The organism is Niallia circulans (assembly GCF_007273535.1).
Taxonomy (GTDB): domain Bacteria; phylum Bacillota; class Bacilli; order Bacillales; family Cytobacillaceae; genus Niallia; species Niallia circulans_B.
On sequence record NZ_RIBP01000004.1, the window covers coordinates 1,203,014 to 1,318,356 of the forward strand.

Genomic DNA, 115,343 nt, shown 5'->3' on the forward strand with positions numbered 1-115,343 from the left:
GGGACTATTACGAATATTGAAGGAAGTAAAAACTTCAGCCAGCGTGCATTGGCTTCCATTAAGAGTGAGCTTAAGCGGCGCCAGCGTCTTTTTGATCAATACGAGGTAAATCATATTAATGATTACACCCGCCTTTATAAACAAAATAAGAGTACAGAACCATTGCCGCATCTGTTCCTGATTTCAGATGAGTTTGCTGAATTGAAAAGTGAACAGCCTGACTTCATCCAAGAGTTAGTCAGTGCCGCGAGAATTGGACGAAGCCTCGGTGTCCACCTCATCTTGGCAACGCAAAAGCCTGGTGGCATAATTGACGCTCAAATCTGGAGTAATGCCCGCTTCCGTATTGCGTTGAAGGTTCAGAATGCAGAGGACAGCAGAGAGATTCTCAAAAATGCAGATGCTGCTGGCATAACGGTTACAGGAAGAGGTTATTTGCAGGTTGGCAATAATGAGGTGTACGAACTATTCCAATCTGCTTGGAGCGGAGCAGCCTATGAAGATGAAGCTTCTCTTAATGAGGACGAAGTTGCTCTTGTTACTGATCTCGGACTTGTACCTTTATCAGAGCTTTCCTTACAAGAAACAACGGGGAAAGAGTCCATAACAGAGATGGAAGCAATTGTGGAGGAAATTGAAGCGGTCCATCAAAAGCTTGGGCTGCAAAAAATTGCAAGTCCTTGGCTTCCGCCATTATCTCCGCGTATATATAAACCAGATATACCAAATGAAAGAGAAGACAAAAAGGTCTTGCTTGCAATAGTCGATGAGCCTGAAAAACAAAGCCAGTCTCCATATACGTATGAATGGGTGGAGGATGGCAATATTGGAGTCTTTGGCTCATCAGGTTACGGTAAAACCCAAACAATGATTACATTGTTAATGGGTATCGCTACAGAGGCAAGCCCAGAGCAAGCACATTTCTATTTACTTGATTTCGGAAATGGAGGCTTAATGCCATTAAGGCAGCTTCCACATACAGCAGATTATTTCCTTATGGATGAACAGCGTAAGACAAATAAATTTGTTGCCATCATTAAGAGTGAAATGGCAAAACGAAAGAGACTGTTCCAGCAAATGGAGGTAAGCTCAATCAAGATGTATAACAATCTTGCCGAGGAGACCTTGCCATTATGGTTTATCGTCATTGATAACTACGATGTCGTAAAAGATGAAATGCATGATTTTGAGGCGCAGATGAACCAGTTTGCAAGGGATGGCCAATCACTGGGCATTTATATGATTTTCAGTGCAACGAGGGTCAATTCCATTAGACAAACGCTAATGAACAATCTTAGAACAAAAATTGTTCATTACTTAATGGATAACACAGAGGCATACGCAATCCTTGGCAGGGTACCATTTGAGCCAGAGCCTATCCCAGGTAGAGCAATCATTAAAAAAGATGCTGCCTTCTTCTCGCAAATATTGCTGCCGAATATTGGCCTCGATGACTATGAACAATTGCGATTGCTGAAAGCAGAAATTGACGCACTAAAACAGAAGTATAATGACTTTGCTAAGCCAAAAGCAGTACCGATGCTGCCAACTGAATTGAATAATAAGCAATTCTACCGGTATGTGCGGGACCAAAAGCAAGGCTTTATTCCAATTGGCTTGGAGGAGGAGCTTGTCGAGCCTGTCAGCATCAACTTTGCTAAAATGAATCACTGTTTAATTCTTGGCCAGGCCCAAAAGGGAAAAACAAACGCTATGCAGCTTATCTTAAGCGAGGCTACACGCCAGCCTATGGAAAAGTTAGCAATCTTTGATTCTATTGATAGAAGTCTTTCTCATGTTGTAGATAGGAATAACGTCAGCTTTATTGATAATAAGGAAAGTATTTCTGCTTGGCTTGAAAATGCGGAGAGCATGTTAAAGCAGAGAGAATCAGATTACGAGGAGGCGGTACGCAGCGGCAGAATACCAGAAATTCAGCCGTTCATCTATATGTTTATTGATGGATACAGCAGATTTCTGCAGCAAGTCGATAACCGCATCCAAGAAAATATCGTCCGCCTTATGAAAAATTACAGTCATCTTGGTTTCCATATTGTTGTTTCTGGAACAAATAATGAGCTGACTAAGGGCTATGATCCGTTGACGCTTGAGCTGAAACAGGTTCGCCAGGCACTTGTCCTTATGAAGAAGTCAGAGCAGACACTGTTCACACTTACCTATGAAAGACAGGAACAGGAAGTGCAGCCAGGGTTTGGTTACTATGTGGAAAATGGCAGAGAAAAGAGAATCCAAATTCCGTTGATGTTAGTGGAAAGGAAGGTGAGCCTATAGTGAAGGGCTTTCCTATATGGAAGATAATTATTGCGCTAGTCTTCATTATCGGTGCTCCATTGCTGTTCTTTAAGGCAATTGGAGAGAATCCGTTAAAGGAGAAGGAAAATGCAACAAAGTCAATTGCAATCGTAAATGAAGATGTTGGCTTAGAAGGGGAAGAAGAAATTCATTTAGGTGAAAGTGCTGCAAGCATATTAGCGAAGGATTCTTCTTATAATTGGAGTGTTGTCGCAAGAAGTGCCGGAGAAAGCGGGCTGCGCAGCAATAAGTATGATGCGGTCATTTATATTCCATCTGACTTTTCCAAAAAAGTGATGGATTATGAGAGTACTAATCCAAGCAAGGTAACCTTCGACTATAAATTACAATCACAATTAAATGCTGTTAATACAGAGAAAGTGAAGCTGGAGGTAGAAAAAGCAACAAAGCGGACAAATCAGCGGCTTTCCTCTCTTTATTGGAGCTATGTTGCAACAGACATGAATTCAGTGAAAAAGGAATTTGACCAGATTTTGCAAAAGGAGGTTGATTTCCAAGGGACCATGCTTGCCTTCTATAAGCCGAGCTCAAAGGATTTGGCAGATCAAATTAAAGAACAGCAAGCGATGCTCGAGAATATTAAAACCTCCTTCGGCCAAGTTGCTGACCAAGGAACAGATCAGGAGGCTTCGGCTGACTCCTTTTCAGAGGACTTAACTGGCTTTGTTGATAATATGCAAGAATATGAACAATACCAGCAGGAGCAGCAGAAGCTTTTTGCAAGCATTCAAGAGGATGCCGTAACAAATATAAGCACAGCAACGGAGAATCAGAAATCACCTTATCTGCAGACACAAAGCTTGTTAAATGAAAATGAACAAACAGTACTACAGCAAATGACCGACTTAAACAGCCAGCTGCAGACAAATGAACGTCTGCTTCTGCAAACAAAGCAGGAGCGGGTTGATACTGCCGAAAATCAACTGCTATCTTACAACCAGTATCAAAGCAATCTCTTAGATTACTATCAGCAACTAGTTGATACGAAGTCTCTAAACTCCTTGCAAGGTAAGCTTATAGCTGCTAAGCAAGGCTTGTCAGAAGGAGATGAAGTACTGCTGCCAGAAGATCCACCAGAGAATCCGGAAGTGCCTGCTGAAATGTCTGAGGAAGAAGGTGTGGATAATCCAGGAACAGGAGAGGAAGGTTCAGATAGTGAGAAGCCGGTTGGTGGTGACGGCAACGAAGTGCTTGCGGCTGTAAGCGAACAAGCAGGAGCTAGCGAATCCCAGCAATCTGGCGAGGGGCAGGAACAGCAGTCTGGAAACTCTAATGCAGAAGCTGATGAGCACAAGGAATTAGAGGGAATACAAGCTGCTTTACAAGATCTTGAAGGCAAGCTGGCAGGGATGGCAGGAAGCACTTCTAGTGAAGAAATAGCTCAAGCTGTTGAACAGCTGAAGGCTATTAATGAACGTGTATTTAAAGTGAACGAAAGCTTGAAAGCAAGTGGAGATAACCAGCAAGGTTATGTTAAAGGACTGCTTGCTCAAATTGAAGATTTAACAAGTCAGCTCGACAATAATACAACAAGCCTGTCAGAGTTGGAAATGAAAAATGAAGACTTGAATAAACAGCTTGATGAACTGACGAAGCAAAAAGAAAGATTAATAGATTATACAGAGGATTTAACAGCAGTCAATAATGAGCTGAGGGAGCAGCTGTCCCAATATGCTAATAATATGACAGCAATATTGGATGTAATTGAAGAAAAGGAACAGTCTATTTTAGCCTCCAACGCCCTTTCAGCAGACCGAAAGCAGGAGCTGGAGAATTGGTTTGATAAGGATATTGCAACAGGTAAGGTAGTAGATCTTCTTTACTATTATGCATATCTAAATGAGTATGAAGGTACATTATCGAGCATGCTTGGCCAAAATCCAGCAAAAGAGGAAGTTATGGCAAATGACAAGTTTCTTCAGCAAATCCAAGCGATTTTCCAAGTGAGTGATGAGGAAAACAACTATTGGAATCAAATCGAAGAGGAAACGCCGACAATGCGTGACGGATTATCGGCTTTAAACGACAGATTCACAGTGTTTATGGCAGATTACAAAAAATCAGTGGAGGATAATCAAGGTAAGCTCTTAGAAAGCTTTACTTCAATAGAAGCTGATGCGAATCAATTGCTCGAACAAATCCAGCAGCCATCGCAAAATGAAGCTGGTAACTTAAGTGCAGAGGCAAGCGGCGCCGGTGTTGCCACGAGTTATAAGCTTATTCAAGAGCAAATGAATTCCTTCCATAATGGTCTTGAGGATGCAAGTGAGAGCCAAGAGACAATTATTGAATACACAAATGGCCTGCATCAAGAAGTATCTGCTGTCCAGACAGATGCAGATGTGTTGAACAATAAATGGTCAACAAATGTTAAATCAACAGAGCTAATAAGAGATGACGTCTTTTCCGTGCTTGGCAATGCCTTTGTTGACGACCAATCCAATGGCGTTGTTTATGACTTCCTTTCAAGTCCGCTGCAGCTTACTGCAGGAACTTCTGAAAAGGCTGAAACAAATACGGTTCCGCCAGTGGTTGTATTGTTTATCGTTTTATTAAGCAGCTTGTTGATAGGCTATACAACTTATTATTTCAGCAGCCTGCCATATTGGGTGCGTGCAGCATTGTTCTTCATTGTGAATACGCTCGTCGGCTTTATCATCAGCCTATACGGCTTGAAAATATATCAGCTGGCAGAGCAGGCAACAATGGAATGGACTGTGTTCACTATTTTGCTTCTAATGGTCAGCTCAGGCCTAATTACAGCTGCGTTTTCACTGCATCGCCTTGTCGGCTTATTTGTGACAGCAGGTGTAATTGCCCTGTACGTTACACCATTGCTAGCGTTAGGCACACCTAACTTTAAATTTGCAGATCCGATGAGCAATGTTTATATTTCCATCCAGTACAGCACGGAATCTTTATTTGCCCCGGCTGCTATCGTTTTAGTGTTTACATTGCTTCTTCTTGTAATTCTGCAAGTGCTGATTGAGCGCTATAAAGGTACTAGCAGCATGGAGCATGAGGTGGGAGCAAATGAGACGATGTAAATGGATTATGTATCTAGCAGTTTGCTTTATGGGAATAACTGTTTATTTCTCTCATGGAAATATAAAATGCGCATATGCAGAAACAAAATCTAATATTGATGAATTGGAACCAAATGAATATGAAGGGAAATCAACAGACAAGAATACTGATTTGCTCGATGAAGATGGTTCTTCAACGAGCAAGTCTGAAATTCCTGAAGAACAGAAGCAGCTGACATTTGAAGGTGAAAAGACCTTTTCTGCTGCTGATGTTAAAGACAAACTTTTCCAAAAGGCGGCAACAAATAAAATTGAACAGAATGCAGAACAGCTTGGCTTATTTACAGGGGATGATGAGACTGGGCAAATAGGGAAAACAGAAGACATACAGTCTGATGCCAATTCCTCATTATCTTTATTTCTAGGCATTCTTATTGCTGTTTGTATTGTTCTTCTAGGCATCATTTTAACTGTGTTCTATCGGACTGCCAAACAAGGGGAAAGGGTGCGTGATAATTAATGAGTCTTTCAAGTATGCTCGCAAGCCTAAAAGGTGATGTAGACGGCAAAATAGACGATATTGAGCGTAAAATACAAAGATTAAAATCAGCCAAACAAAAAGTGGAAAATGAACAGGATACAATGCTTGATGAAATTAGGCAGCTAAAAATCCCTGATTTAAACAATAATTGGGTTGGTCAAAGAGCAGATGAGTTTAACGGGAAGCGAGACGATGTGTATCTGGCAATGAGCTATATTGGCAACTTAGAATATGCACAATATCAAAGCTCAATCCAAGGCAAGATCAATCTCCTGCAAATAGAAAAAACCAGCCTTCATGGCATTGGCGGCCTTGTTGGCGAAGCATCAAGACTATTTGAGCTTGGCGAGGATATGTATGACGATGTCACAAATAAGATATCTGAAATTAAAAGGATGTTGTGATTATGGCTACAATTAAGTTAAACCATGCAAATGCAATCAGCAAATTGAGCACTGCAGAACAGGCGGTGCACAACCTTGTCATGAGCAAAGCACCGACAGGCAAATTGAAGGACAACAAGCTCGATTTCACATCTGAATGGAAAGAAAGAGAAGAACGAATTGAGAGCTTAATAGAAGAATATAAAAAGATTGTTTTAAAGAATATAGCAGATACAAAGGACAATATTGATGCATTAAAGGAACAGGATGAAGCGATAACTAGGTAAAGGGGGAGGTTCTAGATGGTGAATGCTTACGCGATACAATGAAAGCAAGAGCAAGCATTCTCCGTTAAGCCTTACGTGATATCGTCGACTTAAGCTGGTTTGAAGGTAGGGAATTTTATTAATAGTTTTTCAAGCATAATTTCACTAGAAGTTATGCTTTTTTCATTTGGGGTAGTAATTAGTAAAGCAAATATAAACGATCTTGGCAGCCCGGCGGCCATAATAGTTGCTGCTCCTCTTAGGTCCGTGACTTTGCGTCTTTTACTTTCGTAAAATTTGCCTTTTGACAAGATATTCATATATGTTAGTTTTCTTCTTCAGAGAAGCTGTTCTGTTGTTGTTTATCGTAGATGGAAATGGCTTCTTTTAATAGGTGAATGTCTTTTTCGATTACCTTTTTGATAAGGTAATCAGGGCATCTGTTGTGATCATCTAATAAGCGCGCAAGCTCCCTTTTTACTAGCTGCAAACAAGACCACTTCCTTAATTTGGAGTTGCATGAATTCATTATGACTTATTATGACCATCTTGAAAAGTATTCATTCGTATTTTGGTGAAAATAGTAAAATTAGTGTTCGTTGTTTCGTACTGTATAAACATCATTCCATTCAGGAAATCTAATAAAATCGATAAACTTTAATAGAAGGAGTCTGTGATGATGAAAATATTGGATTGTGTAATCATCGGCGGAGGAATCGCCGGCCTGCAGGCAGCTATCCAGCTCGGCAGGTATAAACATCATGTATTGGTTATAGATTCGGAAGTAGGCAGGTCTATTCTTTGCAAGAGCTATCATAACATACTTGGCTATCCAGACGGGATAAGCGGTACTGAACTACGCCAAAAAGGGAAGCAGCAGGCAGAAAGCCTTGGCGTTGAGTTTCTATCTACAACTGCAACTAATGTAGAAAATGAGGATGGTTATTTTATGATTGCTACAGAAGCAGGAAAATATAAAGCGAAGAGATTGCTGCTTGCAACGGGTATTATTGACAATATCCCGCCATTTGCCGAGCTATATCCTTGTTTAGGTATCAGTGTGTATTTATGTCCAGATTGTGATGGGTATGAGGTCAAGAATAAAAGGACCATTGTTATCGGCAATGGAAAAGTTGGGGCAAATATGGCGTTAACCTTGACGTATTGGACGAAGGAGCTTATTTATGTTAACCACGGCGGAGAAGCAATCGATGAGGAACTTCAGAAGAAGCTTGCTGAACAAAACATCCCTGTTATCGATAAGAAAATCAACAAAGTGGAAGCAGATGGGTCAAGCTTGAAGGGCTTCACTTTAGATGATGGGGAGTTTTTGGAAGGGGAGCATGGGTTTATTGCGTTTGGGGGCAATATCGTCAAATCAGAGCTTGCCAAACAGCTCGGTGTTGAGATATTAGAGAATAACCATATTCCTGTTAACGGCAGAACGAAAATGACAAGTGTAGAAAATGTGTGGGCGGCAGGTGATATTGTTGCCCATTCAGAGCAAGTGACAATTGCCATGGGCGACGGCTCACAGGCTGCCATATGGATTCATAAATCGTTGTTAAACTAATGAAGAAACCCTCCTGATGTAGAGATGTGACTCTACATCAGGAGGGTTTCTTATTAAAGGGTTGCTCTGTAAACGCGGTATCCAATAATATTTCCATAAGTATAAAGAATGTGAGCATGCTCAGTCAGTTTATTTTCCATCTCTAAATTCCTTGTAACATGAACATCCATTTCTTCTTCTTCGCCTTCAATGTTTGCAAACATATGGGAATAGACGGTGTGTGACAGCTTGATTTCCACATTCGTAAAGCCAGCAGCAGCTAAGTTTTGCACCCATTCTCCTTCAGAATATACCTTCTCTATTCCATAAACTGATCTCATATTATTTTGTTCTAATGGTGTTAGCTCTCTTTCAGAAGTCATTTCCAAGGCAAGTACGACACCGTTAGGCTTCAGGACACGCTTAAGCTCGTTTAAGGAATGGCGAATATCTGTAAAAATAAGCACAGATTCTACAAGGATGATGTCAAAGCTTCCATCAGGAAAAGGCAGTTTCTCAATACTACCTTGCACTAGATTAATGGGCAGATTTTCTCTGTGAAAACGGTTTGCGGCCCTTTTTACCATTGTTGGATGGAGGTCAATGCTTGTGACTGAACAAGGGTAATGCTTTTTAATAAAAGCTGAGGTTTGCCCTGTCCCGCATCCAGCATCTAACAGGCTTGTTGCTGATGTGATTTTTTCCTGCTGCAGCAAGTATCTAGTTAAGGAAAGCCCGCCAGGATGGGCTCCATTAACTCCGTAATAAGCAAGTGCATCTTGATAAGATGGTTTCATCTTTATTCCTCCAATAGTCAGGAATCGCATTCGCTCCCTTTGATTAAGGCAGCTTTCCAATACTATATGGCATATCGGCAAATTGGTTCTGATTATTGCACCAAAGGTCTATAAGGTTACGTTATAATGAGAAAAAGAGTGAAGAGTCAGACAGGAGCTGAAATGCAATGGCAAAAGGAAAAACGAATGCAATGCGCATTCTCGACGGTCTCCACATCTCCTATACCACCCATTCCTATGAAAATAAGGATGGAAAAATTGACGGCATTTCTGTAGCTGAAAAAATAGGTGTCGACAAAAGGCAGGTATTTAAAACACTTGTATTACAAGATGGGGGAAAGGAGCCGTATGTATTCATTATCCCAGTCCAAGATGAGCTTGATTTGAAAAAGGCGGCAAAAGCAGTGCAAGCAAAAAAAGTCGAGATGGCGCCTGTTAAGGATATCCAAAAGCTAACAGGTTATATAAGAGGTGGCTGCTCACCGATCGGCATGAAGAAAAAATATCAAACAATTCTTGATGACAGTGCAGAGGGGTTGCCATCTATTGTTGTGAGCGGCGGTAAGATTGGCTTACAGATGGAACTGGAAGTAAGTGACCTTATTCAAGCAACAGACGCAGCAATAGAGAATGTTCTTTCATAAAAAGCACAACTTTTCCTTCTGGGCATAGCATATGGAAAGATAAATGCCCAGAAGGAGTGCAAAATCCATGTATCCAGAATATCCGTATTATAATCACAAGCAAGAAACTAAGAATACGCCAATTGCTTTTCCGCCACAGCATCAGAATAGAATGCCAGGCTTTGAATATGAAATGAATCCACGGCCAATTTCCGAGAATCCTAACTATAAAGGCAGCGGCAAGCTAAAGGGAAAAGTAGCGATAATAACTGGCGGGGACAGCGGTATTGGCAGGGCAGCGGCATATGCCTTCGTAAAGGAAGGTGCAAAGGTCGTTATTGTTTACTTAAATGAACACAGAGATGCCCAAGAAACAGAGCAGAGAATCAGCCAGCTTGGTGGAGAGAGCCTGTTCATCGCGGCAGATCTCAGAGTCGAGGAAAATGCTGCAGTTGTCGCACAGCAAGCAATCCAGCGCTTTGGAAAAATTGATATATTAGTCAATAATCACGCTGTCCAATTTGTACAAAAAAGCATTCTTGATATAACGAAGGAACAATTAACCAATACCTTTGAAACAAATATATTCTCATTTTTTTACTTAATAAAAGCAGTTCTGCCTCATTTAAAGGAAGGAAGCTCGATCATTAATACGACCTCTGTTACGGCATATGAGGGGAATAAGGATTTAATCGATTATTCGGCAACAAAGGGAGCTATTCTTACATTGACGAGATCATTGTCGATGTCATTGGCAAAAAAGAAAATCAGAGTGAATGCCATTGCGCCAGGACCGATTTGGACACCGCTAATTCCAGCCAGCTTTTCTGAAAAGAATGTTATGACATTCGGGACAGATACGCCATGGAAAAGGGCAGGCCAGCCTTTTGAGCTCGCACCTGCTTATGTTTATTTAGCGTCAGATGACTCTGGCTACACTACAGGTGAAGTAATTCATATAAATGGCGGTCAGATGATAACGACATAATATTAGCAGCAAAAAAAGATGAGGAGGTTTATGCCTCATCTTTTTTTAATAGAAAATCTGGATGATCCAGTTCATAAAACTGTCTATAACGTTCGTTTCCAAGCAGCTCTTGATGTGTACCTCTCATTACAATGTCGCCTACTTCCATAAATATGATTTCGTCCATCTGTTCCACCCCAACTAAGTGGTGGGTAATCCAGATGATTGATTTTCCTGTTAAGGAGGCAAAAATGGTCTGAAGCAGCTCCTTTTCTGTCCGTGGGTCCAAGCTTGCATTTGGTTCATCTAAGATGACAACAGGTGTGTCTTTTAAGAGAATTCTAGCTAAAGCAACACGCTGTCTTTCACCACCAGAAAAGCGCTGGCCTGTTTCCTGCATAAAGGTATCAAGTCCTTCTGGCAGTTTGTTCACTAAGTCTTGCAGCTGTGCTAGTTTAATTGCCTCATTCAACTCAGTTTCCCCAGCACTATCTGAGCCTAACAGCAAATTATTTCTTAGTGTTGTATCGAATAGATGGGGACTTTGATTTAACACAGAAATAATGGCTGAAGTATCCACCTGAAGAAGACCAGCATCTTTCCCGTTGTAGGTTACCTTTCCATCCTTTGTGGCAATAACCCCCTGGATAAGCTTTAGCAATGTTGATTTTCCTGCACCACTTCTGCCAATTACAGCAATTCTTTTTCCTTGAGGGATATCTATATTAACTTTTTGGACAGAGGGGGTATGCTCTTTCTCATAGGTATAAGAGACATTTTCCAGTTTAATATGGATAGAGTTTTCCTTTGGCATCAATTTGTGCGGAGTAGCTTTATTTTCAGAGCCTTCCAACCCCTTTAGCCTATTTAATGAATCTTGATATCCTGGTATTCTCTCAAACGCTTCGGAAACAACTAGAAAGGCGTCCAGTATTGGCAGTGCAACTAAAACAATGGCAGCAATCATCGCAACAGGTATATGTCCCTTTGCATATTGTTCTGCCGCCCAAAATAGCAATGAGGTAATTACTAATGCTGAAACTGCCTGCTGGGCAAAATTGCGCCATCTTGAAAAGCTGGTCAGTTTGTTGTTTACATCTGCTGCTAAGGCTTCATCTCTTTCATAGGAAGAGATAAAGCTGTTTGAACGGCCGCTGATAACCCAGTCTGTTATACCTAGAATACTGTCCGTCAGCTTTTGGTAAAGGCCGTTTCTGCGCTGTTTATATTCTGTTTGATTTTTCTTCATTAACAGCAGGGAGAAAACTGGAAATGCAATAAGTAACAGCGCTAAATAAAATGCCATAAGTATGGCAAAAGGGATATCAAGGATACCGATAGCACAAATTGTCATGATATATAAAACACATGCAGCTATTGTCGGGAAAATCGTCCTTAAATAAATATACTGAAGCTGTTCGATATCCTCGGCAAGAATGCCAAGCATATCACCCATTTTGAAGCGGCTCTTAATGAAAAGTGCCTGTGGCTCCAAGATTCCATATAGCTTTATACGCATTTTCGATAGTATTCTTAAAACAGCATCATGGCCTGCGAGTCTTTCTAAATAGCTGAACACAGCACGGCTGATTCCAAATGCTCTTACACCTACAATTGGAATGTACACCATAAGAATGTTTTCAATCGGCATGGCAGACCTGCTGATTAAATAGCCTGAAGTAAAGGTGAGCATCGCTCCTGTGCCCAGTGCTAATATGCTTAATAGGAGAATGAGGATAATTCGTCCAGCATTCTCTTTCATAAATGGCAATATCCATTTGTCTTCTCTCATGATTAGCAGCTCCTTTATTGAATCAGCAGCCTGTAATAGCAGCCTTTTGCCGCTACAAGCTCTTCGTGTGTGCCGGTTTCAACTATTTTTCCGTTATCCAGTACTAGGATTTGATCCATATTCTTCATCCAGTGAAGGCGATGTGTTGCAAGGAAAACAAGTCTATTCTCAAACAATGGCAGCATCGTCTCTTTTAACTCAAATTCTGTTTCAATATCTAAGTGTGACGTTGGTTCGTCCAACAGCATCACTTTTCGGTCTGTCAGAAAGGCTCTAGCCAAGGCAATTCGCTGTTCTTGTCCGCCGCTAAGTGTTCTGCCGCCATCACCAAGCATTTCATCAAGGCCGTTCGGAAGGGATAGATATACTGTTTCCAAGCCTGTTGCTCTCAATGCAGCCTCAATTTCATCATCCTCTGCTCCAGGCTGGTAAAAGGCAATATTCTCTCTGAGTGTCATGCTAAATATATATGGAGATTGTGGTATATAGACTGTTTTTTGTCGCCATTCCTCAGTCATAAGACTTGGTATTTCCTTGTTGTTTATAAGAATCTCACCTTCTGTATTACTCGTAAAGCCGCTGAGTAAATCAATTAGGGTTGATTTCCCTGCGCCGCTTTCGCCGACAATACCGACCTTTTTACAGCCTGAAATTTGAAAGGATAGACTCTCGAGAGTGAGATTTTCCGCAGTACTGTGACGATATCCTACTTGATTAAAGGTAATATTCGAAATGTCTTGCATAGCTGATACAGTAGTATTTGACATGCTATTGCTTTCTTCGCGAAGGATTGCCAAAATGGATTCGCCTGCTTCTTTTCCGTTTAAAGTGGCATGATAGTCTGCGCCGACCATCCTTACTGGAAGAAAATATTCTGGTGCCATAATTAAAATCATTAATGCAGGCAGCAGCAGCAAGTCACCGCCAATAAGGCGTACACCTAAATTAACTGCTACAGAAGCAACAGATAATGACGTGAAAAAGTCCAGTGAAAAGGAGGATAAAAAGGCGACACGAAGTGTTTTCATCGTGGCAGTCCGATATTGCTCACTTACTTTTTCAATATTGTCACTGTGTTTTTTACTTTTTCCTAGAAATTTAAGTGTTTCCAATCCTCGCAATGAATCAAGGAAGTGATTGGAAAGAATTCGGTAAGTAGCAAGCTGCTTGTTCATTTGTCCCTTTGCGGCCAATCCGACGAGAATGAGGAAACCAATTAGTATCGGCATGGTGATTGTCAGGATGATGCCTGCAATCCAATCCAACCAATATACATAAAGCAATATCATTGGAGGAATGACGGAAGTTCCAACCATCCTCGGAAGAATAAGCTCAACATACGCTTTGTATTGGGAAATTCCTTCTAAAACAAGTGTCGATATGTTCCCGCTGCCTTGTTTCTTTGTATATTTCGGTCCAAGCTCAAACAGTTTTTTTGTTAGGCGAGATCTAAGTTCTTTGCTTGTTTTTTCGGCAAAACGGGCAGAGATGCTTTGCTGGAATAATTGAAGGAGGTGGCGTGCCAGAAATGCCAACAAGAACAATATGATGGTCTCATATTGTTCTTGAATTCCTTCTCCATTGAATAGGGAGGTGATGGCCTCTGCAAGCCATTTAGCTTGCAGAATGATGGCGACACCTTGAAAAATTGTTGCGAAAGTTAGCAATACAAGAATCGGCTTGATTCCTTTTGACTTCATTAAGTTTTTGTCCATCAGTACTCCAGATGGGACTTTTCTGTAACGCGTTTACGGAATACAATATAGCTCCAGATTTGATACCCTAGCACAAAAGGCAGCAAGGTAAGTGCGACAATGGTCATCACCGTTAAGGAGTAATGCCCGGAGGCTGCATTGGAGACCGTTAAGCTGAATGAGCTGCTGATTGAGCTAATCATCAGTCTTGGGAATAAGCCGATAAAAATAGATATAAAGGAGAGGGCGATGACAGCACCTGTCATTCCGAATGCCCAACCATCCTTTTTCCTAGATATGAAATATCCGCTAAGGACAAAAGCAATTACTCCTATTCCGAACAAGAAGGACAGGATAGTGCCTTGTCTTTCAAAGATATCCGTTTTGATATATGTCATTACAGTAAATGCGGTTAATAATATGCCTAATGGCGGCAGCAATTTTTGGCCAAGATTGCGGGCGCGGTCCTGCAAATCGCCAACAGTCCGTATTGTTGTAAACATAAGCCCGTGCACTAGACAAAGCATAAGAACTGTAAGGCCGCCTGTTAATGTATAAACATTAACGATATCGAAAAAGCCTGCATTAAGCTCCATGTTTTTGTCAATCGGCAGTCCTTGTATGAAGCAAGCAAACACAACCCCAAACAAAAGGGGAGGAAGCAGACTTCCTAAAAAAATACAGATGTCCCAACTCTTTTTCCAGATAGGGTGACTGCTCTTTGCTCGGAACTCAAAACCTGTCGCACGAATAATCAAAGCAAGCAGTACGACGACAAGCGGTGTATAAAATCCGCTGAACAGTGTCGCGTACCAATGAGGAAAGGCAGCGAATAATGCTCCTCCTGCTGTTATCAGCCAAACCTCATTTGCGTCCCAGAATGGGCCGATTGTATTAATAAGAATGCGTCTTTCCATATCATTTCTAGCAATTAATTGTGTGGACATGCCCACACCGAAATCAAATCCTTCCAGAAAGAAGAATCCAATGAATAAGACAGCAACTAATATAAACCAAAGTACACCTAGATCAAACATGGAAACCCTCCTTTGCAAATGGGTCGTTGTTGATTTTTTGTTCTTCTGCATCCATTTTATACGGCCCCTTTTTGATTACCTTCACATAAAGGAAAATCATGATTACAGCCAGAATCGCATAGACAGTGCAGAACGTTATGATGGAAAATAAGACTTGACCGGCACTGACGCTTGGGCTAATACTGTCTGCTGTTTGCATAAGCCCAAAAACTGTCCAAGGCTGTCTTCCTATTTCTGTCATAATCCATCCTGAAGTATTGGCTATAAATGGCAAGGATATACCTGCCACCATAAAACGATAGAACCACTTATTTGGTTTAGTAACGAGTTTCTTTTTCCAAGCTAAGAAAACACCGTAAATACCAAGAACAAACATGGCAACACCAGCAGCAACCATGATGCGGAAGCTCCAAAATGTCGTTTTAACAGGCGGGATATAATTCCCTTCACCATATTTTTGCTCATATTCTGCTTGTAGCTCATTCATGCCTTTTACGCTGCCATCCAACGTATTATAGGAAAGAATACTGAGCAGATAAGGTATTTTAATTTCACCAGTATTTTCTTTTTTGTCGACATTAATAAAAGCAGAAACAGTCCAAGCTGCGGGATCATCACTATGCTCCCAAAGCCCTTCACTTGCGGCCATTTTCATTGGCTGTGTTTCCACAAGATATTGAGCCTGTGCATGACCTGCCACCATTGTTAAAAATGTTGAAATTAACGCAACTGTAATACCAATTTGGAACGATTTTTTAAAGAAAGAAACATCTTGTTTTTTCAATAATTTAATTGCACTTATCCCTGTAACAAGGAATGCTCCTGTTGCTAAAGCTCCGAGAACTGTGTGGGGAATTTCAACAAGTGCCTGCCCATTTGTCAGCAGTGCTAAAAAGTCATTCATTTCCGCTCTGCCGTTGTTGATTTCATAACCGACAGGATGCTGCATAAAGCTGTTTGCAACAAGAATAAAGAAGGCAGACATGATTGTACCGAAAGATGTCAGCCAAATGCAGGCAAGGTGAACCTTTTTGGATAACCGATCCCAGCCGAAAATCCAGAGTCCAATAAAGGTGGATTCCAAAAAGAAGGCAAGCAATGCTTCAATCGCAAGAGGAGCACCGAAAACATCTCCTACAAAACGAGAGTAGTTTGACCAGTTCATGCCGAATTGGAATTCTTGCAGAATTCCTGTAACAATTCCGATGACAAAGTTAATAAGAAATAATTTCCCCCAAAATTTTGCCATTCTTTTATATTCTTCATTTCCGCTTCGAACGTACATTGTTTCCATAATAGCGATCATGAAAACTAAGCCGATAGAAATAGGCACGAAGAAGAAATGAAAGATGGTGGTGGAAGCAAACTGTAATCTTGATAGAAACACCATATCCATGTGTTTTCCTCCTTGTTTAAGATGATTTTGTGAAGATGTGAACATGATAATTAAAATTGCGACAAATATCGTTGACTAACCATGTGAAAAATAAATAAACTTGTCAGATTGATGACCAAATTGATGTAGTCATCCGTTAACGCTAGCCTTCTCAATAATGAATAAAAGCTGGTATAAACATGTTTGTGCTTTTATCGTCTCCCTTTTCGAAATGATAGCTATATCATAATGAAAAAGGTTTATTCTGCGTTATAAATCACAAAGTGTTTGAAAAATGTTCACATTTATAGTTCACAATTATGACAAAAATAACCTTCTGTGTTGGAGCATGGTGAGAGAGGCGAGGAGTTATTAAAATAGGCGAATCCATGTTATCATAGAGATATTGGCTGATTGTTAAAGCTTTTTTTTAAGTAAGGTTGGAAGCGCTGCATATGAATAGACCTTCCTCCCACAAATAAATAAAAAGGATGTTTTCTAAATGGTGAAATGTATTGCTATTGATATGGATGGTACGCTGTTGACATCTGCTCAGGAAATTACTGCAGAAAACCGCGAAGCGATAAAACTTGCTCAAGAGAGCGGGGTTGAGGTTGTGATTGCAACAGGCCGTGCTTATGAAGAGGCAGGGGACTTGTTGAAGGATGCTGGCATCATTACACCGATGATTTGTGCAAATGGGGCAGAAATCCGCACTAGCACTCATGAAGTAATCCAAACAAATCCATTAAGCAAGGACCTTGCAAAGGAAGTTGCTGAAATTTTGCATAGTCATCAAGTTTATTATGAAGTGTATACAAATAAAGGAACATATACTTTAGATAAGACAATGGCGAGATCATTGATTATGGATATCTTTACTGTTAATGGTCATGTAAAGGATATGGATATGGACGAAATTAAGAAGGCTGCTGAGGAGCGTCTGCAGGAGGTTAACCAGCTGGACAGCTATGCTGTTTTGTTTGAGGATGAGTCCCAAGTTATTTATAAGCTGCTGGCATTCCACTTTGAACCAGTCACATTAAATGAGGTAAGAGAGAAGCTGAAGAGCTTTGCGAAGCTTGCAGTCAGTGCATCAGGCAAGGAAAATATTGAAATTACTGCTGTTGAAGCTCAAAAGGGTATCGCGTTAGAGGAGTTTGTTGAAGCAAGAGGCATTTCCTTACAAGACACGATGGCAATTGGCGACAATTATAACGATCTTTCTATGATGCTAAAGGTAGGAAGAGCAGTTGCAATGGGAAATGCTGATGAAGAGATCAAAAGACAGTGTCACTTTGTCACAGCAACGAACGAGGAAAGTGGCGTTGGCAAGGCAATTAAGCTTGCACTTGAGGTATAAGTTACAAATACATATAAAGAAAAACCCTTTTTAGTCTGCAGGCAAAAAGGGTTTTTCATTTTTAGCTTTTAGGTGCAAGACCGGCCAAGATAAACTGAATCGTTCTTTCTATTTCAGCCTCATCATCCCAGTGTATGTCAGGGAGAATGAGGTGCCTTGCAATAAAGTAGCCAAAGATGGAGGTAACTGCCAAACGTACTGCCGACATGCTGGGAATGTCTAGTACTTCTCCTTTTTCCTTATAAAAATCCATTATTTCATTTAAGCGCTTAAAGACCTTAGAGGCAATTTGATCAATGAATATCTCCCTCAAATCCTGATGGAAAGGGATTTCCTGTATGAGAATTTTAAATAGAGCCTCGTTTTTTTGAAGAAATTCCATGCGGTTTTTAACGACCGCTCGCAAAAATCCCTCAAAGCTGTGATGCTCGGCATCGAGTACCTTGTTAAAATCCTTGAGCACAATGGGGGCAATCAGCTTTGACACCATCGGAGAAAGAAGCTTAAGCAGCAAGTCTTTTTTCGTCTTGTAATGGCGGAAAATTGTTCCTTCGGCAACACCAGCCTTCTTGGCAATTTCACTCGTTGAGGTCGCTGCAAACCCCTTCTCGGAAAATGCTTCAATGGCAGCAGCAATTATCTTTTTCTGTTTTTCAGTCACATTATCTTCATCCTTTAAGATGAAGTCTAATATGTTTTCTTGGTCACTCATGAGACGCTCCTTTTACTTCAGGATCTTTCCTCTATTGTACAACGAAGTATAGAGAAAACCTATCCAGAAATACCAACGCCCAATTTGTTATATTTTACGATATCTCTTTAATGCCGCTATATTAATAAAAATAAACAGCAGAGAAAAACAGAGCAGTATCAGGAGTGGTTCTGCGATATTTCCTAGCCCTTTTCCTCTTATCATGACGTCCTTTAGTGCATGACCAGCATAATACAACGGGGTGATAGTAGAAATCCAGCTGATGGAGCGAGATATCGTTTCTAATGGGAATAGTCCTGAAAAGAACACCTGTGGTACGACAATAATCGGAATAAATTGGATCATCTGCAGTTCATTTTTAGCGAAAGTCGATAACAGAATGCCAAGTGTCAGTGCTGTTAAAGACAGAATTAACGTTGTCAAAAGCACTAACAGGATGGATCCTTCATTCATCATGCCAAGTATATAAACGGCATAGAAAACAATGATGGCAGATTGAATCATTGTAAATAACCCAAATCCTATCACATAGGAGAGCACAAGCTCCCATCTCCTGACGGGACTAGATAGAAGTCTTTCCAATGTACCAGATGTTCTTTCTCTTAAAAAGGAAACACCTGCAACAAGGAACACAAAGAAAAAAGCAAAAAAACCAAGCAGAATAGGGCCGAAGGAGTCGAATTGGCTCATATCTGTTTCCCCATATAAGGCATCTACCTTAGCTGCATCTGTTGATGGAAATGCTGTTCGGAGTGTTTCTACTACCGCTTTGCTGACGCTTGGATCGCTGCCTTCCACCATGATGTGTATCGTACTGTCGACTTTGAGATAACCGTCAATTTTACCTGCAGCTAAGTCTTTTTTTGCGGCTGCTTCTGTTTTATAAATGCTTGTTGCATTATCAGGAAGTGCTTCTTGAAGCTTGCTTGGGGCATCAATAAGACCAATTTCAGGTTCGTAGCTGTCGCTGTTAAAAACGAGATGAACCATTGTCAAAATAAAGATTGGGGCAAGTATCATCATTGCGACTGTTCGTTTATCCCGGTAAACCTGCTGCAAAATCCGAATAACTAATGCTCTAATTCTCATTTTCGACCCCTCCATAAAATAAGAATGCTTCCTCCATTGTTTGCGTATTACTACGCTTTATCAATTGCTGGGGGGAATCTATTGCAATAATTTTGCCATTGCGAATCATCGCGAGCCTGTCGCATTTTTCCGCTTCATCCATAACATGCGTTGTGACGATAATGGAGGTTCCTGACTCTTTAAGCTGACGGAATGTTTTCCAAATACCTTTGCGAAGAACAGGGTCAATTCCAACAGTAGGCTCATCTAAAATAAGCAGCTTTGGTTTATTTAACAGAGCAATGCAAATAGATAATCTTCGTTTCATGCCACCTGAATATTGCGCTATTGGTTTATGAAGCTGGTCAGAAAGATTTACAAGCTGTGCGGCCTCTTCTATCCTAACCTTTCGTTGCCCCTTGCTTAGACCATACAAGCGGGCGAAAAACTGGAGGTTTTCTAATGCCGTTAAATCATGATAAAGGGCATCTGCTTGAGCCATATAGCCAATTTGCTCGATGATTTCTAAATCAGGCATGGTTGTTCCAAGTACAGACACATTGCCACTATCAGGTGATTCGAGCCCAATAATTGCTTTTACAAGTGTTGTTTTACCAGCTCCAGATGGACCAAGCAATCCTAATATCTCGCCTTGTTGGACCTCCATAGCGATATTTTCTAATACAGGACGTATGCCAAAGGCTTTGGAGAGATGATGTACAGATACAACCGGATTAACATCCATATTAACTCCTCCTGTTAGTAAAAGTGAGTAATTACTCACTTTAATCATAAAATCAATTCCTTTGGATGTAAAGTGAGTAATCACTCATTTTTTAAAAAGTTAAAATAAGCTTAACCTAGCCCTTTTCTTTTTTAGAAATATACATGATAAGAAAATAGAGTCTTTTATAAAAATCGGTTATACTTATAAAAAGCATTTAAGAAGAGATAAATAGATAGAAAATATATTAGAGGTGGAAAAAATGGCAGACTTTCGTGCAAGTGTCATTATAACAGAACCCGTAGATGTTGTTTTTGCCTACTTTGCCAATATGAGCTATGCGCCAGAGTACATGAGCAATGTCGAGGAAACAGAAAAGCTCACAGATGGACCTGTCGGGGTTGGAACTAAATATAGGGAATTACGAAAAGTGCGTGGAAAAAAAGCAACAGCTGAAATAGAATATCTTGCTTATGAAAAAAACGTTGCAATTAAGCGAAGAAGCAATTCAAATGGGCTTCTTGTTGACTATGATTATCGCTTTGCTGAGATTCAAGAGGGTACTCAGGTTGAGTTTGAAGGAAAGGTACATGTGAAGGGCTTAATGATGAGACTGACAAAAAGGGTGCTTGTCAATATCATTAAGACAGAGGATGGCGACCATGTCCAAAAAGCGAAGGAACTACTTGAAAGTGAAGAATCCAGCCTGGAGATTAATAGAGAATATTAAAAAAAAGGATGCGTATGCATCCTTTTTTAGTTGAACTTGTAAGTCCATAGTCTTTCTGTATACAGTCGTTCAAGTATTTCTGGGTCTTGGTTTTTTAAACCTTCTTGTAACGATAAAGCATAAAGCTGTGTCTGTGAACGATGTGCCGCAATTGTAGCAATTTTCTTTTCTGCGAAGTTTTGGACATCAATGTGAACATCCGGCTCACCTAAGTCCTCTATGCAGTTACGGGAAAAGGCAAGACAAAGCAGCTTTGGTCTTTGCGATGGGTCCATTTTCTCTAACGTTCTAACTACAGCCTCTGCTGTTGCATCATGATCTGGATGAACAGAGTATCCAGGATAGAAAGAAATAATCAAGGATGGGTTCAATTCTTCAATCAAACCTGTGAATTCATTGACAAGAACGGATTCTTCTAAGAATTCGATTGTCTTATCTCTATAGCCTAACATTCTTAAGTCTTCAAGGCCAAGCACTCTAGCTGCCTCCATAAGTTCCTCTCTGCGAACATCTGGCAGCGTTTCTCTTGTTGCAAATGGAGGACTTCCAAGATTCCTGCCCATTTGTCCCAGTGTCAAGCAAGCATATGTGACAGGCGTTCCGTCATGTATATACTTTGCAATAGTTCCAGAAACACTAAAAGCTTCATCATCTGGATGGGGAAAGATGACTAAAACATGTCTTTCTTTTTCCAATGTTATTTCCTCCTGTCTTTATTTAATTAATCAAACGGTTTATCACTAATTTGCAAAGCTACAGCAAGCTTTCCTGTAAAATCAAGACCAGCCAATAGCAGGCGTCCTTTATCATCTACCTCATAATGGTTGATTCCCTCTGCATAAATCCAGCCAAGCTCTGTTTTTAGTCCTACTCGATATGGTCCTTCACCTGTGATTTTTCCATATTCATAAACAAGCTTTGCATTGCGGATGTAGGCACCTGAATTAAAGAAGGTTTCATCATTATGATTTGCATAAGCACCATTTGTTGTTTCTAAATGAATATAAACTTCCTTATTTGCTTTATCATTAATTTGCTCTTGAACCTTATCTGCTTGAACAAACTCCATGCTATCCCTCCTTAGGTTTTACTTAACAGTAACACCGTTTTTTTCGTTGCGGTAAGCACCATGCATTGTTGGGCCGACATATTCATTCAGCTTAAAGCCATTGCTGATTGCAGCTGTAATGAAATCCTTAGCTACTTGAACAGCTTCTTCCACTGATTTGCCCTTTGCAAGCTCTGCTGTTATAGCAGCAGAATTTGTGCAGCCAGCACCATGTGTATATGTTGTATCGACAAGTTCGCTTTCAAGAATGGTGAAATCTTTTCCATCATAAAGAACATCTACAGCTTTGTCATGATTTAATTTGCTGCCGCCTTTAATCAACACATATTTTGGTCCTAAAGCATGGATTTTAACGGCAGCTTCCTTCATATCATCGACTGTTCTAATCGGATGATCGGTTTTAGCCAATTGCCACGCCTCGAACAGGTTAGGTGTTACAACAGTAGCTCTTGGAACTAGCAGTTCTCTTAAAGCGTCAGCAGTTTCCGGGTGAAGTACTTCGTCTTCGCCTTTACAAACCATAACAGGGTCAATGACAACATGTTTCACTTTATTCTCATCAATCATTTTTGCAGCTTCTTCAATGATTTCCACAGAACCAAGCATGCCTGTTTTCATTGCATCAATTCCAACAGAAAGAACAGTTTCCAATTGAGATTTAACCGTATCAATATTTTGTGGGAAAACATTATGATGCCAATGGTTTTTAGGGTCCATCGTAACAATTGTTGTCAAAGCAGTCATTCCATAAACTCCAAGTTCTTGGAATGTCTTTAAATCAGCTTGAATACCTGCGCCTCCACTCGTGTCAGATCCAGCTAAAGTTAATACTTTTTTCATGTTTATAAGCCCTCCTATGTAATCTCATTAATGAATCATTAATGAATCATTAATGATCGATGGAATCATGGTAGTTCGTAATAGACTAATGATACTACTATTTACTTTTTTTTTCATTAAGTTCGCATTAATAGACATATCCTTTAAGATGCCACTGATTGTCAAGTGTATGCGAGCGCCCATAAGAAAAAAGAAAAAATAATCAAAAAACTGTCATAAAGCCGTCACTTCTGCGCGGTAAAAAAGGTTGAAATAAGTAAAAAAGTTCGGTTTAATTAAAAATAAAACGTTAATAGTGGATTTACAGTAGAAATTTTAAAAGACAATTTTCTTTAAGGAATGGTTAGTTTTATTAGGGATTTACAGTGAAGAAATGTCAGAATATAGCCATTTTTATCTGGTATTTTAAAAGAATGAAAGTAAAGGAGCCGGCTATGAACTATCGAATTGTCCATACACCTATAGTTATCCAAGATGCGATTGATCTTGTCACAAGCAGAAATGCAGGAGCCATTACCACCTTTATCGGAACTGTAAGAGAAATAACAGGAAATAAAAAGACAGTGTGGCTTTCCTATGAAGCGTATGAGCCAATGGCTATTAAAAAACTTGAGGAAATCGGTAATGAAATAAAAGAGAAATGGCAGGAAGCAAAGGTAGCCATATTTCATCGGGTTGGTGAGCTGGAAATAACAGATATAGCAGTTGTTATCGCAGTCTCGACACCACACAGAAATGATGCATATGAGGCAAACCGCTATGCGATTGAGAGAATTAAAGAAATAGTGCCAATCTGGAAAAAGGAACACTGGGAAGATGGAGAAGAATGGATAGGTGATCAAAAGCAGACAAAGGCCTATCCGAGCGGCAAGCCGGAAGGAGTCGATATAAATGAATAAACTGCTTTTTTTCGCAGGCTTGAAGGAGATTATTAAAGCTGATTATTTAGAGATGGATTTGACTGGAAAAACGGTAAGAGAAGTAAAGGCTGAGCTTTTGACGCGTTACAGTGATCTGTCATTAGATTCAGTTATGACAGCAATTAATGAAGAATTTGCTCTAGATGATGACATTATTGAAAGAAATGACATTATTGCATTTATACCGCCTGTAAGCGGTGGGTGAAAGGGGCAGGGAAATGGAAGCTAATCGTTATTCGAGACAAACGCTGTTTCCGCAAATAGGAGCTGGTGGGCAAGCGAAAATTCAAAAGAAGCATGTTCTTATTATTGGGGCAGGCGCACTGGGGTCAGGTTCTGCGGAAATGCTAGTCAGAGCTGGTATAGGCAAGCTGACAATCATAGATAGGGATTATGTGGAGCTAAGCAATTTGCAGCGGCAGCAGCTATATACAGAAGAAGATGCAAATGAAAAAGTACCAAAGGCAATTGCGGCTGAAAAAAGGCTGAAAGCTATTAATGCAGAAACCGTTATTACCCCGATAGTGGCAGAGGCAACAAAGGAATTATTGGAAGAATATGTGGAAGCTGCAGATCTTTTAATAGATGCTACTGATAATTTTGAGACGAGAATGCTTTTGAATGATTTGGCGATATTACATCAAACTCCTTGGATATATGGTGCTTGTGTGGGAAGTTCCGGCATGTGCTTCACTATTATTCCAGAAGAGACTCCATGTCTCCATTGCCTGCTTCACACCCTTCCTGTGCAAGGGATGACCTGTGATACTGTTGGAATTATTGCCCCAGCTGTTCAGATGGTCGTGTCACATCAAGTTACAGAGGCGCTGAAAATTCTAGTGGAAGACAAACAGTCTTTAAGAGGGAGTTTATTTCACTTTGATCTCTGGACAAATGAATATGCAAATATGAAGGTTTCTCGCGCCAAAAATCCTTCCTGCCAAACATGCGGAACGAACCGGGTCTATCCGTTTCTAAGGAGCGAAAATCTAACAAAAACAGCTGTTTTATGTGGGCGAGATACAGTCCAAATAAGACCGCCAAAACAAAAGAAGCTCTCATTAAATAAACTGACAGCTAGCTTAAAACAGAACGGTTATCCTGTTAAAGCCAATCCATTTTTGCTGTCTGTCGAAATCGGTGGAAACAGAGTTGTTCTCTTTGAGGATGGCAGAGCACTCGTGCATAATACTAAAGACACGGTGTTTGCAAGGTCCTTATACGATAAACTGCTTGGTTAAACATAAAGAGGTCAGCCCGTACTATGGGCTGACCTCTGCTTTTATTGCTGGTGGCCGACGATAACTAGTTTGCCTGTGTCCAGCACTTCCTCATATTTCTCTGCTTCCATTTCAGTCAATCCAACAGATTGCATTTTAGAACGAAGCTCGTCTCCTCTTTTTCGGAAGACATTTCCGATTGTGTCCATTAAGCCTTGTTCCTTCATACTAACATCGCCAGTATCTGTGGCAGCTGTCAAATCCTCTGAACGGTCTTTGTCATGGGCGAAAATATAAATATTATCCTTTGTATACCCTTGGTTTTCCAATTGGTTAATTACGTTAGTTGCTTGTACACCATTTTCAACTACTTCTACTTTATACATATCTAATTCCTCCTTAGAGTTTGTATAGAGCATCTGTCGCTCTGTCTAGTTATTATTTATCCGCTTTTGTCAATAGTGAAACCTGTTTTTTTTGAAAACTATTAAATTGGTAAAATGATACAAGCATCAAAAACGCCACTTTCGACAAATTTCCCTATATAATGGATACTATAAAATACGTATATAAAGGGGAGAAGTAATGAAAAGAAAAGATTGGAAACAAGCAAATCGTGAACAGGCAGCAGCTGTTATGGAAGCAGAAAGACGCTCTTATTTTCCGAGAATAGGATTTTTTAATAAAACTAAACGACAAATCAAACGGTCATTTTTTCTAATAGTTATCCTGTTTCTCCTAGCAGCAGCTGTCATTGTTTGGTGGAAAACAGCGATAACAAATGAGCCAGCAATAAAGCAGGGAAGCTTTGTTGAGCAGATGAAGGATTTATCCTCATTAGCTACATCCCAAGCATTCGTGAAGGTTATTTTAGAGAAGGAGGACAATGAGATATTTGGGAAAGAAATCAGTGCAAACCTGCCTGGAACGCAACGAAAAATCCTTCTTGTTGTCCCTGGCTCTGTAACTGCGGGTGTTGATTTAGAAGGGCTTCAATCTGACCGTATAATGATTGATGAGGACAATAAAGAGATTAGCCTAAAGCTTCCGCATGCTGAATTTTTGCAAGAGCCTTCTATAGACTTTGATCAAGTAGAAACGTATTCTATTTCGGGTTTATTTAGAGGAGATGTTGATTGGGAAGAAGGTTATCAACTTGCTGCAGAGGCTAAAGAAGAAATAACAAAAGAAGCAGAGTCCCAAGGGGTTTTAGCAAAGGCTGAGGCAAATGCGGAAAAGTCACTAAAGGAATTTTATAGCCAACTAGGATATAGTGTTAAAGTAGAATATACAGAAGACTAAAGGAATGGTAAACCATGTTGGATTTCATTAATAATGACTGGCAGCAGTTGTTAGAGCGCGAACGGAAAAAAGAGTATTTTGCTAGACTAGAAGACTTTTTGTTAGAGGAGTATAGCCAGCATACGATTTATCCTGCACAGGAAGACATTTATAATAGCTTAAAATATACTCCGTATAATGAAGTGAAGGTAGTGTTTTTAGGGCAAGATCCCTATCATGGTCCTCACCAGGCCCACGGGTTGAGCTTTTCAGTTAAACCAGGTGTTAAGAAGCCTCCTTCTCTCGTAAATATCTTTAAAGAGCTGCAAGCGGATATTGGCTGTCCGATTCCGGAAACCGGCTATTTAAAGGAATGGGCAACACAAGGTGTCCTTATGCTCAACACGGTTCTTACAGTAAGAGACGGTTTGGCTAATTCTCACCGCGGAAAAGGCTGGGAAGTATTCACAAATGAGATAATTAAAGAGTTAAATAAAAGACAGGAACCAGTAGTATTTGTTTTATGGGGAAAACCGGCACAAGAGAAAATGAAGCTTATTGATACAAACAGACATCGGATTATTACTTCGAGTCATCCGAGTCCATTATCAGCTTACAGGGGCTTCTTTGGAAGCAAGCCCTTCTCCCAAATTAACGCCATATTAGAAGAGTTGGGGACGAAACCAATAAATTGGTGTGCAGATGATTGTTTTGATAAGGAATAATATAATAAAATAAGAGGTGGACTAAATAGTCCGGCCTTTTTGATGGGGAGAGTAAGATGACGGAGCAAAAAAGGATAGATTGCTTTAAATGCAAGCATTTTTATGTAACATGGGATTCAAGATTCCCAAAAGGATGCAAAGCCTTTGAATTTAAAGGCAGGGCGCTTCCATCCGTTGAAGTGAAGAGGGCATCAGGACAAGACTGTCTCCGCTTCACGAACAAATAAACGCGGCAGCAAAAGAAGGAAGGATAAAATATGAACATTTCTGTCCAAAAACTATTGGCGAAAATAGAAGACCAGCTCAAGGAAGCGAAAGCAAGCGGAAGTGAGGCAACTATTCGTGAGCGAGTATATGCCATTAAATCATTATGCGAGCTTGTTTTGGAGCAGGAGGGTGGCAACTCAAACGTCACTTACAGCCAGCCGGTACAGCAGCCAGTAGTAATTCAGCCTTCCCCTGTTTCAATGCAGCAGATGCAGCCAGTTCAGCAAATGCAACAAATGCAACAAATGCAACAAATGCAGACGCCAAAATTGAATACAGACGAAGGTAATGGAGATTCTTTATTTGATTTCTAGGAAACGAGGAGAATGTATGAAAATTTTTATCATTATTGGTGCAATTAGTGCGTTATTATCTGTCGCAATAGGTGCTTTCGGGTCACATGGACTTGAAGGGAAAATTCCCGAAAAGTATTTGGAGATTTGGAAGACAGGTGTCCAATATCAAATGTTTCATAGTATGGGTCTGCTTATTGTCGGTATCCTTATGAGTAAATTCCCTGAAAACAGTCTTTTGCCTTGGGCAGGCTGGCTGATGCTTGCTGGAATTGTCTTTTTTGCAGGAAGCCTTTATGTATTGGCTATCACGCAAGTAGGAATTTTGGGAGCAATCACGCCAATTGGAGGCGTGGCATTTATTGCTGCTTGGCTTCTTATCGTGATTGCTGCTGTGAAGTATTTATAATTTAGCCTTCAAATGTTTAAAAGCCGCCCAAATTGAGCGGCTTTTAATTATGTTTCTTTATCTTGGCGGATACGAAGTCAAGTTTTGCGCACCTACCGCATATGGATATTCATACTCAATTTCTTCATCGAATGTTACATAATCAAGGTAAATCATTGGAATAAGGTAGCGCTGACCTGTTTGTGGGTCACTTAAGATAAGATGGTCGCGTCCAGCTGCTTCAATAAGTCCTTTGAAAATTTTCGCATTCCACTCGCGGTTGTTCTCAAACGTTGTGTAGACAGTGGCAAGCTTCCCTTTGTTCAATCGCAAAATGTTTTCTATATAAGAGGCTTCTAAAGGAAGTTGGCCTGGCAGGGAAGGTACTGTTGGCTGAGCATTGGGTTGAGGCTGTATGTACGGTGCCTGTGTTCCATAGCCAGGCTGTGGTGCCGTACCAAAAAGCTGTCCAGAAGCTGCTCCTTGACTGCCAGGCAATGCTTGACCTTGCTGCCCTGTTCCATAGCCTTGTGGGAAACCATAACCTTGGTTTCGCCCGTCTTGATAAGGGTAATAATTAGACTGACTCATTTTCATCCCTCCATCTTTTAAAAAAACAACATTTCTTATTTACAAACTCATGAACATCCATAATTTAAACTGCTTGCTCACTATTCCATCCTATGAGAGTGTGAAGGAAGATATTCCTCGGCAGCTAAAGAAAATTAATAAGAAAAAACCCCACCTGTCTTTAAAAGATAAGTAGGGTTTATCAATTATAAATTTCGGATTATACTTCCAAGAATGCTGGTATATCTGTAAGGATATTGCCGACGAAGAACGAACCGAATTCGCCATAGCGAGCGCTCACTTCATCGAAACGCATTTCGTAAACAAGCTTTTTGAATTGAAGGACATCATCAGCGAATAAAGTAACTCCCCACTCATAATCGTCAAAGCCGACAGATCCAGTAATGATTTGCTTCACTTTACCTGCATATTGGCGACCAATCATACCATGACTTCTCATCAGGCTCTTACGATCATCCATCGGAAGCATGTACCAGTTGTCATTTCCTTGACGGCGTTTATCCATTGGGTAGAAGCAGACATATTTAGATTCTGGAAGAATCGGATAAAGTCTAGCTTTTACATGAGGATTCTCATATGGGTCCTCATCTGAATCAGATGGAAGATAATTGCTTAACTCTACTACAGAAACATAGGAATGAGCTGGGACAGTAAATTCTGCCAGCTTTGTTTTATTGAATTCTGTTTCGATGTGCTGTAATTCCTCCATTGTTGGGCGTAAAATCATCATCATGAAATCTGCCTTTTGGCCAACAATATTATAAATAGCATGGCTACCTTGTTTATCAGTTTGGACAGCAGTCCATTTCTCTAATAAACCTAGAAATTCGTTAATTGCTGCTTGTCTTTCTTCAGCAGGCACCATTTTCCATGTTGTCCAATCCATTGTACGGAAATCATGAAGGCAATACCAGCCATCAAGTGTTTTTGCTGCTTCGCTCATTGCTACCACTCCTTGATAATAATTCTCATATAAATTTACTATATCATAGTTTCTCCATATTAGTTGTGAATAAAACTTGAACATTTCTCATTCAATAGCTCAAAGTAAAATATTGTATGAAATGAGAGCAGGAGGGGAAAATATATCAGGGCGTTATGCTATATAACAGAATTAAAGCTTTTTAACCCTATTAGAACACAAAATAGCGTCTATTTTAGCAAATGGCATTGTTTTTTAAAATATTGGTATAATTCCTTGAATTTTTAGCGAGGAAGAGTATCCTATAGTATGTATACATAAAGGAGGAATTCAATAATGAGCGACCTATTTACTGGCCTTAAGGAAAAAGTGAAGGGCCAAAATCTTAAAATTGTCTTTCCAGAAGGATTGGACGAAAGAATTTTAAAAGCTGCTGGCCGTTTGGCAGAAGAGAATATATTAACACCAATTTTGATCGGTGATTTACAAGAAGTTCAAACAAAAGCTGACAACTTAGGTGTTTCTTTAGAAAACGCAGAAATCTATGACCCGAAAAGTTATGCACAATTCGATGCATTAGTAGCTTCTTTTGTTGAAAGAAGAAAAGGAAAAGCAACAGAAGAGGATGCTCGTAAAGCACTTCTTGATGAAAATTACTTCGGAACAATGCTTGTTTATGCTAACCAAGCAGATGGTTTAGTTAGCGGTGCGATTCATTCAACTGCTGACACGGTTCGTCCTGCATTACAAATCATTAAAACTAAAGAAGGCGTTAAGAAAACTTCTGGCGTATTCATCATGGTTCGTGAAGACGAGAAATATGTATTTGCAGACTGTGCAATCAATATTAATCCTGATAGTTCAGACCTTGCTGAAATTGCAGTTGAAAGTGCAAAAACTGCAAGAATGTTCGATATCGACCCTCGTGTTGCAATGTTGAGCTTCTCTACTAAAGGTTCTGCAAAATCTCCAGAAACAGAAAAAGTTGAAGGTGCACTTGCTGAAGCGAAGCTAAAAGATCCTTTACTTGTAATCGACGGAGAATTCCAATTTGATGCTGCTTTCGTTCCATCTGTTGCGAAGCAAAAAGCTCCTGATTCTCCTATCCAAGGTGATGCAAATGTATTTGTATTCCCAAGCTTGGAAGCAGGTAATATCGGCTATAAAATTGCTCAAAGACTTGGTAATTTCGAGGCAGTTGGACCAATCCTACAAGGATTAAACCGCCCTGTAAACGACCTTTCTCGCGGTTGTAATGAAGAAGATGTGTACAAGCTTGCATTGATTACAGCAGGACAAAGCATCAGCCATTAATCTTAAACAAAACTATTCATCTTTGGTTATTTTATGCCTGCAGATGAATAGTTTTTTCTTGTGTGCATTTGCTATATAATAAAATTGATAAATGCAGGTTTAGTACTACTAGCATTATTTTTTCCTTATGAAGGAGCTTTACAATGATGGAAAACAACAGTTTGTTAATGCAGAAGAAATGGAGAATCATTGACCAGTCCAGCACCGGCTTGCATGTTTCTCCACTGCACTCTTTTGGTATGGATGATACACTATGTGCCTCAGTCGGCAGCGGTATGACTCCAGCAACAGCGCGGACATGGGTGCATGGAAAATCAATTATATTAGGAATCCAGGATACGAGACTGCCCCATTTAAAGGATGCCTTGTCCTACCTAGAAAAGGAGGGCTATCATTATATCGTCAGAAACTCTGGCGGCCTTGCAGTCGTTCTTGATGAAGGAGTACTCAATATTTCTCTTATCCTGCCAGAGCAAGAAAAGGGCATCGACATTAATAGTGGCTATGATACGATGTGGGAATTGATCAAGTATATGTTCTCAGATTTTCATAAAAACATTGAAGCAAAGGAAATTATTGGATCCTATTGTCCTGGTAGCTATGATTTAAGTATAGATGGAAAGAAATTCGCAGGGATTTCACAAAGAAGGCTAAGAAGCGGGGTTGCTGTTCAAATCTATCTTTGTGTTTCTGGAAGCGGACAAAAACGAGCAGAAATCATCAAGAAGTTCTACGAGATAGGAAAGCAAGGCGAGGAAACAAAGTTTATTTATCCTGAGCTAAAGCCTGAGGTGATGGCATCTCTATCTGAATTATTTGGGACGGAGCTTACAGTAGATCAAGTGCTGACAAGGCTTCTTTATTCCTTAAAAGACCATGCAGAATTTCTGTTCGCAGATCAGCTTCAAGGAGAAGAGCTACCTTCGTTTGATGCTTATTATGAGCGTGTTGTAGAACGTAATGAAAAATTTCTTGCTCCTTTTAGAGATTGAAAAAGAGGATTATAGATGGATAGTACGCCCCTTTCGTTCGGGGGTTTTTATCGATCTATAATCCTCTTTTATGTTTAACGAGAATGGTTGCCAAACCTGACTTTAAGGCATAGTTAGAATGAAACTACTCAGCAAGCTTTTCGAGGTTTCCGTTCCGGTCCATCTTGAATTTCGTTGCAGGGCGTTCATCTTCTTCTAAAACGACCAGCTTTCTTGCTCTGTTCATGATTTTAAGCAATGTTTCATAATCTTCCTGAATTGTTTCTGAATTGCTCTCCAGCTTATCCAATTTCCCTTCCAATTCCTGATTGCGGCTTTTCAGCATCGCCATTTCTCTTTTTAATCTTTCATTCTCGCTTTTTAGTACATCTACGTGCAGCTGAGATTGACGGAAATTTTGCAAGTAAGAAATCACTGTGTCAAAATCAAGACTGTTAGTGTTTGCAGGAATACTTTTATAAATAGGTGTTTGTGGTTCCTGCGGAGCAGCAAGCAGCATTTGTTCTGGAATGGTTGCTTCGAAGCTTGGAGCAGCTTCCGTTTCTTCCATCTCTATATCTTGTATTTCAAATGAAGCAAATTCCATGCTAGTAGACGCTGTTAAAGCCTCTAAGTCGTCAACAGTAGGCACAGGTGGTGAATATAAAAGCTTCTTCTTCCCGCCTTGATCCTTGCCGAGAATTCTTTGCCGCTGTTTACGCTGCTTTTTTGCTAATTGTAGTGCTTTTTCGTATTGATGGCGAACTACTGCGTTCCAGCGGAATCCGCAAGCTGCCGATGTGCGATTAAGCTTATCCCCAACTTCTTCAAAAGCATTTAATTGTGTGCTTCCTTCTCTGACATGACGTAAAACTGTTTCTGCTAGTAATAAATCATTTTCTTCTGACCAAGCATCTTGGCGTATTTTCATATCACTCAACTCCCGATTTCTTTCGATAAATAAGTATTTCTAGTTACATCATTGCCACCAAGACGCTTATTTATACAAACGAAATACAAGGATAGTAGATTTTTTTATAGAGCGAAAGAAAAGTCGTTATAATGCTTTAGTTGCTTTTCTCTAGTGAACTTTCATTCTGGATAAAAAACGCAGTTACAAGTGCTAATATACTTGTAATAAATCCATAAAGGAAAAGGTGATGAATGCCTGTCATGAAGATTGCCTGACTAGTGAGCAGCGCCCCCATTATTGTTACACCGATGGAAGTCCCCATATTGCGGCAGAACATAAAGAACGATGTAGAAATGCCTTTTTCATGAGGTCCAACTAAAGCTTGTGAACCAATGACACCAACTGTTGACAGCAGGCCAAATGCTAGTCCTTGAATAAGCATGATGCTGAATGTGTACACAAAGCCATGCGTACTATTTAGCAGTACAAGCATTAACCCTGATAACACAAGCAGTGCATTGCCGATGATTAGTAGAATACGATAGCCGTATTTTAGTATCCATTTTCCTGCAGGCACAGAGACAAGCATCCAGCCAATTGCTACACCTAATAAGGCAATTCCACTCATGAAGGGAGAAAGACCAGCTTCGTCCTGAAGGAAAAGGGGAATATAGCTTGAAGTGCCAAATAGTGCCAATGTCCCAATGAAACCATTAATATAAATCCATGTAATTGTCTTCTTCTTAAAGATAGATAGCGGGACAATCGGAGATTTTTGCTTTCTTTCAAACAAGTAGAAAGCAATTAATAAAAGTACTCCAGCAAGGCCGTAGAAGACCTGTCCATTTTCCACCAATGTGATTAACAGGAGGGAAGTGATTGCTGCCCCAAACAAGATTGCGCCAATATAATCGATACTTGCCTTTTTTGGCTGATAGTCCTCTTTATAAGGAAGCAATGTCAAAAAGGCCACGATGCAAACTGGCAGATTAACGAAGAATATCCATCTCCATGTCAAAAATTCTACAAAAAGAGAACCAAGCAGTGGTGCAAGTATTGCAGATAATCCCCACATTGCTGTGAATAACGCTTGAATCTTCCCTCGTTTTTCAATCGGAAACAAATCGCCAGCGATGATAGCAGGAAATGGCATCATAAAGCCTGCACCCATACCTTGAAGTGCTCTGAACAAGATAAGCTGGACCATATCATCGGCAATCCCGCATAATAACGAGCCTACTAAAAATAGCAGAATTCCGAATCCAAACACCTTTTTTCTACCAAATATATCCGAAAGCCTTCCTGCAATAGGAGAGAGAATAGTGCTAGTAATCATATAAGAGGCAAACGACCATGCGTATAAGTCGAATCTTCCAAGTTCTTTAGCAATGATAGGCATTGTCGTATTCATTATCGTTGTATCTATAGAAGCAACGAGCATGGCAAGGACAATGCTGACCATGACTAATGTTCTGCTTTTTGTCATATTTATTCCTCCTTAAATTTCAGATGAATTATACAGTAATTTACCGTGGAAACATAGGTGTTTGCTCAATATATAAAAATCACAGGGAGCGGGCGCCACAGTGAGCTTTATCTCTTCTATGACTACAGAATTAAGGAGAGTTGAAAAGAATGCAATAACTGCCTTTTTCGAGTAGTTTTGACAATTGTTTGCATCTTGCATTGATGTAGAAGAAGGGGTAAAATACCATATAGCAATATAACGAACTTATGAATATCTTAACTAGCAAAGAGATGTTTTAAATAGAAAGGGTTGTCAAGATGGCAAACGAATTTAGAGTTTGCGACGATTGTCAGGCAGTGAACTTGAAAACGCTAATACCGCGTCTGAAGGAAATTGATCCCGATGCAAAGATAGACATTGGCTGCCAATCCTATTGTGGACCAGGTCGCAAAAAAACATTTGCTTTTGTCAATAATCGTCCGCTTGCAGCATTAACGGAAGAGGAATTGATGGATAAAGTAAATACTAAGCTAAAGAAATAATTCTATAATGGCTTAACAGAAAGAGGAGTTTCTAAAAAGTGTTAACATCAGCCCAGGGGCAAAGCCTGAACCGCAGATAACCTTTTTAAACAGAAATCCCTCTTTTTATATTCTTCTTAAGAGATGCATTGCCTAACAAAAAAAGACAAACACAGAAAAGAGGGAAGACTAGAAGCATGGCATATTCTACGGAAAAATTAAATGAAGAAAAGGTTTTTAAAGATCCTGTTCATCGTTATATTCATGTCAGAGACCGCGCTATTTGGGATTTGATTGGCACAAAGGAATTCCAGCGCCTGCGGAGAATTAAGCAGCTTGGCACGACCTATTTAACCTTCCATGGGGCAGAGCATAGCAGATTCAACCATTCTCTTGGCGTGTACGAAATTGTCAGAAGAATTATAGATGATGTTTTTAAGGACAGGAAGGAATGGAATAACAGCCAGAGGCTTTTGTCTTTATGTGCCGCGCTTTTACATGATTTAGGCCATGGTCCTTTTTCTCATTCCTTTGAAAAGGTATTTGATCTTGATCATGAACAATTCACGCAAGATATTATCCTCGGTGATACAGAGGTTAACCAGGTTTTATCAAGAGTAGCAGAGGATTTTCCGAAAAGAGTAGCAGAGGTAATTGGTAAAACATCAAAGGAAAAGCTGGTTGTTAGCCTTATTTCCAGTCAAATTGATGCTGATCGTATGGATTATCTGCTTCGTGACGCTTACTTTACAGGAGTTAGCTACGGCAACTTTGATATGGAAAGAATTCTTCGTGTTATGCGTCCTCGTGAAGATCAGGCTGTTATTAAGCAAAGCGGGATGCATGCAGTAGAGGACTATATCATGAGTCGCTATCAAATGTACTGGCAAGTTTATTTTCACCCTGTGTCAAGAAGTGCAGAAGTCATTTTGACTAAAATTCTACATAGAGCGAAGCATTTACATGAGCAATTTTACTCCTTTATTCATCATCCGACACATTTTTACTCCATCTTCGAAGATGAAACTTCGTTAGAAGACTACTTAAAGCTTGATGAGTCTATCATTCTTTATTATTTCCAAATGTGGCAAGAAGAAGAGGATGAGATTTTAAGGGATTTATGCCGACGTTTTATGAACAGAAACTTATTTAAGTATGTGGAGTTTGATCCAGCAAAAGAGTATAAGATGCTTGCTGAATTGTCAAAAGCATTTACAGAGATTGGTTTAGATCCGGAATATTATTTGGTTGTAGACTCTTCCTCCGACCTTCCCTATGATTTTTACCGTCCAGGGGAGGAAGAAGAGCGGCTACCGATTCATCTCTTAATGAAAAATAATGAGATCAGGGAGCTATCAAGAGAATCTGAGATTGTTGATAGTATTTCCGGTAAAAGAAGGACAGATCATAAGCTTTATTTTCCTAAAGACATCTTAAAGGACGATAGTGAACACAAATATGCGAAGCTGCGGATAAGGCAGTTATTAGATATTAATTAGTATTTGAGGATTATTCGGAGTAGGAGATGACCAATTTTGTTAAAAGATCATGCGAAAATTATGAACGCGATTGCTGCTTCAGGTGAGATTATCGGAAGAAAAAAATTGCAGAAGATGATTTACATCGCAAAGAAGCTGGATTTCCCTTTCCATGAGAAATATCAATTTCATTTTTTTGGACCGTACTCAGAGGAGTTGACATTGAGGATAGAAGAGCTATGCAATATGGGCTTCCTCAATGAATTAAAGGAGAAAAAGGGCGGATACTACCAATATAGATACACACTGACAGAAAATGGTCAGGAATTTCTGGAACAGAATAAGGTGGAAATGCCGGCACTGCCAAGCTGTCTTGAAGAAATGAACAGTCAAAGCTCCCGATTCCTGGAACTTGTCTCTACAGTCCTCTTTTTTGACAGCTTGGAAAAAGAGGAAGTGCAAGAAAAGGTTTTTACGCTGAAAAGCAAGCAGAAGTATACTGTTGAAGAAGTAGAAACTGCTTATCAATATATTGATGCTTTAAAGGGTATGGCAAAACAATAAAAAGAGGCTGAGACATAGGTATGTGAACCAGCGTAAAGACCGAACTATTTAATCATTAATCATCTATTGATTAAATAGTTCGGTTTTTTGTTTTTAGTTTAAATACAAAAAATTAGAAATTTTAGTGGAATGGAGCGGAGGCCACTCGACTCCTTCGGAAAGCGAGTGGGTGCAGCGCAATGAAACGAACTAACTTTAACTCAAAATTCTATTTAGACACAACCTTCATTTTTCAAATTTAGTTGTAATTTTATGATTCGTGTTTAGAAAGGTTATCTTTTGTTTTGTCCCAGCCTCTTTTTCTATTCATCGCTTTTACGTACGCCTGCAACGCCATAATGGTTTGGGGACATTTCTTCAATGAAGATAACGACATTCTCTTTCGGAGCACCAGTTGTCTCAGCAACTGCTTCTGTCACCTTTTCTACGAGATTTTTCTTTTGTTCCTCCGTTCGGCCTTCCAGCATTTTAACAGTAATATATGGCATTATTACCCCTCCAGTCTAATTTGATATCAGTTTTTCATATTTTCAGAAAAATAGCAAGCTTGAGTAAACAATGCTCCCCTGTGCAGTATGAAAGATTTATTTTCTATTTTATATCATGTATAATTTTATGGTGTACGACTAACTAATAGAAAAAAGTTAAGCCTATATAGAAAATAATCTGTAATTTGAGGGGAGAATAGCATTTTGTTATTTACACAGACTTTGGCGGATTTGCCATACATTATCATCTCCATCATTATTGCTTTTACGGTCCATGAATTTGCCCATGCATATGTGGCCTATAAGTTTGGAGATCCGACCGCCCAAAAGCAAGGGAGACTCACCTTTAATCCGATTGCCCATATTGATCCAATCGGGGCCATTTTCATCTTGATTGCCGGTTTCGGTTGGGCGCGGCCAGTGCCAGTCAACCGCCACTATTTCAAACGGCCAAAATTGGCAGGTGTGTTAGTTTCGTTTGCAGGACCTTTCAGCAATCTTGTATTAGCCTTCTTAGGGTTTGGTGGACTTGTATTGTTGGAACGTTTAGGTATTCCGACAGGTACAGCTTTTGATTTATATCCGTTTCTGTCTATGTTTGTATCGATTAACCTTATGCTTTTTGCGTTTAACCTGTTGCCGCTTCCTCCATTGGACGGCTATCGAATCATTGAGGACTTAGTTACATCCAGAGTGCGGGCCATGATGTCTAAATACGAAGTGTACGGCTCGATTATCTTTATCGTTCTGCTCGTAACAGGATTGTCTAGCCAGACTATTTCCCCATGGATACGCAATATATCCGCATTTTTTTATAGAATCTTTATTTCCATATTTTATTAATCGTAATAAGGAGTGTATACGTTGGAAGAGAAAAAGAAAAAAACAATCGGCTTCAATATCATTAAAAATGCTCCGACAGATGGACATAAAGGCTTCGGTATCGGCGCTTTGAGCTTGGAGAATGTTTCTCCGGTTATTATTGATGTAGAAGCTGGCGAGACTGTTGTTGATGTCGGTGCGATGCACGCAAGAAGTGTTGTTGAAAAAGGAATTAAGTTTTTGAAAGAAAAGGAAGAGGTTCCAAATGGAAAGCTGTACTGGCTTGTGTGGGTGACAATTGACCGCAAGCTGGAGGGTGCTTATTACGCAGGGGTTACTGCTTGTGAAATGACTGTTGACCGTTCGATTCGCAGAGGCTATAAGTCACTGCCAGAGCATGTGAACAAAATGGATAAATCAATGAAACGACATATCATGGTAGATCATATGGATGACAAATCAAAAAAATTGCTTGCAGATTTTTTAATCAAACATGACGAGTCACTTTGGAACAATTCAACAGATCAGCTGAAAAACGATTTACTTGGATAAAATTCAAAAACCCCAGCCTTCAAACGTGAAGGCTGGGGTTTTTTTATTACCAATGGAAAATTCGTTTATACCATGGTAGCTTCTCGACTTGTTTTTGGCCGCTGTCATCGGTCGGCTTCGACGACTCATTTTTAGGAAGGTCGTCGCAATATTGGGTTGGAACCTTATCCTTAGTGAAATACATTAATCTTTTTGGTGAACAAGCCTCTGTCGCAAGCTTGCCGCTTTTCGGGTCAATATAAGCAGCGGCAGTTCCCTTCGTTGGTTTAAAGCCAACTATTGGTTGATTCTTGAGGCTGTTTTCCATAAATTTAACCCAAACCTTTTTGGCATAAGTTTTATCGGCCGAGATGGTAATAGGACTACCATCATCGTAGCCTGTCCATACAGCAGAAACGAGCTGAGGAGTATAGCCAATCATCCAGCTGTCAGATTCAGTTGTTCCCGATTTTCCAGCGTAAATTCTCGTAATATTATTTAAGATGGTACTGCCAGTCACGCTTGCATAGCCATTTAGATTTTTGTCAAACATGCCTGTCATCATAGAATTCATGATGAATGCTAAATCTTCATTCAAAACCTGTTCTTTTTCTTGTTTATTTCTATAAACCACTTGCCCGTCTGCTGTCTCAATTTTCGTAATGAACACTGGTGAAGTGTTCTGGCCACCATTTGCGAGCATGCTGTATGCGTTAGCCATTTCGACTACCTTCACATTGGAAGTTCCTAATGCCAAGGAAGGAACGACCTGCATCGGTGTTGACAGTCCAAACCTTTTAGCTGTGTCTGCCAACACATCCATTCCAAGAAATAAATGTGTCTTAACTGCGTATACATTATCTGATAAAGCGAGTGCTTGGGCCATCGTGATGTTTCCATCCGCATACTTATTGTTAAAATTATGAGGTATATATGGATCACGGCCATCATCAAACCGGAAGGTCGTTTTTTCACTGCTCATCAACGTCACAGGCGTAAATCCATGCTCTAAAGCTGCATAGTAAAGAAGCGGCTTAATGGTAGATCCAGGCTGACGCGCAGCCTGTGTCGCCCTGTTGAAGGAACTTTCGCTGTAATCCCGACCACCAACCAGCGCTTTAACATAACCGTTGCTTGGATCCATTGCAACAAAGCCAACTTGGATATTACTCGTGTCACTTATTTCACTTTTGACTGTATCTTCTGCAGTTTTTTGCTGCTTTGTATTTAAGGTTGTATATACACGCAACCCGCCAAGCTGAATGGCCCGATCGTCCATATTCAGCTCTGTTTTTAAGATGTTTTTCACGGCATCCTGAAAGTAAGGTGCTGTTTCTGCACTTGATATAGGGAATTCTCCTGTAAACTCAAGCTTTGCTGCTTCTGCTGCCTGCATATCCTTTTCACTGATATAGCCGTTTTCCATTAAGGAATGAAGAATAATACCTTGTCTCTTCTTGGCATTCTCAGGTGATACTAGTGGAGAGTAAACACTCGGCCCTTTCGGTATACCTGCGAGCATTGCTGCCTCACCTAACGTTAGATCTGCTGCAGGCTTACCAAAATAAAACTGGCTTGCGGCTTCAGCACCATAAGCGCCATGACCATAATAGATGGTATTAATATAACCCTCAAGGATTTCCTGCTTTGTGTAGAACATCTCGAGCCTGATTGTATAAAAGGCTTCAGAAAGCTTTCTTTTCCACGTCTTTTCATGCTCTAAAAAAAGATTTCTAGCATACTGCTGTGTGATAGTACTTGCACCCTGTACCTTTGCCATTGCCTTTATGTCAGCAAGCATCGCTGCTGCTATGCGTTTATAATCAAAGCCATGATGGTCATAGAAACCCTTGTCCTCTATGGATACAGTTGCATTGATTAAATCTGGACTTATTTCCTCAATCGGAACCCAGTATCTCTTTTGCCCACTGTTGCTCTCACCGATAATCGTTCCATCGTCAGAATAGTAAATGGTTGACTGGGAAACAGTTAAAGGCGGTGCACCCAAAACCTTCGCATAGATAAGGACCCCTGCAAAACCAATGCTGAAAATAAACGCGGCCAGTATTGCCAGAATGATAATCAGCCTGATATATTTGGCTGAATTCTTCAGGCGATCCTTTGCAATGACTTCCATTTACAATCCACCTCCAAGTGGTCCTGTCGTATTTATGATTGATGTCATATTTTTGAACTCCTATATTGAAGTATTTCGGAATAATAGATAGCACTAGTATGTGGATAAGATTGGAATTTTAAACCTTTTATAACGGAGCTAGTAAATTTTTCTTGCATTTTAGCGAATATACTCTATACTTTTTTTCGTGTTTGTTATTTATTTGTTTGGGAAGTATATAGGGTAAATGGGTAATGAAGCCTTGTAAATATATGCTTTTTGCGTATGTGCCTGTCCCAATTGATTAGGATTACTCTATCAATATGGTCGAAGCTATCAATAGTCAAAGCAGATTTCACACCCTTCTACATAAGGGCAATTAAGAATGGAGGAAGCAAAGATGGGATTATGGTTTACAGAAAAACAAACAGATAACTTCGGAATTACGATGAAAATTAAACAAACATTACATACAGAACAAACAGATTTTCAAAAGCTTGATATGGTCGAAACAGAGGAATGGGGCAATATGCTCCTGCTAGATGATATGGTCATGACCTCTGTCAAGGACGAATTCGTATATCATGAAATGGTCGCACATATACCTTTGTTCACACATCCGAATCCGGAGAATGTGTTAGTAGTGGGCGGCGGAGATGGCGGTGTCATTAGGGAAGTGTTAAAGCATCCTAGTGTGAAAAAGGCTACTTTAGTAGATATTGACGGAAAGGTCATTGAATATAGTAAAAAATTTCTGCCAGAAATAGCTGGGAAATTGGATGATCCTCGGGTTGAAGTGAAGGTCGGCGATGGTTTCATGCATATTGCAGAGAGCGAAAATGATTATGATGTCATTATGGTCGATTCTACAGAGCCTGTTGGACCTGCAGTCAATTTATTCACTAAGGGCTTCTACGATGGAATTGCAAAGGCATTAAAGGAGGATGGCTTATTTGTAGCCCAGTCCGATAATCCTTGGTTTAAAGCAGATCTTATCCGTGCGGTTCAGAAGGATGTTAAAGAGATATTCCCAATTACGAGATTGTACATCGCTAATATTCCAACATATCCAAGCGGCATGTGGGCATTCACAATCGGTTCGAAAAAGCATGATCCACTTGAAGTGAAGGATGACCGTTTTCATGAATTAGAGACAAAATATTATACGAAGGAATTACACAAGGCTGCTTTTGTGCTGCCGAAATTCGTAAAAGATTTAACAGAGTAGAAGGCGCTGCAAGAAGCTGTAATTCTAGCAGAGCTTAATATAAAAAAGAAGTAATAGGGAATATCCCTAAAAGGAGTGGACAGATTTTGCGTTTTGATGAAGCATATCAAGGTAATGTTTTTATAAAAAGTCACCAAAATTTTGAGGAAAGTAAGGCAGTTCTTTATGGAATGCCAATGGATTGGACAGTATCCTTCCGTCCAGGCTCACGCTTTGGCCCAACAAGAATTCGTGAGGTATCAGTTGGTCTTGAAGAGTACAGCCCGTACTTAGACCGTGACTTGGCAGATGTAAAATACTTTGACGCTGGAGATATTCCATTGCCATTCGGAAACCCACAAAAAAGCTTAGACATGATTGAAGAATTCGTGGATAAAGTATTGGCTGAAGATAAGTTTCCACTTGGAATGGGTGGCGAGCATTTAGTTTCTTGGGGTGTATTCCAAGCGATGTACAAAAAATATCCTGACTTGGCCATCATCCATATGGACGCACATACAGATTTACGGGACGAATATGAGGGAGAGCCCCTATCTCACTCTACACCGATTAAAAAGGTTGCAAACCTTATCGGTCCAAAAAACGTCTATTCCTTTGGAATCCGTTCAGGTATGAAGGAAGAATTCGAATGGGCAAAAGAAGCTGGCATGCATATCTCAAAATTTGAAGTGCTAGAGCCACTTAAAGAAATCCTGCCAACATTAGCAGGCAGACCAGTATACGTTACAATCGATATCGACGTATTAGACCCAGCACACGCACCAGGAACAGGAACAGTAGACGCAGGCGGAATCACATCAAAAGAACTGCTTGCATCCATACACGAAATAGCACGCTCAGAAGTAAACGTTGTAGGAGCAGACTTAGTAGAAGTAGCCCCAATTTACGACCCATCTGAACAAACAGCAAATACAGCAAGCAAACTAATCAGAGAAATGATTCTTGGTTGGGTGAAATAATCTAAGGCTAGAAGCTTTTGGTTATAGATTAAGTAAAGAGTTTTCTCTAATAAATTTGTATTTTTAAACTCAAAAACCCGTTATTTATACGGGTTTTTTCTTTTCAACAAAAATGAAAAGCAGATAACTTCATCTATATCCATACATCATCTTGCACTTCCCATTTAAAAAATTTATACTTATTAAGTTATAGTTTAGAGGAAAAGGAAGTGTTACCGTTGTCTAACGGGCAAGCACCTATAAAAATACATGTGACCACCAACATATACAACGGCAGCTCGAAAGATAGTATCGAGTGGGTTGGATTTGGACAATACTTAGAAAAAGACGGAAGCAGCTATATTAAATACGAAGAAGAAATAGAGGAAGGCACCATTAAGACAGTTGTTAAAGTATCTGGAAATGAAGGATTAATACTTCGCAGCGGAGCAGTGAAAATGCGACTAGCCTTTTTGTTGAACAAAAAGCGAAATGGCAGCTATGAAACTCCTTATGGTACTTTTCTTATGGTGACAGATACAAAGCGGTTAGGCATGGAAAAAGAAGCAAATAGTCCATCAGGGCTTATTGATATATTGTATGATTTAAATACGAATGGCAGTAAAAATGGAACCTATCATATGACAATCAATTTTAAGGAGGAGACAGTACAAGCATGAATATCGTAGATCAAATAAAAGAAAAACTGAAGGATGAAATTAAAGCAAGTGTTGTGAAGGCAGGTCTTGCTGAAGAGGCACAAATTCCAGAAGTGATCCTAGAATTACCTAAGGACAAGGCACACGGAGATTACTCGACAAATATGGCGATGCAGCTGGCAAGAATCGCAAAAAAAGCACCTCGAGCAATTGCGGAAGCAATTATTGCCAACTTTGACCAAACAAAAGCATCCATTGAGAAGGTTGAAATTGCTGGTCCTGGATTTATCAATTTCTATATGAATAACAGCTATCTTTCCGACTTAATTCCGACAATCCTTAAAGCAGGCGATGCTTACGGAGAAACTAGCTTCGGAAATAAGGAAAAGGTGCAAGTTGAGTTTGTATCAGCAAACCCTACTGGAGATCTTCATTTAGGGCATGCCAGAGGCGCGGCAGTTGGTGACTCTTTGTGCAATATTCTTGATAAAGCAGGTTATGATGTATCGAGAGAATATTATATCAATGATGCTGGAAACCAGATCAATAACTTGGCACTATCTGTAGAAGCTCGTTATTTCCAAGCTCTTGGTCAAGAAAAGGAAATGCCTGCAGACGGCTATCATGGTGAGGATATCATCGGAATCGGTAAGAAGCTTGCTGAAGAGTTTGGCGATAAATATGTGCATGTTGATGAAAAGGAACGTTTTGATTTCTTCCGCGCATACGGACTTAAATACGAAATGGGCAAGTTAAAGCAAGACCTTGAAGATTTCCGTGTTCCGTTTGATGTTTGGTATTCAGAAACGTCTCTTTATGAAAATGGAAAAATTGATGTGGCATTGAACTCTTTAAGAGAAAATGGCTATATTTATGAAGAGGATGGCGCAACATGGCTTCGTTCAATGGATTTCGGTGATGATAAAAACCGTGTTCTTATTAAAAATGACGGGTCTTACACATATTTGACTCCAGATATCGCCTATCATAAAGATAAATTAGAAAGAGGCTTTACAAAGCTTATCAACGTTTGGGGTGCTGACCACCACGGCTATATTCCACGTATGAGAGCAGCTATTCAAGCATTAGGCTATGATAAGGATGCTTTAGAAGTGGAAATCATCCAGCTTGTTCATCTATACAAAGATGGCGAAAAGATGAAAATGAGCAAACGTACAGGTAAAGCAGTTACAATGAGAGACTTAGTGGATGAAGTAGGATTGGACGCAACACGCTACTTCTTTGCGATGAGAAGTGCCGATACACATCTTGATTTTGACCTTGATTTGGCAGTATCTCAATCTAACGAAAACCCTGTTTACTATGCGCAATATGCACACGCACGTATTGCGAGCATTTTAAGACAAGGGAAAGAACAAGGGATTGAGCTTGATAATAATCTTGATGTTTCCCATATTACTGCAGAAAAAGAGTTCGACTTATTAAAGAAATTAGGGGAATTCCCACAAGCAGTAACAGAAGCAGCAGCAAAAAGAATGCCTCACCGCATCACAAATTATATCTATGATTTAGCATCAACATTCCATAGCTTCTATAATGCAGAAAAAGTATTGGACGCAGACAATTTAGAAAGAACAAAAGCAAGATTGGCACTAATCCAATCAGCAAAAATCACGCTGAAAAACGCAATGCACCTTATCGGTGTTTCTGCACCAGAGAAAATGTAATAAAAAAAGGATGGAAGCAATTCCATCCTTTTTTCTATTAATTCATCACCCATTTGTCCTTCAAAAACATGATTCTGCCGATAAAGAAAACAATTACTAATACAATAAGATTGCTGCCAATTGTGATAAAGAAATGTTCAAAGTTGGTTATGCCAAAGATCAATTCTTTAAGCAGGGAATAAATGTTCATAACAGGTATGGCGAAATGCTTGAACTCTAATTCGTTTATACCAACATTTGACATGAACATTAAAGGCAATATCGTAACCATCATAATAGGGGCACTATAGCTTTGTGATTCCTTAATTGTTTTACCGATGATACTAGTCAGCATAAGCAGGGAAGCGATAAACATGGAGTAAACAATTGTTAGCACAAGTGCCAAGATAACACTTAACCCAAAATTATCGCCAATCTCAATAGCATTTTTTAGATTTTCTGTTAAGAAGGCGATTTCCAAAACGACAACAAGCAATGTAATGATTCCTGTGACTGTGCCTATAGTTGAGATTGTCAGCCATTTTGCAAACACTAGAGTTGAGCGGTTGACTGGAGTCATCAGCAGTGCCTCCATTGTTTTCTTTTCTTTTTCCCCTGAAAAGAAATCAGCAGCAGAAGGTCCTGCTCCAACACTGATTGCGACAGCAAGAATAAGGGGAATAAGCATCGCTACAAGATTAATAGTCGGGTCCTCACTCAATTCTTCCTGTGTGATTGAAAATGGCTTAATTGTATCAGCTTCAACGCCAAGAGCTTCTAATCTTTCTGAAACTATAATGCTCTCATATTGGGACAGGGCAGCTTGTGTTAAGGACATGAGTGTTGAGGAGCTTTGACTGAATGAATCACCGATAATCGTTAATTCTGCATTCTGCTCATCAGCAACAAGGCTGGCAAAGTTATCATCTGTCATTAGGGCAGCCTGTGCTTCCCCATTTTGTAACGCTTCTTCTGGGTTCTTCGCTTCAACTAGCTCAATGCTGCTGTTGGCAAGCAAGGACGTTTTAATTTCTTCAGGAAGCGTGGCAGCTATAGCAAGCTGATAGGATTCACCTTCGCCTTCTGAAACCAACTTCTCATAAAATAAAGTAAGTAATGTCATGATGATAATAGGTAGAAACACTGTCAATAATAATGTCCGTTTATCTCGAAAGGAATCCTTTAATTCTTTTAAATATATATTAAGAAACATGGGCATTTCCTCCTCTAACAAGTCTGCTCATAAAGATATAGTTCAAATCATTGCTTCCTTCTGCTTTATATAAGCTCTCAAGGCTGCCATGGTGAACAAGCTCTCCTTTGTGCATCATAGCAACACTGTCACACAAAAGGGACACCTCCTCCATAATATGGCTCGAGAAAATAATCGTTTTGCCATCCTGCTTTAGCTGATGGACAAGCTGACGAAACACATTGGAAGAAGTAATATCAAGACCTGTCGTTGGTTCATCAAAAAGTATAATTTCTGGATTGTGAATAAGCGTTCTAGCTATAGCTACTTTTTGGCGCATGCCTTTCGAGAAGTTGCCGACTTTTCGGTCAAGATAATCTCTCATTCCAAACATCCTTGCTAATTCATCAATTCGTACTCTTGTTTCATGCTTGCTGAGTCCGTAAAGGCGGGCAAAGTATTCTAGATTTTCCCTTGCTGTTAAGCGATCGTACAAGCCTGTTTCTCCACCGAATAATACTCCAATCTTTTGCTTTATTTCATTTGGATTTGTCTTTGTATCGAAACCAGAGACAGTAATAGAGCCTTCTGTTGGCTGCAGCAAAGTAGCAATTGACCGGAGTAATGTTGTTTTTCCGGCTCCATTTTCTCCTAATAAGCCGACTGTTTCTCCTTTTTCTATATGGAAAGACACATGTTTTAATGCTGCTATATAAGTCTTTTTATCTTTAAATGTTTTCGATACCTTTTGTACTGTTATCATGGTTACCACTTCCTTCTTGTTATCTTTGTTTTTATCATACAGACAAAGGAAATGAGCGTCTGTACATATGTCGCGAAAAGTCCATTTCCTGTCGCGAAAATGCTGTACAAGGGTGGGAAAGTCTAGTTTGTTTTAAGGAACACCTTATATTTCCAATTTATAAACAATAAGAGGTGAAACCATGATAAAATAAGGAAGTAAAGAAAATATCTGACAAAGGAAATGGGCAGATGAGATGAAAATCGGGTTAGTTGATGATAGGGCAATTGATTTAGATAAACTAGAAGGTATCGTTTCTGCCATCCCAGAGGTAGAAATTGTGTTTGCGACTGCATCAGCAGAAGAGGCATATGAACAAATAAAAAAGGAAGCTATCTCTCTTCTTATCGCAGATATAGAGATGCCGAATCTGTCAGGGTATGAGCTAGCTGACATTATTCACTCACATGCATTGAATATAAACGTTATTTTTGTAACGGGGAATAGTGGCTATGCCGTTCATGCTTTTGAATTGAATGTTCATGACTATATTATGAAGCCTTATTCAAAAGACCGGCTTGTTCAGTCTGTTAAGAGACTGATTGAAAAATCTCAGTCTGCAGAAATAGCCGGAAGAATTTATATAAAACAAAAGAATGATATACATATTATTTTAAAGAAGGACATTATTTTCATTGAGAGATCTGGAAGGTCCACAACAATCCATACGAAAACGGAAGCGATTAAAACATATCAGACACTTAATGAACTAGAAGGTGAATTAAGAGAGAGAGACTTCGTCAGATCCCACCGCTCCTTTATTATTAATATCCACTGCATTAAAAGCTTTTCCTTGTATGCCAAAAATTCCTATACGGTGACATTTGAAGGGACAGAAGCAAAAGCAATGATAACAAAGGAAAAGGTCGAATTCATTCAAAATAATTATTTCTAAGGAGCAAAGAATTGTGAGGGCAGAACAACTTTATTGGATTATATTATTTACAGTTTCCGCCGTTCATATAGGCTTGTTTTATTACGTCTTTAACTGGCATTTTTCCATATGGATAATGGCTCTTATACTGATAGCAGGAGTATGTTTGTTTTATAAACGTGGAAAAGCTCTAATAACTGAATTGGGATGGAGGCTTCATGCTTTATTCTGGGTTGTGCAAGCAATTATTGCGGCAGTAGCACTAACTTTGAAGGCGGAATGGCTTTGGCTCGTTTCTTTCCTGCTGTTCTGGGGTATTGAATTCATTAGAAATATGGTAACAGTGGAATTGTCAGAAGTGAGAAGAGAATTAGCAGAAACTGACAGGGAACGAGAAAAAATGAATGAGACGTTTCGAACAGTTAGAAGTGAACGTCATGATTTCCTGAAGCATATAGCTGCCATTCATTATATGGTCGAGAAAAATGAATTTAAAGAAGCCGCTGCTTATTTGAATGTACTTGTTGATGGCTATAAGGAAACAAATCTCTCTATTAAGGGTGAAAGTGGAGCAGTTGCTGCTGTTCTGCATCAACATTATATGAAAGCGCAAAAAGAAAGTATAGAAGTAATTTACGATTTAGATGTACCGATTTCTGTCATGCCGGTGCCAGATAAAGAGCTTGTCGCTCTTGTTGGAAACTTGCTTGAAAATAGTCTTGAAGCCTGCCTTGAATGGCAAAAAGCCTATCAGCAGCAAGCCTTTATCACATTGAATTTAGTGAAACGAAGTGGATTATATATATTAACCTTAAGAAATCGCACAATGCCCATCCCTGCAAAAATATTGGATCGGCTCTATATTCAATTTGGGAATTCAACAAAGGCAGGAAGCGATAGGGGTATCGGAACAAAGGTAATATATGAAATTGTTAAAAAGCATCAAGGTGTTTTGGATTTTGTTTATAAGGAAGAAGAGTTTACGGTCAAGATTAAACTGCCAGCTATCCGCTGATTTAATTTATTTATGAGGTTTAAAGCTGCCTTCTTTTCAAATAATAAGAGCATTATATGAAAAAGGAAGGTGTTTATGAAGTTACTTCTATTAGCACTTATAACCGGGTTTTTGACAGGTTTCATCTTCGCTTTACTCAAGCTGCCAATACCAGCACCAGGGGCATTACCAGGGATAATCGGAATTGTTGGCATTTATGCAGGGTTTAAAGTATATGTTGGCTTAGAGCCATGGATCTCAAGCCTGTTCTCGAAGCATTGATAAAAGGGATAGGCTGGGATAGAAGTAAGTGAACCAGCGTAATGACCGAACTACTTAATCAACTATGATTAAATGGTTCGGTTTTTTGTTTTTAGTTTTAATACAAAAAATTAGAAATTTTGGTGGAATGGAGCGGAGACCACTCGACTCCTGCGGGAAATAGGGGACGCTTTAGACCTCGCAGAAAACGAGTGGACGAGCGCGCAATGAAACGAACTAATTTTAACTCCCTATTTTATTTAGACACAACCTTCATTTTTCAAATTTAGTTGTAATTCTATTATTCATGTTTAGAAAGGTGATCTTTTGTTTTGTCCCAGCCTCTTCTTTTTCTATAGAGAACCAATCATCAATCACAAATTGCGGGAATATTCCTGTTAATATTGACAATATTCGTAACATTTAGTGTAAAGTATTTTCATTTAATCCTTTACTTGTTATGGTGTACTTGGTGGAGGATTTATTGGCTGCTAAGGTTGCAATGGTTACATTTTGTTCTATCATTTAATGTCTTTTTTCTATAAGTGTTAATTACCGTTGAGGAATAAAACTTTCATCCTGCTAACACGTTTGTTTACTAAACTGTCACTGGTTTATCTAATTTTAACGAAACAGATTTCCTTAAAAGGAAACTAATCTTAGAAAATGAGGAATTAACCAGAAAGGAGTTTGAAGGGATTGAAGCTTGTTCAATATTATAATTATACAAACCTAGCCTTATTTAAAACAAAAGCGCAATTTAATCAGTCTGTTAGTGCCTATAAACAATATATAACCGTTATGTCATTAAGACACGATATTCGTTACAAGCTTTATAGAGTATTTAATTATTTAGCAAGTCAAGCTAGGCCGAATTTAGGTGTTTTGTCAAAGGACAATAAACAAATATCCGTAGATTTAGAAATCAGTACAAGAACCCTTTTAAAATATTATGAACGTTTAGTTGACCTTGGAATGGTAGAGCTAATTAATCTTAAAGATACGACAACGTATATATTTATTATTAACCCAATTACATTAAATAAGGCTGCAGATTTTACAATAAAAACTTTGTAACGATGATATATAAATAAGTTAAATGAGGACTAAAATTTAATCATTGTATATTTTTAAATTTTTATGTCTCAGCTGTACTAAATTTGTTAGAAAGAAAGCTATCTTTCTCCAAGAACTAAGGAGGGAGACAGCATCCTTGCTGTCTCCTTCTTTGAGGATTAATTCCATTCTAATGTTGCTCCGCCGATTCTTTTAACTCCGCGAATCTTGCTTAAGTCCTCAACAAGCTGTAAACAAGCTTGATCCTTCAGCTTTGCCTCAATCATGAAATCGACGTCCATCTGAAGAGGACGCAATAGCTGGATGAGTGGTTTGACAAACTCTGCGTTAACAAAATCTGCGTGTGAGCGGAATGTCTTCTCAGACTTGGGAGAAGACAAATGGATTTTCGGAGTAAGTCCGCGGTGTTTCCAAGTTTCAAATATTGGCAATAAAAGCTCATCTAACGGTTTATCACATAAGTTTGCCATATGATGATGATAGTCAAAGACAAGCGGAATTGTTTCGTTTTGACATACTGTTAATGTTTCCTCTGTGTTATATGTCTTGTCGTCATTTTCTAATGTCATTACCTTTTTGATATGTGATGGCAATGTCTTGATATTTTCATAAAAGCGGATAAGTGTTTGCTCCTTGTCACCGTATGTGCCGCCAATATGAATATTAATAACACTTCTATCCTCTACTCCCATTGCTTCTAACATTTTGTAATGATATTCCATATCTATGACAGCATTCTTTGTTACTTCCGGTCTTGGCGAAGTGAATAACGTATATTGATTAGGATGAAAGCTGACTCGCAGTCCATGCTCCTTTACGAGTTGTCCAATTTCTGCAAACTCCTCCTTAAATGGCGTGAGATAATCCCACATAACATCAGGGTGGGTTGCTAGTGGAACAATGGAGCTCGACATGCGGTACAGCATGATTTCGTGCCCAATATTGTAATGCAATGCTCTTTTTGTGTTGGTAAGATTTGTTTTTGTTATTTCCAGCAGCCTTTGTTTCCGTTCTTCCTCAGGCAGTTCTTTGTAACGTGCAAAGGTCATTGTTTTGGAGGGCGAAGCGTCCCAAAGGTTCGTCGCTGTGGAAACATATCCAAATCTGAATTTCATCTTCGTTCTCCTTTCCCTTTTCAAAAATTTACAGCAGAGGAGCAAATATTCTGGCGATCCATTCTAGCAATACTGTTTTCGGTTTAGGCTTTTCTAAGTATTGAAGCGTGTATTCTTCTGATACGGCAATATCCTTATCAACAAAGCTGTTCATTTCTGTAATAAAGCTAGGTTCAAAAATACTGCAAACCAGTTCGTGGTTCAAGAAAATGCTTCTCTTATCAAAATTAGGTGTGCCGACAAGACAAATTTCGTCATCTGCTGTAACAATCTTACCATGAAAAAAACCATGTTTATAATGATAAGCCTTTGCACCACCCTTTAACAGGGTACGTAAGTAGGGGAAGGAGGCTTCCTTTACTAAAATATGATCAGGCTTTGTTGGCAATAGCAGGGTGATTGTGACGTTTCTGTCTTGAGCCATGCTAAGCTCTTTCATTATCCTTTTGCTAGGGATGAAATAGGGAGTTCCAATAAATAGAGTTTTCCGTGTATTGCGGATAAGTCCGCAAAGAACATCCTCTAAATAGACTCCTTGGGTTGGAATAATCTGATGTCTGGCATTACCTTTAGGCTGTTTGGGAAAGTAAATAGGGTTTTGAAGCAGATTTGTTTTTGTGGCATCGGTCCAGTCTAGTAAAAATTCACGCTGCAGGTCATCAACACCCTGACCTGTCATTTTAAAATGGTAGTCCCTCCACGGACTTAATTTTAAATTGGCGTGAATATAATCTTTACCAATATTAAAACCGCCAACATAGCTTGTTTTTCCATCAATTATGGAAATCTTCCGGTGATTTCTAACCTGCAAAGAATAGAAAAATGGCAGTGTTGGTTTATTGCAATATGCAAACTCTACTCCTGCCTCCTTTAACTTATTGCGGATTTTTTTTCTGACCTGAAAGCTTCCGAGCCAATCCAGCAACAGTCTTACCTCAATCCCATCTTGTGCTTTCCTTTCAAGAATTTCTAAAAACTGTGTGCTAATTGTATCTGCTTTTACCGTGTAAAATAATATATGTATATGCTTTTCGGCATTTTCCAGCTCTTGAAATAAGTCTGGAAAGAGGTCCTTACCGTCGTTGAAGATTTGAAAGTTACTTTCCCGAAACGGATAATTTCTTCTCGTAACCTTTCGCTTAGTGATAGCTTTGCCGACAATGAAATCTATATAAAGTAAAAAAATGAGCATTAACAAAACACAAATGATGATTAAAAAAGTATACATAGAAGTTCCCCCTTGGATATGTATTGTTTCCCGTTTTCACCTATTCTATAAGAGAGGGAAAGAAGACTTGTGGAACTTTCCGTAATACCGTAGGCAATAAAGAAAAGAAAAGCTAAATAAACCTTAGCTAGAACTAGCATATTCGCTAGAAATTTGTTTATAATGGAGAATATGTATTTTTTCTCTTTACTATGAAATGGAAACTGTATAAAATGAAACTCCATGAGGAAATAAATGTTAAGACAAAAAGATTTCCGCCTACATGCAAATGAAGAAAATGTCTTTAATAAATGTGGTATAACTACATACAATCCAATTCGGATAAAGAGCAGATAGCGAAGGGAAGTGCCAAAATGAGTGTTGATAAGTTTACAAAAGAAGAATTAAATGAAATGTCATTAATTGAAATTGCATATGAACTATTAAATGGTGCAAAAACACCATATTCTTTCAATGAAATTGTGAAGGAAGTAAGCAGGCTAGTGGATTTGTCTGAAGATCAAATCAATGATAGACTTGCACAATTCTATACAGATATTAATATTGACGGACGCTTTCTGTCATTAGGAGATAATCGTTGGGGATTACGTACATGGTATCCTGTTGATAAGTCAGAGGAAGATGTCGTTACGGTAACGAAGCCGAAGAAGAAAAAAGCGAAAAAAGCTGCTGAAGATGATTTCGACGATTATGATGACAGTGTAGAAGAAGATTATGAAGAGTTTGATGAGGACGATGATGTCGAAGATGAGGACGATTTGCTAGATGACGACCTAGCAGATGACGAAGAAGAAGACGATGACAGCTTTGACGAAGATGCAGAAGATAGTTTTGAAATCGACGAAGATGAGCTGGATGAGGATTTAGACGAAGAAGATGATGAAGAAGATGAGGATGAGTTTGAAGACGAGGATGAGGAAGATAAATAAGACCCTTGACTTTTAGATGCCTTGCTTGTAAAATCATTTTTGGGCTCCTTAAAAAAGGAACGAACTGATATTTGCTTAAATAGCGCTCCCCTTACTTGAAAAAGTAAGCGGAGCTTTTTTGTTTTTATAAAATGATTTTCAGGCCGCAGAACCTGTTTTAAATGATTAGGGCAGGGCGCTGAAAGGCTTTTTTATAAAAGTGGCTTTACAGCAATTGTTTCACTCCCCTCGAAAAAAATATTCGAATATTTTTCTTTAAATAAAGACAAATATGCACAAACTTTAACTAAGGGGGATTATAAAAATGACAAAATATATTTTTGTTACAGGTGGGGTTGTTTCATCACTTGGAAAAGGAATTACTGCAGCTTCATTAGGAAGACTGCTAAAAAACCGTGGAGTGAGCGTAACCATTCAAAAATTCGATCCATATATTAACGTGGACCCAGGTACAATGAGTCCATATCAGCATGGTGAGGTTTTTGTTACAGATGATGGTGCGGAAACAGATCTTGACCTAGGACATTATGAGCGTTTTATTGACATTAACCTAACGAAGTACAATAATGTCACAACAGGAAAAATCTACTCAACTGTACTACGAAAAGAGCGCAGAGGAGACTATTTGGGAGGAACTGTTCAAGTTATCCCTCATATTACGAATGAGATTAAAGAAAGAGTATTCCGAGCAGGCCGTGAAACAAATGCTGATGTTGTTATAACGGAAATCGGGGGAACTGTCGGTGATATCGAGTCATTGCCATTCTTAGAGGCAATCCGCCAAATTAAAAATGATATCGGCAGAGAAAATGTAATGTATATTCACTGTACATTAGTGCCTTATATCAAAGCAGCTGGCGAAATGAAAACAAAGCCAACACAGCACAGTGTTAAAGAGCTTCGCAGCTTAGGTATTCAGCCAAATGTAATTGTAGTGAGAACAGAAAAGCCAATTTCACAAGATATGAAGGATAAGATTGCTTTATTCTGTGACATTGACACAAATTCTGTTATTGAATGTCAGGATGCAGATACATTGTATACAATTCCATTAGCACTTCAAGAACAAAACTTAGATCAAATCGTATGTGACCACCTGCATCTTAAATGTGGGGAAGCGGATATGGAAGAATGGATTGAGCTTGTTGATAAAGTCCGCAACTTATCGAAAACAGTTAAGATTGCTCTTGTCGGAAAGTATGTTGAGCTTCAAGATGCTTACATTTCTGTTGTGGAAGCATTAAAGCATGCAGGATATGCATTTGACGCAGATATCGAAATTGACTGGATCAATGCAGAGCATGTTACTGCTGAAAATGCGAAAGAATTGTTGCAGCATGCAGATGGAATCCTTGTACCAGGAGGATTTGGTGACCGTGGTGTTGAAGGGAAAATCATTACAACACAATATGCGCGTGAAAATAAAGTTCCGTTCTTCGGAATTTGTCTTGGAATGCAAGTAGCGTCCATTGAGTTTGCTCGCAATGTTTTAGGCTGGAATGGAGCTAATTCTTCTGAGTTGGATGAAAAAACTTCATACCCTGTTATCGATTTGCTGCCAGAGCAAAAGGATATCGAGGATCTTGGAGGAACTCTTCGTTTAGGTCTATATCCATGTAAATTAAAAGAAAACACAAAAGCATATGAAGCATACCAAGATGAAGTTATCTATGAAAGACATCGTCATCGTTATGAGTTCAATAACCAATATCGCCAAGAGATGGAAGACGCTGGTTTCGTGTTCTCAGGAACAAGTCCTGACGGCCGTCTAGTGGAAATTGTCGAGCTTAAGGATCACCCTTGGTTTGTAGCATCACAATTCCATCCAGAATTCATCTCAAGACCAACAAGACCACAACCACTATTCCGTGAATTTGTAGGATCTTCCTTGCGTTTCTCTGAGAAATAAGTGATTAAAAAAGCTAACCTTTTTAAAAAGGTTAGCTTTTTTGTTTACAGTTCAAATTCCTTAATAAATTCATCCAACGTAAACTTGATGCCATAATAGACAAATAAAGCAGCGACAGAAGCGGGATAACCGAAGCGATTGCCTTCTTCATCAGGCAGCAGGCCTTTCGTCAACTTAAGGTCAATATGAACATCTGCAATGTCTTGTAGTCCTTCTAAATCAGCAGACATTATGGTGCTAACTGAGACAAAAGGAATAAATTCTTCGGCAAGCTTCTTGGCAAAAGGTAGAAGCTCCGGATCATCTGACGTTCGTGAGAACATTAAGAAGCGGTCATTTGGGTTAACATTATCAATCGAGTGCTCCTCTGTCCATTCTTCTGCCCCTTGTAGTGGTTCAGCACTATACAAGCTTTCAGAAACAACTGCCTTCATTTCATTAGTGGCATAAATGAAGATTTTTCCATCACCGCCAAGAGCTTGGGCAAGTATTCTGGCACTATCCTCAATTGATTCTTCTTCCTTTTCGTGAAGTCTTTTAAATAAACCACTTAATTGAGTGGAGAACATTTTTAGCAATGTGAGGCACCCCCATAGTTATTTTTCATCATCATATCCATTGATAGGGAAAGTTTGACTGATTCAATAGTATTATAAGGAAAGTGCAAGAAAAGGCAAAATTTATGCCTGTCAGCAGGAAAATGTCAATAAAAAGTAGAAAGTTATTTATAGAGAAAAACTTTGTTATATAATGGATGTAATTGGGTCTATTGTCTAAAATAGTCTTTTTTGCTGTGTCGAATATCAGCAGCCGGTTGTCAGATATAGGGGAACATCTTTTTCATTTTCAAAAATAGAGAACAATTAGGAAGGGTAGGGTCTAAAATGAAAGGGAAAATATTAATCGTGGATGACCAGTTCGGTATCAGAATTTTATTAAATGAAGTGTTTCAAAAAGAAGGCTACAAAACATTTCAGGCTGCAAATGGAGTGCAGGCGCTAGAAATAGTGACACAAGAGGTTCCTGATTTGGTACTTCTTGATATGAAAATCCCTGGAATGGATGGCATTGAAATATTAAAACGGATGAAAAAGCTTTACAAGGATATTCGTGTAATTATCATGACGGCATATGGTGAGCTTGATATGATTCAGGAAGCAAAGGATCTTGGAGCATTGACACATTTTGCAAAGCCATTCGACATTGATGATTTGCGTGCGGCAGTTAAGGAATATATCGTCAGCTAAAGCATTGAACTAACTGGAGCCTTTCTAAGGCAATTATACCAGGTAATTTTTACGAATACATATTAACCAAAAAATTGATAGAGCAATTAATTTGCTCTATCAATTTTTTGGATAAAACTAATTTTTTTATGACATTTTATAAAAAATGGTTGGATAGATAGCATTTCTCTACTTATTTTGGTATGATTACCTATGGAATTTAAAAGCTAATTGATTCGTTTTATTTTACTAGGGGTAATGTATACATATTCACAATTCTCTTTGGAGAATTTAATAAAGGTTACCTTGTAAAAAGGACGATCATAATAAGGAGGAAGAAATATGCCTTTAGTTTCAATGAAAGACATGTTAAACAAAGCAAAAGCAGAAGGCTATGCTGTTGGTCAATTTAACTTAAATAACCTTGAGTTCACTCAAGCAATTCTTCAAGCTGCAGAAGAAGAAAAATCTCCAGTTATCCTTGGGGTATCTGAAGGTGCTGCTCGTTACATGGGTGGTTTCACAACTGTAGTTAAAATGGTAGAAGGTTTACTTGTAGACTATAAAATCACTGTTCCAGTTGCTATTCACTTGGATCACGGTTCAAGCTTCGAAAAATGTAAAGAAGCTATCGACGCTGGATTCACTTCAGTTATGATCGATGCTTCTCACCACCCATTTGAAGAAAACGTTGAAACAACTAAAAAAGTTGTTGATTACGCTCATTCAAAAGGTGTTTCAGTTGAAGCTGAGCTTGGAACTGTTGGCGGACAAGAAGATGATGTTGTTGCTGAAGGCGTAATCTACGCTAATGCACAAGAGTGTGTTGAGCTTGTTAAACGCACTGGCATCGATACTCTAGCTCCAGCACTTGGTTCTGTTCATGGACCATACAAAGGTGAACCAAACCTTGGTTTCAAAGAAATGGAAGAAATCGGTAACCTTACTGGTCTTCCACTAGTATTACACGGAGGAACTGGTATCCCAACAAAAGATATCCAAAAATCTGTTTCTCTTGGTACAGCTAAAATCAATGTTAACACAGAAAACCAAATCGCTTCTGCTAAAGCTGTTCGCGAAACATTGGCTGCTAAACCTGAAGAGTACGATCCACGTAAATACTTAGGACCAGCTCGTGACGCTATTAAAGCAACTGTTATTGGCAAAATCAAAGAATTCGGTTCTTCAAACAAAGCGTAATATAACATAAATGATCGAAACCGCCCTTAATGGGCGGTTTCCGTTCATTTACTGTATTTTAGAAAGTCAGTCGAATAAACAGACATATTGTCGGTTATGATGTATAAAGAATGATAATTCCCCATTTGAAGACTGGCTGAAGCTGCTTAAAGGAACAAGACAAGCAGTCCCCATCTGGACTAGACTAAAAGCACCTTTATGTTCAACACATCCAGTATTCTAGTTATCAAGCTTCTATTGAAAAAACACCCAGATTTTATTAATTATTAATTTCACCGTTCGTAAATTAGACTTGGCGATATTAATTTTGATGCTACTTGAGATTTATTAGCCCAAATTAGGAAAGGCCTAACTGTCCTTAAAGGATACCTGGACAAGTTTTTGCCCTCCTTAACATTGTGCATGTGCTAGCACTTTTCCTATCTTCTTTAAATTTTGGTATAATAATTGAATCAGTAGGAACTCATAATTGATATTACTTTCAAGACTTAATTCAATTTTTATATTCCTGTAAACAGGGAAGTTGGCAAAGCAGTACTTGCCCAAAGGGAAAGGGGCCGCAAAACGGCTAAGTAATTTCGGATAATACGAAAATTACATAATTAAGTACACGCATTGCTTGGCTTAGAAGGGAGTTAGAAATGGAAAAACTTATGATTGCAGGTGGATCACCATTAAAAGGCACGGTACGCATTAGCGGTGCAAAAAACAGTGCAGTTGCACTGATACCAGCCACTATTTTAGCAGAATCTCCAGTGACCATTGAGGGATTGCCTGACATTTCTGATGTACACATATTGAAAGGGATAATGGAGGAATTAGGAGGAAGTGTTTCATTCTCTGATTCTGATATGACGATTGACCCGACTTCTATGATTTCCATGCCTATGCCAAATGGTAAGGTCAAAAAGCTGCGTGCTTCCTATTACTTAATGGGAGCAATGCTTGGCAGATTTAAAAAAGCTGTAATTGGATTGCCTGGAGGCTGCCACTTAGGTCCAAGGCCGATTGATCAGCATATAAAAGGATTCGAAGCATTAGGAGCTCAAGTGACAAATGAACAGGGAGCTATATATCTAAGAGCTGATGAGCTGAGGGGAGCCAGAATCTATCTCGATGTAGTGAGTGTAGGGGCAACTATTAATATCATGCTTGCGGCTGTTAGAGCAAAAGGCAGAACAATTATTGAGAATGCCGCTAAAGAACCAGAAATCATTGATGTTGCTACATTGTTGACTAATATGGGTGCTAAAATTAAAGGTGCAGGAACAGATGTCATTCGAATCGATGGTGTTGATCGTTTAGATGGCTGTCGTCATACCATTATTCCTGACCGAATTGAGGCCGGAACTTATATAATTATTGGTGCAGCGGTTGGTGATGGAATACTGATTGATAATGTAATACCACAGCATTTAGAATCTCTTATCGCTAAATTAAGGGAAATGGGTGTGCATATAGAATCAAGTGGTGATCAAGTATTTGTCAGCTCCAATCCTGATTTGAAGCCAGTGGATATTAAAACCCTTGTTTACCCGGGATTCCCAACAGATTTACAGCAGCCGTTCACATCGCTTTTAACGAAAACAAACGGTACAAGCATGGTAACGGATACAATATACAGTGCCCGCTTCAAGCATATTGATGAACTGAGAAGGATGAATGCCACGATTAAAGTAGAAGGAAGATCGGCAATTATCAATGGACCGGTCCATTTGCAAGGAGCACGTGTTAAGGCAAGTGATTTAAGAGCTGGAGCAGCATTGGTAATTGCAGGATTGATGGCAGATGGCATCACTGAAGTTACTGGTATTGAGCATATTGACAGAGGATATGGACAGCTTGTAGAGAAGCTGAAAGGCTTAGGAGCTTCTATCTGGCGTGAGGGCATGACCCAGGAAGAGTATGAACAAATAAAGAATGGTTGACAGTGATAAAAAGGTGGAATGATGGGTGCTGCTTATCTTTAATGGACCCTTTCTGTAAGTGGAGGACCTATAAAGCGAGGTCAGCCTCATTCTGCCTATTTTTATCTTATGTTGGTGTTCCAAGAAAACGGATTCTTTCCCTATTAAATTGTAGTTGCATATCAACGATTAGATTAGGTAAAATAGAGATTGCTTTTATGCAAAAAACTTCTTAACTTACGGGAGTGCGGGAATTAATACTATACTTCATTAACTATATACATCTTATAGTTTTTTTCTTCTTCAAAAACGTAACGCCTCAAAAAAATAAATACATTCCTTTCCAAATACAATCTTTCGCTAAATGGTAGGAATAACTGAAAATGAAAAAGAGTGGTGGCAAAATGGGATTGAACATATCTAGTTTGGAAAATATGAAATTAAAAGAGCTTTACGAATTGGCTCGTGAATATAAAGTAGCTTATTACAGCAAGCTGACAAAAAAAGAGCTTATATTCTCTATTTTGAAAGCGAGAGCCGAGCAGGAAGGGTATTTCTTCATGGAAGGTGTTCTCGAGATTATCCAATCAGAGGGCTTTGGTTTCTTGAGACCGATTAACTATTCGCCAAGTTCACAGGATATCTACATATCAGCTTCCCAAATCAGAAAGTTTGATTTGCGAAATGGGGATAAGGTTTCAGGTAAAGTGCGTCCCCCTAAAGAAAATGAGCGATACTTCGGCTTGCTGCAAGTAGAAGCAGTAAATGGCGATGATCCGGCAACGGCAAAGGAAAGGGTTCATTTTCCAGCGCTAACGCCATTATATCCAGACAGACAGATGAAGCTGGAGACAACCCAAAAGTATGCTTCAACACGTATTATGGATGTACTTGCACCTGTCGGCTTTGGGCAGCGTGGATTAATTGTTGCGCCTCCAAAAGCTGGTAAAACAATGCTCATCAAGGAGATTGCCAACAGCATCACGACGAATCATCCGGATGCAGAGCTAATTGTCCTTTTAATTGATGAACGGCCAGAGGAAGTAACTGACATCGAAAGATCTGTAAGCGGGGATGTTGTTAGCTCCACTTTTGATGAGGTTCCAGAAAACCATATTAAAGTTGCTGAGCTTGTTTTGGAAAGAGCAATGCGTCTTGTGGAGCATAAGCGTGATGTTGTTATCCTGATGGACAGTATAACAAGACTTGCGAGAGCATATAATCTTGTCATTCCTCCAAGTGGAAGAACATTATCAGGAGGGATAGACCCTGCTGCTTTCCATCGTCCAAAACGCTTCTTCGGTGCAGCGCGTAATATTGAAGAAGGCGGTTCTTTAACAATCCTTGCAACTGCATTGGTTGATACAGGTTCTCGTATGGATGATGTTATTTATGAGGAATTTAAGGGTACAGGTAATATGGAGCTTCATTTAGACCGCTCTCTTGCAGAAAGAAGAATTTTCCCTGCGATTGATATTCGCCGTTCTGGTACGCGTAAAGAGGAACTTCTTATACCGAAGGAACACTTGGATAAATTATGGGCCATTCGCAAGTCCATGTCTGATGCTCCTGACTTTGCGGAACGTTTCTTACGTAAGCTAAGACAAACAAAGTCTAACGAAGAATTTTTTGCGGTATTGTCTGATCAAATGAAGGCAGGAACTGCTGCGAAGCGTTCTTAATTGCTGTTATAGGAAATCATAACCTGGGAAAAATTTCATGATTCAAGACGAGGAAATGAAGTTGCAAAAAGCCCATGTACTTGTTATAATGATGACAGTGTGTTTTTGAAATAATAATGCATGGGAAAAAGCAATGTCCAAGCATTATTCTATAACTCTGTTTCGAAAGTTGCAGGGCGGAAGGAGATGAAAAGGAATGAAAGCAGGAATTCATCCAACTTATAATGAAATTACGGTAAAATGCGCATGTGGAAATGAGTTCACAACTGGATCTGTTGCAAAAGAGATGAAAGTTGAAACTTGCTCTGAGTGCCATCCGTTCTATACTGGACGTCAAAAATTCGCTGAAGCTGGCGGACGTGTTGACCGTTTCAACAAAAAATACGGCATCAAATCGCAACAACAATAATCAACCCAAAGAACAGGCAAGAATGTTTCATACCTTGCCTGTTCTTTCTTTATGATAATCCTACGGACTAAGAGGGTGTTTAAGAATACAAGAAAATGAAATATGGATTTTTTGTATTCTTAAGCGTCTTCTATGAGTACATGAACGCTACAGTCGCTTTGCTGATTTAGTGAAGGACATGTTTTTGGAGGAAGGAAGGAGAGGTTTCATGTATGTGATGAAACATCATGGATGGGTAGAGGTTATTTGCGGAAGTATGTTTTCCGGTAAATCTGAAGAGCTTATCCGACGAGTTAGAAGAGCCCAATTTGCTAAACAGAACATTGTTGTGTTTAAGCCTAAAATAGATAATCGTTACAGTGAGGAAGCTGTAGTTTCACATAATGGTTCTACAACAGTTGCTGTCCCAATTAGCAACTCCTCAGAAATCTTTGAATATGTGAAACCAGATGTTGAAGTGGTTGCTATTGACGAAGTTCAGTTTTTTGATCCGGAGATTGTGGCAGTTGTCCAGCATTTAGCCAATAGCGGCTATAGAGTTATTTGTGCAGGATTGGATCAGGACTTCCGTGGTGAGCCATTTGGAAGAATGCCTGAACTTATGGCAATCGCAGAGTTAGTAACAAAGCTGCAGGCAGTCTGTGCTGTATGTGGTTCACCGGCAAGCCGTACTCAGCGATTAATTGACGGAGCGCCAGCATCATATGATGATCCAATCATACTTGTCGGTGCTTCTGAATCGTATGAGCCAAGATGCCGTCATCATCATGAAGTACCTAAATCACCTTCATTGAAAGAAATTAACAGTACTTCAATAAAGTGACTGTATGCAAAGTGACTGTATGCAAAAAAAAATCCCCATTAGAATGCTCTAATGGGGATTTTAATTAGGAAGATACAGATAGACCAAGCTTTGAAAGTGCCTGCTTGAGTGTGCTATATGTTGGGATATCCTCAAGGCTAATCCCTAAATTATAGATGACTTGAGCTATATCGGGTCTTAGCCCAGATATACTAGATTCCATACCGGTGTATTTCAGAATCTTTACTAAGCTTAGCAGCTTTTGCAGCACCATTGTATCAATGGTAGATACTCCAGAAAGATCGATAAGAAGATGTCTAATTTGCTTAGCTTTGCAGCTTGCAGGTACATTTTCTAAGATTAAATTTCCTCTTGTTATGTCAATGGCTCCAATAATAGGCAGAACTCCAATATGATTAATAATGGGGATAATCGGGTTGCTTAATTCATTGATTGTTTCTTGCTGTGCCTGCATTCTTTTAAGAGTGTATTCGTGGTACATTTCAGTAAATTCATTGTTCAATTTGTCAAACGTGAGATGGAAGACCGAACTCCAATGCAATATGGTTGCCTGTGGAACATCTCCTAGTTCTTCAATGAATGTAGTAATCATTTCCCAAACGGTTTGCCTTGTCAGACTTAAAGCATGCAGTACTTGGTGAACTGGGACGCCAAGTTTTACTCTGCTTTTGGCAATTTCATTCGCCCATTTCGATAAATTGGCGGAGAAGACAGCCTCATCATCTAAAAAAGAACTGATGACAGTTTCAATTGTGAATGCATGTTGGGACCTGAGTAGATTATTAACAGAGTCAGTTGAATCTTTACTGTAAATGGATCCCTCTTCGCCGTCTTTTATGGCGAACCATTTTTCCGTAATTATTGGAGCCTTTTCCATTATATAGTGATAAACAGAGCCGTTAGATAGAGACATTATTTGTCCTCTCTTTCTATGAATATCTTTATTATAAAGCAAAACGTTACAAGAAAAGCATTATATCCTCGTAATTGCTGTTTTTACATGTTAATTTGGTTTTGACGGGGATAATAGCCTATAATATAATTAAAATGTTATGGAAAAAAATTGAGGTGAATATTCGTGTTTGATCGTCTGCAAGCTGTAGAGGATCGTTATGACAGGCTTAATGAGCTATTGAGCGATCCGGAAATTGTCAATGATACAAAAAAATTGCGTGATTATTCTAAAGAGCAATCAGATATACAAGAAACGGTTGAAGTTTACCGGGAATATAAAGAAGTAAAAGCTCAAAATCAAGACGCTAGATCAATGCTGGAGGAAAAGCTTGATTCAGAAATGCGTGCAATGGTTAAAGAAGAGTTAGATGAAACAGCAGCGAAAATTGAGGAATTGGAAGGGCGTCTAAGAATACTGCTGATCCCTAAAGACCCTAATGATGATAAGAACGTTATCATGGAAGTTCGCGGAGCAGCAGGTGGAGACGAAGCGGCATTATTTGCTGGAGACTTGTTCCGTATGTACAGCCGCTATGCAGAATCCCAAGGCTGGAAGATGGAAGTAATTGATGCGAGTTCAACAGGTGTTGGAGGATATAAGGAAATCATTTTCATGATAAACGGAAAAGGTGCCTACTCAAAGCTTAAGTTCGAAAATGGAGCACACAGGGTGCAACGTGTGCCTGAAACAGAATCTGGCGGAAGAATTCATACTTCAACTGCAACTGTTGCATGTCTGCCTGAAGCAGAAGAGGTTGAAATTGAAATCCACGATAAGGATATCCGTGTTGATACATTTACTTCAAGCGGGCCTGGTGGACAAAGTGTTAACACTACAATGTCAGCAGTAAGATTGACGCATTTACCGACAGGAACAGTTGTATCCTGTCAGGACGAAAAATCGCAAATCAAAAACAAAGAAAAAGCAATGAAAGTTTTACGTGCTCGTGTTTATGACAAGTTCCAACAAGAAGCACAAGCGGAGTATGACCAGCAGCGTAAGTCTGCGGTTGGTACAGGAGATCGTTCCGAGCGTATCAGAACATATAACTTCCCGCAAAACCGTGTAACAGATCACCGAATTGGACTAACTATTCAGAAGCTTGATCAAATCCTGCAAGGGAAAATGGAAGATATTATAGATGCTTTGATTCTTGAAGAGCAATCAAGCCGTTTAGAAAGTGCGTCAGATGTCTGATTCAGGACAAATGAAAGTATTTGAAGCCCTTAAATGGGCTTCTTCTTATTTGGCTGTGCACGGTCGTGAGGAGTACGCTGGAGAATTGCTAATGCGTCATGTGTTAGGGGCGTCTCGTTCTGAGATGCTGATGAAATTCAGAGAAGAGATGGACGAGGAAGCCTTTCAGAAGTTCCAAAAGTATGTCCATCTTCATGGTGAAGGAAAACCGATACAATATTTAATGGGGTATGAGGACTTTTACGGACGGACATTTACAGTCAATGAGGAGGTTCTAATACCAAGACCTGAAACAGAAGAGCTTGTTTATAATATGTTAGAGCGAATTAAGGTGTTATATGGAAGTGAGACTGTTGATTTGGTGGATATCGGGACAGGTAGCGGGGCTATTGCAATAACGATGAAACTAGAATATCCACAGCTTCACGTGACTGCAACAGACCTATACGAAGAATCCTTGAAGGTTGCAAGGCAAAATGCAAAAGCACTTGAAGCAGAATTGGAATTTGTCCAAGGAGATTTGTTTGAACCGTTTTTTAAAGATCAAAGAAAATTTGATGTGATTTTGTCAAATCCTCCTTATATACCAGATCAAGATGCTGCTGAAATGTCTGTTGTCGTCACAGAGCATGAGCCTCATCGAGCATTATTTGCAGGAGCAGAAGGCTTGGATATTTACAGAAGAATATGCGAGCAGCTTCCTTCCGTGTTAAAGACTAAAGGCATTGTCGGCTTTGAAGTCGGCATGGGTCAAAGTGAAGCAGTCTCAACACTGATTGTGAATGCTTTTCCATCAGCAAAGGTGAATGTTGTATATGATATCAACAAGAAAGATCGAATGGTATTTGCCGAAATAGGGTTTGAGTAACATTTTAAGATTAGTTTTAACCGCGGATAATCCGCGGTTTTTTATTTTTAAAAAAAATCAAAACTTGCTAGTTTAAGAATCTATTAATCTGTCCACACTGTTTTTATGAGGGGGCGAATTAATATGAAAAGAAAATCAATGGCAACAATTTATATATTTGTACTTATCCTATCAACTATTATGAGTTTATATATACCGAAAAATGAAGTGACAGCAAATGACGAAGTGGTAATTCCAAGTGATGCTATTAGACTAAGAATATTGGCAAATAGCGATAGTGAAGAGGACCAAGCTTTAAAGAGAAAAGTAAGGGACGCAGTCAATGCAGAAATAACAAATTGGGTAGCAGATTTAACTTCTAAAGAAGCGGCAAAACAGCTTTTAAAGGATAAACAGCCGGAAATTCAAAAGATAGCAGAAAAGGTAGTTATGGAAGAAAGCTCAGATCAGACAGTTAAGGTGAAATTCGGTAAAGTAGATTTTCCTACAAAGCTATACGGAGAGTTTTTATATCCTGCTGGTGAATACGAAGCGATTTTAATTACATTAGGAGCAGGAGAAGGCGCAAATTGGTGGTGTGTACTGTTTCCACCATTATGTTTTCTTGATTTTTCTAACAGTGTTGCTGTAAGTGATGGCTTTGAAGAGGATAAGAAGGAAGAAGATAGCAAGAAGAACGAAGAAGCAGTAGCAGAAAAGAAAGACAAAGCAGACGAAGAAGCAAAGAAAGCTAAGGAAGACAAAAAAACAGAAGTGAAAGAAGTAGCAAAAGACAGTAAAGAAGATCCTGTTTATGTGGATGAAGAAAAAGAGAGTGACGTAGAAGTAAAGTTCTTCCTGGTTGAGTTATGGGATAAAATCTTTGGATGATATAAAGCCATCTGCTTGCGGCGGATGGCTTTATTCATGAAAAATATGGATTAGGACTGCTTTACACATATACTGTAAAACTATACATGCCATAATCCTAATGGTAGAGAGGATTAATAAAAATTCTATCATTTTTTTCAAATCCCTTTCATAGTAATAGAATTAACAACTAATTCAATTTATGATAAAGGAGACTTATAATATGGAGCATACTGTTAGAAAAGCAGCTAGTGGAGATATAGAGGGTCTTAAAAGCTTTCTAGGGAGAACGGAAGTCGAATTGCAGGGTTTAGAGAATTGGATGGACTTCTGCCTAGTTGCGGAGGATACGCATTCAGGGGAATTAATGGGGACAATTGGCATTCAGCCCTACGCTGACGCTGGGTTGTTAAGAGCGCTCGTCCTTAAAAATGGATCAGCTGAAGACATTTTGTACTTGCTTCAACAGGCCATAAGGTTGGCTAAAGAACAAAAATTAGGTATGCTATATTGCGTGGTGAATAATAAGAATGCAAGGAATCTCTTTCTTTTGCTCGGGTTTAAGGAGATAAATGTCGAAGATTTGCCTATGGATGTTAGAGAATCATCAACAGTTAAGACAGCGGAAGCTGTTAATAACTCGAAAATCATGTATTATTCGATAAATAATGTGGATAATTAGGAAGAGTTATCCACCGTTATCATCTTTTTATTCACAATTTGTGGACAAGTCAGATAAAACACAAAAATATTGACTGGATTCGGTCAAATACTAATTGTCGAAAATTGAAGAACGACAGGCAATTTCAATGTATTTATACAAGTTTTGATTAAAGGTGGATAAGTATGAAGACAAAATTATGGTCAGTGGATAAGTATGTGGATATAGGTAGTGGTTATCCACAAATTGAACAGGCTGCAGACCTTTTAAACAAAAATGAAGTAATCGCCTTTCCAACAGAAACAGTTTATGGACTTGGAGGGAACGCAAAAAATGATGAAGCAATTGCGAAGATATTTGCCGCAAAAGGCAGACCATCTGATAACCCGCTCATCATCCATATAGCAAAAAAAGAGCAGTTGGCAGAACTCGTGAAGGAAGTGCCAGAGAAGGCAGAGCAGTTAATGGAAGCCTTCTGGCCGGGGGCGCTTACGATTATTTTCCAGCTTAAAGAAGGTGCATTGTCGAAGCTGGCAAGTGCCGGACTGAATACTGTTGGCATAAGAATGCCTGATCATCCGGTTGCATTAAAATTATTGGAGCTTGCCAATTTACCGATTGCAGCGCCAAGTGCTAATACATCTGGAAAGCCAAGCCCTACTACTGCGCTTCATGTAAAGGAGGATTTAGATGCAGTTATTGCCGGGATTGTGGATGGCGGTCCGACGGGTGTTGGTGTGGAATCGACGGTTATTGATTGTACGGATAGCATCCCTGTAATACTTCGTCCAGGAGGTGTGTCCCAGGAGGACATTGAAAAGGTAATTGGGGAAGTGCAGCTAGATAAAGCCCTTATCAATAAAGATTCCGCTCCAAAAGCACCCGGTATGAAGTATACACATTATGCACCGAATGCACCGTTGTTTTTAGTGCAAGCACCAAGGGAAAGAATTCAAGAATTGGTTGCAGAACAGCACCGCAACGGCAAAAAGGCAGGAATACTCACAACAGAAGAAAACAAAGATTATTATCAAGCAGATTATATTTTTGTATGCGGACAAAGAGCTGACTTATCCACAGTTGCTGCAAATCTATATGATGGTTTAAGAAGTTTTAACCATAGTGATGTTGATATTATTTTCGCAGAGGTATTTCCATATGAAGGAGTGGGGCATGCCATCATGAATCGTTTAATGAAAGCAGCCTCTCACCAAGTTATTGATTGACATACCGATTGTGTAAATTATTATTTTAACCTTCATTTAAATTGCTTCTAAAAAAACTTGGACGTGCATATTCTCTAATTAGCAAGTCCAAGGAGGAAGGTAATGTCTACACTAATCGGAGAAATATTTACACTTGTTCTAATGGCATTCGCTTTAGGAATGGACGCATTTTCTGTTGGGCTAGGAATGGGAATGTACAGGCTCAGGCTAAGGCAAATAATGAAAATTGGAATTGTTATTGGAGTATTTCATGTCATCATGCCGTTGTTGGGGATTCTTGCAGGGAGATTTCTGTCTGATAATTTTGGAGGGATTGCTGGGATTATCGGTGGAGTACTCCTGCTTATTTTAGGTGTGCAAATGATATGGGCAGGCTTTAAGGAAGAGGATGCCTACAAAATTACACCAGTTGGCTTTGGTCTTATTGTGTTTGCGGTCAGCGTTAGTTTGGATAGCTTTTCCGTAGGGCTAAGCTTAGGTATTTATAAGGCCAAAACATGGCTTGTTCTGCTTGCCTTCGGCTTAAGTGCAACATTGTTAACATGGCTTGGTTTAATTATTGGCAGAAAAGCTCAGGGCCTTCTTGGGAATTATGGGGAGGTTTTAGGTGGAGGGATACTGCTTGCCTTTGGCATTAAGCTGCTTTTACACCTATAGAGTCTGAAGATTCAACCTAGAGTAATCATTGGCAGCTTATAAGTAAGCTGCTTTTTTATTTGGAAAAAACAGCTAAAACTCTACGCGGAAAGTGTAAAATCTATAAATTCTGTCGATAGATATAGTAGTGAATCCAAATGGTGAAATCGAACGGCAATAAATTTATAATAACGTTAAAAGGGAGGTGGGAAAAATGGTGCGAGTATTGTTTGTTTGTACGGGAAACACTTGTCGAAGCCCAATGGCAGAAGCCATCCTTAAAAACAGGGGAAAAGGGAATATGGAAGTAAAGTCTGCTGGAGTTTATGCAATAGATGGTTCAGAAGCTTCCTATCAAGTAAAGGAAGTGTTGACAGAAAAGGGGATAAAGCATAATCACCTTTCCACAATGCTGAATGCTGATTTAATTGATTGGGCAACACATGTGTTTACAATGACAGTTGGACATAAGAATGCAATTGTCAGCCAATTTCCCCATGCAATTGAAAAAACATTTACATTAAAGGAATTTGTAAATGATGATAAGTATGGTGATATTGTTGATCCATTTGGAGGTTCGGTCGAGCTTTACAGAAAAACATATCAGGAATTGGATGGCTTGATCCAGTCACTTATCAAAAAATTACAAGAGGAATTCTAGGGGAGAAAAACATGGAAAAGATTGCTTCATATAAGTTCAGCTTGAGAAAAAAACTTGCATTATTTATTACCATTCTAGCGCTTATTACGTATTCAACAAGTGCATTTTTCATCTACGTCCTATATCCTTTGCTTCCAGGAATCGGAATCAGCGCCTTTGTATTCAATCTTATTACATTGACATTGGGTGTGCTATGGTCTGGTTTTTTGGCATTTTTAGCAGCCGGCTTTATTATTAAACCACTGCAAAGATTAGAGAAAAGTGCTATTAAAGCAGCACATGGCAATCTTAGTGATGATGTGAAATTGTCAAGCTCAGATGATGAGATTCGATCACTTGGCATGGCTTATAATGATATGCTTTCTAATTTAAGAGAAATGGTTAAAAGTATTGAAAAAAACTTCAATAGTACGAATGCGACTGTTAAGGCAATTACCGGCAAATCGCAGGAAGCTCAAGAACAGACTGATTCTATTACAAGGGCAGTAGAAGAAATTGCAGGCGGATCAGAGGTAGCGGCTAATTCTGTGCAAGCGACGGCTGAAGCGGTGGAGCAATCAATGAATATCGCCCAAACAGTTCAAGAAACGGCAGATCATACTCAAGCAATCTCAAATGAAATGCTTTCAAACCTTGATGAGACAAATAAAGTAGTTCATTCACTTGTGGCAGGGCTTAAGCAATTGGCAGAAGAGAATAGCCGCTCCTTATCTTCTGTGAAAAGCTTGGAGGAAAATGCAGCGAAAATTGGTGATATTCTTAAGCTTGTTGGAACGATTGCAACGCAAACGAATCTCCTTGCTTTAAATGCATCTATAGAAGCTGCAAGAGCAGGGGAACATGGTAAAGGCTTTGCAGTTGTTGCTGAAGAGGTTCGAGTACTTGCAGATGAAAGTGCAAAAGCAGTTGATGGAGTAGCAGAGCTTATCGACAATATGCAATCAGAAGTTAGGAATGTTGCCGTGCAAATTAAGAAGCAGGTACAAAGCGCTAATGCAGAGGCAGAGCAAGGAGTAAAAACAAATGCTACGCTTCAGGAAATGACCGCTATTGTGAAACAAATGGCAGATTCCACAAAACATATAACACAGCAGGTTCATCAGCAGATGGAGCAGATTGAGCACACCTCTAGACAGTCGCAGGAAGTGGCGGCAATAGCGGAGGAGACATCTGCGGGAACACAGCAGGTTATGGTTATCGCAGAAAACCAAGCGAAGATTATTAATGAGGTTGATGTGCTGACACTTGAGCTGCAACAGCAGGCTGAACAGCTGAAAGAAACAATTACTAGATTTAAGGTTTAGTCATGCTCCGTTTTGCTTAGGTTATTATACATTTTAGTTAATCTTTAAGGAGAGGCTGGCATTTCTAAAAAGAATGTAAACAGCCTTTCTATTTGCTCCTTTTTATGTGAAAATAATAGAGGAATATGAGGAGGTTAACAGGATGAAAGTTGCCATTGCTTCAGATCATGGTGGTTTAACCATTAGAGAAGAATTAAAAAGTTTATTAGAAGAATTAAAAATAGAATATGTTGATTTTGGCTGTGACTGTAATGCTTCAGTCGATTACCCTGACTATGCACTGCCTGTAGCGGAAAAGGTCGCTAATGGGGAGTTTGACCGTGGAATACTTATTTGTGGAACTGGCATCGGTATGAGCATTGCTGCTAATAAAGTTAAAGGTGTTAGATGTGCCCTTGTACATGATGTATACAGTGCAAGATTGACAAGAGAGCATAATGACAGCAATGTCATTGCAATGGGTGAAAGAGTTATCGGTCCAGGACTTGCCCGGGAAATAACGAAGGTTTGGCTGCTTTCAGAATTTAGTGGCAGCAGACATCAAACAAGACTAGACAAAATAGCACAATACGAATTAGAAACATCCTCCTAAGCATATGCTAAAGTGGAAAGGCTGTGTTGTTTATGGATATAAATATATCAGCTCTGGAAGAACAGCTTCAGAGCATTATTTCTGAATATCAAGAACAAGCAAAATTGACAGATCGCCATATATTTGTCATTGGCTGTAGCACAAGTGAAGTAATTGGCCAGAAAATTGGTACAGCAGGAGCAATCGACGTTGCAGGTTTCATCTTTCAACAACTTTTAGAGTACAAGGAAGAGGCAGGGGTAGAGCTAGCTTTTCAATGCTGTGAACATCTTAACAGAGCTTTAGTCGTTGAGAGAAAGCTGCAAGAGGAAAAGAATCTATCTGAAGTATCTGTTATTCCTGTGCGTCAAGCTGGAGGTGCAATGGCAGCATATGCCTATCAGCATATGAAAGATCCGGTAGTTGTTGAACATATCACTGCAGATGGCGGCATAGATATCGGGGATACTTTAATTGGCATGCATATCAAGCATGTTGCCGTGCCAATAAGGGTTTCGCACAAGCAGCTTGGCGAAGCTCATGTCACACTTGCTAAAACAAGGCCGAAATTGATTGGCGGCCAAAGGGCTGTTTATGAAAAAACACAAGATAATGAATCTTGCTAACAGAAAAAGATATCCCGAAAGTAGTCGGGATATCTTTTTTGTTTGCATAAATAGAATAAAACTTGATTTGTATGTGCTGGAATACTAGTGAAAATAGCGACAGATTGGTTTTTTTATTATTTTAAGAAAATAATAACGTGTATTTATGCTGTTTTCTTGTTAAAACACGAACATTTATTTTTAAATATAAAATAATAATTCGTATTTTTTAGCTTCTTTTTGAAATTGTTCCATGTTAGAATATAAGAAGATTTTACGTAGATTAAAAGATTTTTAAATTATCCGTTACAGGGAGGATTCAAATGAAGCATTTAGCGCAAAACGACCAGCAAGTATATCAAGCTATCCAGCAGGAACTAGGCCGCCAAAGAGCGAAAATTGAGTTAATCGCATCAGAGAATTTCGTGAGTGAAGCAGTTATGGAGGCACAAGGTTCTGTACTGACAAATAAATATGCAGAAGGCTATCCAGCAAAACGCTACTATGGCGGCTGCGAATACGTTGATATTGTGGAAGATATCGCTCGCGACCGTGCGAAAGAGATTTTTGGAGCAGAGCATGTCAATGTTCAACCACACTCTGGCGCGCAAGCAAACATGGCTGTATATTTCACTATACTTGAGCAAGGAGATACTGTGCTCGGGATGAATCTTTCCCATGGTGGACATTTAACACATGGAAGTCCTGTTAACTTCAGCGGAGTCCAATATAATTTTATAGAGTATGGCGTAGATAAAGAAACAGAGCAAATCGACTATGAGGACGTGCTGGCAAAAGCGCGCGCAAATAAGCCGAAATTGATTGTAGCTGGTGCGAGTGCATATCCTCGTGCGATTGACTTCAAAAAATTCCGTGAGATTGCTGACGAAGTTGGAGCATATTTAATGGTTGATATGGCTCATATTGCCGGTCTTGTGGCTGCAGGGTTACATCAAAATCCAGTTCCTTATGCAGATTTTGTTACAACAACAACACATAAAACACTAAGAGGTCCTCGCGGCGGAATGATTCTTTGTAAAGAGGAATTCGGCAAAAAAATTGATAAATCCATCTTCCCTGGTATTCAAGGCGGACCGCTTATGCACGTTATTTCTGCTAAGGCTGTTGCTTTTGGAGAAACACTTCAGGATGACTTTAAAGTATATGCTGAAAACATCATTGCAAATGCAAAGCGTTTAGCTGAAGGTCTACAAAAAGAAGGATTAAGACTTGTTTCAAACGGAACGGATAATCACTTATTGCTAGTTGATTTGCAAACTCTTGGTTTGACAGGGAAAGTGGCAGAGCACGTACTTGATGAAGTTGGAATTACTGTAAACAAAAACACTATTCCATTCGATCCAGCAAGTCCATTCGTGACAAGTGGAATCCGTATTGGTACAGCAGCTGTTACTTCTCGTGGATTCGATTTAGAAGACATGGACGAAATCGCTTCTATCATCGGCTTCACATTGAAAAATCATGAAGACCAAGAAAAATTAGCTGAAGCAGCTAAAAGAGTAGAAGCATTAACTAGTAAATTTGTATTGTATAAAGAACTATAAGAAACACAAAGCCAGCCTATCATAAGCATAGGCTGGCACTTTTTTGGGTAAAAATAATGGTAGTAAAGAAAAAATTTCAGTTGATTTGAAAGCCTTTTTTCTGTAGAATTACAAGAAGTGTGTTTACGATAAAGAAGGAAACGGAGTGAAAGATGTGGCAAAAGTATACGTATTTGATCACCCACTTATTCAACATAAACTTACATACATTCGTGAGAAGCAAACAGGAACAAAAGAATTCAGAGAGTTAGTAGACGAAGTGGCAACATTGATGGCTTTTGAAATCACTCGTGATATGCCTTTAGAAGAAATCGAAATTGATACACCAGTTAGCAGAACGAAATCAAACGTGCTTTCTGGTAAGAAAATAGGGATTATTCCTATCCTGCGCGCAGGTATCGGTATGGTTGACGGTATCTTAAAGCTTATTCCAGCTGCAAAAGTTGGACATATTGGACTATACCGCGATCCAAAAACGCTTAAGCCTGTAGAATATTATGTGAAGCTTCCATCTGATGTGGAAGAAAGAGACTTCATCGTTGTTGATCCAATGCTTGCAACAGGCGGTTCTGCAATTGAAGCGATTAACTCCTTGAAGACTAGAGGCGGAAAAAACATCAAGTTCATGTGCTTAATTGCTGCACCTGAAGGCGTAGAGCTTTTAAAAGAAGCTCATCCAGATGTAGATATTTATATCGCTGCACTCGATGAAAAACTTAACGAAAAAGGTTACATTGTTCCAGGTCTTGGGGATGCTGGTGACCGTTTATTCGGAACTAAATAATGCTAATGTTGGGCTGGCCTATTAGGTCAGTCTTTTATTTTGTATTCAGACAATCCAGAAATGCCCAGACATAATTTATCCTCAACTGCAAACTATAACTGCAACTATACCCCTCTATGCTTAAAGGAGAATACATATGAAGAAAATAATCCTTCTGTTCTTTGCTTTGATCCTCTCTTGTGAACATTACACTTTTGCAGCTGTGCACGAGCTTCCGGAACTTCCGGCTGAAAGCAAACAAGAAAAAAGGGTTGCCATTGTAAAGTTAAAAGGCAGCTATTCAGATAATAAAGTAAATGAAATAATGGCTAAATTGAAAAGTGGTCAAAAGAGAACGGTCTTTTGTGAAATTTTTTCAGGTTTTTCTGTACGTGCAAATGTGGAGGATTTGAACATGCTGACAAGTTATCAAGATGTGGAGCTTGTATCTCAAGTCAAAACATATACAGCAGAAAGCGAAGGACCTGCTAAGATTATCGGCGCAGACTGGATTCAAGGAGTGACGAGAAGCCAATCGTCTGCTTTGACAGGGGAAGGTGTGAAGGTAGGTGTCATTGATACTGGCATTGATTATAATCACCCTGACTTAAGGAGGAATTATAAAAAGGGCTGGGACTTTGTTGATCGGGATAAAGACCCAATGGAAACTGTCGGGCATGGGCTAAGGGATACGCTTCATGGCACACATGTTGCAGGAATAATCGCTGCAAAGGGAAAGCTTAAGGGAATTGCCCCGAATGCAGAAGTATATGCTTACAGAGCTTTAGGTCCTGGAGGATCTGGAACAACAGAACAAATATTGAGTGCCATTGAAAGAGCGATAAAGGATAAAGTGGATGTGCTTAACCTCTCACTTGGCAGTGAGGTAAATGGTCCAGATTTGCCGATAAGCATCGCCTTAAATAAGGCTGTCGATAAGGGAATTGTTGCTGTTGCAGCTGCTGGAAATGCAGGACCTGCTGATTGGACTGTTGGTTCTCCTGGTACTGCGGCAAAGGCGATTTCTGTCGGTGCAACGACACCAAACATGAAGGTGCCTTTTTTAGAGGTGGACGGAGAAAAGATCATTTTAAATAAGATGGATAAGAGTAAAGCGTGGAGTTCTGAAAATGCCTTGGAAATTGTCGAAGGAAAGCTGGGCTATCTGAAGGATTTGCAAAATGTGAAAGGCAAGATAGTGATTATTAAACGGGGTGAGCTCACATTTGGAGAGAAGGCTGAAAATGCTTATAAGGCAGGTGCAAAGGCTGTTCTCATCGCTAATGATATGGATGGACCACTGCTCGGCATGCTTGAAAGAGAGATTCCGATTCCGGTCGCAGGTGTTTCTAAAAAGGAAGGCAGCCAACTGCAAAGTAAGCTTGGGAAAAAGAAAACTATCTATGCAAAAATCAACAGCTACTGGGAACAGGATATACTTGCAGATTTCAGTTCAAGAGGACCTGTAACAAGTACTTGGGATATCAAGCCTGACGTCGTCGCACCAGGTGTAGTGATAAATAGCACAGTCCCAGGTGGATATCTTGCCCTGCAGGGAACAAGTATGGCAGCGCCTCATGTCGCGGGCGCAGCTGCTCTTTTGCTCGAGGCTCATCCTGATTGGAGCCCGGAGGAAGTGAAGGCAGCGTTGATGAATACTGCTCTTCCTCTTAACGACAGGGATGGCAAGCAATACAAGGTGTATGAACAAGGTGCTGGCAGAATTCAAGTCGATAAAGCGGTGAAAGCAAGTGTATTAGTTATGCCTGGAAGCATGCGCTTCGGAAAGTTTAAGCTAGCAGATCATCTACATGAACATACAGCTTATATTACGATTAGTAACAAAGGAAAGTCATCTGAGTGGATTACGTTTAATCAGCCAAGTATACAACGTGGTGTTACCTGGCAATTGCCGCTGTCCTTAACGCTAGCGGCAGGTGAAACAAAAAAACTGCCCGTTAAGATGATGATAGACAGTGAACTCTTTAAAGATAAGCTTCAAAATGGTGCGATTGAGGTGAACGCAGGCAAGCAGAAGGTGACAGTACCATACTTGTATGTGCTTGAGGAGCCGGAATATCCGCGCTTAATGGGATTCAATATGGTGCAGGAGGATAACGGAGGCTTCAGCTATGAGGCATATTTACCTACTGGAGCAGAAGAATTTGGCATTGCAGTCTTTGATAAGGAAACATTGAAGTTCGTGAAGTTTCTGGATTGGAAAAAAGAAGTAAAAAGAGGTCAAATAAAGGGGGAAATTAAAAAAGAGATTCTGCCACAGCAAGGCATCTATGAAGTTGTCGCATTTGCAAAAAAAGCAGGAAAAGAAGATGCGGTTAGTGGTCAACTAAGTGTGATAGGAAGTCAGGCAATATATAATAGTGAAGAAAATCATAATGACAAAGAAGATTTGTAAAAATATCCCTAATATAAAATTAATAGGAAATAATTTGAAAGATATGTGAATTTACTCCTTTTCCGATATAAAATTTTTTGATTCATGATAGAATAAAAAAGAAAAATTTTACCGGGAAAGGAGAGTTAGTAGAAGACCGTATCAACGCGGTTTGCAACTGGATACAAGATTTTTGGAGATACATGATTTTAACGTTTTTATGTTGTTAATTACAATTGACATTTGACATAACCTTATTGTATGCTTACAAAGTAGATGATAGGGTTTTCAGGGCCTTTTCAAAAAAATATCTCTTTTTTGTTCTGCAAAAAAGACTATTTTTTGTTCCCTGATAAGCTGTCTGAAAGAAAGTCTGTTGTCAGGAGATTTGGCTAAATTATGTTTGAAATAAAACAGATGCTTACAAAACAATTTAAGTACATATCTATACTGCTTTCACTTTACCTTATTGGGTGGGCTGCAACTCCTTATAAGCCTGTATTTATGGGTTTGTTATTGGGTACTGCCTTAAGCCTTTATAATATTTGGCTCTTAGTAAGAAAAATGGGGAAATTCAGCAGAAATATAGATGAAGGTAAAAAGACGCAATCGTTAGGGATGCTGTCAAGAATGGCGGCTGCAGTACTCGGGGTTGCAATAGCCATGGAATTTCCTGAGCAGATACACCTTATCAGCGTTGTCATTGGATTAATGACGGCTTACATAGTCATTATGATAGATTACTTATTTAGTACTGTTTTTAAAAATAGTATTAGAAAAGAGAGGTGAGAATTGCTTGGATCACAAAGAGAAAGTGTATTACCTTTTCGGTTCGGAATACTTGAGAGTAGATGTATCCAGTGTCTTGATGATAGCTATAACTAGTTTGATCGTATTCATTATCGCTGTTGCTGCAACACGTCGACTTGCTTTAAAGCCAACAGGGATGCAGAACATGATAGAATGGGTAATGGACTTCGTGAAAAACATTATCAAAAGCAACATGGATTGGAAAGATGGCGGGAAGTTCCACATGTTAGGGATGACAATCATCTTTTACGTGTTAATTTCCAACCTGCTTGGTTTACCATTTTCTATAGTGGTTGACGGTGTTCTTTGGTGGAAATCACCAACGGCCGATCCGATTATCACATTAACATTAGCTTCCATGATCATTGCTTTGACACATTATTATGGTGTTAAGCAAAAAGGAGTTAAAGGATATTTCAAAGGTTATGTACAGCCGATGAAGTTCTTGCTTCCTTTAAAGATAATCGAAGAATTTTCCAATACATTGACGCTTGGTTTGCGTCTATACGGAAATATCTATGCAGGGGAACTGCTTTTATCCTTATTAGTAGGTTCGTTAGCATGGACAGGCTGGGCAGGCTTTATAGCTGCAATTCCTTTAACATTGGCATGGCAAGGTTTTTCAATCTTCATAGGCTTTATACAAGCTTACATCTTTACAATGTTAACGTTCGTTTACATGTCACATAAAGTAAGTGACGAGCATTAATCAATTCCCTTATCTTTAAAAGGTGAAACTATAAAATACACATATTTATATATTTAGGAGGAAAATAAATAATGAATCTATTAGCAGCAGCAATCGCAATTGGTCTATCAGCATTGGGAGCAAGTATTGGTAACGGTTTGATCGTAGGACGTACAGTTGAAGGGATCGCTCGTCAACCAGAAGCACGCGGTTTCTTACAAACAACAATGTTCATCGGGGTAGCATTAGTTGAGGCATTACCGATTATCGGAGTTGTAATTGCATTCATGGTACTTAACCGTTAATAATAGCTTAAAAATGGCGAAGACTTTTTCAAAAACTTCGCCTTTGCTTTATGCAAAAAAAAGAAAGTTGAAGGTAAACAGTTGGAAGGGAGTGAACCGTTGTGTTATTAAATAGCTTCGTATTGGGAGCTGCTGGGGCAGCATCTCATGATGGTATAAATGGTGGAACAGCCATATTTCAATTAGTAATATTCCTAGTTCTTCTTATGCTTTTAAAGAAATTCGCATGGGGTCCGATTATGGGCATCATGAAGCAAAGGGAAGAATTTGTAGCAAATGAAATAGACAGCGCGGAGAAAAATCGCATCGAGTCTGCTAAGCTTTTAGAGGAACAGCGGGAATTGCTTAAAGAGGCGCGCACGGAAGCAAAAGAGTTAATCGATAATGCAAAATCTCAAGGAGAGCTGCAAAGAGAAACTATTATTGCTGACGCTAGAAAAGATGCGGAAAGATTAAAGAATTCAGCATTGCTTGAAATTGAACAGCAGAAGGAAAAAGCTGTTACTGCAATCAGAGAGCAAGTTAGTTCCCTATCTGTATTGATCGCTTCTAAAGTAATTGAAAAAGAGCTTAGTGAGCAGGACCAGGAAAAACTGATCAATGATTACATACAAGAGGTAGGCGAAAATCGATGATGGATACAGGAGTTTCAAAGCGCTATGCTTTAGCCCTTTTCCAAATCGCGAAAGAAAATGGCAGTGTGGAGCAGTTGGAAGAGGAAATGCGCGTTGTTAAAGCAGTTGTTGCCAACTCACCGGATTTGCAGCAAGTTTTCAAGTCTCCCAATATTTCATTGGAGCAGAAGAAAGAAATAGTAAAAAATGCGTTTGCTACAGCGAGCGTTAGTGTGCAAAACATGTTGATGCTTCTGATGGACAGACATCGTGAAGATTATATTGTGAGCATTTGCGATTACTTTTTGCAATTCGTTAATGATGAAAAAGGGATTGCAGAAGCGAAAGTCTACTCTGTGAGACAGCTTACAGACAGTGAAAAATCGACGATTTCTGCAGCGTTCGCCGCTAAAGTGGGAAAACAGTCGTTAAATATCGAAAATATTGTTGATTCCAACCTTTTGGGCGGAATTAAAGTTCGCATAGGTAATAAAATATTCGACGGCAGCTTACAAGGCAAGCTTGCTCGTCTGCAACGTACATTATTAGGATAAGATTTCGAGATAGGGGTGAAACGCATGAGCATCAAAGCGGAAGAAATCAGTGCTCTTATAAAAAGGCAAATTGAAAATTACCAATCAGAAGTTCAAGTGAGTGAAGTAGGTACGGTTATCAGTATTGGTGATGGTATTGCACGCGTTCATGGATTGGACAACTGTATGGCAGGAGAACTTGTTGAGTTTTCCAACGGAGTAATGGGTCTTGCTCAAAACTTAGAAGAAAGCAATGTCGGGATTATTATCCTTGGCCCTTACACAGACATTCGTGAAGGCGACGAAGTTCGTCGTACAGGAAGAATTATGGAGGTTCCTGTTGGCGAAGAATTGATCGGACGTGTTGTTAACTCATTAGGTCAGCCAGTTGATGGAATGGGCCCGATTAATTCAAGCAAAACAAGACCGATTGAGTTCTTGGCACCAGGTGTTATGGACCGTAAATCAGTTAGTGAACCGCTTCAAACAGGGATTAAAGCAATCGATGCACTTGTTCCAATCGGACGTGGACAGCGTGAGCTTATCATCGGTGACCGCCAAACAGGTAAAACATCTGTAGCAATCGATACAATCCTTAACCAAAAAGACCAAGATATGATTTGTATCTATGTAGCAATCGGACAAAAGGAGTCTACTGTTCGTAACGCTGTTGAGACACTTCGCAAACACGGTGCGTTGGAATACTCCATCGTCGTGACTGCATCTGCTTCCCAACCAGCTCCATTGCTTTACCTTGCTCCATATGCAGGTGTAGCGATGGGTGAAGAATTTATGTATAACGGCAAGCACGTTTTAATCGTGTATGATGATCTTTCTAAACAAGCATCAGCATACCGTGAGCTTTCCTTGCTGCTTCGTCGTCCTCCAGGCCGTGAAGCATATCCAGGGGATGTATTCTACTTGCATTCTCGTTTGCTTGAGCGCGCAGCGAAGCTTAGCGACGCAAAAGGCGGCGGTTCTATTACTGCATTGCCTTTCATTGAAACACAAGCAGGAGACGTATCTGCATATATTCCAACAAACGTAATTTCTATTACAGATGGACAAATATTCCTGCAGTCAGATTTATTCTTCTCAGGTGTTCGTCCTGCAATCAATGCAGGTCTATCCGTTTCCCGTGTTGGTGGTTCTGCACAAATTAAAGCGATGAAAAAGGTTGCAGGTACACTGCGTCTTGACTTAGCATCATTCCGTGAGCTTGAGTCTTTCGCACAGTTCGGATCAGACCTTGATAAGGCAACACAAGATAAATTAAATCGCGGTGCTCGTACTGTTGAAGTACTAAAGCAAGATTTGAATAAGCCGTTAAAAGTAGAAAAACAAGTAGCAATTCTTTATGCATTGACTCGTGGATTCCTTGATGATATTCCAGTACATGACATCAGAAGATTTGAAGATGAGTACTTGAACTGGCTTGATCATAACCGCAAAGAATTGCTTAATCATATTGTGTCAACGAAAGAGCTTCCTTCTGACGACGAAATGACGCTTGCGATCAACGACTTCAAAAAAACGTTCGCTGCAACTGAGTAACAAAAGGAAAATCTGATGAATGGTGGTGAAAACGTTTGGCATCATTACGCGATATAAAGTCACGTATTAACTCAACGAAAAAGACAAGCCAAATCACAAAAGCTATGCAAATGGTCTCTGCTGCCAAGATGAACAAAGCAGAAGCAAATGCAAAGTCTTTTGTTCCTTATATGGAAAAGATAGAAGAAGTGACACATTCAGTAGCGGCAGGGAGCAAAGGAAGCTCCCACCCAATGCTGGTAGCCCGTCCTGTAAAAAAGACAGGCTATATTATCATCACTTCGGACCGTGGACTAGCTGGTGCTTATAACAGTAATGTTCTCAGAAAACTGAACCAGATTGTGAAGGAAAGGCATCAGTCGAAAGATGAGTATGCAGTTATAGCAATTGGTAAAGTCGGTAGAGATTTCCTTGTTAAGCAAGGTACAAACGTCATTCTCGATATCGTCGGAATTGCAGACCAGCCTGATTTCCTCGATATTAAGGATATTACAAATAAATCTGTCGGTATGTTCAGTGATGGTACTTTCGATGAAGTACACATCATTTACAGTCATTATGTGAGCGCAATTCAACAGGATGTTATGGAGAAGAAGATTTTGCCTCTTACAGAGCTTGCAAATAATTCTGCTGCCCTTACTTCCTATGAATTTGAACCTTCAGCTGAAGAAATCCTAGATGTGTTGCTGCCGCAATATGCGGAAAGCTTAATTTACGGCGCATTGCTTGACAGTAAGGCAAGTGAACACTCTGCTAGGATGACAGCAATGAAGAACTCTACTGATAATGCGAAAGATATTATTGATGATTTGAGTTTAGTATATAACCGAGCTCGTCAGGCTGCTATTACGCAAGAAATTACGGAAATAGTTGGCGGCGCTGCTGCGTTGGAATAGTTTAAGAAATAGAATTGCCTGCACGCAATTCTATGATGAGAAGTATAGGAGGGAAAAACATGAGCTTAGGACAAGTTCTTCAGGTAATGGGTCCAGTTGTTGACGTAAAGTTCGACGGACATTTGCCTGACATAAATAATGCTTTGAAAGTGGTCCGTAATTCAGGAGACTCAGGCTCTAACAGCGTTGAAGTTACTCTTGAAGTGGCCCTTCACTTAGGTGACAACACAGTCCGCACGATTGCAATGTCTTCCACTGATGGTATCACTAGAGGTACACAGGTTGCAGATACAGGCAAGTCCATTTCTGTTCCTGTTGGTGATGTTACATTAGGACGTGTATTTAACGTATTAGGAGAAACAATTGACCTTGATCAAGAAATCGCTAGCGATGCTAGAAGAGATTCTATTCATAGAGAAGCTCCGAAATTTGAACAGCTTTCTACACAAGTTGAAATATTAGAAACTGGAATCAAAGTAGTAGATTTGCTTGCACCATACATTAAAGGTGGAAAAATCGGTCTATTCGGAGGAGCAGGTGTAGGTAAAACGGTTCTTATCCAAGAACTTATCAACAACATCGCACAAGAGCATGGCGGTATTTCCGTATTTGCTGGTGTTGGTGAGCGTACACGTGAAGGAAATGACCTATATCATGAGATGACAGATTCTGGCGTTATCAAGAAAACGGCAATGGTATTCGGACAAATGAACGAGCCACCTGGTGCACGTATGCGTGTAGCATTAACTGGTTTGACAATGGCTGAATATTTCCGTGATGAGCAAGGACAGGACGTTCTGTTCTTCATCGATAACATCTTCCGTTTCACGCAAGCAGGTTCTGAGGTTTCTGCATTGCTTGGCCGTATGCCATCAGCAGTAGGTTACCAGCCGACACTTGCAACAGAGATGGGTAGATTGCAAGAGCGTATCACTTCTACAAACGTAGGATCAGTAACATCTATCCAAGCTATTTATGTTCCAGCGGATGACTATACAGATCCAGCTCCTGCTACAACATTTGCTCACTTGGATGCAACAACAAACCTTGAGCGTAAATTGACAGAGATGGGTATTTACCCAGCAGTAGATCCATTGGCATCAACATCACGCGCTTTGTCTCCTGAAATCGTAGGAGATGAGCACTATAATGTGGCTCGTCAAGTACAGTCCACTTTACAGCGCTATAGAGAGCTTCAAGACATCATCAGTATCCTTGGTATGGATGAGTTGAATGATGAAGATAAAATGGTTGTACACCGTGCAAGAAGAGTACAGTTCTTCTTATCACAAAACTTCCACGTTGCCGAGCAGTTTACAGGTCAAAAAGGATCTTATGTCCCTGTAAAAGAAACTGTAAAAGGCTTTAAAGATATTCTTGACGGTAAATATGATCATCTTCCTGAAGATGCATTCCGCCTTGTAGGAAGAATCGAAGAAGCTATCGAAAATGCTAAAAAAATGGGTGTGGAAGTATAATCCTAATCAGGAGGGGTAGAAATGAAGACGATTAAAGTCCATGTAGTAACTCCTGATGGCCCGGTGCATGATTCAGACGTTGAGACGGTTATTGCAAAAGCAGAAAGCGGAGAGCTGGGAATTATGGCAGGCCATGTTCCTATGGTTGCTCCCCTTAAAATAGGTGTCATACACTTAAAAAATGGAAAGACTTCTGAGTATTTGGCAGTTAATGGCGGAATCTTAGAGGTACGGCCTGATAAAGTAACGGTGCTTGCTCAATCTGCGGAAACCGCTGAACATATCGATTATGATCGTGCTTTACGAGCTAAGGAGCGTGCAGAGCAAAGATTGCATACTCAAAGCAATGAACATGTAGATTTCAAACGTGCGGAGCTTGCTCTTAAGCGTGCAATGAATCGTATATCTATTGTTGAAAAGAAATATTAATAACCAAAAATGCCTCCCTTTGTTAAAATACAAATTGGGGGGCATTTTTACGTTCTAAAAGAGTATGAATAAGGAATGTAGGCTAAAAAGAAATCAAATTGAAAAGAAAATGAAAAATAGTGAAACCTTTTATGATGATGAATCGTCAAATAGTAGTTAGCAAGGAAGCTAAAGAAGTGGAGGTAACGCATTGATAGAAGATTTTGGCCAACAGGCATTGTTGAGCATCTTAACAAATGTGGTATTTATTGCCCTCGCTTGGTGGGCGTTGCAATCATTGAACATTGAAAAGTTCATCCGTGCAAACAAGGTAGTTCAAGCAAGAGTATTATATGTATTATTATCGATAATAATTGGGTTGCTTGTCAGTGAATTCTTCCTTAATTATCTTCTTTGGTCACAACAATTGCCATTAATTATGCAATAAGATACATTAGAAGAAACAATTACCAACGAAATAGGTCTTCATACATGTTTTCTTTTGCTCACTTTTTCAGTACAATTCAATTTGCGTGTTGCTAAAAAATAGTTTGTACGCAAGTCAGAAAAATATTCATGTCAAAAAGTGACGACTATTCGCGAGTATTTCATTCCCCTACTAAGGAAACAATGCTAGTAAGGGAGAGGAATAAGACATGAATAAAAAAAGAACAGCATTTTATCTTGTATTAATGATCTTAGTTGGTTTGGCAGCAGTTACAATTGGGAATAAACCAATTATCGCGAAAAAACAGCTAGACCTATTTATTATAAATGGAATAATAAACAAGGAACAGAACATTAACGTTACTGAATGGTCTCTGCATGCAAGAGAAAAAATGGATAATGTGAAAAGCTTATCAGATGCAAAAGCCGTTAAAGCCGATTTGCAGAAAAAGTTTCCAGATGCGAAATGGACGGAAACGAAAACTGTCAGCGCTTGGCAAGCTAAGGCTGTTCTGGCAGCTGATGGCAACAAAGAAGAGAGTTTAACTGTCACTGCTTCATTAACAACTCAAACATCCCAATCATATGTTATATATGAAGTGAAAGGGAAGGAGTTGAGTGACCAGTTCAGCAAAAAGCTGGAAAAGGATATAGAAGATAAAGTTTCAGCTATATTTCGAGGAAAACCAACAATTTTCTCTTGTATAAAAGGCGAATTCAATGATAAGATGAGTAAGAGTCTGCCTTATTATGTAAACCATTTATTGGATGCTTTTCAAGCGAAACAAATAGAGGCGTTAGAGGAAGCTGATTTTGTATCAACTTCAGCCATGACGTCTATCTTTGATGAGAAAATTCAGGAAAATGACAAGGTAATGAACTTGCAATTGGGAATCAGGACACAAGGAATGGGCGGTAAAACTACCTTTGTAGTTGGCACACCCATCATAACGATTGAATATTAATATAGAGACATTGGACGCGGAGGGGAATACACTTTGGATAAAATCATCGTCCGCGGCGGAAAAAGGTTAAATGGAACGGTTAAAGTAGAAGGCGCAAAGAATGCCGTTTTGCCTGTAATCGCCGCTACATTATTAGCAAGTGACGGAAAAAGCATAATTAAATCAGTCCCAACTCTTTCGGATGTATATACAATAAATGAGGTTTTACGTTTTCTTAATGCTGACGTATCATTTGCCAACAACGAAGTTACAGTAGATGCATCAAAAGAGTTGAGTGTGGAGGCGCCATTTGAATATGTGCGCAAAATGAGAGCTTCAGTTTTAGTAATGGGTTCATTATTGGCTAGAAATGGCCATGCAAGAGTAGCTTTGCCAGGAGGCTGTGCAATCGGGTCTAGACCTATTGATCAGCATCTTAAAGGCTTTGAAGCAATGGGAGCTAAAGTTCAGGTTGGAAATGGCTTTATTGAAGCATCAGTTGAAGATCGTTTGCAAGGAGCAAAAATCTATCTTGACTTCCCAAGTGTTGGAGCTACAGAGAACATCATGATGGCTGCAACTTTAGCAGAAGGTACAACAATCATTGAAAATGTAGCAAAAGAACCTGAAATTGTTGATCTAGCTAACTTCCTTAATGCGATGGGAGCGAAAGTCAAAGGAGCAGGAACTGGTACACTTCACATTGAAGGTGTAGAAAAGCTATACGGTGCAGAACACACAATTATTCCTGACAGAATTGAAGCAGGTACATTTTTAGTTGCTGCAGCTATTACAGGCGGAAACGTCCTTGTACAAGGTGCAGTGCCAGAACATCTATCATCTTTAATTGCAAAGATGGAAGAGATGGGTGTAGTCTTCAAAGAAGAAGAAGACGGACTTCGTGTAATTAGTGCTGAAAACTTAAAAGCAGTTGATATTAAGACAATGCCTCATCCAGGATTCCCAACGGATATGCAGTCTCAAATGATGGCATTGCTGCTTCGTGCTCAAGGAACAAGCATGATAACGGAAACTGTATTTGAAAACCGTTTTATGCATGTTGAAGAGTTCAGACGCATGAATGGCGATGTTAAGATTGAAGGACGTTCTGTTATTATGAATGGACCAACAAACCTACAAGGTGCTGAAGTAGCAGCTACAGATCTTCGTGCAGCAGCAGCATTAATATTGTCAGGACTTGTTGCTGAAGGCATTACAAGAGTTACTGAGCTGAAGCACTTGGATCGCGGATACGTGAATTTCCATCAGAAGCTGGCAGCTATTGGTGCCGACATTGAAAGAGTAACAGAAGAAGAGCAAGTAACTTTGAGTGCAACTTATGTTGCAGATTTAAATGCATAATAAGTAATAAGCAGCTTTATTCATTTCCTTTTGAGATGGATATAGCTGTTTTTTTATGCCGTTTTTTGTGTAGATGACTGGTATTGGTTATGCGAGAGATAGAAGGGGAAGGTAGAGAAGGGTAGTAGATATTATTCAAATACTATGCAAAGAATAAAGATATAGAACAAATCTTAGGTGATTTTTGTTATCTTTTTCCCCATAAATACAGTCATAAATGCTTGTCCAAATCCATAAGAATGTTTTGTAAGGCATTTTTGCAAGGCAAATCTACATCGTTCTTATGGAGGCTACAGATGATTAAATTCAAACCCTTTATCGCACTAGGAGCCATTCTGTTCAGCATCACCTTATTGCTTCCAGCAATTTTAGTACTACCTTTTATTTCAGAACGGGGAAATGACACACATGCCCCACCTGCAGAGGAAACTCCAGCAGAAAGTACAGGACCAGCTGTGGAGGTTTCCATCTATAGGGAACAACAAAAAAAGATAGAAAAAGTTGATTTAGAGGATTATGTTGCCGGCGTTGTGGCAAATGAAATGAATGCAAGCTTTGAACCTGAAGCACTAAAGGCACAGGCTTTGGCAGCAAGAACCTATATCGTCCGGAGAATGATTTCTGAGACAGAATCAGGACTGCCAGATGGAGCAGTGGTTGGTGACTCCATTACCTACCAAGTATATAAAAATAAAGAGGAATTAAAAACGACTTGGCAAAGCAAAGATTATGATTGGAAAATGAAAAAGATTGAGGATGCCGTCCAAGCTACAACAGGACAGATTCTGACATATGATGGACAGCCGATTGATGCTTTGTTTTTTTCAACAAGCAATGGCTATACAGAGAATTCTAATGACGTATGGGCAAACTCGGTTGCTTATTTAAAAAGCGTCGAAAGCCCTTGGGATAAAAATTCACCGAAGTTCAATGGCGTAGAAGAGATTAGCATTCAAGATTTTGAAAGCAAGCTTGGCGTCTCTGTAGGAAGCAGTGCCAGCATTATGACAAGTGTCGAGTATACTTCAGGCAAACGTGTTGCGAAGGCTAATATAAGCGGTAAAGAGCTCACAGGGACTGATATTCGCGATAAGCTTGGATTGAAGTCAACAGACTTTACAATGACTAGAAGTGGTCAGAGTATTATTGTGACTACAAAGGGCTATGGACATGGTGTAGGGATGAGTCAGTACGGTGCCAATGGGATGGCAGCAGAAGGCAAGAATTACAAGGATATCGTAAAGTACTATTATAAAGATATAGCTGTGACGAACTCAGAGAGCCTCCTGACGGCTTATATGGCGAAAAAGTAATAATGATGTATGGTTAAGCTCCCTTGGACACCAAGGGAGCTTACTATTGCTTTACGGAGGCAGTCACACAACAAAAATAATATTTGAAAAAAAGTTTTTATTTTCATGCATAAAAGAATTCAGATTGTCGAAAAATAAGTTTTAAAAAAAGTTTTTTGAGAATGTATATATTTATCATTATCTGTTCAGAATGATTGCTGAGGTGATGATAAAATGAGAGAGGAAGAAAACAAACGTACTTCTCCAAAATCAAAAGTAAAGAATTTCTTTAAAAAGCGTTGGGCATTTCCAGCTGTTTATATCGCGAGTGCAGCTATTATTCTAACAGGTGTCCTTTGGTATCAAAACAGTGCAAATGAGACAGACAAGTTTAAGTATGATGCATCAAATCCATCAACACAGCTTGATGACGAACCAGCAGTACCAGTTACAAATGATGTGGAAAACTTCGCATGGCCAGTTAATGATCCAGATAATGTAATAACGCAAAAAGGTTTTTATGACAATAGCCAAAGTAAAGAAGAGCAAGTAAACTCTCTTGTGTTCTATGATAATGTGTACCAGCCAAATACTGGTGTAGATTTAAAAATGGAAGATAACAGTGAATTTGAAGTTCTAGCTTCTTTGAGTGGAACAGTTACTAAAGTATCTGAAGATTCTGTCCTTGGTAATACTATTGAAATTGAACATGCAGATGGAATTAAAACATTCTATCAATCTGTGAAGGATATTCAGGTTAAAGAGGGAGACGAAGTGAAAAAAGGTCAATCTCTAGCTACATCTGGACAAAGCCTATATAACAAAGATGGCGGTGTACACGTCCACTTTGAAATCCGCAAAGCAGATGTTGCTGTTAATCCTATCGACTATTTCAATAAATCCTTAGCTTCATTAGAAAAAGCTGATACATCTGAAGCAAGCCAAGCTACAGAAGAAAATGAAGTGACACAGGAAAATGCAACAGAAGAAGATGCTGTATCAGATGATGCAACACAAAATGAGTCCAAAAAAGAAGTAAGTGATGAGTCAACAGATACAACAAATACAGATGCTTCTGATGAATCAACAGATTCTTCAAGTGATGACGCTGCAGATGAAAGTACTTCAGCAGATCCAAATGCATAATGCTTATGCTGAGAAGTCCAATTCTTTCGACAGAATTGGACTTCTTTTTTATTATTTTGAAGACAAATTTCTCGGGAAATAATAGCAAACGGAAAAAGGCATGATGTCTGGAAGGAACATCATGCTTTCTTTGCAATAACCTGCTTCTTTTTTAATTGAGTGGCTTGGACGATGCGGAGAATGGTCAGGATGAGGACAGATGATCCTGTGAAGATATAGATGATAAGCATCCATATTGTCTGACTGTCTGTACCCATAAGAAATCCGTGAAAGAGAGCTGCATAAAATGTTGGGAATGCAAGAAAATGAATGGCTTTCCACACTCTTTTTCCAAGCTTCTTCAGGAAGTCTGTTGACAACACCAAAAGCAGGAAGCCGTAAAAAGCGAAAATGCCCAATGAAAGGGAGATGACATTATGTTCAACGGTAAATGGTATAAGAATATTAAAGATGGTATAAGAGGTGTAATCTGTATCGAATACTAAAACGAGACCATGAACCATACCGAACAGCAGGCCGAACCAGCCAGTTGCCTCGTGAGTATTTAAGATTATTTTTTGAGCTTTTTTTGGAAATATCGGTAGTTTAAAGGTTAAACCTGTCAGCATAGAGATAAACAGTAGTAAATAGGAAGTTATCGCTGCTGCTCTTGTTACATTCCATATGCTGAATAAGTCACTAACATTGGAAACAAAATCATTCATACTGTTTCACTCCTTTGTTTGTATATAGGTGTAAATTACCTCCTGACAGACATCGATCATCCTCAGTCAGGACGATAAAAGCAATATTTTTATTATCATTAAATCTTTTTAATCCTTCCTCCCATCCAAGAATAAGCAGGCACTTTGCGATTGCCTCTGCTTCTGTGAGTGTTGGGGCTATGACAGTGACTTGGATTAAATTAGAGGCGCTTGGCATACCTGTCCTTGGATCGACGATATGATGATGCCTGCACCCTCCTTCAGTTACCCAATTCCTTTTAACGATAGAGCTTGTCGCAATTCCTGCATTTCTTAGTAATTCAATAGAGGCGATTGTTTCTTTCGTGCGATATGGATGATCAATCTTTACGACACGCTTTTTATATTCTAATCCCCATGCGCAAATATCTCCTCCTGCAGATATCGCACCTGTCCTTATTCCATCCTCCTGCAGCAGCTCTGCAATGCACTGTGCTGTCCAGCCTTTCGCAATGCCGCCTAAATCGATTTTGATGTCCTGCTTTAGAGTTATACTCTTCATACCGGCATCGATTGATAGAGGGCGAATATTTGCGTTTAATGGTGGTAATGCCTTTTTATCAGGATTTGCTTCTAGCAGTTCAAAGCTTCGGTCATAGCCGAGAGCGATAAGCTGTTTTCCTAAATAAGGATTATAGACGCCCTTTGTGACTGTATAGTAGAAGTCAGCTATCCTAATAGCCTCAAATAGAATAGAACTGCATAGAAAAGGGACATTTTTTGTATTGTTTAATTGAGACAGTTCACTTGCCTGATCGAAACGGGATAATGTCCTCTCCGATTTCTTAAACAAGTGAGTGATTTTTCTTACAGATTCTGCTGGCACATCGAATGTGCGAATCGTTGTATTCATGCATGTGAAGGCTGTTTGCTGCATATAATTATCCCCTTAAGATGAATGACTGCGTAGGTCTCCGCTATCTGCTGTACTACCGTTAGATGGAGGCGCCTGGAAGCCTGAACCGCCGCTGAAATTATTTGTCCCACTGTCAGGAACTGTGGCATCCTCAGTGCTGCCACCTAGCGTTGAATCAGAGGAACTGTCACTGTCTCCTTGATAATCTCCTGCCCAAGAGTCGCTGCTTCCAGAGGAATTGCTATTCCCGGAAGAGTAATTGTTCCCGGATGATGAGTCACTGCTGCCAGATCCGCCATCAGGTGTTGTATAGCTGCCGCTGCTGCCATCCTCCTGTGCAAATGGGTTTTGGCTGCTTGGTGTCTCGCTTTGTTGCCCATTTGTATTTGGTTGATTATTATATGCTGTTTGCTGGCTTGCTCCAGTTGAATTTGTTCCGTTTAAAAAACCAATAAATCCTGTAAAAGCTGCAACGCTGGATAGACCTATGATCCACTTTGATTTTTTAGGTGCCATATGCAATTTCCCTCGTTTCTTTTGTCATTATTTGCTTATAAGGATTGTACGAAAGTTTCCTTAATTATTTCTTAAGCGGTAAATAGATTTTTTAGGTAAGTAAGAGAAAAAAGAAGTAAACCTTGTTCCTATTCAAAATTTTCTGCATAAACTTTGACCCAAGCTAATAAACTGTTACAAACCTTACAAAGTTGAAGTTTGGAGTGAGGGATCGTTATAGATAAATGGATATGTAGTCGAGGACATGTTTAATCACGATAAGATCAGAAAGCGTTAAGCTGTCTGCCGCATGAGAGTTAGAGAGTTATCCATGAAAGGAAACGTGCGGGATGAAGAATTTCGATGAAGCGAAGAGCGAGTCTCATTTCACACTTCTCACATCCAATTTAGGGAGGGCGAGTGGTGTGCACGATTACATCAAAGAGAGAACTATCAAGATTGGAAAGTATATCGTGGAGACGAGGAAAACAGTTCGCGTTATTGCGAAGGAGTTTGGCGTATCCAAAAGTACAGTCCATAAGGATTTAACAGAAAGGCTTCCTGAAATAAACCCGGATTTGGCAAACGAAGTAAAGGAAATTCTTGATTATCATAAATCAATCAGACATCTTCGCGGTGGGGAAGCAACAAAAATGAAGTACAAGAAGGAAGAGTTGGAAGGGGAAACAGTACAATAAGACAGAAAATAAACAGACATCAAAAGGCAAGCAAACTTTAGCTATCGATGGAGGACAATAACCAACCTCCATCGGTAGAAGAAATAAATATTGTAATTTCCGGACTTAGCAGGCTAAGTCTTTTTTATATGTACATACTTATAGGTATCTAACACAGATTTGTTTCCTGTGCAGTTATATAACAGATAGCTAATAAAAAAAAAGGCTAATCGTTTAAACGAACAAATATGAAAAAATTACATATAAAAATAAGAAAAAATACGCATATTTTTGACAAAAAGTTACTTCTTTCGTCAACGGTATGATAGAATAGAAAATTAGAGTAGGGCTAATACAAATCTTGTTTTAATAAGGTTAGAAGGCTTGTGAAGTGTTAGACATACGCTTATCATAAACGAAATTTAGGAAGTTTGTAGCAGTTGTATTTTATATCGAACAACTGTTCTTCTTTCTGTCATAGTATTGCTCCAGAATGGTTAAAATAATCCGCTTATTGAATGCTTACATAATTTTAATGAAACTCGGTTCGCTTTTTTGCGTTTAAAATAATGGGAGAATATTAACTTTTCATGTAAAGGTCTGTTTATAAAAACAACAAATTGAAAAAACTGAATAATAGCTATAAGGAGGAAGTGTAAAAAATGTTCGCTAGAGATATTGGTATTGACTTAGGAACAGCAAATGTATTGATTCATGTTAAAGGGAAGGGTATTGTTTTAAACGAGCCATCTGTTGTCGCTTTAGATAAAAACTCAGGCAGAGTGCTTGCAGTCGGAGAAGAAGCGCGCCGCATGGTTGGTCGTACGCCAGGTAATATTGTAGCGATCCGCCCGTTAAAGGATGGGGTTATTGCAGATTTCGACGTAACAGAGTCCATGCTTAAGCATTTTATTAATAAGCTGAATGTTAAAGGATTTTTGTCAAAGCCTCGTATTCTTATTTGCTGTCCAACAAACATTACAAGTGTTGAGCAAAAAGCAATTAAAGAAGCGGCGGAAAAAAGCGGCGGTAAAAAGATTTACTTAGAAGAAGAACCAAAGGTTGCTGCTATCGGAGCGGGAATGGATATCTTCCAGCCAAGCGGTAATATGGTAGTAGATATCGGTGGAGGAACAACAGATGTAGCAGTTCTTTCAATGGGTGATATCGTAACTTCTTCCAGCATTAAGATGGCAGGGGATAAGTTCGACAGTGAAATCCTGCAGTATGTTAAAAGAGAGTATAAGCTGTTAATTGGCGAAAGAACAGCTGAAAACATCAAGATTAATATTGGAACTGTTTTCCCTGGTGCACGTAAAGAAGAAATGGAAATCCGCGGACGTGACATGGTTTCTGGTCTTCCAAGAACGATTACGGTTCATTCAGAGGAAATTGAACAAGCATTAAGAGAGTCTGTAACAGTTATTGTACAAGCTGCTAAGAGTGTTCTTGAAAGAACTCCTCCTGAGCTTTCAGCTGATATTATTGACAGAGGCGTTATTTTGACAGGAGGCGGCGCTCTTCTTCATGGAATTGACATGCTGCTTGCTGAAGAATTGAAGGTTCCTGTTTTAGTTGCAGAAAATCCAATGGATTGTGTTGCGATTGGAACAGGCATCATGCTTGATAATATTGACCGTTTGCCAAAAAGAAAGCTAGGATAAGCTGCTTTTCTACTGGTATAGATAATAAAAAAGTCGGCTGTCCATTTTGGAAGCCGACTTTTTTTATTAAATTTTACATTTTGCATTAAATTCCATTAGATATTTGCAAATAACTTCCGATATAATAAAGGATGAAGTTTATATGCAAGATATGACGTTATTCAACAAATTAATACAAAGATATTAGGAACTTATTTTATAATATATATAGTCTTACTAAAAAAGCGCACAAAGATATGAAAGAAATGGGGATAGTATATGTTTAAAGGATTTTATACTGCGGCATCGGGTATGTTGGCACAGCAAAGAAGAACAGAAATGCTGACAAATAATATGGCAAACAGTAATACACCGGGATACAAGGCAGATCAATCTGCAGTCCGCACCTTCCCAGACTTGCTGCAGCAAACCGTTGACACATATTCACAAAACGGGAAAACTACTAAGTCAACGATTGGCTCATTAGGGACTGGAGTGTATATGCAAGAAGCTATCCCAACATTTACTCAGGGTGATATTACACAAACAGACTTGAAAACAGATATAGCCTTGGTGAATATAAATGTTCCTGGAGATGACAATAATACAGCAGGCTCTATTTTCTTTAATATCCAAGATGCGAATGGTGAAACAAAATATACGCGCAACGGAAATTTCACTCTTGATGGCCAAGGGTATTTAACAACAGGAAGCGGTTTGTATGTTTTAGATGAAAATAACGAACGAATTCAGCTGCCAGATGATAATTTTACTGTGTCAAATGAGGGTATTTTAACATCAAGTGCTGGGGATTATCGTCTTGGTGTAAGCTATACAGCTGATCCTAAATCGCTTGTAAAAGAAGGGGACGGCCTATTTCGGGCTGAAGATGGCCAAGCGCTTGAAAGTGCGTATACAGCAGGTGGCGTTTCATTTCAATTGAAACAAAACTTCTTGGAAAGCTCTAATGTTGATGCGAGCAGGACGATGACAGACATGATGTCTGCATACCGGTCCTTTGAAGCAAATCAGAAAATTCTTCAAGCATATGACAAAAGCATGGATAAAGCCGCAAATGAAATAGGGAAAGTATAATAGCAGTCCACTTTAGGAGAAGCAGCCCAATAAGGGGGAGAGAATGATATGAACAGAACAATGCTTATTGCTACAAATACAATGACACAATTACAAAAACAAATGGATACAATCAGCAATAATATTGCTAATGTCGATACGAATGGCTATAAGAAAAAAAATGCCACATTTACTGATTTGCTTGTACAACAGGTTAATAACCAAACGGATACAACACAAGAGGTTAATCGCCAGACACCAAACGGTATAAGACAAGGTAACGGAGCAAAGGTAGCACAAACCCAAACGGTTATGACACAAGGGACATTAAAAACAACAAACCGCCAATTGGATACTGCATTTACGTCAGAAGGACAGCTTTATCGTGTACTTGTTCAAAATGGCCAGACGTCAGAAGTACAGTACACAAGAGATGGTGCCTTCTACTTGACGCCAGTATCAAATACAGAAAACATGCTTGTCACAAAACAGGGATATGCAGTGCTTGATGAAAATAATAATCCGATCATGCTGAATAAAGATGTGAATGAATACTCCTTATCTAAAACAGGGACACTTCTTGCTAAGCTTAACAATGGCCAGACTCAAACCGTTGATCTTGGTGTGACTGCTGTCAATTATCCTCAATTCCTCGAAAAAAAAGGCGATAACCTGTTTGGATTGCCTGCTAACTTAGATGAGCTTAACATGACAAGAGACCAAGTGCTGACTGATTTGGATGGAGCACTTCGAGGTGAGGTTGCTGTTTCACAGAATGTGCTTGAGCAGTCAAATGTTGATTTGAGCAAGGAAATGGTTAATTTGATGTCGACACAGCGCTCCTATCAATTCCAATCAAAAGCTATCACTATGGCTGACCAGATGATGGGGCTAGTGAATGAGATACGCTAAGAGGGTGATTATGTATGTCAGCTAATACAAGCAGTCAAGAATTGATAAAAACACGAGAGCAGTTAAGGGAAGAACGCCAAGACAATAATCAACAAGAGAAACCTTCTTCCAAAAGGCTTGGCAGAATCCGGATGATTCCGATTTGGCTTCGTTTGATCATCATTATTGCCTTGATAGTTGTAAGCCTGACTGCAGGAGCTGTAATTGGTTACAGTGTAATTGGGAACGGAAAAGCAGGCGACACATTCAATAAAGACACATGGACACATATAATTGATCTTGTTGATAAAGAATAGGCATATAAATATTTTTAAAAAGGAAGGGGATTTCCCTTCCTTTTTTATAAGATAATTTAGTACAATTATACATAACCACATATTAGTAGGAGGTCATAATAATGTTAGATATAAATCAAATTAAAGAAATCATTCCTCATCGTTACCCATTTTTGCTGGTCGATCGTATTTTAGAGGTTGAGGAAGGCAAGCGTGCAGTCGGAATTAAAAATGTTTCTGCAAATGAAGAGTATTTCAATGGACATTTTCCAGAATTCCCTGTAATGCCAGGTGTGCTTATTGTGGAGGCTTTAGCACAAGTAGGTGCTGTGGCAATGCTAATTAAAGAGGAAAACAAAGGAAGACTTGCTTTCTTCGCAGGTGTTGATAACTGCCGTTTTAAAAAGCAAGTATCACCTGGTGATCAGCTTCGTCTTGAAGTGGAAATGACAAGAGTGCGGGGGAACTTCGGCAAAGGGAAATGTGTTGCTACAGTTGACGGTGAAATCGCTTGTGAAGCTGAAATTATGTTCGCGTTAGGCGATAAGAAGGAATAATAAAAAGGCATTAGACATTAGCTAGAAGCTGGTGTTTAATGCCTTTTATTATAAAATTCTGGGAAAGTACAATATCATGTAAGTTGTTCTTTTTCTTGGACAAAATATTTATTGACCGTAAGTGGTCATTAAATATATAAGGAAAAGGGGACAATACAAATGAGTAAATGGGTGAAGTTGTTAGGTGTTTCTGCAATGTCTGCAATGCTTCTTACTGGTTGTGGAGATAATGATGATCAAAGTCCGGCACCGGAAGATGATACAACTGTTGAAGACACAGATTCGACGGATAACAATATCATTCCGGACAATAACATTATTCCAGATGGTGATGGAAATGACCGTCTCAACAATGATGACGGACTTAACAACAGAAATGGCGATAATGACAACAATATAGATAATGGCGATGACGGCTTTATTGATGATGACAACAATAACAATAATGACCGTAACACAGACAACGATCTTGACGCCGCAGATGATGACAATGATCCGGGCGAAGACATGATCGAGGACAAAAAAGATAGAAATGACAAGGATGATAAAGATAGCTAATCCTTTTTTAGGCGCAGTCTACTTATGTAGACTGCTTTTTTTATTGTGGTTTCTTTTCAAGGAAAAGCTGTTGTTTGCTGTGCATCAATTCCTTAAACCTTTCAGACAGTGCTTTGCCCTCATAGCCGCTCTCCAGGAGATGATCAAGCAGCATCTCTGCATAATCCTTGCGATTTCTTTTAAGGCTTCCCTGGAGCAACACACTGATTGTGTCAGTAAATTTACTGATAGAATGTACAATAACTTCAAACGGTGCGGGGTCATTTTCCTTTTTGGAAATTACAGCATGTACTAGCAGTTTCTGTCCATCGTTTAGAGCATTTTCAAAAAAAGAGTAATCAGGATGATCCATATATAATTCAATTAGCCAATTATGATGGTCATCCTCTTTATTGATAATTAATCCATCCAATATTGGTATTACTGTTGCATTTTCACCCTGTAATAATTGTATGGAGATAAGTTTGAATGTCTTCACTAGAAATGCCTCCCCCTCAAGTCAAAAGCCTACTACTATTATAACTCAGTTTATCGCTCACTCCAAAGGACCCCTATTTTTCTTTTATCAGATTTTGGGAATTAAATGATTAGCAATTATTTATACCTAACAGTCAGGGGCTGAATATTTGTGTCATTACTATATTGATAAATTATCTAACATTTATACCAATATAATTGCAGGAGCAGTTGGTAAAAAACTGTCATCCTGTCATGCCTTCCGTAGATATATGTCGAATGGCAGGGAATACTGCGATAAATTACAACTTTCATACCAGTATAATCAGGGGTACAAAAGGACTTTAGCCCCTTAATCAAGTGGGGTAACTGTGATAATTTTATATGGTGTCAATATATTCAGAAAATAATGAAATATCGGGAGGGGAACCTTGATATGCAAAAAGGAAAAATATTAGTTTTTGTCATCATGCTATTTATGTTATTTTCCAATAGCGTCTTAGCTGCTGGCATACCGAACAAGGTAGAAAGTACGAAAGGAAAGGATAATCAGCTAACTGTAAAAAAAATCAACGGCAGTGAAGTGAAAGAGACATATAAAGATACTGATACTGTACGGGTTGTCGTTGAGATGACTACAGAGCCAACAGTTGATTATGCCCAAAAGCAGGCCAAGCAGGTGAAGGAGCTGCCAAAAGCAACAAAGAAAAAATTGAAAGAGGAGAAGCTGGCTGAGCAAAAGCAAGTTAAGCAAAAGGTAAAAAAGGAAAAAGTGAAATTCACAGAAAGAGAAAGCTTCACAACTGTCTTCAACGGGTTTAGTGGTGAAATGCAATATGGTGACATTAAAACAGTGGAGAAGCTGCCAGAAGTAGCTAAAGTACATATCGTCAACAAATATGAAAGACCAGAAGAAGAGACAGATATGGTATACAGCAAGGAGCTTGTGCAAGCACAAGAGGCTTGGCGTGATTATGGTTTTAAAGGAGAGGGAATGATTGTTGGTGTTATTGACACTGGCATTGATCCAAAGCATAAAGATATGATTCTCTCAGATGCTACAGAAGGAGAGCTGACAGAATCTGAAGTGAGCAAAGCAAAAACAGATAATGGATTGCTTGGAGATTATTACACAGAAAAAGTGCCATATGGTTACAATTATATGGACGAAAACAACGTTATTCAGGATATTGCAGAGGGAGCGAGCATGCATGGAATGCATGTTTCTGGAACTGTCGGTGCAAATGGCGATGAAGAAAATGGCGGCATAAAGGGAATTGCTCCAGAAGCACAGCTTCTTGCTCTTAAAGTATTTGGCAACGATCCAAATATGCAGTCTACATGGGGAGATATTTATATTAAGGCAATCGATGATGCGATTATCCTCGGAGCAGATGTTATTAACATGAGCTTAGGCTCAACAGCAGGTTTTGTGTCAGAGGATTCACCAGAGCAGCAGGCAATCAGTAAAGCGGTTGATAACGGTATCCTCATGTCAATTTCAGCAGGTAACTCTGCACATTTAGGAAGCGGCTTCGCTAATCCACTCAGCTCTAATCCAGACATCGGTGTTTCCGGTTCACCTGGCTTAAGCTATGACAGCCTTCAAGTAGCTTCTGTAGAAAACAGCTTCATGAAATTGGACGGCTTTAATTTCAAGGCTGGAGATGAAAATGGACAGGCTGCTTTTTTATCTGCAGGCAGTGTTCATCCTAATGATGTAAAACAGAAGGATTTTGAGCTTTACTATGCAGGGCTTGGGAAGCCTGAAAACTTTAACAGTGATGCGAAAGGAAAGTACGCCCTTGTCCAACGGGGAGAAATAGGGTTTGTGGATAAAGCTATAAATGCCCAGAATGCTGGTGCTGCTGGGGTAATCATCTATAACAATACAGATGGATTTATCAGCATGGCAAGTGATCCAGCAATCAAAATTTCACAGCTGTTCCTTCAGAAAACGGATGGTGATAAACTAGCAGCTGTGTTACAGCAAAAGCAAGCTGTATCCATTAATTTTGATGGCAGTCAAGTGACAGCAGCTAATCCAGAGTCAGGTAAGATGAGTGCATTTACATCTTGGGGCTTAACGCCAAACCTAGATTTTAAACCAGAAATCACAGCACCTGGTGGGCAGATATATTCTACGTTAGAGAATAACCAATATGGCATGATGAGCGGAACTTCAATGGCTGCACCTCATGTATCTGGCGGATCTGCATTAGTATTGGAAAGAGTAGACAATGAATTTGGTGTCACTGGCTTTGAACGTGTCCGAATCGCGAAGAACCTGCTAATGAATACAGCAGAGCCTGTTAAGGATATCGGCACGGTAAACAGTGCGTTAGAATGGGATAATCCTTATTCACCACGCAGACAGGGAGCTGGACTAATGCAGCTGCATTCTGCCCTTCAATCCCCTGTAATGATTACTGAAAATAAAACAAAAGAGGCGAAGGTATCGCTGAAAGAGGTTGGTAACAAGTTCAACTTTACATTAACTGTAGAGAACTTTAGCGATAGGGCTGTGAAATATGATGTGACAGCTAATCTGCAAACAGATTTTGCTGCATATGGCGAGCTTGGATATAATGCAGATGAATTAGAGGCACAAAACATTATTGATGGAAGCATCCTAATTGACGGAAAGAAAGAAAAAACAGTAAAAATCGGCGCGAACAAAAGCAAAAAAATCAAGGTGACCGTAGATTTGAGTAGCGCAAAAGTGGTAGAGCCATCATTGACAGGAAATTTTGAGACGCCTGTTGATATTGATGACGTTTTTGAGAATGGTTATTTTGCTGAAGGCTTTGTGACATTCACAGACCCGACAGATACAAATGCAGACTTGCATGTTCCTTATGTAGGCTTTAATGGTGATTGGAACAAAGCGCCTATTCTTGATGGAATGAAATACGATACAGAATCATTCTATGGTATGGGTGGAGCTGTATCTACAGATGGAGAAGATTTCTCTTACTTAGGATATGACCCTATTAATGACAAGTTCACCAAGGATGGAATTGCGATTTCTCCAAATGCAGACGGTACGCATGATGATGTCATTCCAGTGCTTTCCTTCCTGCGAAATGCGAAAATCGCAGAGTTTTCAATTGTCGATAAAAACAAAAAAACAGTGCGCACCCTTCTCACAGAGGAAGAAGTGACAAAGGATTACTATGATGGCGGCAATGGAACATCATACAAGCTAGATAGTGATTGGGCATGGGACGGCAAAGTGAACAATAAGCTTACTGACGGTCAATACTACTATCGTATAAGTGCTACTATTGATTATCCTGGTGCTAAGCCGCAGGTTGTCGATATTCCAGTGAAGGTTGACACGAAAGCTCCTTCTGTTAAAGCAGAGCTGACAGAAGGCAATAAAGTGCTTGAAGTGGCAGCGGCCGATGAGAAAAACGGTTCTGGTATTGCTTATGTCGACATTCAAAAGGATGGAAAAACGATATTAGCAAAACCGTTAAGCGCTGATACAGCAAGCTATACGTTACCAGAGGCATTGAATCCTGGTGAAAAGCTAACAGTAATTGCATATGATTATGCAGGAAATACTGCAGATACAGAATTAGAAGCAGCTGACACGAAAAAGGATACAACAATTCCTGTTATTTTTTTAAATGCCCCAGAAGCACTTGGTGTCTTTAATACATCAAAGGTACCATTCTCTGGAACAATTAAAGATGAATCGGCTATCAAGGAATTCACGATTGCAGGTAAAAAAGTAGAAACAACGTTGAATCAGGAGAAGGGCTTGTACGAATTTAGCAGTACAATGTCATTCAAAAGTGGTGTACACTCTTTTGAAGTGAAAGCAATTGATGCAGCAGATAATACGGCAGTCTTCAAAAGAACCATTATGGTTGATAATGAAAAGGCATCCCTGCAATTGAGTGGCTTGCCATTAAACCGCATCGTTAAAGCAAACAAGAAAAGCGTATCGGTTGATGTTACAGTTAGGGATAACTTTGATGAGCTGAAGCTAACATTAAACGGCAGTCAGCTGTATGCACAAAAATTCAAAGAGCCATATGCGATGAGAAGTGTGCAAAAAAAGCTCAAAAAAGTTAAGCTTGAGCTTGAGCCAGGTTTAAATGAATTCACGTTTGAAGCAACAGACCTTGGCGGCAATAAAACAGCCAAAACCGTTTATTTCTACAAGCTAGAAAAAACAGAAAAGCAATCAAATAAAACAGTCGTACCAGCAGATAAAGAATAATATAACAAACCCCGGAGTAGCGTATTCTCCGGGGTTGTTTTTGTTAATAAATCGGGTTGGCCGACTATTGATATGTTTTTTAGTTAAGAGAAACAAGATCCTTCAAATCATCTGTTGAAAGCTCTGTCAGCCAATTTTCATTTTGAATGATTTGATCATTTAATGTTTGTTTTTTCTCAAGCATAGCATCTATCTTTTCTTCCAATGTCCCGGTGCAAATCATCTTATGAACATGAACAAACTTTGTTTGACCGATTCTGTATGCACGGTCTGTTGCCTGGTTTTCTACAGCGGGATTCCACCAGCGGTCATAATGAATAACATGGTTTGCTGCAGTTAGGTTCAGTCCTGTTCCGCCTGCCTTTAAGGAAAGGAGGAAGATTGGAAATTCATTGTTTTGGAATTGCTGTATAAGTGTATCCCTCGTGTTTTTCGGCACACTGCCGTTCAAGAAAGGCACATCTACATTATATTTCTTTTTAATCATAGCCTGAATCATATGACCCATCTCAATATATTGAGTGAAAATCAGACAGCTTTCCTTTTGCTCAAGAATAGCATCAACGAGTTCAGACAGCTTCTCCATTTTAGTGGAGCGATCAACTAACTGAGCAGGGTTCTCTTCCTTCAAGTAAAGGGCTGGATGGTTGCAAAGCTGCTTCAGCCTGCTCAGCATTTGCAGGACAAGCCCTTTTCGTTCAAAGCCTGTCAGCTGCTCTATTTTCACGAATGTATCGGAAACAAGCTGTTCGTATAATGCAGCCTGTTCGGGTGTTAAGCCACAATATTCCTTTTGCTCAAGCTTATCAGGCAGGTTAAGCGCAACCTCCTCATCCTTTTTCGTTCTTCTAAGAAGGAATGGGCGAATGAGCGATTGCAGCCGTTCAATTCGTTCTTTTTTATTATCCTTTTCAATCGGGATAACAAAACGCTTTTGAAATTGTCCGATGCTGCCAAGATAGCCATGGTTCGTAAAGTCAAAAAGAGACCATAATTCATTTAATCTATTCTCCATTGGCGTACCGGAGAGGGCAATATAATGCTTAGCCTTTAATTTACGGACAGCACGAGATTGCTTTGTCTGTGAGTTTTTAATGTTTTGCGCTTCATCAATGGAAATCGAGCTCCACGTGACCTGTTCAAATTGCTCAAAGTCAATATGAGATAGACCATATGATGTTAAAACAACATCGTAATGCTGCAGCTTCTCAAGGAACTCCTCATCCTTCAAGCGATTCGATCCGTAATGCAAATAGACTTTTAAGGACGGAGCAAATCGTTCAATTTCCTTTTGCCAATTTCCCAAAACAGAAGTTGGACAGATAATCAATGCAGGGGCATGCTCTTCTGTTTCTGTTTCCTTAACCTTCAGCAAGTAGGAAATGAGCTGAACGGTTTTTCCAAGTCCCATGTCATCTGCAAGAATCGCCCCGAATCCGTACTTACGCAAAAATAGGAGCCAGCTCATCCCGAGAGTCTGGTAATTTCTTAATTCACCAAGAAACTTTCCTGGCACTTGTTCAAGGGGCAGGTTTTTAACTTCCTTTAATTGGTGAATCATCGTTCGCCATTGTCTATTTAGTTCAATTTGGATTTTGGCAAATGCTTTCGGATTATCCAGCTCATCAACTGCGTCGTCATCCTGTTGATTCAGCTCCTGCTCAATCAAGTCTCGTACATGAAGGCCTTCCTGCTCAGCCTTCTTCATAAGATCTTGAATTTGTCTTATGAAGGAAGGGTCAAGCTTAATCCAGCGGCCACGTACGAAGACAAGTCTGCGCTTTTCCTCGACCATTTGCTTGAATTCCTCTTCAGACAGGGTCACACCATTCATTGAAAAGCGCCAGTTATAATCGAGCATTGCCTGAAGTCCGACAAAGGAAGGACGGTGATTTGTCGTTGCAACCTTTGCCTTTACCTTCATGCTGGCACTTTTCATTGCTTGCCACCAAGATGGAAGAAGAATGTCAACACCAAGAGCAAGTAGTGTTTCACTGGCATCTGTCAGAAAGAGCCATGCTTCCTCTTCTGTGAGCTGATTTGTCATCCTGTTCTTCCCTGCAAGCCACGGGAAAAGAGAAATCCATCGAGCCTGCTCTTCTGCTATATAGCCTTCATATTCAAGCCATTTAGCTGGAATGCCCTGTTCTTCCATATCAATAACAGTATCAGGGTTGCTTTTGGCCTTTAAAAATATATCGATATTCCACGTCTCATTTAGATCAGCAGGCTCCACGAGCTTTATTCCTAATGTAAATGGATAAGGAGTACTTTTAAGCCCCATCCATTCCTGCCAAGTTTCCTCCGTGAAATAGCGAGACAAACTGGCAGGAGATATATTTGCATTCCGCAAGGCATTTATTTTCTCGCCAAATGCCTGCTTGCTTTCTTCGTTTGCATTTAAGTATTCATCTAAGGAGTCATGGAACCATTTTTTAATAAATGTTAGGTTGCTGACTCCTTCTAATTCCTCCTGCAGCGTTTCTTCCCAGAAGGAATCAGTGAATTCTTCTGTAACACGATTAGGCAGTGCCCATTGAAAGGTGTCATTTTCCCAAGATTGGAAGTCAGGAATCCACTCTTTATTATAAATCGATTCAAACAGGCTGGGTGCGGCAGATAGACAAACCTGCGCGGTGTCATTCCAATCCCATTCCAAATACCTGTTAAACCGTTCGTTTGCAAAAAGTGTGACAAGCTGCCACGAATCAAGAGCGATTCCTTCAACACCTTCGACAGTAACTGTGTTTAAAAATGTGCCATAAAAGCTTTCTTCATGATGTTGGAAAAGAAGGTTTTTCCAGTAGCTTGGATATAGGTATTCGTGATCGGCCTCCCCAGTTAAGAAAAAACCGTTGGCTTTATAATAATGAACATTGATTTTTAAATAATTATTCTTCAGCATGGATCAGTTTACCCTTTCTGCATTCTTCATGAAAGGCTCTTAAACGCTTTGTCCGATCAAGCGTCATTGTTAAGAACAGCTCAAATTGCTGTTGTTTTTTCAGCTTTTTATAGATAGTTCGCAATTTTTTCATCTGGCGGACAGCAATGCGGTAATGATCTCTGCTCTTTTGTTCAATATGCTCCTGAATCGAACGGTGATAAAGGGAGAGAAGCAGCTGCTGATCATGTTCCTGCAATGTTTTTATTTGCTCCTTTGATAGCATGTCGATACCAAGGCCCATATATGTGTATAAATCGATCCATTTATCAAACTGCTTTTGTTCATACAGAAAGTCCTCGTACTTTCTGTAACTGTAAGGCAATGCTTGCATAAAAAGGCGTTCTAAAATGTCCAACCTGTTTTTGGCATGACAAAATGGAGTGGCTGCCCTTATGCTCATACTTGTGAACTCATGGCAAAACTCAAATTCATTTTCCTGCTGCAAATAGCTTTTTAGATGCTGGATAAATGGAGTTAAATACAGCTCCAGCCTGTTCCATTCCCGTTTATTGTTTAATATGTCGAGCCAGTACAGCATGTATGGCATGATTTCCACTTGCAGCTCCTGAATACTATGTCCAGCTTTAGCATCTTCCCTAAGCAATACTTGCAAATGGACAGCAGCAACCTTTTCGGTGAAAATGGGGGACGTGATTCCCTCCAGTTTACGCAGTTCATCCAGTCGCCATTGTTTTTTTGTAAACAGATTTGTCCATAATACCCGATAAATTTGAATACTTTCAAACGAAATTGTTTCGTGAATATATAGAATTTCTGTACTGTCATCCTTTAGTTTTTCCAAAAACAGATCGAAGGAAAAGGGAAAGGTGAAATTGGCCAGCCTATTCAAATATTCCTGCACTCCTTGCAGAAGATCCTGGAATATATGACGATAATACCGGTTGATGACTCCATCCGCATGATTTTTGTCCTTGCTCATGGAAAGAAACAGTTTAAATGTGATAACATGGCCAACTAAAAGGTATAAATATTTCCACTCAGTCTGCTGAGGAGCGGCGTTTTTTAGTTTACGCATATATATATAGTACATTTCAGAAATGCCAGCAGGCTTATTATTGTTTTCTTCCATTAAGGTTTGGAAGGTATCTGTGAAGAATTCAACCCAATCTTGATAATCCGGTTCTTTGTTGGCTGGGTTCTTTAATAGGTCACTTGCACGCATGAGCGGAAGTGCACTCAAATCAACTGGCGCTTTTTTTGGCGGTTGTCGCCAATCAGACAGCCATGTAGACACTTTTCCTGCCTGCCCAAGTACAGAAAAGAATAAAGCAAGCTGATGCCGGCAGTATCCTTCAGCGAAGCATGTACAGGTGCTCATAGAAATATCGTGAATGTTCAGCATGGCTTTCGCAGGGTTAACATCTTGAATAATCCCTGTTACTGTCTCATCGTCCAGCTTTACCTGTGACACGTAATTTTGCCGATATAGAAGCAGCCCTTTTTCTACAATTTTTTGTGTTAAGGGATCACTTGAATCAAGAGCTTCTTGAAAGTTCTTGGCACAATGGTTTAAATGCTCTAAATATTGTTCGTGCAGCAAAAGTAAATCCCTCCAGAAAATCAGCGCAACGGGTTACATGAAAAGCTGATTCATATTTATATTAATCAAGAACTTGGCGTTCGATTCTAAAAAAAGTCCATTTAATAATTATAGCGTTTTTTTGAAGCAGATGGTAGGGAGGAGGCTGGAGAAAAAATGTATAAAAACAGACCAGCCTATCAGAAGGCTGGTCTTAAGGATTTTAAAATTAGTATAGGCGCTTAAAGCTGACAAAGTGTTTCTTATAATAGGTATTGTCCAAGCTTGTTTTTCTTACACCGTCAGAGTCAGCATGTACAAACTGGTTATTGCCGATGTAGACACCGACATGAGAAATTCCTTCTTTATATGTCCCCTCGAAGAAGACTAAATCCCCAACTGCAGGTACATTCACATAAAAGCTGCGATCATAATATCCTTGTGCAGATAGACGGCTGATTGAATCACCAGTTTGATTAAACAAATAGTAAATTAGTCCGCTGCAATCAAAACCAGCTGTTGTTGAGCCACCCCAGGCATATGGTATGCCTATTAAGCTGTTGGCTACAGATAGAAGGCTCTTGTTAGAGTTGCTGTTGTCCGAAATAAATTCTGGTTTGCTCGCATCCCCTTTATCGACAGAGCTGCTTGTTTCAGTTAAGTTCCCTGTAACCTTTAATTTTTGACCAGGGAAAATAAGATCTGATGACAAATTATTCAACTGCTTTAGTTTTGCAACGGAAAGATTGTAAGATGAAGCTATTTTACCCAAAGTATCTCCGCTTTTAATCGTGTATGTACCAGTAGATACAGTTGTCGTGTTATCTTTAGTAGAAGAACTGCCTGAGTTTGCTGAATTATTGTTGTTACTGTTTGAACCAGAGGAAGATGGTTTAGAAACAATAAGTACATCACCAGGATAAATGATAGTTGAACTAATGTTGTTCCATTGCTTTAATTCCCCTAAAGTAATCGAGAACTTGTTTGCAATTTTTATCAATGAATCTCCTGATACGATTTTATACGTTTTTGCACTTGTACTTGCTGTCTGTTTGCTTGTAGTATTCTTGGATGATGTATCTGTACCTGTTACATTAAGTTTTTGGTTAACAAAGATTAAATCGGATGACAAATTATTATCTGACTTCAATTGCTTTACAGTCGTGTTATACTTGCCAGCAATTTTGCCAAGCGTATCGCCTTTCTTTACTACATAACTACTAGCCGAGGCGTGGACAGAAAAAGCAGTCGATAAAATAGCAGCAGTAGCAAAGACTGTGACTTTTTTCTTCATTTTTTTACACTCACTCCCAAATATTATGTTTATATAAAACTATCTTATCATAACGAATCAGCCTATAGTACCCATTTTCATAGAAAAGTAGGCGGTTTCAAGTAAAAATAGGTAATTACTCATGGTATTTTAGAAGGTTACAGGGGAGGTTAAATGCAGATGTTCGTAATAGGGTGTGGTGGTGTTTTATATAAAGAAATATTAGGCCGGGATTATGCCGAAACACAAATAATATATAATTTCATCCACATTGGAGACAATGAAGCTCTAGTATATAAATAGTTCGTTTCATTGCGCTGCACACACTCACTTTCCGCAAGGTCTTCACCCTTCCTCTATGTACCTTAGTAATAGAGTGTCCTCTTTTATGTTCTACCATTATTTATAATTATTGTAATTAAATAGAAAAAAGTAAATAAAAAAACTGAACTATTGATCGATAACCGATAAAATAGTTCAGTTATAACTTATACGTAAATAAATTTTTCTCAACCTCATTAGGAATGCTCTTTCCAACTGTCTATCTTCTCTTGAATATATTCGGTATATCGGGTATCCTTTACTAATTGAAAAATAAGAAGAGCTTCTTTCATATAATTGCTGGCAAGGTTATATTTCTCCTGCATTTCGTAGTTAAATCCGATATGATAGTGAAAATGGGCAAGAAGATAAAGGTTGTCCTTTTTGATCGCCCAATCGATTCCCTTTTTACAATAAGTTATAGAGGATTCATATTTATTTAAGTCTGTCAGTGATTTAGCAATGTTGAAGAAAAGTCTGCTTTTAATGGTGGCATCCTGCAGGTGAGGAATTTTTTGCAACTGAGACAATGCCTTGCAATATATTTGCAACGCTTCCTCATTAAAACCTTCTTCATAATAAAAAATGCCTCTGCTGACGAAGATTTCTATTTCCTTTTCCGTAAAGACCTTGTCGTATGTCAAAGCAATAGCTTCATCGATAAGCTTAAGTGCCTTTTGAAAATCATGATCTACTTCATAAACATAGATGGCTTTGTGCCAAAGAAGAATTTGATAGTGTTTCTTATTGCGGGTAAATAACGGGTTTTTCTCTTCAGCTTCGACAATCTGTTTAATCGTCTCGTAATCAGTATTTCGCCTTGCAGCTTTTAATTGTTCGCTTGTTTCAATAACATAATCTAGTCTTGGAGTTGTGCCGATATCAAAGAAGTAGTTTACGTCTATACCTAATCTTTGCGAGATTAAGTATAATGTGGAAGATAGCGGAAGAACCTCGCCTTTCTCTATTTTACTGATTTGCGCTTGTGTGCAGATGTTATGTGAAAGTTCCTTTTGTGAAAGGCCTACTTGTTTTCGCAATTCCTTTATTTTCTCTCCGACAGCTGAAAAATCCAATTCATCACTCCCTAAAAAATATTCCTAAAGTTATATTTTTGTGCATCTACATGTAAAAAAGCCTAAAAAAGGGGCTATATCACTTAAAATCAGTCATAATCGCGAATACACCTATTTATATAATATGTTTTAATAGATTATATCGCAATATATTAAGAATATTTTGCTTTTTAAAGAAGTGCCCACCTACGCCTTCTTTAAGCAAGGAGCACTATATGCCTTAATTGAGCACTTTTAATAGAAGCTATTGTTTCTATTAAACCCCATTTATCTGTTTTACGAGTAGTCCTTTTATCTCCAATTTTCTGCCGTTTTCTTTCTGAGAGCGGTCTTTTTTTTGTTTATTAATGAAAAACCCACCCCTAATCAACAGCTAACCCAATAATAACTACTCCCGCAATTGGTATGAATACTTAAGGCAATTTAATCCTCGCTGTTCTATCTGCTATAATAGGGAAAAAACTGTTGGGAGCAAAACCATATGAGAAAAAGATGGAGCCTGTTCGCTACCATTATGACACTTATCAGTGCTGTCGTCATTTTCTCTCTACTAATGACAGATATATTGATAAGCAATCTGCTGAATGATCATACCAAAAACAGCCTTGAGGAAAAGGCGTTAATGATAGCCAGAGTTATGGCAAAAACAGAGCTTGTGACAGATGCTCTTGAAGGAGATGAAGCTGCTCTTAATAAGATACAAGCTTATACAAGTGACATACAGGAGCAAAATGGAGTAGAATTTATCGTAATTCTAAATATGGACGGAATTCGCTTAACACATCCAGATGTCCGAAAAATAGGAAAGAAGTTTCAGGGCGGTGACGAGACTGAAGCAATGTCAGGAGAAGAGCACACAAGCACTTCAGAAGGAACATTAGGGAAGTCCTTGCGGGCCCTTACCCCGATTTATTCAGATGATGGAACACAGATTGGTGTAGCGGCAGTTGGGATTTCGCTTGCTAAGGTCAATGAAGTATTGTCTGAAGGCAAATGGATTATTGTATATGGATCATTACTGGGGTTAATTGCAGGCATTGTTGGTGCTTACATTCTGGCGAGCTATATTAAAAGAGTGATGTTTAACCTTGAACCAGCCGCTATCGCTAAACTGCTCCAAGAGAGAAGCGCGGTCATCAATTCTGTCAGAGAGGGCATTATAGCAGTAGATATGCAAGGGAATATTACGCTTGTGAACCAGTCGGCCATCGATTATTTACAAAAGCTTGGATTGAACACAAACCCAATCGGCTTACCAATAAGCAGCTATATTCCTTCCAAAGGACTTGATCGTGTTTTGGCAAAAGGAGAGGAGCAGCTTGATGAGGAGCTGACTATAAATGGCACAACAATCCTTGTTAACAGGGTGCCAGTTAAAGTCGATAAAACAATAGTCGGCGCATTGTCCACCTTTAGAGACAAGACTGAAATAAAGCAATTATCCGATCAGCTTTCAGGTGTAAAAACATATGCAGAAGCATTACGGGCACAATCCCATGAATTTATGAATCGTATGCAAGTTATCATCGGCATGCTTCATATGAAAAATTACGACAGGCTCAAGGAATATCTTGATGATATAGTCGATCAGCAAAGCGGAGATATTTCTGCGATTACAAGTAATATTAAAGATCCTGTTATAGCAGGACTTCTTCTCGGAAAGCTAAGTTATGCAAGAGAAAAAGGAGCAGTTTTGAATATTAGTATTATGACAGTTGTTCCTGAATTAACGGCAGCAGTTTCATACGAAATTATAACGATACTAGGGAATTTACTGGATAATGCTTTAGATGCAGTCGAAAACAGTTCAACAAAGGAAATTGAATTAAAGTTTGCTAAGACCGGTGGAATGATTGAAATGATAGTGAAGGATACAGGTAAAGGGATAACAATAGAGGAAGAGGCTTATATCTTTGAAAAGGGCATTTCCTCAAAGGGAGAGAACCGCGGCTTCGGTCTTTATTTGGTCAGTGAGAGCTTGCGAAAGCTGAACGGAAAGATAGAGTTGGAAAGTGTTCCTGATAAAGGGACAACATTTAAAGCAAGTATCCCATATGTAAAGGAGGAAAACGGAAGGTGATTTCGGTATTAATTGTAGAAGATGATCCAATGGTGGCTGAATTTAACAAGCAGTTCCTGCAAGAGCTGAATGGCTTTAAAATCGGCGGTGTTGCCAATAATGTGGATGATGCGATAGAGATAATAAAGAGGGAAAGCATCGATTTAGTACTACTTGATGTGTTTATGCCTGGAAAAAGCGGACTGGAGTTTCTTTCCTACATACGGGAACTGAACGAAAACATGGATGTCATCCTTATAACAGCCGCATCTGACATGGACCATATCCAAACAGCGCTTCGCTTAGGAGCAATCGATTATATCATTAAACCATTTAAATTTGAGCGTTTTAAGGAATCATTGATGAATTACGTCCAAAAGAAGGAGTTTATGAAAGAGCAAACGAAGGTCAGCCAAAGTATATTAGATGAGCAAATTCTGAACCGTGACCAAAAAGGTGCAAGAGCAGAATTGCCGAAAGGGTTGACAAAAGAAACATTGAAGATTGTCTGGGCGGCAATAGAACTACAGCAGGAGCAAGAGTTCACGACAGATATCATCGCAGACGAAACAAAGATATCAAGAGTTTCAGTAAGAAAATACCTCAATTTTCTTAACGAGCAGGATATCATTAAAGTAAGACTGACATACGGAAGCATCGGCAGACCAGTTAACGTTTATTATACGAACCCAAAAAGGATTGGCTGGCTTGAGCAGTTTTTGTGATTAGTAGGTGAAAGCAGTCTTGGTTGTCTGCTGGTAAGGAAAGGGGATATTGATTTCCGCTTTAGTGCTACGTTGCGCCCGAGGAAGTACAGGAAAGTTTGCTTTTAGTCTCGGCTGTTTTCCTAATGTAAGTAGACGTTTCTTCTATCCGTTCCAATCTATTTATTGTTTAAATGGAGTTCATTCTTATTGAATAGATTAGAGGCTGCAATTAGTTTGCAGTATAAGAGAAGAGGCTGGGACATAAGTAAGTGAATCTGTATAAAATCCGAACTATTTAATCATCAATCAACGATTAAATAGTTCGGCTTTTTTGTGTTTTTAAGTTTTGATACACTGATTAGAAAACTTAGTGGAATGGAGCGGAGGTCACTCGACTCCTGCGGGAAATAGAGGACGCTTTAGACCCCGCAGGCGAAGACGAGCGCGCAATGAAACGAACTAATTTTAAACCCAAATTCTATTTAGTCACGTGTTTCATTTTTTAAATTTAGATGTAATTTTATTATTCGTGTTTAGAAAGGTTATCTTTTGTTTTGTCCCAGCCTCTTTTCTATTTACTGTTGTCGGTTTAAAGACATTGATTAAAAACCTGTACTATTTTACAAAAACCGCTTTCTCGTATCCTTCGTCGGCAGCATACAATGCTCCCTTTTGCCAAACCATTTATATCTATTTTTAGCGACATAATTATAGAGCGGATCTCTTAGAAATGCAGGGATGATTTTAAAGACATAAAGAAGCTTCCAGGCTCCACGTAAATGGCGACAGATTTGCAGAGCGGCAGCTGACTTTTCATAAAGTCTGCCATTTTCAATAAGAATAACACTATTCATCGATAATTCCTGATTGAATGGACGGAGAAGCTGCTGACCCTTTTCCTCCTGCAGCGGAGCAAAGGAAAAATAAGCTTCAGGATCCCTTTTTATAATAAATTGGACAGCGCCATTGCAAAGATTGCAGACACCATCAAATAATATGACTGCTTTCACTTTACCACCTGCGTTTCTAGCTTTTTATATTACTCTAACATGTGCTTTATAAGATTTCATTTCTTTTCCTAATATAAGGGCTAAATATTACAAGAAAATGACAGATTGTCTTATAATATTATTGAAGCATAGCAAGTGTCAGTTCACAAAACATCGTGGTAAACTGTTAATTTTTTGTGGACTGTTGTAATATTCTTTTAATTTAAGTGTAAAAAATGGTACGCTAATGTTAGGAGGGGAAAAGGAGAATGAAGAAACTATTTTGGCTATTGCCGATGATTCTAATTGCGATATTGGCTGGATGTAATAATGATGAGCCTACCCCAGATGAGAGGCTTTCCCAATACATAAAGCTTTGGAATGATCAGAAGTTTGATGAGATGTATAACTACCTGTCTTCCGATGCGAAGAAGTCAGTTTCTAAGGAAGAGTATGTATCCCGCTATGAGAAACTATACAGTGATTTGGAGATTTCAGACTTAGATGTTTCCTATAAAAAGCTGTCAGACGACCAAAAGGATGACAATAAGAAAAAAGAGACTGCAGAAATTCCGTTCACTGCAAAGATGAACAGCGTCGCAGGCGAGATTAACTTTGACAAAGATGCGAAGCTTGTCAAAGAGGAACGAGACAAGGAAGACAACTGGTATATTCATTGGGATACAACGTATATCTTTGCCGATTTAGGCGCAGATGACAAAGTATCTTTAGAGACGGTTCCTGCAGAGCGCGGGGCTATTATGGATGTTCATGAAAATCCATTGGCGATGAATGGCATCATTTATCAAATCGGCCTTGTACCAGAGCAAATGGAGAATGAAACAACAGAAGTTGAGAATTTAGCGAAGTTGCTTGATATTAAAAAAGAGACTATAGAAAAGGCGTTAAGTGCAGATTGGGTACAACCTAACCTGTTTGTGCCAATTAAGAAATTAGCGACAGGCGATCAAGCATATCTTGAAAAGCTGTTTGCTCTTCCAGGTGTACAGAAACAGGATGTTGCTGGAAGGATTTATCCTTATGGTGAGGCAGCGGCCCACTTAATTGGTTATATTGGCAACATTACGGCTGAAGAGCTGGAAAAGCAAAAGGGCAAAGGATATACTGGCTCTGACGTTATCGGAAAAAGAGGCTTGGAGCAAGTCTATGAAGAAAAACTAAGAGGCACAAATGGTGCGACGATAGCTATTAAGAAATCAGATGGCACGACAGTAACCTTGGCAGATAAAGAAGTTAAAAATGGAGAAAACATCATGCTGACAATTGATGGAGATCTTCAAAAGAAAATATATGATGAAATGGATGGAGAGGCAGGATCAGCAGCTGCCATAAATCCGACAACTGGTGAAACGATGGCTCTTGTCAGCAGCCCGTCCTATGATCCAAACAAGGTTGTCGCAGGTTTAACGACATCAGAGCAAGAGGACTATAACAACAATAAACTGGAGCCCTTCACAAATCGCTTTAAGAATACTTATGCTCCAGGCTCTGTGCTGAAGCCGATTGTCGCAGCGGCAGCATTGACAGAAGGTGTTATCACACCAGAGCAACAGCGGAAGATTACGACAAAGCAATGGCAAAAGGATAAATCTTGGGGCAATTATTATGTAACTAGAGTGCATACTAGCAGTGCACCAGTTAATCTGGCAGATGCCCTGCTTTACAGTGATAACATTTACTTTGCGCAGACAGCATTAGATTTGGGCAAGGATAAATATACAACAGAGCTGAAGAAATTCGGTTTTGAAGAGGATTTCGATTTTGCTTACCCTATCACGAAAGCAACAATTGGCAAGCTTGACAGTGATATTCTCTTAGCTGATTCAGGCTATGGCCAAGGTCAAGTTCAAACAAGTGTTATTCAGCTTGCGACAGCGTATACACCATTTGTTAACGACGGCAATCTGATTAAACCTGTTCTTCTCCAAGATGACAAGAAGGGGACTGTTTGGAAAGAGGGAGTTATGAGCAGCAGTACTGCTAATACCATTTCCGATGATTTGCAGCAGGTCATTGACAATCCAAGCGGAACAGCTCGTGCCGGCAAAATTAGCGGCATGACATTTGCTGGAAAAACAGGCACAGCAGAGCTGAAGGCAAAGCAAGGTGAAAAAGGTACAGAAAACGGCTGGTATGTAACATATGATAAGAAGGATAAAGATATCCTTATTGCCATGATGATTGAAGGTGTGCAAGACAAGGGTGGCTCAAGCCATGTCGTGAAAAAAGTAAAAAATATTCTCGAAGACTAGTCAAAAGCCTGTAAGGGATTCACTCCTTTACAGGCTTTTTTAACTAGAACAGCAAAAAATAATGGTATTGTTTTTCCTTATGAAATTTTTTCCACTATTTTAAAGCGGTAAAAAAATCATCATTCCGTCATTTCGCTCA

113 protein-coding genes and 1 riboswitch (1 of these 114 cut by a window edge) are annotated in these 115,343 nt (G+C 39.4%); of the genes, 79 read left to right on the forward strand and 34 right to left on the reverse strand.

Annotated elements, in window-relative coordinates; translation table 11 throughout:
- The 5 genes in view from essC to CEQ21_RS13960 are tightly spaced (at most 2 nt apart) and all read left to right on the forward strand, a layout consistent with a single transcriptional unit that may run on beyond the window.
- On the forward strand, nucleotides 1-2,292 hold the 3' portion of the coding sequence (gene essC, locus CEQ21_RS13940) for a type VII secretion protein EssC (RefSeq protein ID WP_185765034.1). Its footprint begins 2,175 nt before the window's first position; only the last 2,292 of its 4,467 coding nucleotides appear in the window; its start codon lies off the left edge, out of view; it ends in the stop codon at nucleotides 2,290-2,292.
- Nucleotides 2,292-5,381 carry a type VII secretion protein EsaA gene (esaA, locus tag CEQ21_RS13945; protein WP_185765035.1) on the forward strand — a complete coding sequence of 1,030 codons (3,090 nt, stop codon included), beginning with the start codon at nucleotides 2,292-2,294 and terminating at the stop codon, nucleotides 5,379-5,381. The genes essC and esaA overlap by 1 nt, the downstream gene beginning before the upstream one ends.
- Complete coding sequence (gene essA / locus CEQ21_RS13950) at nucleotides 5,368-5,880, forward strand: type VII secretion protein EssA (protein ID WP_185765036.1); 513 nt, start codon at nucleotides 5,368-5,370, stop codon at nucleotides 5,878-5,880. The genes esaA and essA overlap by 14 nt, the downstream gene beginning before the upstream one ends.
- Nucleotides 5,880-6,305: a YwqH-like family protein gene (locus tag CEQ21_RS13955; protein ID WP_185765037.1), complete on the forward strand. Its 426-nt coding sequence runs from the start codon at nucleotides 5,880-5,882 to the stop codon at nucleotides 6,303-6,305. The genes essA and CEQ21_RS13955 overlap by 1 nt, the downstream gene beginning before the upstream one ends.
- A 2-nt stretch (nucleotides 6,306-6,307) precedes the next feature.
- The gene (locus CEQ21_RS13960) at nucleotides 6,308-6,571 is read left to right on the forward strand and encodes a YwqI/YxiC family protein (protein WP_185765038.1); all 264 of its coding nucleotides are present in this window, start codon (nucleotides 6,308-6,310) and stop codon (nucleotides 6,569-6,571) included.
- Between the two features lie 201 nt (nucleotides 6,572-6,772).
- Nucleotides 6,773-6,862: riboswitch (cyclic di-GMP riboswitch) on the reverse strand.
- A 13-nt stretch (nucleotides 6,863-6,875) separates the two neighbouring features.
- On the opposite strand, the gene CEQ21_RS13965 is transcribed toward CEQ21_RS13960, so the two are convergent.
- A complete protein-coding gene (locus tag CEQ21_RS13965) occupies nucleotides 6,876-7,040 on the reverse strand; it encodes a hypothetical protein (protein WP_235907255.1) in 165 nt (54 codons plus the stop codon).
- Between the two features lie 186 nt (nucleotides 7,041-7,226).
- Here CEQ21_RS13965 and CEQ21_RS13970 point away from each other — a divergent pair, with 186 nt between their 5' ends.
- On the forward strand, nucleotides 7,227-8,123 hold the full coding sequence (locus CEQ21_RS13970; RefSeq protein WP_185765040.1) for an NAD(P)/FAD-dependent oxidoreductase: 897 nt from the start codon (nucleotides 7,227-7,229) through the stop codon (nucleotides 8,121-8,123).
- A 53-nt stretch (nucleotides 8,124-8,176) separates the two neighbouring features.
- On the opposite strand, the gene CEQ21_RS13975 is transcribed toward CEQ21_RS13970, so the two are convergent.
- Nucleotides 8,177-8,899, reverse strand: a complete 723-nt coding sequence (locus tag CEQ21_RS13975) for a class I SAM-dependent methyltransferase (protein WP_185765041.1) — start codon at nucleotides 8,897-8,899, stop codon at nucleotides 8,177-8,179.
- Between the two features lie 167 nt (nucleotides 8,900-9,066).
- Here CEQ21_RS13975 and ybaK point away from each other — a divergent pair, with 167 nt between their 5' ends.
- Together ybaK and CEQ21_RS13985 are read left to right on the forward strand one after the other, a co-directional pair.
- Nucleotides 9,067-9,543, forward strand: coding sequence for a Cys-tRNA(Pro) deacylase (ybaK, locus tag CEQ21_RS13980; RefSeq protein ID WP_185765042.1), 477 nt, complete (start codon nucleotides 9,067-9,069; stop codon nucleotides 9,541-9,543).
- A gap of 67 nt (nucleotides 9,544-9,610) precedes the next feature.
- Nucleotides 9,611-10,510, forward strand: coding sequence for an SDR family oxidoreductase (locus tag CEQ21_RS13985; protein ID WP_185765043.1), 900 nt, complete (start codon nucleotides 9,611-9,613; stop codon nucleotides 10,508-10,510).
- Between the two features lie 28 nt (nucleotides 10,511-10,538).
- On the opposite strand, the gene cydC is transcribed toward CEQ21_RS13985, so the two are convergent.
- Genes cydC through CEQ21_RS14005 form a run of 4 tightly spaced genes read right to left on the reverse strand, consistent with a single transcriptional unit; the run spans nucleotide 10,539 to nucleotide 16,408 of the window.
- Nucleotides 10,539-12,281: a thiol reductant ABC exporter subunit CydC gene (gene cydC / locus CEQ21_RS13990; protein WP_185765044.1), complete on the reverse strand. Its 1,743-nt coding sequence runs from the start codon at nucleotides 12,279-12,281 to the stop codon at nucleotides 10,539-10,541.
- Between the two features lie 14 nt (nucleotides 12,282-12,295).
- Nucleotides 12,296-13,996 (reverse strand): thiol reductant ABC exporter subunit CydD, encoded by a 1,701-nt coding sequence (gene cydD / locus CEQ21_RS13995; RefSeq protein ID WP_185765045.1) that lies wholly within the window; start codon nucleotides 13,994-13,996, stop codon nucleotides 12,296-12,298.
- Nucleotides 13,996-15,012 carry a cytochrome d ubiquinol oxidase subunit II gene (cydB, locus tag CEQ21_RS14000; protein WP_185765046.1) on the reverse strand — a complete coding sequence of 339 codons (1,017 nt, stop codon included), beginning with the start codon at nucleotides 15,010-15,012 and terminating at the stop codon, nucleotides 13,996-13,998. The genes cydD and cydB overlap by 1 nt, the downstream gene beginning before the upstream one ends.
- Nucleotides 15,005-16,408, reverse strand: a complete 1,404-nt coding sequence (locus CEQ21_RS14005; protein ID WP_185765047.1) for a cytochrome ubiquinol oxidase subunit I — start codon at nucleotides 16,406-16,408, stop codon at nucleotides 15,005-15,007. Before CEQ21_RS14005 ends, cydB begins: the two co-directional genes overlap by 8 nt.
- Nucleotides 16,409-16,889: 481 nt before the next feature.
- Here CEQ21_RS14005 and CEQ21_RS14010 point away from each other — a divergent pair, with 481 nt between their 5' ends.
- A complete protein-coding gene (locus CEQ21_RS14010) occupies nucleotides 16,890-17,750 on the forward strand; it encodes a Cof-type HAD-IIB family hydrolase (RefSeq protein WP_185765048.1) in 861 nt (286 codons plus the stop codon).
- Between the two features lie 61 nt (nucleotides 17,751-17,811).
- Here the strand turns inward: CEQ21_RS14010 and CEQ21_RS14015 are convergent, their stop codons facing one another.
- The 3 genes from CEQ21_RS14015 to CEQ21_RS14025 form a co-directional block, all read right to left on the reverse strand.
- Nucleotides 17,812-18,462, reverse strand: a complete 651-nt coding sequence (locus CEQ21_RS14015) for a TetR/AcrR family transcriptional regulator (RefSeq protein WP_185765049.1) — start codon at nucleotides 18,460-18,462, stop codon at nucleotides 17,812-17,814.
- A gap of 87 nt (nucleotides 18,463-18,549) precedes the next feature.
- The gene (locus tag CEQ21_RS14020) at nucleotides 18,550-19,551 is read right to left on the reverse strand and encodes an ABC transporter permease (RefSeq protein ID WP_185765050.1); all 1,002 of its coding nucleotides are present in this window, start codon (nucleotides 19,549-19,551) and stop codon (nucleotides 18,550-18,552) included.
- Nucleotides 19,541-20,275 (reverse strand): ABC transporter ATP-binding protein, encoded by a 735-nt coding sequence (locus CEQ21_RS14025; RefSeq protein WP_185765051.1) that lies wholly within the window; start codon nucleotides 20,273-20,275, stop codon nucleotides 19,541-19,543. The genes CEQ21_RS14020 and CEQ21_RS14025 overlap by 11 nt, the downstream gene beginning before the upstream one ends.
- A gap of 241 nt (nucleotides 20,276-20,516) precedes the next feature.
- On the opposite strand from CEQ21_RS14025, the gene CEQ21_RS14030 reads away from it, so the two are divergent.
- Nucleotides 20,517-20,984 (forward strand): SRPBCC family protein, encoded by a 468-nt coding sequence (locus tag CEQ21_RS14030; RefSeq protein WP_185765052.1) that lies wholly within the window; start codon nucleotides 20,517-20,519, stop codon nucleotides 20,982-20,984.
- A gap of 26 nt (nucleotides 20,985-21,010) precedes the next feature.
- On the opposite strand, the gene bshB2 is transcribed toward CEQ21_RS14030, so the two are convergent.
- Genes bshB2 through pdxK form a run of 3 tightly spaced genes read right to left on the reverse strand, consistent with a single transcriptional unit; the run spans nucleotide 21,011 to nucleotide 22,893 of the window.
- Nucleotides 21,011-21,679, reverse strand: coding sequence for a bacillithiol biosynthesis deacetylase BshB2 (gene bshB2 / locus CEQ21_RS14035; protein ID WP_185765053.1), 669 nt, complete (start codon nucleotides 21,677-21,679; stop codon nucleotides 21,011-21,013).
- A 26-nt stretch (nucleotides 21,680-21,705) separates the two neighbouring features.
- Nucleotides 21,706-22,053: a YojF family protein gene (locus CEQ21_RS14040; RefSeq protein WP_127738951.1), complete on the reverse strand. Its 348-nt coding sequence runs from the start codon at nucleotides 22,051-22,053 to the stop codon at nucleotides 21,706-21,708.
- Nucleotides 22,054-22,071: 18 nt separating this feature from the next.
- Complete coding sequence (gene pdxK, locus CEQ21_RS14045; RefSeq protein WP_419181594.1) at nucleotides 22,072-22,893, reverse strand: pyridoxine/pyridoxal/pyridoxamine kinase; 822 nt, start codon at nucleotides 22,891-22,893, stop codon at nucleotides 22,072-22,074.
- 434 nt (nucleotides 22,894-23,327) lie between these two features.
- Between pdxK and CEQ21_RS14050 the strand changes: the two genes are divergently transcribed.
- The 3 genes from CEQ21_RS14050 to CEQ21_RS14060 are packed head-to-tail and all read left to right on the forward strand — an operon-like array spanning nucleotide 23,328 to nucleotide 25,054.
- Nucleotides 23,328-23,792 (forward strand): molybdenum cofactor biosynthesis protein MoaE, encoded by a 465-nt coding sequence (locus tag CEQ21_RS14050; protein ID WP_185765054.1) that lies wholly within the window; start codon nucleotides 23,328-23,330, stop codon nucleotides 23,790-23,792.
- Nucleotides 23,785-24,018, forward strand: a complete 234-nt coding sequence (locus tag CEQ21_RS14055; RefSeq protein ID WP_185765055.1) for a MoaD/ThiS family protein — start codon at nucleotides 23,785-23,787, stop codon at nucleotides 24,016-24,018. Before CEQ21_RS14050 ends, CEQ21_RS14055 begins: the two co-directional genes overlap by 8 nt.
- A gap of 13 nt (nucleotides 24,019-24,031) precedes the next feature.
- Nucleotides 24,032-25,054 (forward strand): ThiF family adenylyltransferase, encoded by a 1,023-nt coding sequence (locus CEQ21_RS14060; RefSeq protein WP_185765056.1) that lies wholly within the window; start codon nucleotides 24,032-24,034, stop codon nucleotides 25,052-25,054.
- A 41-nt stretch (nucleotides 25,055-25,095) separates the two neighbouring features.
- Here the strand turns inward: CEQ21_RS14060 and CEQ21_RS14065 are convergent, their stop codons facing one another.
- The gene (locus CEQ21_RS14065; RefSeq protein ID WP_185765057.1) at nucleotides 25,096-25,419 is read right to left on the reverse strand and encodes a YflT domain-containing protein; all 324 of its coding nucleotides are present in this window, start codon (nucleotides 25,417-25,419) and stop codon (nucleotides 25,096-25,098) included.
- 199 nt (nucleotides 25,420-25,618) lie between these two features.
- Here CEQ21_RS14065 and CEQ21_RS14070 point away from each other — a divergent pair, with 199 nt between their 5' ends.
- Genes CEQ21_RS14070 through CEQ21_RS14090 form a run of 5 tightly spaced genes read left to right on the forward strand, consistent with a single transcriptional unit; the run spans nucleotide 25,619 to nucleotide 28,008 of the window.
- A complete protein-coding gene (locus CEQ21_RS14070; protein ID WP_185765058.1) occupies nucleotides 25,619-26,335 on the forward strand; it encodes a DUF4230 domain-containing protein in 717 nt (238 codons plus the stop codon).
- A gap of 14 nt (nucleotides 26,336-26,349) precedes the next feature.
- On the forward strand, nucleotides 26,350-27,039 hold the full coding sequence (locus tag CEQ21_RS14075) for a uracil-DNA glycosylase (protein ID WP_185765059.1): 690 nt from the start codon (nucleotides 26,350-26,352) through the stop codon (nucleotides 27,037-27,039).
- Between the two features lie 56 nt (nucleotides 27,040-27,095).
- Complete coding sequence (locus CEQ21_RS14080) at nucleotides 27,096-27,266, forward strand: uracil-DNA glycosylase (RefSeq protein WP_127738959.1); 171 nt, start codon at nucleotides 27,096-27,098, stop codon at nucleotides 27,264-27,266.
- Nucleotides 27,267-27,296: 30 nt separating this feature from the next.
- Nucleotides 27,297-27,620, forward strand: a complete 324-nt coding sequence (locus CEQ21_RS14085) for a YwdI family protein (RefSeq protein WP_185765060.1) — start codon at nucleotides 27,297-27,299, stop codon at nucleotides 27,618-27,620.
- Between the two features lie 16 nt (nucleotides 27,621-27,636).
- Complete coding sequence (locus tag CEQ21_RS14090; RefSeq protein WP_185765061.1) at nucleotides 27,637-28,008, forward strand: DUF423 domain-containing protein; 372 nt, start codon at nucleotides 27,637-27,639, stop codon at nucleotides 28,006-28,008.
- A 57-nt stretch (nucleotides 28,009-28,065) separates the two neighbouring features.
- Here CEQ21_RS14090 and gerQ read toward each other — a convergent pair whose 3' ends face one another.
- A complete protein-coding gene (gerQ, locus tag CEQ21_RS14095) occupies nucleotides 28,066-28,578 on the reverse strand; it encodes a spore coat protein GerQ (protein WP_185765062.1) in 513 nt (170 codons plus the stop codon).
- A 199-nt stretch (nucleotides 28,579-28,777) separates the two neighbouring features.
- A complete protein-coding gene (gene hemQ, locus CEQ21_RS14100; RefSeq protein ID WP_185765063.1) occupies nucleotides 28,778-29,521 on the reverse strand; it encodes a hydrogen peroxide-dependent heme synthase in 744 nt (247 codons plus the stop codon).
- 315 nt (nucleotides 29,522-29,836) lie between these two features.
- Here hemQ and pta point away from each other — a divergent pair, with 315 nt between their 5' ends.
- Both pta and CEQ21_RS14110 read left to right on the forward strand, forming a co-directional pair.
- Nucleotides 29,837-30,814 carry a phosphate acetyltransferase gene (gene pta, locus CEQ21_RS14105; RefSeq protein WP_185765064.1) on the forward strand — a complete coding sequence of 326 codons (978 nt, stop codon included), beginning with the start codon at nucleotides 29,837-29,839 and terminating at the stop codon, nucleotides 30,812-30,814.
- Between the two features lie 143 nt (nucleotides 30,815-30,957).
- Nucleotides 30,958-31,806 (forward strand): octanoyl-[GcvH]:protein N-octanoyltransferase, encoded by an 849-nt coding sequence (locus tag CEQ21_RS14110; protein WP_185765065.1) that lies wholly within the window; start codon nucleotides 30,958-30,960, stop codon nucleotides 31,804-31,806.
- Nucleotides 31,807-31,930: 124 nt separating this feature from the next.
- Here the strand turns inward: CEQ21_RS14110 and CEQ21_RS14115 are convergent, their stop codons facing one another.
- Complete coding sequence (locus tag CEQ21_RS14115) at nucleotides 31,931-32,716, reverse strand: RsfA family transcriptional regulator (RefSeq protein ID WP_185765066.1); 786 nt, start codon at nucleotides 32,714-32,716, stop codon at nucleotides 31,931-31,933.
- A 136-nt stretch (nucleotides 32,717-32,852) separates the two neighbouring features.
- Complete coding sequence (locus tag CEQ21_RS14120) at nucleotides 32,853-34,184, reverse strand: MFS transporter (RefSeq protein ID WP_185765067.1); 1,332 nt, start codon at nucleotides 34,182-34,184, stop codon at nucleotides 32,853-32,855.
- Between the two features lie 299 nt (nucleotides 34,185-34,483).
- Between CEQ21_RS14120 and CEQ21_RS14125 the strand changes: the two genes are divergently transcribed.
- From CEQ21_RS14125 to CEQ21_RS14135, 3 genes are all read left to right on the forward strand, one after another.
- The gene (locus CEQ21_RS14125) at nucleotides 34,484-34,708 is read left to right on the forward strand and encodes a YuzB family protein (RefSeq protein WP_185765068.1); all 225 of its coding nucleotides are present in this window, start codon (nucleotides 34,484-34,486) and stop codon (nucleotides 34,706-34,708) included.
- A 176-nt stretch (nucleotides 34,709-34,884) separates the two neighbouring features.
- Entirely contained in the window at nucleotides 34,885-36,186 is a 1,302-nt protein-coding gene (locus CEQ21_RS14130; protein ID WP_185765069.1) for an HD domain-containing protein, read from the forward strand.
- Between the two features lie 36 nt (nucleotides 36,187-36,222).
- Entirely contained in the window at nucleotides 36,223-36,729 is a 507-nt protein-coding gene (locus CEQ21_RS14135) for a YwgA family protein (protein WP_185765070.1), read from the forward strand.
- A 302-nt stretch (nucleotides 36,730-37,031) separates the two neighbouring features.
- On the opposite strand, the gene CEQ21_RS14140 is transcribed toward CEQ21_RS14135, so the two are convergent.
- A complete protein-coding gene (locus CEQ21_RS14140) occupies nucleotides 37,032-37,217 on the reverse strand; it encodes a 2-hydroxymuconate tautomerase (RefSeq protein ID WP_185765071.1) in 186 nt (61 codons plus the stop codon).
- Between the two features lie 204 nt (nucleotides 37,218-37,421).
- Here CEQ21_RS14140 and CEQ21_RS14145 point away from each other — a divergent pair, with 204 nt between their 5' ends.
- Nucleotides 37,422-38,060 (forward strand): site-2 protease family protein, encoded by a 639-nt coding sequence (locus CEQ21_RS14145; protein ID WP_185765072.1) that lies wholly within the window; start codon nucleotides 37,422-37,424, stop codon nucleotides 38,058-38,060.
- Nucleotides 38,061-38,081: 21 nt separating this feature from the next.
- Nucleotides 38,082-38,591 carry a YwhD family protein gene (locus tag CEQ21_RS14150; RefSeq protein WP_185765073.1) on the forward strand — a complete coding sequence of 170 codons (510 nt, stop codon included), beginning with the start codon at nucleotides 38,082-38,084 and terminating at the stop codon, nucleotides 38,589-38,591.
- A 46-nt stretch (nucleotides 38,592-38,637) separates the two neighbouring features.
- Here CEQ21_RS14150 and CEQ21_RS14155 read toward each other — a convergent pair whose 3' ends face one another.
- Nucleotides 38,638-40,707, reverse strand: coding sequence for a transglycosylase domain-containing protein (locus tag CEQ21_RS14155; RefSeq protein ID WP_185765074.1), 2,070 nt, complete (start codon nucleotides 40,705-40,707; stop codon nucleotides 38,638-38,640).
- A 379-nt stretch (nucleotides 40,708-41,086) separates the two neighbouring features.
- Between CEQ21_RS14155 and speE the strand changes: the two genes are divergently transcribed.
- The 4 genes from speE to argS all read left to right on the forward strand — a co-directional run bounded on the left by speE (nucleotide 41,087) and on the right by argS (nucleotide 45,199).
- Nucleotides 41,087-41,914: a spermidine synthase gene (gene speE / locus CEQ21_RS14160; RefSeq protein ID WP_185765075.1), complete on the forward strand. Its 828-nt coding sequence runs from the start codon at nucleotides 41,087-41,089 to the stop codon at nucleotides 41,912-41,914.
- An 86-nt stretch (nucleotides 41,915-42,000) separates the two neighbouring features.
- Nucleotides 42,001-42,873 (forward strand): agmatinase, encoded by an 873-nt coding sequence (gene speB, locus CEQ21_RS14165; RefSeq protein ID WP_185765076.1) that lies wholly within the window; start codon nucleotides 42,001-42,003, stop codon nucleotides 42,871-42,873.
- Nucleotides 42,874-43,091: 218 nt separating this feature from the next.
- Complete coding sequence (locus CEQ21_RS14170; protein WP_235907256.1) at nucleotides 43,092-43,532, forward strand: YwiB family protein; 441 nt, start codon at nucleotides 43,092-43,094, stop codon at nucleotides 43,530-43,532.
- Nucleotides 43,529-45,199 carry an arginine--tRNA ligase gene (gene argS / locus CEQ21_RS14175; protein WP_185765078.1) on the forward strand — a complete coding sequence of 557 codons (1,671 nt, stop codon included), beginning with the start codon at nucleotides 43,529-43,531 and terminating at the stop codon, nucleotides 45,197-45,199. The genes CEQ21_RS14170 and argS overlap by 4 nt, the downstream gene beginning before the upstream one ends.
- Nucleotides 45,200-45,236: 37 nt before the next feature.
- Here the strand turns inward: argS and CEQ21_RS14180 are convergent, their stop codons facing one another.
- Both CEQ21_RS14180 and CEQ21_RS14185 read right to left on the reverse strand, forming a co-directional pair.
- Nucleotides 45,237-46,391 carry an ABC transporter permease gene (locus CEQ21_RS14180; RefSeq protein ID WP_185765079.1) on the reverse strand — a complete coding sequence of 385 codons (1,155 nt, stop codon included), beginning with the start codon at nucleotides 46,389-46,391 and terminating at the stop codon, nucleotides 45,237-45,239.
- Nucleotides 46,381-47,133, reverse strand: a complete 753-nt coding sequence (locus CEQ21_RS14185) for an ABC transporter ATP-binding protein (RefSeq protein WP_185765080.1) — start codon at nucleotides 47,131-47,133, stop codon at nucleotides 46,381-46,383. The genes CEQ21_RS14180 and CEQ21_RS14185 overlap by 11 nt, the downstream gene beginning before the upstream one ends.
- 235 nt (nucleotides 47,134-47,368) lie before the next feature.
- Here CEQ21_RS14185 and CEQ21_RS14190 point away from each other — a divergent pair, with 235 nt between their 5' ends.
- From CEQ21_RS14190 to CEQ21_RS14205, 4 genes are all read left to right on the forward strand, one after another.
- Nucleotides 47,369-48,067 carry a LytR/AlgR family response regulator transcription factor gene (locus CEQ21_RS14190; RefSeq protein ID WP_185765081.1) on the forward strand — a complete coding sequence of 233 codons (699 nt, stop codon included), beginning with the start codon at nucleotides 47,369-47,371 and terminating at the stop codon, nucleotides 48,065-48,067.
- A gap of 13 nt (nucleotides 48,068-48,080) precedes the next feature.
- Complete coding sequence (locus tag CEQ21_RS14195; protein WP_185765082.1) at nucleotides 48,081-49,061, forward strand: sensor histidine kinase; 981 nt, start codon at nucleotides 48,081-48,083, stop codon at nucleotides 49,059-49,061.
- 75 nt (nucleotides 49,062-49,136) lie between these two features.
- Nucleotides 49,137-49,322: a XapX domain-containing protein gene (locus tag CEQ21_RS14200; RefSeq protein WP_185765083.1), complete on the forward strand. Its 186-nt coding sequence runs from the start codon at nucleotides 49,137-49,139 to the stop codon at nucleotides 49,320-49,322.
- A 678-nt stretch (nucleotides 49,323-50,000) separates the two neighbouring features.
- Complete coding sequence (locus CEQ21_RS14205; protein ID WP_185765084.1) at nucleotides 50,001-50,378, forward strand: hypothetical protein; 378 nt, start codon at nucleotides 50,001-50,003, stop codon at nucleotides 50,376-50,378.
- Between the two features lie 158 nt (nucleotides 50,379-50,536).
- Here the strand turns inward: CEQ21_RS14205 and uvsE are convergent, their stop codons facing one another.
- Entirely contained in the window at nucleotides 50,537-51,493 is a 957-nt protein-coding gene (uvsE, locus tag CEQ21_RS14210) for a UV DNA damage repair endonuclease UvsE (protein ID WP_185765085.1), read from the reverse strand.
- Nucleotides 51,494-51,521: 28 nt separating this feature from the next.
- Nucleotides 51,522-52,721, reverse strand: a complete 1,200-nt coding sequence (gene cls, locus CEQ21_RS14215) for a cardiolipin synthase (RefSeq protein WP_185765086.1) — start codon at nucleotides 52,719-52,721, stop codon at nucleotides 51,522-51,524.
- A gap of 353 nt (nucleotides 52,722-53,074) precedes the next feature.
- Here cls and rpoE point away from each other — a divergent pair, with 353 nt between their 5' ends.
- Entirely contained in the window at nucleotides 53,075-53,650 is a 576-nt protein-coding gene (gene rpoE / locus CEQ21_RS14220) for a DNA-directed RNA polymerase subunit delta (RefSeq protein WP_185765087.1), read from the forward strand.
- Nucleotides 53,651-53,954: 304 nt separating this feature from the next.
- Nucleotides 53,955-55,559 carry a CTP synthase gene (locus CEQ21_RS14225; protein WP_185765088.1) on the forward strand — a complete coding sequence of 535 codons (1,605 nt, stop codon included), beginning with the start codon at nucleotides 53,955-53,957 and terminating at the stop codon, nucleotides 55,557-55,559.
- Between the two features lie 44 nt (nucleotides 55,560-55,603).
- Here CEQ21_RS14225 and CEQ21_RS14230 read toward each other — a convergent pair whose 3' ends face one another.
- A complete protein-coding gene (locus CEQ21_RS14230) occupies nucleotides 55,604-56,137 on the reverse strand; it encodes a DUF2529 domain-containing protein (protein ID WP_185765089.1) in 534 nt (177 codons plus the stop codon).
- 306 nt (nucleotides 56,138-56,443) lie between these two features.
- Here CEQ21_RS14230 and CEQ21_RS14235 point away from each other — a divergent pair, with 306 nt between their 5' ends.
- From CEQ21_RS14235 to CEQ21_RS14260, 6 genes are all read left to right on the forward strand, one after another.
- On the forward strand, nucleotides 56,444-56,806 hold the full coding sequence (locus CEQ21_RS14235) for a response regulator (RefSeq protein WP_127738990.1): 363 nt from the start codon (nucleotides 56,444-56,446) through the stop codon (nucleotides 56,804-56,806).
- A gap of 321 nt (nucleotides 56,807-57,127) precedes the next feature.
- Nucleotides 57,128-57,985: a class II fructose-bisphosphate aldolase gene (locus CEQ21_RS14240; protein WP_127738991.1), complete on the forward strand. Its 858-nt coding sequence runs from the start codon at nucleotides 57,128-57,130 to the stop codon at nucleotides 57,983-57,985.
- Nucleotides 57,986-58,626: 641 nt separating this feature from the next.
- Complete coding sequence (locus CEQ21_RS14245) at nucleotides 58,627-59,913, forward strand: UDP-N-acetylglucosamine 1-carboxyvinyltransferase (RefSeq protein ID WP_127738992.1); 1,287 nt, start codon at nucleotides 58,627-58,629, stop codon at nucleotides 59,911-59,913.
- Nucleotides 59,914-60,296: 383 nt separating this feature from the next.
- Nucleotides 60,297-61,574, forward strand: a complete 1,278-nt coding sequence (gene rho, locus CEQ21_RS14250) for a transcription termination factor Rho (RefSeq protein ID WP_144455129.1) — start codon at nucleotides 60,297-60,299, stop codon at nucleotides 61,572-61,574.
- A 196-nt stretch (nucleotides 61,575-61,770) separates the two neighbouring features.
- Nucleotides 61,771-61,983, forward strand: coding sequence for a 50S ribosomal protein L31 (gene rpmE / locus CEQ21_RS14255; RefSeq protein ID WP_185765090.1), 213 nt, complete (start codon nucleotides 61,771-61,773; stop codon nucleotides 61,981-61,983).
- A 208-nt stretch (nucleotides 61,984-62,191) separates the two neighbouring features.
- Nucleotides 62,192-62,806: a thymidine kinase gene (locus tag CEQ21_RS14260; RefSeq protein ID WP_185765091.1), complete on the forward strand. Its 615-nt coding sequence runs from the start codon at nucleotides 62,192-62,194 to the stop codon at nucleotides 62,804-62,806.
- A 64-nt stretch (nucleotides 62,807-62,870) separates the two neighbouring features.
- Here CEQ21_RS14260 and CEQ21_RS14265 read toward each other — a convergent pair whose 3' ends face one another.
- Nucleotides 62,871-63,719: an STAS domain-containing protein gene (locus tag CEQ21_RS14265; protein WP_185765092.1), complete on the reverse strand. Its 849-nt coding sequence runs from the start codon at nucleotides 63,717-63,719 to the stop codon at nucleotides 62,871-62,873.
- 165 nt (nucleotides 63,720-63,884) lie between these two features.
- Here CEQ21_RS14265 and prfA point away from each other — a divergent pair, with 165 nt between their 5' ends.
- From prfA to CEQ21_RS14400, 27 genes are all read left to right on the forward strand, one after another.
- On the forward strand, nucleotides 63,885-64,958 hold the full coding sequence (gene prfA, locus CEQ21_RS14270) for a peptide chain release factor 1 (protein ID WP_127738997.1): 1,074 nt from the start codon (nucleotides 63,885-63,887) through the stop codon (nucleotides 64,956-64,958).
- A 10-nt stretch (nucleotides 64,959-64,968) separates the two neighbouring features.
- Nucleotides 64,969-65,826: a peptide chain release factor N(5)-glutamine methyltransferase gene (gene prmC, locus CEQ21_RS14275; RefSeq protein ID WP_185767279.1), complete on the forward strand. Its 858-nt coding sequence runs from the start codon at nucleotides 64,969-64,971 to the stop codon at nucleotides 65,824-65,826.
- A 123-nt stretch (nucleotides 65,827-65,949) separates the two neighbouring features.
- Complete coding sequence (spoIIR, locus tag CEQ21_RS14280) at nucleotides 65,950-66,696, forward strand: stage II sporulation protein R (protein WP_185765093.1); 747 nt, start codon at nucleotides 65,950-65,952, stop codon at nucleotides 66,694-66,696.
- A 202-nt stretch (nucleotides 66,697-66,898) separates the two neighbouring features.
- Entirely contained in the window at nucleotides 66,899-67,357 is a 459-nt protein-coding gene (locus tag CEQ21_RS14285; RefSeq protein WP_185765094.1) for a GNAT family N-acetyltransferase, read from the forward strand.
- A gap of 164 nt (nucleotides 67,358-67,521) precedes the next feature.
- Nucleotides 67,522-68,562 (forward strand): L-threonylcarbamoyladenylate synthase, encoded by a 1,041-nt coding sequence (locus CEQ21_RS14290; protein WP_185765095.1) that lies wholly within the window; start codon nucleotides 67,522-67,524, stop codon nucleotides 68,560-68,562.
- A gap of 102 nt (nucleotides 68,563-68,664) precedes the next feature.
- On the forward strand, nucleotides 68,665-69,219 hold the full coding sequence (locus CEQ21_RS14295) for a manganese efflux pump MntP (RefSeq protein WP_185765096.1): 555 nt from the start codon (nucleotides 68,665-68,667) through the stop codon (nucleotides 69,217-69,219).
- Nucleotides 69,220-69,412: 193 nt separating this feature from the next.
- Complete coding sequence (locus CEQ21_RS14300) at nucleotides 69,413-69,859, forward strand: low molecular weight protein arginine phosphatase (protein WP_185765097.1); 447 nt, start codon at nucleotides 69,413-69,415, stop codon at nucleotides 69,857-69,859.
- A gap of 11 nt (nucleotides 69,860-69,870) precedes the next feature.
- Nucleotides 69,871-71,163: a methyl-accepting chemotaxis protein gene (locus tag CEQ21_RS14305; protein WP_185765098.1), complete on the forward strand. Its 1,293-nt coding sequence runs from the start codon at nucleotides 69,871-69,873 to the stop codon at nucleotides 71,161-71,163.
- A 142-nt stretch (nucleotides 71,164-71,305) separates the two neighbouring features.
- Entirely contained in the window at nucleotides 71,306-71,755 is a 450-nt protein-coding gene (gene rpiB / locus CEQ21_RS14310; protein ID WP_185765099.1) for a ribose 5-phosphate isomerase B, read from the forward strand.
- A gap of 32 nt (nucleotides 71,756-71,787) precedes the next feature.
- Entirely contained in the window at nucleotides 71,788-72,360 is a 573-nt protein-coding gene (locus tag CEQ21_RS14315; RefSeq protein ID WP_185765100.1) for a TIGR01440 family protein, read from the forward strand.
- Between the two features lie 302 nt (nucleotides 72,361-72,662).
- Nucleotides 72,663-73,904 (forward strand): serine hydroxymethyltransferase, encoded by a 1,242-nt coding sequence (gene glyA, locus CEQ21_RS14320; RefSeq protein WP_185765101.1) that lies wholly within the window; start codon nucleotides 72,663-72,665, stop codon nucleotides 73,902-73,904.
- 154 nt (nucleotides 73,905-74,058) lie between these two features.
- Nucleotides 74,059-74,688, forward strand: a complete 630-nt coding sequence (gene upp / locus CEQ21_RS14325) for a uracil phosphoribosyltransferase (protein ID WP_127739133.1) — start codon at nucleotides 74,059-74,061, stop codon at nucleotides 74,686-74,688.
- A gap of 136 nt (nucleotides 74,689-74,824) precedes the next feature.
- Nucleotides 74,825-77,083: a S8 family serine peptidase gene (locus CEQ21_RS14330; RefSeq protein WP_185765102.1), complete on the forward strand. Its 2,259-nt coding sequence runs from the start codon at nucleotides 74,825-74,827 to the stop codon at nucleotides 77,081-77,083.
- Nucleotides 77,084-77,461: 378 nt separating this feature from the next.
- Nucleotides 77,462-77,851 carry an ATP synthase subunit I gene (locus CEQ21_RS14335; RefSeq protein ID WP_185765103.1) on the forward strand — a complete coding sequence of 130 codons (390 nt, stop codon included), beginning with the start codon at nucleotides 77,462-77,464 and terminating at the stop codon, nucleotides 77,849-77,851.
- A 25-nt stretch (nucleotides 77,852-77,876) separates the two neighbouring features.
- Complete coding sequence (gene atpB, locus CEQ21_RS14340) at nucleotides 77,877-78,581, forward strand: F0F1 ATP synthase subunit A (RefSeq protein ID WP_375545222.1); 705 nt, start codon at nucleotides 77,877-77,879, stop codon at nucleotides 78,579-78,581.
- A 71-nt stretch (nucleotides 78,582-78,652) separates the two neighbouring features.
- Nucleotides 78,653-78,865 carry a F0F1 ATP synthase subunit C gene (gene atpE, locus CEQ21_RS14345; RefSeq protein WP_127739009.1) on the forward strand — a complete coding sequence of 71 codons (213 nt, stop codon included), beginning with the start codon at nucleotides 78,653-78,655 and terminating at the stop codon, nucleotides 78,863-78,865.
- 101 nt (nucleotides 78,866-78,966) lie between these two features.
- Complete coding sequence (locus tag CEQ21_RS14350) at nucleotides 78,967-79,500, forward strand: F0F1 ATP synthase subunit B (RefSeq protein ID WP_185765104.1); 534 nt, start codon at nucleotides 78,967-78,969, stop codon at nucleotides 79,498-79,500.
- Nucleotides 79,497-80,033 (forward strand): F0F1 ATP synthase subunit delta, encoded by a 537-nt coding sequence (locus CEQ21_RS14355; RefSeq protein WP_185765105.1) that lies wholly within the window; start codon nucleotides 79,497-79,499, stop codon nucleotides 80,031-80,033. The genes CEQ21_RS14350 and CEQ21_RS14355 overlap by 4 nt, the downstream gene beginning before the upstream one ends.
- Before the next feature lie 24 nt (nucleotides 80,034-80,057).
- Complete coding sequence (gene atpA, locus CEQ21_RS14360; RefSeq protein ID WP_185765106.1) at nucleotides 80,058-81,566, forward strand: F0F1 ATP synthase subunit alpha; 1,509 nt, start codon at nucleotides 80,058-80,060, stop codon at nucleotides 81,564-81,566.
- A gap of 35 nt (nucleotides 81,567-81,601) precedes the next feature.
- Nucleotides 81,602-82,462 (forward strand): ATP synthase F1 subunit gamma, encoded by an 861-nt coding sequence (atpG, locus tag CEQ21_RS14365; RefSeq protein WP_185765107.1) that lies wholly within the window; start codon nucleotides 81,602-81,604, stop codon nucleotides 82,460-82,462.
- A gap of 59 nt (nucleotides 82,463-82,521) precedes the next feature.
- Nucleotides 82,522-83,940 (forward strand): F0F1 ATP synthase subunit beta, encoded by a 1,419-nt coding sequence (gene atpD, locus CEQ21_RS14370; protein WP_185765108.1) that lies wholly within the window; start codon nucleotides 82,522-82,524, stop codon nucleotides 83,938-83,940.
- Between the two features lie 21 nt (nucleotides 83,941-83,961).
- Entirely contained in the window at nucleotides 83,962-84,369 is a 408-nt protein-coding gene (locus CEQ21_RS14375; RefSeq protein WP_185765109.1) for a F0F1 ATP synthase subunit epsilon, read from the forward strand.
- Between the two features lie 190 nt (nucleotides 84,370-84,559).
- Nucleotides 84,560-84,796 carry a DUF1146 family protein gene (locus CEQ21_RS14380; protein ID WP_185765110.1) on the forward strand — a complete coding sequence of 79 codons (237 nt, stop codon included), beginning with the start codon at nucleotides 84,560-84,562 and terminating at the stop codon, nucleotides 84,794-84,796.
- A gap of 208 nt (nucleotides 84,797-85,004) precedes the next feature.
- Nucleotides 85,005-85,760 carry a YwmB family TATA-box binding protein gene (locus tag CEQ21_RS14385; RefSeq protein WP_185765111.1) on the forward strand — a complete coding sequence of 252 codons (756 nt, stop codon included), beginning with the start codon at nucleotides 85,005-85,007 and terminating at the stop codon, nucleotides 85,758-85,760.
- Between the two features lie 33 nt (nucleotides 85,761-85,793).
- Nucleotides 85,794-87,101 (forward strand): UDP-N-acetylglucosamine 1-carboxyvinyltransferase, encoded by a 1,308-nt coding sequence (gene murA / locus CEQ21_RS14390; RefSeq protein ID WP_185765112.1) that lies wholly within the window; start codon nucleotides 85,794-85,796, stop codon nucleotides 87,099-87,101.
- Between the two features lie 296 nt (nucleotides 87,102-87,397).
- A complete protein-coding gene (gene spoIID, locus CEQ21_RS14395; protein WP_185765113.1) occupies nucleotides 87,398-88,414 on the forward strand; it encodes a stage II sporulation protein D in 1,017 nt (338 codons plus the stop codon).
- A gap of 213 nt (nucleotides 88,415-88,627) precedes the next feature.
- Entirely contained in the window at nucleotides 88,628-89,539 is a 912-nt protein-coding gene (locus CEQ21_RS14400) for a M23 family metallopeptidase (RefSeq protein ID WP_185765114.1), read from the forward strand.
- A 119-nt stretch (nucleotides 89,540-89,658) separates the two neighbouring features.
- Here CEQ21_RS14400 and CEQ21_RS14405 read toward each other — a convergent pair whose 3' ends face one another.
- From CEQ21_RS14405 to CEQ21_RS14415, 3 genes are read right to left on the reverse strand one after another with little or no spacing between them, the layout of a single operon-like run.
- Nucleotides 89,659-90,243, reverse strand: a complete 585-nt coding sequence (locus tag CEQ21_RS14405) for a ferric reductase-like transmembrane domain-containing protein (RefSeq protein ID WP_185765115.1) — start codon at nucleotides 90,241-90,243, stop codon at nucleotides 89,659-89,661.
- Nucleotides 90,236-91,159 (reverse strand): FAD:protein FMN transferase, encoded by a 924-nt coding sequence (locus CEQ21_RS14410; protein ID WP_185765116.1) that lies wholly within the window; start codon nucleotides 91,157-91,159, stop codon nucleotides 90,236-90,238. The genes CEQ21_RS14405 and CEQ21_RS14410 overlap by 8 nt, the downstream gene beginning before the upstream one ends.
- Before the next feature lie 12 nt (nucleotides 91,160-91,171).
- Nucleotides 91,172-91,654, reverse strand: a complete 483-nt coding sequence (locus CEQ21_RS14415; RefSeq protein WP_185765117.1) for a hypothetical protein — start codon at nucleotides 91,652-91,654, stop codon at nucleotides 91,172-91,174.
- A gap of 404 nt (nucleotides 91,655-92,058) precedes the next feature.
- Between CEQ21_RS14415 and spoIIID the strand changes: the two genes are divergently transcribed.
- The 7 genes from spoIIID to CEQ21_RS14450 all read left to right on the forward strand — a co-directional run bounded on the left by spoIIID (nucleotide 92,059) and on the right by CEQ21_RS14450 (nucleotide 97,329).
- Nucleotides 92,059-92,331: a sporulation transcriptional regulator SpoIIID gene (gene spoIIID, locus CEQ21_RS14420; protein ID WP_016204804.1), complete on the forward strand. Its 273-nt coding sequence runs from the start codon at nucleotides 92,059-92,061 to the stop codon at nucleotides 92,329-92,331.
- Nucleotides 92,332-92,972: 641 nt separating this feature from the next.
- Entirely contained in the window at nucleotides 92,973-93,974 is a 1,002-nt protein-coding gene (locus CEQ21_RS14425; protein ID WP_185765118.1) for a rod shape-determining protein, read from the forward strand.
- Nucleotides 93,975-94,232: 258 nt separating this feature from the next.
- A complete protein-coding gene (locus CEQ21_RS14430) occupies nucleotides 94,233-95,048 on the forward strand; it encodes a flagellar hook-basal body protein (protein ID WP_185765119.1) in 816 nt (271 codons plus the stop codon).
- 48 nt (nucleotides 95,049-95,096) lie between these two features.
- Nucleotides 95,097-95,939, forward strand: coding sequence for a flagellar hook-basal body protein (locus tag CEQ21_RS14435; protein WP_185765120.1), 843 nt, complete (start codon nucleotides 95,097-95,099; stop codon nucleotides 95,937-95,939).
- 14 nt (nucleotides 95,940-95,953) lie between these two features.
- A complete protein-coding gene (locus CEQ21_RS14440) occupies nucleotides 95,954-96,235 on the forward strand; it encodes a DNA-directed RNA polymerase subunit beta (protein WP_185765121.1) in 282 nt (93 codons plus the stop codon).
- 101 nt (nucleotides 96,236-96,336) lie between these two features.
- Complete coding sequence (gene fabZ, locus CEQ21_RS14445; protein WP_127739027.1) at nucleotides 96,337-96,771, forward strand: 3-hydroxyacyl-ACP dehydratase FabZ; 435 nt, start codon at nucleotides 96,337-96,339, stop codon at nucleotides 96,769-96,771.
- A 159-nt stretch (nucleotides 96,772-96,930) separates the two neighbouring features.
- Nucleotides 96,931-97,329 (forward strand): hypothetical protein, encoded by a 399-nt coding sequence (locus CEQ21_RS14450; protein ID WP_185765122.1) that lies wholly within the window; start codon nucleotides 96,931-96,933, stop codon nucleotides 97,327-97,329.
- Between the two features lie 40 nt (nucleotides 97,330-97,369).
- On the opposite strand, the gene CEQ21_RS14455 is transcribed toward CEQ21_RS14450, so the two are convergent.
- A complete protein-coding gene (locus tag CEQ21_RS14455; RefSeq protein ID WP_185765123.1) occupies nucleotides 97,370-97,807 on the reverse strand; it encodes a YwpF-like family protein in 438 nt (145 codons plus the stop codon).
- 414 nt (nucleotides 97,808-98,221) lie between these two features.
- Here CEQ21_RS14455 and CEQ21_RS14460 point away from each other — a divergent pair, with 414 nt between their 5' ends.
- A complete protein-coding gene (locus tag CEQ21_RS14460; protein ID WP_185765124.1) occupies nucleotides 98,222-102,019 on the forward strand; it encodes a S8 family serine peptidase in 3,798 nt (1,265 codons plus the stop codon).
- 79 nt (nucleotides 102,020-102,098) lie between these two features.
- Here CEQ21_RS14460 and CEQ21_RS14465 read toward each other — a convergent pair whose 3' ends face one another.
- From CEQ21_RS14465 to CEQ21_RS14480, 4 genes are all read right to left on the reverse strand, one after another.
- A complete protein-coding gene (locus tag CEQ21_RS14465; protein WP_185765125.1) occupies nucleotides 102,099-104,924 on the reverse strand; it encodes a DEAD/DEAH box helicase in 2,826 nt (941 codons plus the stop codon).
- A complete protein-coding gene (locus tag CEQ21_RS14470) occupies nucleotides 104,911-106,527 on the reverse strand; it encodes an SWIM zinc finger family protein (RefSeq protein ID WP_185765126.1) in 1,617 nt (538 codons plus the stop codon). The genes CEQ21_RS14465 and CEQ21_RS14470 overlap by 14 nt, the downstream gene beginning before the upstream one ends.
- Nucleotides 106,528-106,735: 208 nt before the next feature.
- Nucleotides 106,736-107,800 (reverse strand): C40 family peptidase, encoded by a 1,065-nt coding sequence (locus tag CEQ21_RS14475; protein WP_185765127.1) that lies wholly within the window; start codon nucleotides 107,798-107,800, stop codon nucleotides 106,736-106,738.
- 497 nt (nucleotides 107,801-108,297) lie between these two features.
- Complete coding sequence (locus CEQ21_RS14480; protein WP_185765128.1) at nucleotides 108,298-109,176, reverse strand: helix-turn-helix domain-containing protein; 879 nt, start codon at nucleotides 109,174-109,176, stop codon at nucleotides 108,298-108,300.
- 481 nt (nucleotides 109,177-109,657) lie between these two features.
- Between CEQ21_RS14480 and dcuS the strand changes: the two genes are divergently transcribed.
- Together dcuS and CEQ21_RS14490 are read left to right on the forward strand one after the other, a co-directional pair.
- Entirely contained in the window at nucleotides 109,658-111,256 is a 1,599-nt protein-coding gene (gene dcuS, locus CEQ21_RS14485; protein ID WP_185765129.1) for a DcuS/MalK family sensor histidine kinase, read from the forward strand.
- On the forward strand, nucleotides 111,253-111,960 hold the full coding sequence (locus tag CEQ21_RS14490) for a response regulator (RefSeq protein WP_185765130.1): 708 nt from the start codon (nucleotides 111,253-111,255) through the stop codon (nucleotides 111,958-111,960). The genes dcuS and CEQ21_RS14490 overlap by 4 nt, the downstream gene beginning before the upstream one ends.
- A gap of 602 nt (nucleotides 111,961-112,562) precedes the next feature.
- Here the strand turns inward: CEQ21_RS14490 and CEQ21_RS14495 are convergent.
- Nucleotides 112,563-112,952 carry a thiol-disulfide oxidoreductase DCC family protein gene (locus tag CEQ21_RS14495; protein ID WP_185765131.1) on the reverse strand — a complete coding sequence of 130 codons (390 nt, stop codon included), beginning with the start codon at nucleotides 112,950-112,952 and terminating at the stop codon, nucleotides 112,563-112,565.
- A 248-nt stretch (nucleotides 112,953-113,200) separates the two neighbouring features.
- On the opposite strand from CEQ21_RS14495, the gene CEQ21_RS14500 reads away from it, so the two are divergent.
- Nucleotides 113,201-115,204: a penicillin-binding transpeptidase domain-containing protein gene (locus CEQ21_RS14500; protein ID WP_185765132.1), complete on the forward strand. Its 2,004-nt coding sequence runs from the start codon at nucleotides 113,201-113,203 to the stop codon at nucleotides 115,202-115,204.
- Nucleotides 115,205-115,343: the final 139 nt, after the last annotated feature.

Excerpts from the sequence above, each read along its gene's own strand:
- CEQ21_RS14500 (WP_185765132.1), top strand. The coding sequence starts at position 113,201 with ATGAAGAAACTATTTTGGCTATTGCCGATGATTCTAATTGCGATATTG.
- CEQ21_RS14450 (WP_185765122.1), top strand. The coding sequence starts at position 96,931 with ATGAGTAAATGGGTGAAGTTGTTAGGTGTTTCTGCAATGTCTGCAATG.
- CEQ21_RS14065 (WP_185765057.1), bottom strand. The coding sequence starts at position 25,419 with ATGTATAAAGTAGAAGTAGTTGAAAATGGTGTACAAGCAACTAACGTA.
- atpA (WP_185765106.1), top strand. The coding sequence starts at position 80,058 with ATGAGCATCAAAGCGGAAGAAATCAGTGCTCTTATAAAAAGGCAAATT.
- rpoE (WP_185765087.1), top strand. The coding sequence starts at position 53,075 with ATGAGTGTTGATAAGTTTACAAAAGAAGAATTAAATGAAATGTCATTA.
- CEQ21_RS14050 (WP_185765054.1), top strand. The coding sequence starts at position 23,328 with ATGAACTATCGAATTGTCCATACACCTATAGTTATCCAAGATGCGATT.
- CEQ21_RS14355 (WP_185765105.1), top strand. The coding sequence starts at position 79,497 with ATGATGGATACAGGAGTTTCAAAGCGCTATGCTTTAGCCCTTTTCCAA.
- prmC (WP_185767279.1), top strand. The coding sequence starts at position 64,969 with ATGAAAGTATTTGAAGCCCTTAAATGGGCTTCTTCTTATTTGGCTGTG.
- CEQ21_RS14300 (WP_185765097.1), top strand. The coding sequence starts at position 69,413 with ATGGTGCGAGTATTGTTTGTTTGTACGGGAAACACTTGTCGAAGCCCA.
- CEQ21_RS13955 (WP_185765037.1), top strand. The coding sequence starts at position 5,880 with ATGAGTCTTTCAAGTATGCTCGCAAGCCTAAAAGGTGATGTAGACGGC.
- CEQ21_RS14125 (WP_185765068.1), top strand. The coding sequence starts at position 34,484 with ATGGCAAACGAATTTAGAGTTTGCGACGATTGTCAGGCAGTGAACTTG.
- gerQ (WP_185765062.1), bottom strand. The coding sequence starts at position 28,578 with ATGAGTCAGTCTAATTATTACCCTTATCAAGACGGGCGAAACCAAGGT.
- CEQ21_RS14315 (WP_185765100.1), top strand. The coding sequence starts at position 71,788 with ATGGATATAAATATATCAGCTCTGGAAGAACAGCTTCAGAGCATTATT.
- CEQ21_RS14155 (WP_185765074.1), bottom strand. The coding sequence starts at position 40,707 with ATGGAAGTCATTGCAAAGGATCGCCTGAAGAATTCAGCCAAATATATC.
- CEQ21_RS14385 (WP_185765111.1), top strand. The coding sequence starts at position 85,005 with ATGAATAAAAAAAGAACAGCATTTTATCTTGTATTAATGATCTTAGTT.
- glyA (WP_185765101.1), top strand. The coding sequence starts at position 72,663 with ATGAAGCATTTAGCGCAAAACGACCAGCAAGTATATCAAGCTATCCAG.
- CEQ21_RS13975 (WP_185765041.1), bottom strand. The coding sequence starts at position 8,899 with ATGAAACCATCTTATCAAGATGCACTTGCTTATTACGGAGTTAATGGA.
- rpiB (WP_185765099.1), top strand. The coding sequence starts at position 71,306 with ATGAAAGTTGCCATTGCTTCAGATCATGGTGGTTTAACCATTAGAGAA.
- CEQ21_RS14400 (WP_185765114.1), top strand. The coding sequence starts at position 88,628 with ATGAGAGAGGAAGAAAACAAACGTACTTCTCCAAAATCAAAAGTAAAG.
- CEQ21_RS14405 (WP_185765115.1), bottom strand. The coding sequence starts at position 90,243 with ATGAATGATTTTGTTTCCAATGTTAGTGACTTATTCAGCATATGGAAT.
- hemQ (WP_185765063.1), bottom strand. The coding sequence starts at position 29,521 with ATGAGCGAAGCAGCAAAAACACTTGATGGCTGGTATTGCCTTCATGAT.
- CEQ21_RS14410 (WP_185765116.1), bottom strand. The coding sequence starts at position 91,159 with ATGCAGCAAACAGCCTTCACATGCATGAATACAACGATTCGCACATTC.
- pta (WP_185765064.1), top strand. The coding sequence starts at position 29,837 with ATGAGCGACCTATTTACTGGCCTTAAGGAAAAAGTGAAGGGCCAAAAT.
- uvsE (WP_185765085.1), bottom strand. The coding sequence starts at position 51,493 with ATGAAATTCAGATTTGGATATGTTTCCACAGCGACGAACCTTTGGGAC.
- CEQ21_RS14415 (WP_185765117.1), bottom strand. The coding sequence starts at position 91,654 with ATGGCACCTAAAAAATCAAAGTGGATCATAGGTCTATCCAGCGTTGCA.
- rpmE (WP_185765090.1), top strand. The coding sequence starts at position 61,771 with ATGAAAGCAGGAATTCATCCAACTTATAATGAAATTACGGTAAAATGC.
- CEQ21_RS14025 (WP_185765051.1), bottom strand. The coding sequence starts at position 20,275 with ATGGATGTTAATCCGGTTGTATCTGTACATCATCTCTCCAAAGCCTTT.
- CEQ21_RS14305 (WP_185765098.1), top strand. The coding sequence starts at position 69,871 with ATGGAAAAGATTGCTTCATATAAGTTCAGCTTGAGAAAAAAACTTGCA.
- CEQ21_RS14245 (WP_127738992.1), top strand. The coding sequence starts at position 58,627 with ATGGAAAAACTTATGATTGCAGGTGGATCACCATTAAAAGGCACGGTA.
- CEQ21_RS14115 (WP_185765066.1), bottom strand. The coding sequence starts at position 32,716 with ATGAAAATACGCCAAGATGCTTGGTCAGAAGAAAATGATTTATTACTA.
- CEQ21_RS14235 (WP_127738990.1), top strand. The coding sequence starts at position 56,444 with ATGAAAGGGAAAATATTAATCGTGGATGACCAGTTCGGTATCAGAATT.
- ybaK (WP_185765042.1), top strand. The coding sequence starts at position 9,067 with ATGGCAAAAGGAAAAACGAATGCAATGCGCATTCTCGACGGTCTCCAC.
- CEQ21_RS14130 (WP_185765069.1), top strand. The coding sequence starts at position 34,885 with ATGGCATATTCTACGGAAAAATTAAATGAAGAAAAGGTTTTTAAAGAT.
- atpE (WP_127739009.1), top strand. The coding sequence starts at position 78,653 with ATGAATCTATTAGCAGCAGCAATCGCAATTGGTCTATCAGCATTGGGA.
- CEQ21_RS14330 (WP_185765102.1), top strand. The coding sequence starts at position 74,825 with ATGAAGAAAATAATCCTTCTGTTCTTTGCTTTGATCCTCTCTTGTGAA.
- CEQ21_RS14055 (WP_185765055.1), top strand. The coding sequence starts at position 23,785 with ATGAATAAACTGCTTTTTTTCGCAGGCTTGAAGGAGATTATTAAAGCT.
- CEQ21_RS14285 (WP_185765094.1), top strand. The coding sequence starts at position 66,899 with ATGGAGCATACTGTTAGAAAAGCAGCTAGTGGAGATATAGAGGGTCTT.
- CEQ21_RS14110 (WP_185765065.1), top strand. The coding sequence starts at position 30,958 with ATGATGGAAAACAACAGTTTGTTAATGCAGAAGAAATGGAGAATCATT.
- CEQ21_RS13960 (WP_185765038.1), top strand. The coding sequence starts at position 6,308 with ATGGCTACAATTAAGTTAAACCATGCAAATGCAATCAGCAAATTGAGC.
- CEQ21_RS13970 (WP_185765040.1), top strand. The coding sequence starts at position 7,227 with ATGATGAAAATATTGGATTGTGTAATCATCGGCGGAGGAATCGCCGGC.
- CEQ21_RS14185 (WP_185765080.1), bottom strand. The coding sequence starts at position 47,133 with ATGATAACAGTACAAAAGGTATCGAAAACATTTAAAGATAAAAAGACT.
- spoIID (WP_185765113.1), top strand. The coding sequence starts at position 87,398 with ATGATTAAATTCAAACCCTTTATCGCACTAGGAGCCATTCTGTTCAGC.
- CEQ21_RS14005 (WP_185765047.1), bottom strand. The coding sequence starts at position 16,408 with ATGGATATGGTGTTTCTATCAAGATTACAGTTTGCTTCCACCACCATC.
- CEQ21_RS14120 (WP_185765067.1), bottom strand. The coding sequence starts at position 34,184 with ATGACAAAAAGCAGAACATTAGTCATGGTCAGCATTGTCCTTGCCATG.
- CEQ21_RS14475 (WP_185765127.1), bottom strand. The coding sequence starts at position 107,800 with ATGAAGAAAAAAGTCACAGTCTTTGCTACTGCTGCTATTTTATCGACT.
- spoIIR (WP_185765093.1), top strand. The coding sequence starts at position 65,950 with ATGAAAAGAAAATCAATGGCAACAATTTATATATTTGTACTTATCCTA.
- CEQ21_RS14200 (WP_185765083.1), top strand. The coding sequence starts at position 49,137 with ATGAAGTTACTTCTATTAGCACTTATAACCGGGTTTTTGACAGGTTTC.
- CEQ21_RS14190 (WP_185765081.1), top strand. The coding sequence starts at position 47,369 with ATGAAAATCGGGTTAGTTGATGATAGGGCAATTGATTTAGATAAACTA.
- CEQ21_RS14240 (WP_127738991.1), top strand. The coding sequence starts at position 57,128 with ATGCCTTTAGTTTCAATGAAAGACATGTTAAACAAAGCAAAAGCAGAA.
- CEQ21_RS14425 (WP_185765118.1), top strand. The coding sequence starts at position 92,973 with ATGTTCGCTAGAGATATTGGTATTGACTTAGGAACAGCAAATGTATTG.
- CEQ21_RS14440 (WP_185765121.1), top strand. The coding sequence starts at position 95,954 with ATGTCAGCTAATACAAGCAGTCAAGAATTGATAAAAACACGAGAGCAG.
- speE (WP_185765075.1), top strand. The coding sequence starts at position 41,087 with ATGGGATTATGGTTTACAGAAAAACAAACAGATAACTTCGGAATTACG.
- CEQ21_RS14260 (WP_185765091.1), top strand. The coding sequence starts at position 62,192 with ATGTATGTGATGAAACATCATGGATGGGTAGAGGTTATTTGCGGAAGT.
- CEQ21_RS14020 (WP_185765050.1), bottom strand. The coding sequence starts at position 19,551 with ATGAGAATTAGAGCATTAGTTATTCGGATTTTGCAGCAGGTTTACCGG.
- dcuS (WP_185765129.1), top strand. The coding sequence starts at position 109,658 with ATGAGAAAAAGATGGAGCCTGTTCGCTACCATTATGACACTTATCAGT.
- CEQ21_RS14430 (WP_185765119.1), top strand. The coding sequence starts at position 94,233 with ATGTTTAAAGGATTTTATACTGCGGCATCGGGTATGTTGGCACAGCAA.
- CEQ21_RS14435 (WP_185765120.1), top strand. The coding sequence starts at position 95,097 with ATGAACAGAACAATGCTTATTGCTACAAATACAATGACACAATTACAA.
- argS (WP_185765078.1), top strand. The coding sequence starts at position 43,529 with ATGAATATCGTAGATCAAATAAAAGAAAAACTGAAGGATGAAATTAAA.
- CEQ21_RS14070 (WP_185765058.1), top strand. The coding sequence starts at position 25,619 with ATGAAAAGAAAAGATTGGAAACAAGCAAATCGTGAACAGGCAGCAGCT.
- CEQ21_RS14225 (WP_185765088.1), top strand. The coding sequence starts at position 53,955 with ATGACAAAATATATTTTTGTTACAGGTGGGGTTGTTTCATCACTTGGA.
- CEQ21_RS14290 (WP_185765095.1), top strand. The coding sequence starts at position 67,522 with ATGAAGACAAAATTATGGTCAGTGGATAAGTATGTGGATATAGGTAGT.
- CEQ21_RS14010 (WP_185765048.1), top strand. The coding sequence starts at position 16,890 with ATGGTGAAATGTATTGCTATTGATATGGATGGTACGCTGTTGACATCT.
- CEQ21_RS14040 (WP_127738951.1), bottom strand. The coding sequence starts at position 22,053 with ATGGAGTTTGTTCAAGCAGATAAGGTTCAAGAGCAAATTAATGATAAA.
- CEQ21_RS14465 (WP_185765125.1), bottom strand. The coding sequence starts at position 104,924 with ATGCTGAAGAATAATTATTTAAAAATCAATGTTCATTATTATAAAGCC.
- rho (WP_144455129.1), top strand. The coding sequence starts at position 60,297 with ATGGGATTGAACATATCTAGTTTGGAAAATATGAAATTAAAAGAGCTT.
- CEQ21_RS14140 (WP_185765071.1), bottom strand. The coding sequence starts at position 37,217 with ATGCCATATATTACTGTTAAAATGCTGGAAGGCCGAACGGAGGAACAA.
- atpD (WP_185765108.1), top strand. The coding sequence starts at position 82,522 with ATGAGCTTAGGACAAGTTCTTCAGGTAATGGGTCCAGTTGTTGACGTA.
- essA (WP_185765036.1), top strand. The coding sequence starts at position 5,368 with ATGAGACGATGTAAATGGATTATGTATCTAGCAGTTTGCTTTATGGGA.
- CEQ21_RS14030 (WP_185765052.1), top strand. The coding sequence starts at position 20,517 with ATGGCAGACTTTCGTGCAAGTGTCATTATAACAGAACCCGTAGATGTT.
- CEQ21_RS14080 (WP_127738959.1), top strand. The coding sequence starts at position 27,096 with ATGACGGAGCAAAAAAGGATAGATTGCTTTAAATGCAAGCATTTTTAT.
- CEQ21_RS14335 (WP_185765103.1), top strand. The coding sequence starts at position 77,462 with ATGTTTGAAATAAAACAGATGCTTACAAAACAATTTAAGTACATATCT.
- cydB (WP_185765046.1), bottom strand. The coding sequence starts at position 15,012 with ATGTTTGATCTAGGTGTACTTTGGTTTATATTAGTTGCTGTCTTATTC.
- cydC (WP_185765044.1), bottom strand. The coding sequence starts at position 12,281 with ATGAGAGAAGACAAATGGATATTGCCATTTATGAAAGAGAATGCTGGA.
- CEQ21_RS14375 (WP_185765109.1), top strand. The coding sequence starts at position 83,962 with ATGAAGACGATTAAAGTCCATGTAGTAACTCCTGATGGCCCGGTGCAT.
- CEQ21_RS14295 (WP_185765096.1), top strand. The coding sequence starts at position 68,665 with ATGTCTACACTAATCGGAGAAATATTTACACTTGTTCTAATGGCATTC.
- CEQ21_RS14460 (WP_185765124.1), top strand. The coding sequence starts at position 98,222 with ATGCAAAAAGGAAAAATATTAGTTTTTGTCATCATGCTATTTATGTTA.
- fabZ (WP_127739027.1), top strand. The coding sequence starts at position 96,337 with ATGTTAGATATAAATCAAATTAAAGAAATCATTCCTCATCGTTACCCA.
- CEQ21_RS13985 (WP_185765043.1), top strand. The coding sequence starts at position 9,611 with ATGTATCCAGAATATCCGTATTATAATCACAAGCAAGAAACTAAGAAT.
- CEQ21_RS14075 (WP_185765059.1), top strand. The coding sequence starts at position 26,350 with ATGTTGGATTTCATTAATAATGACTGGCAGCAGTTGTTAGAGCGCGAA.
- CEQ21_RS14090 (WP_185765061.1), top strand. The coding sequence starts at position 27,637 with ATGAAAATTTTTATCATTATTGGTGCAATTAGTGCGTTATTATCTGTC.
- cydD (WP_185765045.1), bottom strand. The coding sequence starts at position 13,996 with ATGGACAAAAACTTAATGAAGTCAAAAGGAATCAAGCCGATTCTTGTA.
- CEQ21_RS14015 (WP_185765049.1), bottom strand. The coding sequence starts at position 18,462 with ATGAGTGACCAAGAAAACATATTAGACTTCATCTTAAAGGATGAAGAT.
- CEQ21_RS14265 (WP_185765092.1), bottom strand. The coding sequence starts at position 63,719 with ATGTCTCTATCTAACGGCTCTGTTTATCACTATATAATGGAAAAGGCT.
- pdxK (WP_419181594.1), bottom strand. The coding sequence starts at position 22,893 with ATGAAAAAAGTATTAACTTTAGCTGGATCTGACACGAGTGGAGGCGCA.
- CEQ21_RS14085 (WP_185765060.1), top strand. The coding sequence starts at position 27,297 with ATGAACATTTCTGTCCAAAAACTATTGGCGAAAATAGAAGACCAGCTC.
- cls (WP_185765086.1), bottom strand. The coding sequence starts at position 52,721 with ATGTATACTTTTTTAATCATCATTTGTGTTTTGTTAATGCTCATTTTT.
- CEQ21_RS14180 (WP_185765079.1), bottom strand. The coding sequence starts at position 46,391 with ATGTTTCTTAATATATATTTAAAAGAATTAAAGGATTCCTTTCGAGAT.
- CEQ21_RS14060 (WP_185765056.1), top strand. The coding sequence starts at position 24,032 with ATGGAAGCTAATCGTTATTCGAGACAAACGCTGTTTCCGCAAATAGGA.